The following is an 88873-nucleotide window of genomic DNA, read 5'->3' on the forward strand; positions in this document are numbered from 1 at the left end:
GGTACCGCCATTGAGGCGGAACTCATATTCACCGCTACCGCCGGTCGGGCTGGATACAGTGATCTTGCCATTGGCTGCATTGAAGCAGGTTACGTCATCACCAGCTGCAGATGCTGAGAGCACAGCAGGCTGATCGATGGTCACCGTGCCAGGCAGGGTGATGATACAAGCCGGGTTGTTTTTATCGCGGATATCGATGTTATAAGTATCCGGTGCCAGGTTGCTGAACACCAGGCCTTCCTGCCAGGTACCGCCGTTGATGCGGAATTCGAATTCTCCACTGCCGCCGGTCGGGCTGGATATAGTGATCTTACCGTTGGCTGCATTGTAGCAGGTTACGTCATCGCCAGCTGCAGCTGCGGACAGCACTGCAGGCTGATCGATGGTAACCGTACCAGGCAGTGTTACGATACAGGTCGGAACATTCTTATCGCGGATATCGATGGTATAGGTATCCGGAGCCAGGTTGCTGAACACCAGGCCTTCCTGCCAGGTACCGCCATTGATGCGGAATTCGTATTCGCCGCTGCCGCCCGCCGGGCTGGAAACAGTGATCGAACCATTGGCTGCATTGTAGCAGGTTACATCATCACCAGCTGCAGATGCAGAGAGCACGGCAGGCTGACCGATGGTTACCGTACCTGGCAATGTCACGATACATGCTGGGTTGTTCTTATCGCGTACGTCAATAGTGTAGGTGTTGGGAGCCAGGTTACTGAACACCAGGCCTTCCTGCCATGTACCGCCATTGATGCGGAACTCATATTCACCGCTACCACCGGCCGGGCTGGACACCGTGATCTTACCGTTGGCTGCGTTGAAGCAGGTAATGTTATCACCACTTGCTGCTGCGGTAAGGGCCACAGGCTCATGGACAGTATAAGTTGTTGAATTGGAGCAACCACCCAATGCAGTAACCTGGATGACATAATCACCAGCCTTCAGGTTGGAAAGGTTAGCAGTTCCGGGATTGGTAAATCCAGCCACAGCAGAAGACCAAACATAGGTGAAAGGTCCAACGCCGCCGGTTGTCACCAGGGTGAGAGAGCCATCATTGCCTCCGTTGCAGGTAACATCATTTACAGTGGTTGCACCGAATTGAGGCGCACTGCAATCACCAAACTGGAAGTCGCTCATGCTGGTCAACCCCAGTACCTGGGCACTCGAACCATTGCGAATGCCCATAGAAAGGTTTTGCCAGCTGCTGCCGGAGTACTTGCTGCCGTATACGAATGCGGGCGTTACACCGGCATCCACGTCACCCGGTACCCAGGTGAAGGTGGCATCAAAAGTAGTAAAACCGACGCCACCAGAGCTGTTGTCCAGCGTCCAGTAGCGGCTGACAGTTTTATTAGGATCAAATGTGGAAGTAGCGATCTGGGGATGATCACCACCGGTAGTATGAATGGTAAGTCCGCCTTGTGAAGTCACACTGGCGAAAGATACTGTAGCAGGCGTGTAGTTTGTTGCATCACCAACATCAAATGTCTTGCTCACGTTGCTTCCTGTATTGTAGATGCGGCGGAGGTTTCCGAATACATATTTGCCCGGACCGGCATTGGTCACGCTGGCGAGGCCGCCCAGAACCAATGAATTAGCACCGGTAGTGATCTTGCCGCTGGCAAAATTCAGGACACCGTTGATGGAGACATTGGTGCTGATCGTAGCGCCTGCAGCATTGGTCAGCGTCAGGTTGTTGAAAGCACCAGGAGCGAGAGATGGGATATCCTGCACTGAAGTGCCATTAAAATTGACTGTGTTGTTTGTAACAATATAGCTTCCACTGGTAAAGGTTGCCGGTGTAGTGAAAGTGCCGGCTATTCCGATCGTTCCTCCGTTGGCCAGGGTCACGCTATTGGTTGTACGCGCCCCGCTGATTCTTAGATTATTGTAGTTAAGCGCATTCACTGTTTGCGCACCTGTTGCGTTATAGTCAACAGTGAGGCCGGTCAAAGTTTTGGTGGTGATGGTGTATTGTGACAGGAAATCAGGTGTTGCAGCGGTGCGGGTTACCAGTACGGTACCAGCACCGGTAAGTGTTCCGGAACCGCCAACTGTGTTTGCCGCAGCAGGAACAAGGGCTACGCCGGCATTGACATTAAGTTGTCCGTTTGCCGTAATATTTGCAGCTGTTGTTTTATTGCCAGAACCACTGAGAATCAGGTTGAAATATGTTGTAGCAAAAATTTGCTGGTCACCGCTCCGATTATAGTTTACTGTTGCTGCGGAACCATTGGCGGTAAAGGTATTGGTGTTGACACCTGAAACAGTTACAGGAGTCGCGCCTCCCAGAAACAGGGTGCCATTCTGGGACCCGGTTGCCATAGTAAACAACGCTGTCGAATTACCGGATGAGGTGGCATTAAGCACCAGCGATCCACCAACGGTTATGGAGCCGGTACTGAAATTAAACGTACCATGGTTAATGGAGCCACCTCCACCACTGGTGTTCGCATTAACAGTCAGGTTGCCGGTAATGTTTATTGTTGCAACAGAAGATGTAAGCGTAGTAGTTCGCGTATTGTTTCCACTGGCAGCACCAGTCTGGCCAAGTGTTAATGCACCGGTATTGACAGTTCCCGCACCAGTCAGCACTGCCGTTACGCTCCGGGTTGTTCCCAGATCGCTCTGCACAGTAATTGAATTTGCTGTAAGCGTGACACCGTTGCTTACTGTAAGCGTGTTCGTATTGGTGCTTGCATTACTGAATGTGATAGCAGTTGCAGTTGTATTGATATCTGCGGATACACCGGTACCGGTATTGTTCAGTGTGATATTGTTAAATGTAGTTGGCTGGCTTCCACCAATAGATTGACTGCCTGTACCGGCAAACGTAATCGTATTGGTGCCTGGCGTGAATACACCGCCGTTGTTCACCCAGTTACCGGAAAGGCTGAAGGTTCCGGATGGTGCAGTAAGTGCACCACTACTCATTGTCAGGTTGGTTACGGTCAGGTTACCGGTATTGCCGGTAAATGTTCCGCCGGAGATGGTCAATCCACCATTAAAAGTCTGCGTATTTGAACCCGCAGCATAATTACCTCCGGAGACCGTAGCCAGGCCTGTAACCGTATGGGTACTGGTGTTGGCATTGAAAGTTCCTGCTGTGTTCTGGAATGTACCGGTGGTGGTCATATTTGCACTAAGCTGAACCGTACCGGCGCTATTATGCAAAACATTGGCAAAACTCTGGCTGGTACTGATGGTCTGGGTACCGGTTGAAATAAAGGTTACGGTGTTGCCGCCGGCAGTGAAGGTACCGTTAGTACGGCTCCAGTTGCCGTTCACGGTAAAGGTTCCGGAAGGGGCAATCAACGTACCGCCGGACTGCGTTACGTTACCCGCTGCAACTGTTCCGGTGCTTCCGGTAAAGGTGCCGCCGGCAACGGTCAGTCCGCCGGTGAAGGTTTGCGTTCCCGTACTGGCGAGATAGTTGCCACTGTTTACAGTAGTTACGCCAGTGACGGATACAGCCTGGGTATTGGCATCGAAATTACCGGTACCGTTGGTGAGGGTACCGTTCACGACCAATGCAGTGCCGGTAACCTGAAGCGTTCCGGCTGTATTATGAAGAATATTATTAAATGAGGCTCCGCCATTGTTGAGCGTTTGTGTGCCTGCAGCTGCATTAAAGGTTACAGTACCTCCCTGGGCGATGAATCCGCCACTGCCATTGTTGTTGACAAAATTGCCACCGATGGTGAGGCCATAGTTGTTGGAAGTCACATCCAGGTTGGCAGACGCATTGATAGTCAGCGTGCCGTTAACGGTAGTGATGGCCGTTAGAGACTTTGTACCGCTGTTGCTTACCGTAAGACCGCCGTAGCCATTGGTAAGTGCAGGTATATTTTGTGCACCGCTGCCATTGAAATCAACCGTACTTCCGGTTGATGTATAGGCACCGGAACCGGCAGTAAATATATTGCTTACGCCGATTGTACCGGTACCAGACAGGGTACGGGCACCATTTCCGCTGTTACTGAGATTAATATAATTAAATGGTGTAATAGTCTGTCCACTAGCTGAAACATAGTCAACAACTGAAGATGCTCCCAGGGATATGGATCCGTTGGGTATTGAGAATGCAGTGGCTGCTCCACCGTTGAATCCGTTCGTATTGGCAGTACTGAAAGTGCCGAGAATAGTGGCAAATCCCGAACCGCTGATCGTTCCATCGTCGCGGAGATTTGCGCCGGCATTTACTTTCAATTCCTGACCGCTGTTCAGGGCAAACGATGGCAAGGTCACTACACCGCCGATCGTTACTTTCTTGCCAACTACCAGTGTGCCTGACAGGGCAAAGGTATTACTGCCACCCAGGGCAATAATCTCAAGGTTGCCGCCAAGGCTCAGGTTATTGGTTGTTGTTACTGAACCTGCCAGTCCGGTTATCCTTACATCTCCGAATGTGCTGGCTGGCCAGGTGGGCATTGACGTAATTCCGGTAATTTCAAGCAAACCGGGCGTGACATCGTTTGGCGTCCAGAAAGCAGCCGGGATAGTTCCCCCGAGCTGGTTATGGCGATAGGTTGCCGCTGAAGACACGGTAAGATTAGATGTGCCGTCGGTAACAATTTCTCCGCGATTTTCGAATTCACCGAAGGATTCCACCTTCAATACACCACCATTCTCAATCTTCAGGTCTACACCAGTACCATTCACTACGGTGAGTGATCCGGACAATACATCCGGCACGTGGAGTATCGACCCGCTTCCCGTGATGGTTGTCTGGTCTATTTCGATATTGGCGAAGCCGTCTATCGTAACATCTGCTGAGAATCCTGCAGCATACAGCAATATTGATGAGCTTGTTGTTGCAGTGGGATAGGTAACCGCCGGAACCCAGTTGGTTCCATCATGGGACTGTTCCCAGATACCCGGATCTGTCCAGTTACCCGTTTGATTGGTCCGGAACTTGTCATTGACATCGCCGGCAAATCCGTTCACGGCAAAATTGTCACTAACCGGAGAAGTGTTATTGGCCAGACCGGTGGTGGTTGCCGTTAGTGTAACTGACAGCGACTGAGCGGAGAATGCGGGATGGAAGGTCGCCACACCCTGAACCGCTGAAACCACCTGGGGATTGATAAACGTTCCTCCGGTAGCATTCAGTGTGACCGAAGAGGTGAATTGCTTATCCAGGTTGTTGTAAATATCCACAGCAATCACTTCAACCGGTTGGGTCTCGCCAATCTCTACATCACTGAGCGTTTGGGATGCTGCAGAGAATTTAATTTCAGAAGCATAAACCTGGATGGTATTGTTGTTGGATGACAGTGAAGAACTGGTTGTAGCAAATGAAGGATTAAACAGCGATCCGGCAGCTGATGCCGTTGCATTGGCATTGCCGATGGCGAACTGGAATCTTTCACCGTCGTTGACGGTAGTTTTGAAAGTAATATAAAGATCCAGTGTTTTTGCTGCGCCGTCTGCCGCAACCGCATTGCTGATAGCGGTGAAGTCGATCTGTTGACCGGTCACTGTACCATCAGCAATTTTGGTGGAGCCATCAAATAAGGCTACATGTTCAATCGTGTTTGACCAGCTTGCTACAGTATTGTTCGCACCAGCCACAATCGTCAGGCTGGAAAGAATTGTAGAAAGGTTATCAGGATCATTGAGGCTGGCACCACCGTCGCGGATATCGAAGGACCAGACTTTAAAACCATCGCTGGCTTGTGTAATGGTGCCTAATTTTGTTTTATAATCGATATCGCCGGCTTCTCCACCCTGGGCAGCCAGGTCAGAACCGGAAGAGGCGATCACGTTGAATGCCGTGCTGGTTCCCGCGTTGGGGATCTCATCTTCACCAGGATTGTCTGTTGCTGTGATCGTTACACCTGTACCTAATTCAGTAAGTATTACATTATTCACTACCACAGAATTCAGGCCTGCCGGGATGGAACCAATAACGGTGCCACCCATCGAACCACCGCCTGTGTTCGAAAGTGTAAAGCTGGTAGTTTCGTTTACATTACTTAGTTCATTAAAGTTATTGTATGCAGTAACCGTAACACTAAAAGGTGCTCCGGAAGTTACAGTAGTGGGGTTGTTTACCGTGACTGTAAACTTGTTTGGCGCGGCAACAAAACCGTAATCCTTACCGATTGCGATGTACTGGCCCCCAGATGTTAGGTCAGCTGAGACAAGTGGATTAGTTGCGCTAAAAGTATAGGGAGCAACGTTGTTATAGGTCGCGTTCACCTTTATCCAGGTGGACCCGGTATACAAACCAATCAGGTCTGTTCCGGTACTAAAATTCGCAGATGTTTCCAGGTCGTTAAACTGAACCGGATCAACCACCAATTGGCTACCGCCGGGAGTGGCCTCAGTGATCCGCCAGATCCTGTTGACCGTCAGCGCCGAAGAGGCAGCATTGGGAACAGCTCCATCTTCAACGCGGATACCATAAGTATCGGAAGGAAGGGATGAGTTTTTGAACGTGATCGGGTTGTACGCACTGTTACCTACCGGGAAGGTCACGAATGAAGTTCCGACCGATCGCTTCAGCTGCCCGGTTCCATCCGTTACAATATATTGGCTGGCTCCGGCGCCGATTACTGCGCCTGAGAAACCCAGGCTCAGATCGGCATTGACCAGGTGAAGCTTGCTGGATAGCGAGAGACCGTTGCTGACCGTTGAACTGCCGGTCAGGGTAGCCCCTGCTGTGTTGGAAAGAATGATTGATTCATAGGTTCCCTGCGGAATCGTTTGTGAACCGCTGCCATAAAACTCAACTGCTCCAAGCCAGTTTTTACCGGATGGGAGAGGGGTGTTGCTGGTGTTTTGTGTTTTGATCGTTCCTGAATTACTGATAGCGGTCAGGCTGCCAGACAGAGCAAAAGTGCTCAGATCAAAAGTTGCTGTACTGCTGGACTGGGTTAACGTGCCATTTACGGTAAGGTCGCCACCTGCTGTGCTTGTACTGCCACTATGATCCAGACGGAGATTATTATAGGTTCCGGCTACAATAGTTTGTGTGCCACCGGGTGCTATATAGGAAACCGTTCCGCCCCAGGTTTTTCCAGCGGGAATTGGCAGGGAGGTAGTATTGGTGGTGGTGATTGTTCCGTTACTGGTAATTGAACTGAGTGTTCCGGTCAGCAGATTGTTACCCAGCACAAATGTGCCTCCAGCCGTGGTCGTCAATGCGCCGGCGACTGATATGTTTCCGTTTGCAGTGTTACTGCCACTGGTATTGAGCAGCTGGAGATTATTATAAGTAGTTGTACCACCCATAATTACCTGGCTGCCGCTAAGTGCGGAATAAATAAATGTTCCACCCCAGGTAATGCCTGCAGGCACAGGTGCAGTAGTGATAAAGCTGGTATTGAAAGTTCCGGTATTGGTTACCGAACCATTCAGCGTAAGTGCTCCTGAACCGGCAACAAATGTCCCGGCGTTGGATAGCCCATTACTAAGCGTTGTAGATGTTGTAGAACTATTCGTCCAGCTGGCTCCATTTAACAACGTGACAGCCCCTGTGAAAGTTTTGGTTCCGGTAGTTGACCCAAAGACGAGTGTTCCGCTTGTTCCGCCACCAATAGTTGTGGTACCGCCAACGGAAAAAGTAAATCCACCAATAGTCAGCGTTGTTCCATCACCAATTACCAGGTTCTGACCAACAGCAAGGTTAGCTGCCGTGGTAGCAGTGGCTGTTCCGCCCAGGGTGAGCGTTCCGGTGACACTGCTGATAGATGTCAGTGTTTTAATACCGCTTCCGGATAAGGTAAGGTTGCTATAGGCTCGCGGATTCACCGTTTGCGCAGTACCATTGTATTCCACTGTGCTACCTGCACCTAAAACAACTGAAGTATAGTTGGAAGGAAAGTTAGCTGCGCCTACTTTAAGTGTTCCTGAACCGCTGACAGTAAACGTACTGGTATTGTTACCGTTCACTGTATTTGAGGTCAGGTCAAGCGTTCCGTTTACAGTTACAGTAGCTAATGCGGCTGAACTTACATTCGCCGTTACAGTATGTGTTGCGGCAATGATTACTGTACTACCCGCTACCGGAACAGCATTTGCATCCCAAACAGTTGGGTCATTCCAGTTGCCCGTCTTTGTTGATGTATAGGGAGGTAATGTATAGGTCACAATTACCCGGCCATTACCGCCGTTTCCCCCACGTCTGGTTGCGTTATTGGAGCCATTACCGCGGCCACCACCGCCACCGCCGGCCAGGCCGGTTACATCCCCGCCGTTACCTGCTCCCTGCGTCAATCCATCGCCACCGGCTGCTCCTCCAACAGTACCTCCACCACCATTACCACCTGCGTCCTGGTTACCCGCAGAGCCATTTCCGTTGTTGCCTGCACCACCACCACCACCACCACTATAGGTGTTACTTGTGCTTCCCGCAATACCTGCACCACCATTAAAGGTTCCCGTAGCTGCAGCACCGGCACTACCAGCCTGAGCTGTATTGTTTGTATTCAATGCTCCGCCACCACCGCCACCACCATTTGCGGTAACTGGCGATGCTGATGCGAAAGTAGACGCTTCACCGGCGGGTCCATTGGCATTTAACACACCCTGGCCACCCCGTCCTACAGTTACAGTTATACTACTGCCAGGTGTCACCACCACAGACGTTGCCCTGAAATAGGCTCCACCACCACCACCACCGGCATATTTATTTTGATTGGCACTGGTGCCACCTCCGGCACCACCACCGCCCCATAACTCCACTTGAACAGAAGTAACACCTGCGGGTACCACAAATGTTTGCGCTGAACCAGTCCAGTTATAAGTTTGTGTCGTCACCTGGGCGAACGCTTCGGGTACGCATAGAGCTTGCAGCAGCAACAAGACAATTCCGACTGCTGACCACTTTTGTACAACTGTTTTCATGATGCTAGGTTTACCGGTGAGGGGATTCAGGGTATATGCAGAAACACCAAATGCCTTCCGGGGAAGGCCTTGTTTGGCAGAGAAATTTGCAAGGTTTTGTGTAGAAGTTTTCATAGGCGGGTTCGGTTGTGTTGAAATTGCAGGTATACTTCTTCGTCAGGCTCAGGCCTGGCCGTCCACCCCACACCAATTGGCATTTTAAACCAATCCGGCAGATAGGGCAGTTGCCACACCGAACGAAACAGAAATAATAATGGAGAATCGAAGCAGCTACCGGTTACCAGGAACCGAAAATATTGATCGTTACTGGCACTAAATTTGCAGCCTGATAACCAGGCGAAAATCAGCTTCACGACAACGGTTACGCTGTTCAGGGGCACAAGCAGCCATAACAATGGCGCTGAACCATCAGGTTTAGGAGGCACACCGGGTGCTTTCATAAGTGATCTGTTAAATTTTCTACGGGCAGATCTTATCGTAATTGCATAGGAGTACAGATATGCTGCTTCACAGCAACATGCAGGTTGATAACACCATGTGATATCGGATTTCCGGAATGTATTTTGATACCAGGCGGAAATAGCCCATCCGCCTGAATTTCAGGCCAGTGAATTAATCAGTAATAACTAAAAAAAGTAGATACAACAAGAAGGGTGGTCTTTCGAAAGAAGTGGCAAGTGTAAGCAGTGGATCAATGAGCAATATCTGATCCTGCAGACAAGATAGAAAGTGTTTTTTTCAAATGCAAGTAATCCTGATTAAAAAATTTTTTTGAATTTCAGGTTACTTGTTTACCCCGATGCCGTATTTCCTCATCCCTTATTTCCACCTTAATATATAGCTTCAAAATTGCTTCAAATTCAATTGCAAGCTTTGTGTCAGCAAGCAAGCAGGATATGAGCAGAAGCAGTATAGTACTCTTCCTGGCACTTTTTTCCCTTCCGGGAATGGCCCAGGAAAAACTCAGCATCAGGGATGCTGTTGACATGGCCCTCAGGAATTTTCCCGCCATCAAGGCCAAACAAGCCTATCTCCAGGCCTCGCAGGCGGGCATTCAAACCGCCAGAAAGGAAGCACTTCCCAATTTCGTGGTATCCCTACAGCAAGACTATGGCACCGTCAACGGTCAGAACGGACCGCTTTACGGATTGGGTGGGTACGGGGTGGCATCCAGCGGCCTGCCACTTCCGGAACAAAACTGGAATGCCGCATTCGGGGCATTATATCTCGCCAATGTCAACTGGGACGTGTTCACGTTTGGCAGGAATAAACAAAAGGTCAGGACGGCCGGAAGTATCGCCGAACGCGACCGGGCCGACTACAGCCAGGAAATCTTCCAGCACGAGATCAGGGTTGCCGGTGCCTACCTGAACCTGGTCGCCGCGCAACGCCTCCGGATATCCCAGGAACAAAACCTTAACCGTGCTGACACCTTCAGGAACGTGGTTATCCGTAAAGCGATCAACGGACTTGTTGCCGGCGTGGATTCTTCCCAGGCCAATGCGGAGTTCTCCAATGCCCGATCAGCCCTTATCCTCGCCCGCGACGCAGAACAGGAACGAGCCAACCAACTGGCCTTCCTGGTAGGCATTCAATCGCAGGATTTCATCCTGGATACCACCTTGTTTTCCAGCAAACCGGATGTAAACAGGCAACCTGCCGCGGCTACCGAACATCCGACCCTTCAATTTTATCAGACCCGCATCAACCAGAACGAGGAACAGACAAAGTTGGTTAATGCTGCAAAATTTCCCGCTATCTCCGTTTTCGGGATTTACCAGACACGCGGGTCAGGTTTTGACTTCGGTTATTCGGCGGACCAGAAAGCCTATACCCAGTCGTACCTGGACGGCGTTAAACCCACCAGAAGCAATTACCTGTTCGGTGTTGGCATGTTCTGGAATATTACCTCACTAACGAGAGTCAAACAACAGGTCAACAGTCAGCAATACATTTCTGCAGCTCTTCAACAGGAATACAATGTTGCTGCTTCTCAGCTTAATGCACAGCAAGCACTCGCAGCAAATAAGTTGAGTAATGCCCTGGCAAACTACCAGGAAGCACCCATCCAGGTAAAGGCAGCTGCTGATGCCTATCTCCAGAAAAGCGTCCTTTATCATAATGGCCTCGCTACTATCATTGATGTTACACAGGCCCTCTATACACTGAACCGTGCCGAGACCACCCGTGATGTCGCCACCAGTAATGTGTGGCAGGCCCTGTTGCTTAAAGCAGCAGCGACAGGCGACTTCAACCTTTTTCTGAATCAATTGCAATAACATGAAACTGATCAGGTTAGCCCTAAGGAAACCCATCTCTATATTGGTACTCGTAGCTGGACTGCTCTTCTTTGGAATCGGTGCGATCCGCGATATCAAAGTAGACATCCTGCCGAAAATGAACCTGCCGGTCATTTATATCGCGCATCCGTTTGGCGGCTATACGCCCAACCAGATGGAATCCTATTTCGGGAAACAATATGTGAACATCCTTTTGTTCGCAAATGGCATCAAAAGCATCGAAACCAAAAACACCCAGGGCCTGATGCTGATGAAACTAACCTACTATGAGGGGACCAATATGGCGCAGGCGGCTTCAGAGCTCAGTGCCCTGTCCAACCGCGCGCAGGCCATTTTTCCGCCGGGAACGCAACCACCCTTCATTATCCGGTTTGACGCATCGAGTCTGCCAGTAGGTCAATTGGTGTTAAGCAGCGCACAAAGAAGCAATAACGAATTACAGGACCTTGCGAATGTTTACGTACGGGCGTCATTTACTTCCATTCCCGGCCTGCTGGCACCTCCGCCTTTCGGTGGCAATATCCGCACGGTAGAGATCAATGTTGATCCGGAAGCGTTGCGGGCACACAACATCACTCCCGACCAGGTGGTGGAAGCCATCCGCATCAATAACCAGACAGCACCTTCAGGAAATATCAGGGTAGGAGATAAACAATACATTACGCCTACCAATAATACTATCAAACAAATTAAAGATTTCGAAAACATTCCACTCTTTAAAGGCGGGGTCAGCAATGTTTACCTCCGTGACATTGCAACCGTGAAGGATGGTGCTGATGTCACATCGGGTTATGCCCTGATCAACGGAAAACGGTCTGTTTATATCAGTATTGCCAAATCTGCTGACGCCTCTACCTGGGAGGTGGTGAACAATCTCAAAGCCAGCCTCCCAAGAATACAAAGCACCCTCCCTGAAGACGTAAAACTGTCCTACGAATTTGATCAGTCCGTTTATGTCATCAACGCCGTTAAAAGCCTGATCAGTGAAGGTGTGATCGGCGCACTGTTGACCGGCCTGATGGTATTGTTGTTCCTCGGCGACCGGCGGGCAGCCCTTATCGTTATCCTGACTATTCCGGTGTCGATCATATCGGGGGTGCTGTTCCTCAAGTTATTTGGACAAACCATCAACATCATGTCACTCAGTGGCCTGGCATTGGCCATCGGCATCCTCGTTGATGAAAGCACGGTTACCATTGAGAACATTCACCAGCACTTCGATATGGGAAAACCCAAAGCACTGGCCATATGGGATGCGTGTAAGGAGATCGCCCTGCCCAAACTGCTGATCCTCGTCTGTATCCTGGCGGTATTTGCCCCTGCTTTTACGATGTCAGGTATCCCGGGTGCATTGTTCCTGCCTTTGGCACTGGCCATCGGATGCTCTATGTTCATCTCCTTTCTGCTTAGCCAAACTTTTGTACCCATCATGGCGAACTGGATCATGAAACCGCATCCCCATGCGATGACTGCGCCGGAAGGGGAGGAGGATACTATGGCGCAGAAGCGGGTGCTGGTGGAAAGAGAAGATTTCAACAACAATGGAAAGGTTGGTCCTTTTGAAAAGTTCCGGAACCGGTTCATGCGTTTCATAGACCGCATGATGCCTGCCAGGCGATTCGTGGTTGTCGCATACCTGGTTGTTGCCTCCGCCGCAGCCGTTCTGTTACTGGATCACATTGGCAAAGATGTTCTGCCGAAAGTGAATTCCAGCCAGTTCCAGGTAAGGATGCGTGCGCCGCAGGGCACAAGGATTGAACGAACAGAAGAAAAAGCACTTTCTTTCCTGCATGAGCTGGAAAAGATGGTTGGCAAAGAGCATATCGCCATTTCATCGGTTTACGTAGGACAACATCCCTCACAGTTTTCCGTGAGCCCGATCTACCTGTTTATGGCCGGGCCACATGAGGCAGTTTTCCAGGTAAGCCTGAAAGACTACCATACAGACATGGATGAATTCAAGGATAAAATCAGGGAGAGGATGCACCAGGTGATTCCGGATGTCCGCCTCAGTTTTGAGCCCATTGAACTTACCGATAAAGTGCTGAGCCAGGGTTCACCAACACCGGTCGAGGTACGTATTTCCGGTAAAAACAAAATCCAGAATGAGGTCTATGCCAACAAGGTGATTGATCAGATGAAAAACATTTCCTACTTGCGCGATGTACAGTTATCGCAACCCACCAAATATCCTGCACTGAACATCAATATTGATCGTGTCAAAGCGGCGCAGCTGGGAGTGGATATGAATGAAATCTCCCGTTCCCTGATTGCAGCGACGTCTTCGTCAAGATATACTGAAAAAAATAACTGGCTGGATGAAAAGATCGGTTTGTCATACAGCGTTCAGGTACAGGTGCCGCTGAACGAAATGACTACTGAACAGGACATCCAGGAGATCCCCCTGCTCAGAAACAGCAATCGCCCTGTATTGGGGGATGTAGCTACGATTACCCGTGACACCACCTACGGCGAAAACGACAACCTTGGCGCTATGCCTTACGTAAGTGTAACTGCCAACCTGTATAAAACTGACCTGGGTACTGCGGCAAAAGATATTGACAAGATGATATCCGGACTTGGTGAACTTCCCCGGGGATTGTTCGTGGACCGGATCGGGTTAAGCACCGTCTTATCAGAAACACTCAGTAACCTGCAGGCGGGTCTTCTCGTCGCCATAGTGGTGATTTTCCTGCTGCTTGCTGCAAATTTCCAATCCTTCCGCGTTCCCATGATTATTCTCACTGCGATACCTGCTGTTGTACTCGGAGCATTATTATTGTTGTGGCTGACGGGATCAACCCTCAACCTGCAGTCTTATATGGGCATCATCATGTCGGTGGGTGTATCTATTGCCAATGCTGTACTGATGGTCACCAATGCCGAACAATTGCGCCTTCAAAATCATGATGCCCTGAAAAGCGCCAGGGAAGCAGCTGCTTTAAGAATTCGTCCCATCATCATGACCAGCCTTGCAATGGTTGCGGGGATGTTGCCCATGGCTATCGGCCACGGCGAAGGTGGTGACCAGGTGTCACCATTAGGACGCGCCGTGATCGGCGGACTGATCGCATCGACAGTTGCTGTTTTATGTATTCTTCCACTGGTATTCGCCTGGGTGCAGGGAAAAAACAGTACAGATTCTGTTTCACTGGACCCCGAAGACCCGCAGAGCAAATTTTATCAACCCAAACATTCTAGTCACCATGAAATATAATCCTATCAACCTCATAATTGCCGGAGGAATGCTGATCTTGATGAACAGTTCCTGTCAATCTTCAGCCAAACCGGCTGATCCTGCACTGGCTGGTAAAAAAGCTATGCCGGAAACTTTCGTACTGGAAAAAGGAGTGTTGTCAACTACCCTGCAACTTCCGGGGGAACTGCAGGCTTTTGAAAAAGTGGACCTGTATGCCAAAGTGAACAGCTTTGTGAAAAAAATCCTCGTGGATGTCGGTTCAGAAGTGAAACAGGGGCAACTGCTGGCCATTCTTGAAGCGCCGGAGATCAATGCACAATTAAACGGAGCCTCTTCCCGGCTCAAAGCCGCTGAAGCGGTCCATCTCAACAGCAAAGCCTACTACAACAGGCTGCTGGAAACCAGCAAAACACCAGGCACCATTTCTCCAACCGACCTGGACCTTGCGCTGGCCAGGGAACAAAGCGATGCTGCCAACCTCGCTGCTGCCCGGGCCGCCTATACAGAAGTCAACAATAACCGTGACTACCTGACGATCCGTGCTGCTTTTGACGGCGTGATATCAGCGAGAAATGTCAATACAGGCGCCTATGTTGGTCCGGCAGGCAAAGGGTCAGAGTTGCCGATGTTTACCCTGCAGCAACAGAAAAAACTGCGTTTGATCATTGCCGTTCCTGAAGCGTATTCCGGACTGGTCAACCAGCAGAACGCCCTGACTTTTACCGTTCGGTCTTTACCTGGACAAACCTTCGAAGGGAAATTGGTCCGTTTGGCCGGCGCCCTGGATGCCCGTTTGCGATCACAGCATGTTGAAATGGATGTGATCAACAATGACAAGAAACTGCTTCCCGGTATGGTGGCGGAAATTTCCTTACCGCTGCCGGCCAGTGACAGCAGTTTTGTTATTCCGGAAACTGCGCTGATCAACGGCGCCGAAGGCAATTATGTGATCCTTTCCCGGTCAGGAAAAGCAAAAAAAGCCGAAGTCAAGAAAGGCCGGAACAGCGGCGGAAAATGGGAAATCTATGGCCAATTGCAGGCAGGCGATACGCTCGTAACCTCTGCAAGTGAGGAATACCGTGAAGGTACTCCGCTGTTGCCCTTATGACTTTACTCGAATGCATTTTTAAAGGTGATCTCCTGTCCGGCGGTCATATTGAAGGAAATAATTCCTTTTTCCTCCTGCAGAATGCTGTCCCGGGAAATTCCCTGCTGGATGAATGTGCGGAAAGGCAGGCGAATCCTGACTTTTCCGGCTTTCTCCGCCTTGAGCACTACTTCTTGCGGAACACCATTTGTTTTGACCGCATCCACCAGGATAGCGCCCGTGGCTCTGAGCTGGTGAAAGGAGCAATCCGCCCACGTAGACGGCAATGCAGGGAAAATGTCAATGAATCCCTGCTCTGAGCGGATCAGGAGTTCATGAATGCCTTGTGCAAATGCAAAGTTTCCCTCAAGCGTAAAAGGCCGGTAAGTAAAATTGGAGTATTGCCCTTTCTTCTGATCACCATTCAGGTGAAAACTGTTGGATGAGCAAAAGTTCTCCGCAAAAATGTGCAGGTATCGCAAGGCGCTGTCGCCCATTCCGGCGCTGGCATATAGGGACGCCGCCCAGCTGAAAGAGTAGCCACACCAGGCCCGGGTTCCCAGTTTCTGCAAATTGGCAAATGAGTTTTGCATGATGACTTTATCATCTTGTTTGTCTTTTGACAAAAGCTGGAGCGGATAAATCGCCATCAGGTTGCTGTGATGCCGGTGAGATTCCTTTAGCGGATAACCAGGAGCAACCGTGAGTCCGCTCGGGTCGGTATCAAGCGGCATAAAACTTTCTCCCTTTTCAAGAAGCTGCCCGGCAGCTTTGCCGGTTGCTGCTGAGTCCAGTTCTGCGAACCTGCGGTAAAAGTTGTGGATCAGGGCCAGGTCGTAATTGGTTGTTCGCTGGAACCAGGCATCGATGCTGTTGTCATTGATTTCCGGCGATGCACTGAGGGGCAACTGGCGTTTCCCTTTGTCGTTGGTAATTGCAATTCCATTCAGAAACTGATCAATCTGGCGGAAATATGGCAGACAATTTTCCTTCAAAAACTTTTCGTCTCCTGTATAGGCATATTGCTGGTAGAAGTGCTGCGCCAGCCATGCGGAAACGGTCGGACTCATCGAATACTGGATCCAGCCACCCATTTCTTTTCCATTAAGCGTAGTTACTCCCGGCACATTCAGGCCTTTCGTACCGAAGTAGCGTTCTGTCCAGTTTTCGTTCACCTTCTTCACCTTAAGCAACCAGTTCGTGAAAGATGCGGTGAGGTCGGTATGATTGGATACATATCCCGGCCAGTAACTCAGCTGGGTATTCAGGTCATGGTGAAAATCGCCCTTCCAGGGTGGAAGATTGCCGTTGTCCGCTGTCCATACAGCCTGCAGGGAAATGGGAGGCGTGTTGGCCCTGGCCACTGAACCGAACTTGTACATTTCCAGGTAATACTGTCTGCTCAGGAGGGTGTCAGGGATCTGTACGGAAGACCTATTCCAATAGTCCTGCCACCAGGCAATATGCGAAGGCCAGAATGTTGGCTCTTTTGACCGGGTATCTAAGGCCGGAAGGGAGGCTTTTGCATCCACAGTGATTGTCCAGGCACCGATCATACCATCTTTACCCATGCGTTGCCATTGCACGAGTACTTCATAATAATGGCCCTTCCAGGTTGGTTGGTGGTACCTGATTTCGCCATTCTTTTTCTGAATTGCCCCTGCGGCATAACCCAGCTGCTCGAGGCCCTGTCCGTCGACAACCATATTGCCTCCTACGGGAATGTTTTTCTTGTTATATCCGGGAATAATCAGTTGCGGTGTAACCACAGTACCTGCCGGAAGTTTTTCGAATGCGAAATAGCCTGTCATGCGATCAGCATGTACATAGCTGAGGAAACGGGTACCATTGGGATAAGTTAATGTAGCAAGGGCGGTACTGATATCCAGTTCGGCGGTTGCCGTTTTACCGAGGAAGGAACAGTTAAACTCTAGTGCCGCGCCGGGTATTTTGGTGGGAGCGGGGGAATTGTCATAAGGCACATCACCTACTGACTGAACAGTGTCATAATCCTTTTTCTTCACCTGATCGATCACCCAGCTGAATTTCAGCTGATCGATCTTGGGCATAGGCCGTTCGTCCCAAAGATCAACGTGGTCAAGTGATAACCTGAGGTTATCACCTTTCTGCCAGACCAATGCACCCATCCAACCATTACCCAGGGGAAGGGCTTCGTCCCACCGTGCAGGGATATTGTCAAAAATCAGGTTGTGTGAAGGTTTCGGTTGGGCGTTTACGTGAGCAAATGCAAGAAGGGCAGCAATTGCGGTCACCAGGCATAGCAGCGTTTGTTTCATCATGCTAAAAATCAACATTTTCCGTGGAGGCATCCACTTGATATTTGTTCATTTCTGACTAATAATGAACAGGTTGCCATTGACCGGAATTCACTAATTTACCTATTCAAATAACAAATCGCCAATAATGACTGCAGAAGAACGGTTGTTGTCACTCGGGGTGGAACTTCCACCGGCGCCGATGCCCGTGGGCGTTTATAAACCATTGCTGATCGTCGGAAACCAGGTCTTTGTCTCGGGGCATGGTCCCGTCAGAACTGACAAAACCCTGATTACGGGAAGGGTAGGAGAGCAGCTTACCAAAGAGGAGGGCAAAATTGCAGCGCGACAGGTCGGACTCACTATATTGGCTACTTTGAGGACCCAGTTAGGCAGCCTGGACAGGGTTGGCCGGGTGATCAAGGTACTGGGCATGGTAGGGTGTACGCCTGATTTTGGCGAACATCCGTTTGTGATCAACGGGTGCAGTGAGTTATTTGCAGCCATTTGGGGAGAAGAAAGGGGGATCGGTGTCAGAAGCGCTGTTGGCATGGGTTCACTACCGGGGAATATTCCCGTTGAAATAGAAGCGCTGTTTGAATTGAATAGCTAATGAGCAACTTTGCATTTGACTGGTACATGCTGCAACAACCAGAACTTGTTGCAAGTCCGGCGTTGCTGGTTTCACCGGAAGTCGTGCGGGACAATATCCGGAAACTGATCGGGATGGCCGGAAGTGCAGAAAAACTTCGTCCGCATGTGAAGACCTGCAAGGCCGCGGAACCGATAAAACTGATGATTTCAGAGGGGATACGTCAATTCAAGTGTGCCACTATTGCTGAAGCCGAGCTGCTGGCAACTTGTGGCGCCAGCGATATCCTGCTGGCATACCCGCTGACGGGGCCGGCGATCAGCAGATTTTTACGCCTTCGTGATGAATTTCCGGAAAGTGATTTTTCCTGCCTGGTTGACAATAGTGCGGGTGCATTGTCTTTAAACGAAGCTGTCAGGACCGGAAATCCTGTTCCTGTATGGATAGACCTGAATGTGGGCATGAACCGGACCGGAATTCTGCCTTCTCATGCGCGCGCTTTATATGATGAAATAAATGCCATGCAGAGCCTTCAATTCAGGGGACTACACGCTTATGATGGTCATATCCACCAGGACTGGCTTGGCGAGCGGCAGGAAGCGCTGGCAACGGCTTTCGCGCCGGTCTGGGAATTACGCGCCACCCTTGAAATGCTGGAAGGTGCACCTGTTAAACTGGTTGCAGGCGGAACGCCATCTTTCCCGTATCACCTCCAGCACAATCACGTGGAATGCAGCCCCGGCACTTTTGTGTATTGGGACCGGGGTTATGAAGGTTTCCAGGAACAACCTTTCCAACAGGCCGCTGTTTTGCTTTGCCGCATAGTTTCACTTCCTGCTGAAAACAGGATCTGTGTTGATCTCGGCCACAAGGCAGTTGCCGCTGAAAATGAACTTAGCCGGCGGGTCACTTTTTTAAATGCCGCCGACCTCAGGCCGGTATCACAGAGTGAAGAGCACCTGGTGCTGGAAATCAATCCAGGCCATGGCTACCAGGTGGGTGATGTTTTGTATGGAGTTCCGTATCATATATGCCCTACTGTTGCTTTGCATGAATCGGCAGTCTGCGTTCATGAAGGCATTCCGGCAGGGGAGTGGCTGACGGTGGCCAGAAAACGAAAAATCAGTATCTGAAACAGATGTTTTTGATAGACGCTCATCTTGACCTGGCCATGAATGCGCTGGAGTGGAACCGGGATCTGAGGCTTCCCGTGAACAAGATCAATGAAAGAGAGGAGGGGTTAAGCGACAAACCGGATCGCGGGAAGGCGACCGTATCCCTTCCGGAGTTGAGAAAAGGAGGTGTGGCACTGGTGGTTGCTACCCAGATCGGCAGGTATGTGGCTCCCGGTAACCCGCTATCCGGCTGGCATTCGCCGGAACAGGCCTGGGCTCAGACACAGGGACAGCTCGCATGGTATAAAGCCATGGAAGCGGCCGGAGAAATGCGGATGATAACGGATTTGGTTACACTGGATGCACATTTACTGGAATGGACACAAACCACAGCAACGGAATCATTGCCGGTTGGATATATCCTTAGCCTGGAAGGTGCCGATTCTCTGATTGATGTCAGTTACCTGGAAAAAGCCTGGCAATATGGATTGCGGGCAGTAGGCCCGGCCCATTATGGGCCAGGCCGTTATGCACCGGGTACAGATGCCACCGGTCCGCTGGAAAAGGATGGCCCGGCATTGCTCAGGGAAATGGAACGCCTGAATATGATCCTTGACGCCACGCATCTCTGCGACGAAAGTTTTTGGGAAGCGTTGTCCATATTTCATGGAAGCATCTGGGCCAGCCACAACAATTGCCGTGCATTGGTAGATCATAACCGCCAATACAGCGACGAACAAATCAAAGCACTGATCGAAAAGAATGCGGTGATCGGAGGCGCACTCGATGCCTGGATGATGGTGCCAGGCTGGGAGCGTGGGAAATCTACGCCACAGGCGATGAACTGTAATATAGACAGCATGATCGACCACATCGTACACATTTGTTCCATTGCAGGGAACAGCTTGCATGTAGGGATCGGCTCTGATCTTGATGGTGCATTCGGCAGGGAGCAATGCCCTTATGACCTGGAAACAATAGCCGATCTGAATAAACTGGCCGGCCTGCTCAGCAAACGGAATTTCACTGAAACAGATATTGACAACATACTGAGGGGAAACTGGCTGCGCTTCCTGCGGGAGACCTGGGCTAGTCCTCAAACTTAAATGCCAACACATGCCAACCAGCTTCCACGACCGGCTGCGCCAACTCTCCTTACTGGCCATTATCCTGTTGCTTATCTTCCTGCTGTTTCATTCACTGAGCGTATTTCTTCCCGGAATACTGGGGGCTGTAACACTCTACATTCTCAGCAGGAAAAGATATTTCCATCTGATTATGATTGAAAAGTGGCGGAAGGGGTGGACTGCCGGATTATTTTTATTATTCTACCTGATCATCCTTGGTGTTCCCATTTATATCGTTATTGCGTTGCTTCAGCCGAAAGTTCATGAATTCCTGACTAACCCGCAACAGTATGTCGACATGTTCAAAAATGCCGTCGAAACAATAGAAAAACGGTACAATTATGATGTGATGGGCCCCAATACCCTCAATGCAATATTTGAAAAGATCTCCACGATTGTTCCCAGGCTGCTGAACAGCACCACCAATATCCTGTTCAATCTTGCGATCATGCTTTTTTTGCTTTATTACCTGTTGATCAACGGGCAGGAGATTGAAAAATACAGTCGTAAAATAACACCGCTGAAAGCCCGGAACATCGACTTGCTGGTTACAGAAACACAAAACAACATTAAAGCCAATGCAATCGGGATTCCCCTGATTTCCATCATCCAGGGCATGACTGCCATGCTGGGTTATTATATTTTTGGCGTGCCTGAATTTGCCATCTGGGGCGTACTTACCGGTCTGTTTGCTTTTTTCCCGATGGTAGGTACTATGATCATCTGGGTGCCGGTTGTAGTTTTCATGTATGCAAGCGGAGAAACCTGGCCGGCAACGGGGGTATTGCTATACAGCCTGCTCGTTACCGGAAATGTGGACACACTGGCCAGAATGACGCTGCTGAAAAGAATCGGCAATGTTCATCCTGTCGTGACCATTCTGGGTGTGATTTCCGGGTTGAGTCTGTTTGGCTTTATCGGGCTGATTTTCGGGCCGTTGCTGATTAACTACATCATTGTATTGTTTCAGATCTACTTAAATGAATTCGTGCCGGGATTTGAAGATGAAGACGTTACAGATAAAGTCAGCCATTGATACAACATACCCTGCCGTTAAGGCTTCGATTTTCGCTGTTCATCATATCGCTTTACTGTTAGCAAATATTCTCGAATTTTATCACGGTGAAACGCTGGTGGCTACATATTCTCTTTTGGGTGATCTACCTGATCCAGGATGCCTTATTGCAAATGATCTGGGTAGCTCCGTCCGTATCCCAATGGTCTGATAACAAGCAGTTTTGGGTAGCTTTTCTTACTGCAACGGTGGCACTGATTCCGAAGGCTGGCCTGGCCTATTTCATTATGTATCGTCTTCTGTCGCAGTTTGTCGCCGGACCTGCTGAGCGGCGCAGCGCACTGGTGTCGCTGGCAATTGCATCTGCGATTTCCGTCTTCATTTCGCGCACTATTTATGCCTATGTTACTTTGCCCGTATTTTATGAAGGGCTGATCAAAACATATCATCCCTATTCGTTGCTGGGAATACTAATTTCGGTAATGGATACCGGCTTTGTTGCCGGCACAGCCACGGCAATCAAATTGCTGGTTGGGCAACTCAGGAGCAAAGAGCGGGAAAAAGAACTGGTGCGCGATAAACTGGAGACAGAACTGAAATTCCTGCGGCAGCAGACAAGCCCGCATTTTCTGTTCAACACACTGAACAATATTTATGCACTTGCCAGAAAGAAATCAGACAATACCGCTGATGTGGTGCTACGGTTGTCATCGTTGCTACGATTTATGTTGTACGAGTCGCGCCAGCCGGTGATCCGGATTGCCGATGAGCTGAATATTCTGGATGGCTATATAGAATTGGAGCGGATCAGGTATAATCACCGTTTGTCCATTGCATTTAACCGGGAAATAGATGACCCCAATCAGAAATTAGCGCCGTTGATCCTGTTGCCATTTGTTGAAAATGCTTTTAAACATGGTATCAGCGAGAGCAGATTTGACTCCTTTATTCATATGAACCTGCAGTTGAAAGGGGAGAAGCTGGAGTTCAGAATTGAGAATTCAAAAGAAAATGGAGAAGCTGAGAAACTCCGTGAAAATATAGGATTAAGCAACGTAAGGCGGCAACTTGAGTTGCTGTACCCCGAACATGAGTTACGGGTAAATAATCATACAGACCGGTTCGAAATTCACCTGAGTGTAAACCTGAATAGCCATGCAAAAATTTAATTGCCTCATTGTAGAAGATGAGCCGTTGGCTGCAGAAGTGCTGCAGGACTACATCAGTCAGGTGCCCTTCCTGACATTAAAAGCTACCTGCACCGATGCGATCTATGCACTGGACATCCTGCAACAGCAAAAAATAGATTGCATATTCCTGGACATACACCTTCCGAAACTTAAAGGACTGGATTTTATCAAAACGCTGAAACATCCGCCCCATGTGATCATCACTACCGCTTACCAGGAATATGCGCTGGATGGCTACGAACTTGATGTCGTTGACTATCTCATGAAACCGATTTCATTCAGCCGTTTCCTCATGGCAGTGAACAAATTGCAACAAATCAATTCCGTAGCGGAGCGTCAGCATATCCTTTTTAATGTCAACAAAAAGAAAATTCGGGTATACCTGGATGAGATCCTGTACATTGAAAGTTTGAAAGAATATATCAAAGTCACTACAACTGACAAGGTAGTACACACGAAATTTCAGATTGGCCAGATTGAAGAAATGCTGACTATGAATAACTTCCTGCGCATCCACCGGTCCTTTCTTGTTGCCCGCAACCGTGTGGATGCATTCTCCGCGACAGAGGTGGAGATTGGAAGCTACGTTTTGCCGATCGGGCGATCCTATAAGGAAGCGGTGATGCACGCTTTGGAAGCGACCGGATGACCGGCCGGAAGACGATAAGTGCTATCAGTGGGTAGTTGGTTGCTATCAGGTTGCAGTACCGATATCAGCCGGAATCAATTAGTAAATTCAATTCCGGCATTTGCTCGCTGCCAGTTCTGAGCACCATGAAAAATAAAACAGGAAAAATCCTCAAGGCAGGAATAATAGTAGGTTGCCTCGACCTGGCAGCAGCTTTTGTGATGGCCTGGTTCAGAAGCGGGGCCAGTCCGCTGGCGGTGTTGCGCTATATCGCCGCGGGACTTTTAGGGCCGGCTGCATTTAAAGGGGGGGCTGGCACAGCTTTGCTCGGCCTGTTGATTCATTTTTGCATTGCGCTTGCATTTACCTGGATCTTTTTTCAATTGCTGAAATACCTGCGAAAATGGGTCCCTTCACCAATTTTGCTCGGAATCCTGTTTGGGGTATTGGTGTGGACAGTCATGAACCTGCTTGTATTACCGGTATCACAGCTGCCATCCCGTCCGTTCAGATGGAAAGGAGCGTTGGAAGGAATGGCGATCCTGATCCTGGCAATCGGAATACCGTTAAGTTTTCTCAGCAGGAAAAACTACAATACGGATTGATTACCTGATGCGGGTTTGGCTCAGAAACCTGCTGATCAGGAATACAGAGGCAAGGGTGAGACCGGCGATCAGCCCGATCCAGATGCCATAAGGTCCCCACCCAAAATGAATTCCCAACAGATAACCCACGGGCAGGCCAACAACCCAATAGGCGATACCAACCAGGATGGTAGGTAATTTTACGTCCTTAATTCCTCTCAGTAACCCTGCACCAATTGCCTGGGTGCTGTCTGATATCTGGAAAACTGCGGCACAAAGCAGCAGTCCTGCAGCAGTTTCTATCACTGCCTGATTATCGTTAAAGAGTGTAGGGAGGATGTTGCGGAACAGGGTAAATCCGATAGCGCATAGGATGCCGTATAAAAGAGCAGTGGCCAGCGTGCTTTTGCCGATGACGATGATTTTTTGTCGCTCATTGGCACCAAATGCATTACTCACACGAATGGAACCTGCCTGCGCGAGCCCCATGGAAACCATGAAAGTAAAAGAGGCGCAGCTGAGGGCGATCTGATGAGCGGCTTGTGGTACGGCGCCCAGGGTTCCGATGATAATGCCGGAAACAGCAAAAGCGCCCGCTTCCATACCAATCTGGAGACTGCTGGGAATGCCGATGTGGAGCAGTTCATAAATCGTTTTGGATTTGAATTTCCACTGCGTTTTACCTACAGCAATATATGGCCGGAACTGCCGGTTTCGGAAGATCACGATCCCCAGAATCAGGCAGATGATCGAACGGGTAATCAGCGTAGACCAACCTGCGCCGACCAATTCCAGTCGTGGAAAACCTGCGTTTCCAAAAATCAGCAGCCAGTTAAGAAACACATTGAGCGGCAGTGCCAATAACGACAGGGCCATGGCCATTTTGGTGAACTGGAGACCATCAGCGAATTGTTTCAGCGTCATAAACAACAGCATCGGAACTATGCTGATGGCCATCAGTTTCATAAATGGAATGGCCAACCGCACTACTTCAGGGTCCTGGCCAAGGCTTTCCAAAAACGGCGTGCCCCAAAGCAATAATCCCGCAATAACGAGTGCCGTAACGGCACATAAAATAAATCCGTTGAAAAAATAATGGGAAACAAGTTGGCGATCCCGCTTTCCATGAGCCAGTGACACCATCTGGGAGACGGAAATCGTCATTCCGATCCCAATCACAAATGGAATATTCATGGCATTGAGTACCAACGCCGAAGCAGCCAGTTGTTTATAGCTGATCGCACCTACCATTGCTGCGTCAATCAGGTGCAGCGCCATTTGAGCAATTTCTCCGATCACAATGGGAAATGCCAGGGCAAGGGTCCTTTTCGCTTCAGTTCTTAACATATCACATGATGAAGGCGCAAAGCTAGTATCTTTCATACCTTTGCTGCACATGAAATTCCAGCAATATCACATATCTGAGGATATTAAGGAAAGTCTCGATGAACTGGGCTTCCGTAAACCTACCGATATTCAGTACAAGGCGATTCCGTCGATCTTAAAGGGAGAGGACGTTCTTGCAATAGCCCAGACAGGTACCGGAAAAACAGCAGCTTTTGCCATTCCGATTCTGCATCATCTGCAGGCTAAACTGGAAAGATCGAGGGGTCAACATCGGTTACGCTGCCTGGTTATGGTGCCCACCAGGGAGCTGGCACTTCAGATCGCCGAAGTATTTATCCGTATTGGTCAGTTTACTGGTTTACGTGTATTAGGACTTCATGGCGGAGTTGACCAGGAGAGCCAGGTCCGCCAATTGGCAATGGGTGTAGATATTCTTGTTGCCACACCGGGGCGGATGTTTGATTTGTATGCCCAGGGAAAACTTCCTTTGGAAACAGTGGAGATCCTGGTGCTGGATGAAGCAGATCACATGCTAGACCTTGGATTCCTGACAGACATCAACGATGTTATCAGGAAGTTGCCTTCGCGGCGACAGACACTTTTCTTTTCTGCGACGATCACAGACAAGATCAAAGAGCTTTGCTATGGCATCTCCAATAAACCTGTCAGGATTCAGCTGTCACCCAAAGATCCGGTATCGAAGAACGTGGATCATATGGTTGCGCATGTTGGTATGGATGATAAACGCTTTTTCCTGGAACGGCTGCTACGTGAATTGCCTGATAAAAAAGTGCTCGTTTTTGTTCGGACAAAAGTGAGAGCTGAAAGAGTTCAGGCTGCTATGGCCAGGGTTGGCATCACGAGCCTCGTTATGCACAGCGGAAGAGAGCAGGATGACCGGCTCAAAGACCTGGAGGCATTCCGAACCGGAGCGTCGAGGCTCCTGATTGCAACAGACGTTAATGCGAGGGGTATCGATATACCTGATGTGGACTATGTGGTAAATTATGACCTGCCGGAACTGCCTGAAAATTATGTACACCGTGTAGGACGCACCGGCCGTGGCATGAAACGGGGGCAAGCTGTTGCGTTTTGCAGCCCCGAAGAAGAAAAATTGCTGGCTGCCATTCAGGCTTATACGGGAACCACAATCAGGGAAATGCAGATTGAAAAGGAAGACTACCGCCTGACGCTTGCCGGATCTGAAGACACGCCTAACGACAACTGGCGAAAACTCCTGGAAGATGATGAAAAGGAAAAGGTAGAAGTCAAGAAAAGGAAAAAGAAATAATCAGGAAGATATCTCCATAAACGCATTGCCGATCTGATCGATGATATCACCAGCAAGAACTGATTCCATTCCCCATTCTGACGCTGCAAAGTCACCTGCACGGCCATGCAACCAAACGCCAAGCAGTGCCGCTTTTTCAGGAGTGTATCCCCTGGCAATCAGGCCGGTTAACAGACCTGTGAGCACATCGCCGCTGCCGCCTTTGGCCATAGCAGCATTACCACTGGTATTAAAATAAGCTTTCCCGCCCGGCATGGCGATCAACGTATGGTGTCCTTTGAGGATAATTATCCATTGTTTGCTGATGGCCAATGCCCTCGCGCTATTCCAGCGTTCGCTTTCATTGATGGAAATACCCGCAAGCCGGTCAAATTCCTTTGGGTGCGGCGTGAGGATTGTAAATGGAGGAATCTTTTTTTGCCATTCTGTTTGTACTGCCAGCAAGTTAATGGCGTCGGCGTCCCAAACCATTGGCCTTTTCACTTCATTCAATATTTGCTCCAATAAGGTTGCTGCAGCAGCCGATTGTCCTAGTCCCGGGCCACACCCAATCGAGCGATAATAGTTGGCGTCGATATGCCCGGTAAGCAGCATCGCTTCAGGAAGGCCTGTTTGCAATATTGATCTTTCGGTTTCCGGAGATTGAAAAGTCAGAAGCCCGCAACCTGCGCGTAAACAGGCTTTGCCGGCGAGTAATGCAGCACCCATTTTTCCGACTGATCCGGCAATCAACAATGCATGTCCAAAATTACCTTTATGTGCAAAAGGAGATCTGGGTTCGATAATCCCGGAAGCCATTTCCTGATCCACGCCTTCGAAATCGGGGTCAGTTGATTTCAGGAAAGCCGACGACAAACCAATATCGAGCAAATGCACCAGGCCGGTATAAGCAGCATTTTCCGCGAAAAGCAGGGCGGGTTTATAGGACTGAAAGCTGAGGGTAACTTTTGCGCGAACGGATGGAAAGTATGGTTGGCCTTCGCTGTTAAAAGGACCTATCGAAAAATCTGCAGGCATACCGCTCGGCAAGTCAATACTGCAAACCGGGCATCCTGACCGGTTAATAAAATCGATCAGTATTTCAAGACGGCCGGTTGCTGGCCTGCTCGTACCAGTACCCAGAAGGGCATCGATTATCCAGGAATCCGGGAATATTTCTGGTAAATCACCACCTTCCTGCAAATACTGAATATCCACTTCACTTCCGTGCAGCCGTTGCAGGTTAGTCTGGAAATCGGCCGTACCCGGTTGTCCGAATTCCAGTATGAAAACCTGTACTTTTTTGTTTCTTTCTCCCAGCAGCCTGGCAATGGCAAGTCCATCACCGCCATTATTTCCTTTCCCGCAAAAGATGGTGAATTTTTCAGAGTACAGAAATTCATGATCCTCCAGCCAGGTTACGCACGCCCTGGCAGCATTTTCCATCAGGTCAATGGATGAGATGGGTAAATTGGAAATGGTGAAAGCATCCCAATCCCGCATTTGATGTGCCCTGAAGGCTGAGTTCATACGGGAAAGTACAAAAAAATGGAATCAACGTGGCCCGCCGGCAGCGATGTGGTCGTTGGTATCAGACTCAAATTCCTGGAAGCGGTTGTTGCTTTGACGGTAATCACCAAATAGGTCACAAAGCATTTTTGCCCGGTAAATCCCACGATTGTATTTATTACCAAGTAAGATAATCGTTGCCTTTTCTTCTATAAGACGGATAAATACAGTATTGTTCCCGTGCCACCAACCGTTGTGGTAGACAATCTTTTTTCCATTTTCGAGCTCATTGAGGCGCCATCCCAAACCGTAATTACGCTGACCGGCTTTCTCATAGCTATATCCGGTGAAGGCAGCCTGTAAAGTGGTGTCTCGCAACAGGCCGTTATATAAGGCCTGATCCCATTTCAACATATCATGAGTGGTGCTGTACACGTTTTTATCGCCATAAACGAGATCCATAAACTCCAGGCCATACCTACGGTTATTCCATTCGAAGGAAGGCAGACTCCTGGTTTCATCCTGCGGTTGGAAAATGTAGGTTTTTGTCATTTGCAGGGGTTGAAAAAACGTTTCCTGCATAAAATCGGGAAAGGATTTTCCGGAAACTTTCTCTACAATCAATGCCAGAAGTGCATAGTTGGTGTTGCAATACGCGAAACGTTTTCCTGTAGGAAACTGCAATGGCGGATGGATAGTATAAAGTGACGAAAGAACATCGAGGTTCGTAACCAGCTTTTTCTTGTCCCAATGATAAGCATCAAGGTAATTCGTATAGTTCGGAAGACCGCTTCTGTGGCTCAGAAGCATTTTTATTGTTGTGCCCGGATAGGGGAAGTTTTCAAAATAATGGGAAATGTCTTCATTAATATCCAGTTTTCCATTTTCCCATAGTTTTAAAACCGCAACTGCTGTAAAGGTTTTGGATACCGAGGCAAGGTGGAAGGCGTCATTTTCTGACAGCGGGTTGGCTCTTTGGGCAGGATCCCGGAAACCTTCATATCCCTCAGCGATAATAGCTCCATCCTTCGCGACGAGGTAACTGCCGTTGAACCCGGAGCGACCAAAATTCTTCTCAAAAAATGAATGGATAGCTGATTGATATTTTTCAGTTGTTGCCTTATCGGCGTAGTGGTATGCTGCGGGGATAACGCTTGAAGCAACGGCAACTGAGGACTGCCCGTCCTTCTTGTGGGCAGGATTTTGTCTGCAGCCCGTGATTACGGCCAGCAGTAGGAATGGGATTACTACAAAACTGTTTTTCAAAAGGCTCAATTTTGTCTTATAAGGATCTGGATTTCACAAATATAACGTATTCATAAGTCCAAATTGTATGCCGTAACCCTTTTTCGCACAAGTTTTTATGATGAAAATGGGAGATATTTGCAAATAGCAAGCAAACGAAACATGGAACCAACAACTAGCTATCCAAAAGAAAAGATCAACATTCTGCTACTGGAGAACATCAGCGAAAAAGCCGTTAAACATTTTCAGCAATTGGGTTACAGTTCTGTACGGAAGGTCGGCGGTGCTTTATCTGAGGAAGAATTAATCCGGGAGATAAAGGACGTTCACCTGTTAGGGATCCGTTCAAAGACCCAAATCACTGAAAAAGTGCTGGCTGCTGCGACCAAACTTCAGGCAATCGGCTGTTTTTGCATCGGTGTAAATCAGGTAGATCTGAAATCCGCTACCAAAGAAGGTGTGGCGGTATTCAACGCTCCGTATTCCAATACAAGGTCAGTAGCCGAACTGGTTATCGGCCTGTCCATCATGCTCATCCGGAGAATTCCGGATAAAAATAAAGCAGCGCATGACGGGATCTGGATGAAAGATGCAAAGGGCAGTTTCGAATTGCGGGGTAAGACACTGGGAATTATCGGCTATGGGAATATTGGTTCCCAGGTCAGTGTGCTCGCAGAAGCATTGGGTATGCGGGTACTTTTTTACGATACGTTGACCAAGCTGCCTTTAGGGAACGCCATGTCGGGAAAAAACCTGAAGGATGTACTTGGGCAGTCAGATATCGTAACGTTACATGTACCTGAAAATCAGGCTACAAAAAATCTGATCAACAAATCCAACCTCAAATATTTCAAGAAAGGTTCAATCCTGATTAATTATGCCAGAGGTGAGGTTGTAGACCTCGGTGACCTTCGGAAATTCCTGGAAGATGGACATTTATCCGGGGCAGCCATTGATGTTTTTCCCTGGGAACCGGAGAAAAACGGGGACAGGTTCGAAACGCCATTACAAAACCTTTCGAATGTTATTCTGACTCCCCATATTGGAGGATCTACCGAAGAAGCACAGCAGAATATCGGCGACGACGTAAGCGTAAAGTTGAGCCAATACCTCGAGGCAGGCAATAGTTTCGGATCCCATACCGTTCCGCCATTGAGCCTGCCGCCACAGGAAGGAGCGCACCGGATTCTGCATGTCCACAGGAATGTTCCCGGCGTTCTCAGTGCTATCAATACGGAACTCTCCAAACACAAAATAAACATCCTCGGGCAGTACCTTAAAACGAATGAGGAAATTGGTTACGTTGTACTTGACGTGGATAAAAAGCTATCCACCCAGGCGCAAAAACTTTTACGCGAAATCCCGGAAACTATTAAAGTCCGCCTGTTATACTGACCATAATACAGAAATTCAAAGGGAGCTTGCTGAAGGCTCCCTTTTTTATTGGGATTGGAAAGTGCCGATCATAGGACAGGAGTTTCAGACTTTTAGTGAAATAGTATTTAACATAACATAAATTATTCGTGGAAGTGGGTATAAAAAAAGCCGCATCGCTGCGGCTTTCAATTCTGTAAGTCTGTATTAGTGGACTTTATCCACGTTATTGAATTTCTCTTCGTAAACCTTCAGCTTGTCTTTGTTGCCTTTGTTGTCATAAATGGTAATCAACAGGTCATAAGCATCTTTCAGGTATCCTTTTTCCTCCATTTTCAGTTTTCCCTGGCTTCCGAGCAGTTGGTCAACTTTTTCAAAGTAAGGTACAGCTGCATCGAACTTGGTAGCAATCTGCGTCCGGTATTCTTCTTTTTTCTTCAGTTCTTCCGGAGTCAGTTTTTTGCCGCCAGCGGGTTTAATCAGCTTATTCTGATTGTTCAGGTCTACCCCCTGGTTATACTGGATCTGACCCAAAACCAGGTACGCAGCTGCATAATCAGGCTTTGCTTCAATCACTTTTTTAAGGTTTTCATCAGCCTTTGCAATGAGCTCAGCGGAATTGGCCGGACGGGCTGCGATATCAGCCTTATATCCTTCCTGGTACAATTCTACAGCATAATTATACCTGACTGAATAGTTGGTTGGATCTGAGGCAAGTACCGATTCGTACTTCTTGAACAGCTCAGGTTTATTGCCATTGTCACGGGCCATATCGAGTTCATAAGCTGCCCAGAATGTGTCTTTAGGATATACTTCTTTTCCAAGTGCCAGATACTTTTCTGCTGATGCAACATCTTTTTTCTGATTGTAGTAATGATCAACCAGCCATTTGTAGATTTCCACCATTCCTTCGCCACTTACCTTGGCATCAGCAAGTTTTCCATAAAAGAATGCAGCCTCATCCCGCTTATTTGATTTCTCAGCACTGATACCACTATATAGAATTACAGTCGTATCCAGGGCAACATTGCTCCATTTTTTGGAATACATGTATTCGCTGACAGCGAGGCAGTTTTTGAAATTGCCGAATGCAGGTTCAAAACGGCTTGCATTGTAATCATCAGCGCCTGCTTTAAAATATCCCTGGTAGACATCCATAATTGGCTTGTAATTATCTATCTGCAGGGATAACATTTTATCATCCAGGGTTACATATTGTTTCAACGCTTCAAAGGACGTCCATCTAGCATCAGGGGTTGAAGCCGCCAGACTGGCGTCCTGTGCAATTTCTCCGTAGATTTTTGCCTTTGTATACCATCCTTCAGCATTTTTGGCATTTTTCTCATTTGCCAGGAACTGATCAATCTGCGTTTTCGCTTCGGGCAGTTTTTTTGCCTTCAGATTATCTTTGATTTTGTCCAGGTTTTGTGCAGAAACGACCAGTATAGCTGAAGCAAGCAAGGATGTCAGTAAGAGCTTTTTCATCAGTCTTATGTTTATGTTTGAGGTTTGACGCAAAAAAAGGTTCAAAGTTTGATTCGACCGGCAAAATCAGATTTTATTATTCAATAGACTGCGGCTGCTCATCTGCACCCTCAGTGTTTCCACCTGTAGTGCCTTCCGTTGATTCCTCACCAGCCGCGCTGCCCTGCAATCCCTCTTCAATTTCCGGGCCTTCACCTGCCAGTTCTTCCTCAACCTCCCGGATTGTAGTCAGTGAAGCGATAGCATCCTTTTCCTGGAGATTGATCAGTTTAACACCCTGTGTAGCTCTTCCGGCTTCACGGATATCGCTGATAGCGGTTCGGATAGTAAGTCCGCTTTTGCAGGAAATCATCAGATCCTGTTTTTCAGTAACATCCAGAATGCCTACCAGCGGACCGGTCTTGTCGGTAATATTGATTGTCTTAACACCTTTGCCGCCCCGGTTGGTAACTCTGTATTCGTCGATTGGCGTACGTTTACCAAATCCTTTCTCACTGACAACCAATACTGTTTTATCGGCTTCGTCAGTCTTGACACATATCATGCCAATTACTTCGTCGCTGGTTTCATCTACTTCAATTGCAGTTACACCAATGGCGCCTCTGCCGGTTGGCCGGACTTTACCCTCAGGGAAGCGGATCGCACGACCGCTTTTAACTGCCATCATGATTTCACAATCACCGTCTGTAAGGCGGGCATCCAACAACTGATCACCTTCCACAATGGTAATCGCGTTTACACCGGTCTGTCTCGGTCGGCTGAAATCCGCCAGTTCTGTTTTCTTAATTATTCCCTGCTTCGTACAAAGTATAATATAGTGCTTTTCCACGAATTCCCTGTCCTCCAGTTTCGGAATGTCAATTACCGCGCGCACCTTGTCGTCAGATGGCAATTGCATCAGGTTCTGGATCGCACGTCCCTTACTGTTCTTTTCACCTTCCGGAATTTCATGCACTTTGAGCCAGTAACAACGCCCTTTTTCTGTAAAGAATAACAATGTATGGTGCGTTGAAGCGACGAAAATATGTTCAATAAAGTCCTCGTCGCGGGTCTTGCTGCCAATAGCTCCACGGCCACCGCGACGCTGCTGGCGGTATTCTGTTGCTGATGTCCGCTTGATATATCCCAGATGTGAAACAGTGATGACAACATCTTCTTCAGGAATGAAATCAAGAATATTCATTTCGTCAGCGAGATAGGTGATCTCAGACTTCCTCGGCGTTGCGAATTTCTCCTTAACCTCTGCAAGTTCCTTCTTGATCAGGTCATAGCGGAGTCCTTCGTTGGACAGCAATTCTTCCAGGTGTGCAATGAGCTTCATCAGATTATCGTACTCCTCCCTGATTTTATCCCGCTCCATGCCTGTCAGACGCTGCAACCTCAACTCGAGTATTGCTTTTGCCTGGATCTCATCAAGGCCCCATCCAGCATTAACCAGGTTATCCTTGGCAATTTCCGGAGTTGCAGAACTCCTGATCATTGCGATCACCTCATCAAGGTGGTCCAGTGCAATCAAATATCCTTTAAGCAAATGCGCACGTTTCTGCGCTTCCTTCAATTCAAATTTAGTCCGCCGAACTACCACCTCATGACGAAAATCTACAAACTCATAAATGAGTTCACGAAGATTAAGCGTCTTTGGCCGCCCCTTGACCAGCGCCACGTTGTTGATACCAAACGACGTCTGCAGTTCGGTAAACTTGTACAGCTGGTTCATGACGATATTGGCAACCGCGTCGCGTTTTAGATCAATTACGATCCTGGTGCCTTCCTTCTGGTTGGACTCGTTATTGACATGCGCAATTCCTTCAATGGTTTTAGCAATGACGAGTTGACCGATCTTGTCGCACAAGGTATCCCGGTTAACCTGGTACGGTACCTCTGTAATGATGATCTGCTCGCGGCCACTGGGTTTTGTGTCTATGTGCATTTTTCCGCGGAGTACTACCCGGCCATGCCCTGTAGCAAGTCCCTGTCTTACACCATCCATTCCGTAAATGATCCCTCCCGTCGGAAAATCAGGTGCCTTCACATACTTCATCAGCTCTTCCACCGTAATTTCCCGGTTGTCTATAAAGGCAATACATCCGTCTATGACTTCTCCCAGATTATGGGGGAGCATATTGGTCGCCATACCGACTGCAATTCCGGTAGATCCGTTTACCAGAAGTTGTGGAATACGGGTGGGAAGAACAGTAGGTTCTTCCAGGGAATCGTCGAAATTGAGTTGAAAGTCAACGGTATCCTTTTCGATATCCTCCAGCATCGCCTCTGCGAACTTCTGTAAACGCACTTCGGTATAACGCATGGCTGCCGGACCATCCCCATCCTGGCTGCCGAAGTTACCCTGACCATCTATCATGGTATGACGCATGCTCCAGTCCTGGGCCATCCTGACCATTGTGAAGTAAACCGAGGCATCTCCGTGGGGGTGATACTTACCTAGAACCTCACCAACCACCCTGGCAGATTTCTTATATGGCTTGCCAGAGGTAATCCCGAGGTCATTCATCGCATAAAGTACCCGGCGATGAACGGGCTTTAGTCCATCCCGGACGTCGGGTAAAGCACGACCTACTATTACCGACATGGAATAGTCGATATAGGCCGTCTTCATTTGTTCTTCAATATTGATGAGAATAGTCCTGTTGGAGTCGTTGGTTTCCAGTGGCGTCAGATTTTCTTCCATGCTTTATTTGTTAATCTTCCACGGTTTTCGGAAAGTGGGCAAATCTACCGTTTTTGGGCTTTAAAACCGCAAAAAAACGGTCAATTTTGGCCCAATTTTTCCACCCTATTCAGTTGATTTTTCGGTATTTTTAGTGCCCGGATATCCGGATGGCTTGCCGGATTGTTTCATTGCAAAACTGGACGGAAATGCAGCAGTATCGGTTACTCAGGAACAACAAGGAATCTGGCCCATTTTCCTGGCAGGATTTGGTTGATATACCCCTCAGGGCGTATGACCTTGTATGGGTGGAAGGAAAGAGTATTTCCTGGAAATACCCCAGTGAGTTGGATGAACTCAGGCCTTTTGCGCCACCCGCTCCGGACGATCTATATGTTCAGTTCCATACTCCATCGCAAACTCCGGGCTCGAACGTCAGCACCACTACGCAATCCGGGGAGAAAAAGCTACATAAAAAATATGTGTCCGTAATATTACCCGCCGGCCGCCTTGAACGACCCGCAATCAATGAAGAGATTCCTCCCGTCAACCAGCTCCTGGTAGAAAATACAATCGCATATACGCCAACGTATACACCCCGGCAATATCATCGGTATTACATAGCCGGAGCATTACTGATCCTGCTTGCAGGCGGAATCTATTTTGGTACCCGGGGAAGGGAAAAAAACAATCTTCCTGTTATAGCATCTGAAGCCAGCACGGCAAGCACGGCACTTACATCATTATCTGTCCCGGTGTCCGGAAACACTGTAAATACGGTATCCGGAAATACCGGAGTCACCAGCAGTACGCTTCGTCCTATACATGCCAGCCCGCTGGAGTTTGCCGCCCTTAAACGACACCTGGATGTGCTGAGCAGCAAGTACTCAGTTGGTGTTTTCGGGGGAATATCCAATCTTGAAATAACGGTGATGAATACCGGAAAATCCGCATTCCGGAATATAGTGGTGGCAGTTGACTACCTGAAAAAGGATAAGACAATTTACCATACCGAAAAATTAACTATCTCCTATCTGGCTGCTGGAAGTACCAGAAAAATTAACCCTCCCCCTTCGGCCGGTGGTATTGCGTTTCAAACAAGAATTGTTGAAATTGATGGCCTTACATCAAGGTAATTTTTCCACCATGAACAGATTTGGCATGGTGATTGGGTTGATTTTTGCATATGTCCGTACCCGTTAGCAAAAACTAATGGGGGAATTTTTTATGACGAAATCAGCATGGGTACTATTGGGTACTGTTACCGCCGTATTTTTCCTGGAAGCATCCAAGAAAAGGGCGGTTTGTACTATTCAGGGGGAGATTCACCCTGTAAAAGCTTTAAGGAAAGTATGGCTTATCCAGAACGGTGATACTGTGCCGGCGAACAATCTGGGCAGCCGTTTCAAAATCGCAGTAAAGCCTGGTGAATACAGCGTATGGATCGATGCCATCGCACCCTACCAGGATCACCTGGTGGAGGGAATCCGGCTTCTGGATGAACAAACTGATGATCTGGGCGGGATTGAATTAATCCAAAATTGATCAACCGGCAACGTCCAGCTCCTTTTCAGCAATAACCACATAATCCATATCACGGAAAATGAGGCGGTACTTGCCAGGTAACAGGTAGAGCCAGTAATAACCGTCTTCGTCAGTTACATATGTCTGATCGGCAGGAATAAGGATAGGAAGCGGTTTTTGTATTGTCTCATTGTTATAATAGGCCTGTACGAGAAATAGTGTTTTTTCAGTCGGCCGGACAGAAACACTTTTCCTTTTTCCATTGAGATCAAGCCAGGATGGTCTCCGGTGAGACCAGACCGTCGGCGGCAGGATTACCTGCAGATCATACTGATCGTTTTCCAATAAACTATAAGGAGCTTTATCCCTGAAAGCTATCGAAGGCTGTGAAATGGAATTCTTTTTTGACCAGACTGTGAAGAAATAACGGCCATACTCAAAAGCACTTCCTTCACAAACTTCTGTCAGGTCAATGGTTAACGGATCAATTCCACTGAAGCGTTTGAAAAATACTGCCATCGGCGTATAGCTGTTGCCAATCTTCTTTTCACTGATGTGACCACCTCCTGCAATAAGTATGCATTTTGCAGCGCTGTCATGTTTGTATAAATTAGCCAGTGTCGCCGCTTGCATGGCATCCCGCCCCGAACCATCCTGACGTTCAGAAAGACTATCTTCATAGGCGACTATCCTGAAGCCTAACTGTAGTGCTTTACGCATTATTTCTCCTGCAACCGGTTCAGCCGCAAAATATCCATTGAACATGTCCACCGAAGTAACATTTCTGTTCTTCCTGCTGTTCAACCATTCTAAAGCGAGATAGCGAAAGCCCTGATTATAGAGATCATCCAGAAGCGAATAAATGAAAGCGCGTTGCTGTGAATATGCCGGCGAAGCATTCAGCATTACCATGCGTTCATGCTTTGTTCTTTCGGTAATTACATCTTTTGCTGAATGAAGGGTTACAGCTTTCAATGTATCCACAAACCGATCTACCTCTTTATAGGCAGGAACGGGTAAAGAATCATAATAATCAGAAGCCAGCTGAATTGCTGTTTTATGATCGCCGGCTAAACAGAATTCATTTGCGGGAACCTGATAATTGACCAGGGCATTCTTTTTTCCAGGCTGAAAGTTTAATACATTACGGTAGACGGGCCCCAGGTAGTTTAATCCCCTCATATCATACAAGGGAGTTTTGCCGGCTGCGGAATCTTTCCATCCTTTTTGTAACAGATACGATTTTAATCCTGACAGCGGACCTGACCATTGTGCACTAAGTGACAAGGTGCAACAGGTCAACAGAATGGAGACGTAAAATTTCATGTTGCAAATTGAGCAGAAAGCCGGATATGATCCTGTTAGAAAAAGTCTAAAATAAGTCTGCCAGAAGCAACTCCTTAAGCTTCGCAACACCTTCCGTAGCCGGGGCTTCAATTGACCTGACGCCCGGCCGGCTGATCAATGGCAGTTTCCGGTCTACCACATAAACAGTTACATCCGGCTGTACATAGTCCACAAGCCCCGCTGCCGGGTAAACCACCAGCGAAGTTCCCACCACTACAAAAATATCCGCAGCCCTGACGATTTCAGCTGCTTCAATAATCAGCGGCACCGGTTCTTCAAACCAAACAATATCCGGACGCCATACACCACCATCTGGCGCAAGGTCGCCGGGTAACATGTCACCGGTGATACGGTCTTTTAACCAGCCATCCCGATCGCTTTTCCTGCCAAAAATTTCACCATGCAGGTGCAGAACGCTGGAAGAACCGCCACGTTCATGCAAATCATCGATATTCTGGGTAATGATCTGCACCTCAAAGAACTCTTCCAGTGCAGCAAGACCAATATGCGCCGCATTCGGCGATGCACCCAGCACGTTCCGACGTCTTTCATTATAAAAAGAAAGTACCAGTTCAGGATTCTTTCCCCAGGCCCGCGGCGTTGCTACATCTTCTATTGCATATCCTTCCCACAACCCGTCGCTATCCCGGAAAGTCTTCAGACCACTTTCGGCGCTGATTCCTGCACCAGTCAAAACAACCAGTCTTTTTTTCATTCCTCCCATGATCAGCTTTTTTCTCCTGCCAGGGAAAGCACCTTCTTCCATTCACTTTCTGTAACAGGTTGCACACTAAGTCTGCCCAATCGCACCAATGCCATTTCGGCTAATGATTTCTCCCCTTTTATTGTAGCCAGTGAAACCGGCTGTTTTAATTTCCTCACAGGTTTAAGGTCAACCACCACCCACGCTTCTTCGGTCGTTGTCGGATCCTGGTAAAACTCTTTAGCAACTTCTGCTATGCCTACGATTTCAGTCCCTTCATTGCTGTGATAATACAACACCTGATCGCCTTTTTTCATGCTTTTGAGGTTGTTCCTCGCTGCATAATTCCTTACTCCCTCCCACATTGTTTTCTTGTCTTTTACCAACTGATCCCAACTATAAACACCTGGTTCTGATTTAACCAACCAATAAGCCATACACGAAATTTAATACTGTAAATTAACCAACTGCCGGGAATCCGGACACCGTTATTTGACCCGATAACAGAATTATCATGTTCTTTACCAGCCACTTGCCAGCACGTCTGCAAGATGCATGGTTTTCAGGGGGACACCCTTCTGACGGATATATCCTTCCAGGTGCATCAGGCAGGAAAGATCGGTAGAAACAATTACTTCGGCCCCTGTTTGTAAAGCATGCTGAACTTTCTGATCAGCCATCGCGATCGAGATGGCTTCATATTTAATGGCAAAGGTGCCGCCAAAGCCACAACAGGTTTCCACATCGGCCATTTCGATCAGTTCCAGACCGCGCACCTGTTCCAGTAATTTCCTTGGTTCCGATTTGATCCTGCACTCACGCAACGCAGCGCAGGAGTCGTGATAGGTTGCTTTAACAGGAAGGCTGGCTCCGGTATCTGTCACCTTCAATACATTTACCAGGAATTCCGAGAATTCATAGCTCCGCGACCTGAGATCCTTTACATCATTATGCAATGAAGAATTGTCGAATATTTTTGGATAGTAGTTCCTTACAAAACCAATACAGGAAGCACTGGGAGCAACAACGAGATTGTCTGAGCCCCTGTTCTCCTTCACAAACTTTTCGCACACAGCTTTGCTTTCATCCCAAAACCCGGCATTGAAAGCAGGCTGACCACAACAGGTTTGCTCCGGATCATAGTCCACCGAACAACCAAACTTTTCCAGGACGCGCACCATATTCATCGCTGTTTTGGGAAACAGCTGATCAACAAAACAAGGTATAAAAAGCTGGACTTGCATTATCGTTTGAGTTGCTGCTGCAGGGAGATCATTTTAATCGCGGTGATGGCTGCCTCCTCCCCTTTATGCCCATGTATACCGCCTATCCGTTCGTGCGCCTGCTGTTCAGTATTCACTGTCAGTATGCCGAATATGACCGGCACAGGCATCTGAATATTCAATTGGGTAATGCCGTAAGTTACCGATTGGCAGACATAGTCGAAATGCGGTGTATCTCCTTTGATAACACAACCGAGAGCTATGTAGGCCAACGGCCGGATGTCCCTGTATTTTCTGGATTCCCAGCAGTTTTTTATTCCGAAAGGAATTTCGACGGCTCCGGGCACCACCAGTGTCTCTATATTGCTGATGCCCTGTGCCTCAAATACCCTTCGGCACCCAGCCTCCAATTCATCCACAATTGCAGCATTCCACTCCGTTTTCACAATAACAACACAGGCATCCGGTGGAAGGATGCCTGTTGCTAAATGTTGTAATTGCGTGTTACCCTGACTGGCCATTTGTTACAACAGTTCAATTATTTCACCTCTCCCAAACGAGCGAGATATTTATCAACTTCAAATCCCCTTTCACTACGCGGAAACTTGTCTTTGATGAGTTTGTAAGCATCAATGGCTTCTTTCTTTTTGCCAAGGCTCTCATAGAGATAACCCGCGCGGAAATAGTATTCCGGAGAATTGAATTCATCCTTGTCAAACAGGTTTCCGGCTTCGAGGTAAAGCTTTGCAGCCTCTTCTTTTTTACCCTGTTCTGCCAATGCATCTGCCAAAAGGCTTTTTGCACGGGCATTGATCTGGGTTGCATCTGTTTTAAACTCTTTCAGGTGCTTTTCCGCATTTTTGAAATCACCCAGTTTCAGGTAGCATGAACCGGCATAAAACCGGGCCAGGTTAGCTGCTGGTGTGCCGCTGTATTTGTCAATGATCTTGATGAAGCCGGGATTCAATGCGTCACCGTTCAATGCCAGCTGCAAAGAATCCATCCGAAAATAATTCTCTGCACGGAACAGGGCCTCATTTGATTTCTGCGTCTTTGGTCCTGAGATAAAATATTTATAACCTGCAATACCACCAGCGATAAGAAGTACCGCCACCAGGCCGAAAACAATATTTTTACTGTTTTGTTGCCAGAAGCCGGTGACCTTTTCTACCACTTCGTTGTCGTTGCTTTCTACGGGAATGTTCTTGGTTTCAGACATGATCGTTAAATAGGGATTTTATTAGTCTACGATGAAGGGATACTGCTCATCAACATATATATCCTTCAATACTTCGTCGTCACTGGGCCATGGGCTCTCTTCTGCAAATTTCACAGATTCATCTACCTCAGCTTCTACACGCTTGTCAATTGCCTGGATTTCCTCGGCAGTGGCAAACTTATTGTCAATAAGGGTCTTTCTCACCATTTCAATGGGATCACGGCCCTTATATTCTTCAACTTCTTCTTTTGTACGGTATTTCTGGGGATCAGATATGGAGTGCCCCTTGTAACGATAAGTTTTTATTTCGATCAGGGTCGGACCATCGCCCTCCCTGGCACGTTTTACTGCTCTCGCGATACTCTCGTGAACAGCTTCCGGACTCATGCCATCGATAGAATCGGCAGGCATTTCATATGCGTCTGCAAGTTTATAGATATCATGCACGTTGGAAGTCCGCTCCACAGAAGTACCCATTGCATAATTGTTGTTCTCACAAATGAAAATAACCGGCAACTTCCACAACATGGCAAGGTTGAAGGTCTCGTGCAACATGCCCTGACGGGCTGCACCGTCACCAAAAAACGTAAGGCAGACAGCATCAGTTCCCCGATATTTCTCCGCGAAGGCAATCCCCGCTCCCGTTCCGATCTGTGCACCTACAATTCCGTGACCACCGAAAAACCTCTCCTTTTTTCCAAAAAAGTGCATACTGCCACCTTTTCCCTTAGCACAGCCCGTTGCTTTGCCATACAATTCTGCCATACACGACTTGGCACTGATACCCTTTGCGAGGGCCAGACCGTGATCACGATAAGCCGTAATAAATGCATCTTCGGGTTTGGTAGCAGTCATACATCCGGCGGCAATCGCTTCCTGCCCAACATAGGCATGGAAAAAGCCCCGGATCTTACCTTCCATTTTATATTTCTCTTCAGCCTTCAGCTCGAACTGGCGAATCAGCTGCATCAGCTCGTACCAGTACAGATAGGTCTCTTTTGAAAATTTTATTGCCACTGGATTAGTTTTGAGACGGGCAAAGATAAGGGAAAAGGGGAAACAATTATATTGCAGACGCTTTGTTATCCATCCAATCTATATCGGTTTTCCAGTATAAGAACTACGGGAACCAATCCTGGGATTTTAAGGAGAAAATTGTAGGAATTTCAGGCCGGAACGGTATCGGAAAAACCAACCTGCTTGATGCTGTTTACTATTGCTGTTTCACGAAAAGCTATTTTGCCAAGTCTGATACCCAACTGGTCACCCACGGCGCTCAGGGCCTCCGGGTAGCAGCCGAATTCCTCCGGAACGGCAGTCCATATTCCGTTACGGCCATAATCAGGGAAAACGGCAAAAAGGAATTCCGGGTGAATGACACCCTTTGCGAGAAAATGGCAGACCATATCGGCCAGCTTCCCGCTGTTATGGTAGCCCCCGATGACGTACAGATCATTACCGATGGCAGCGAAGAACGCCGGAGGTTCATGGACAGCCTCTTTTCCCAGTTCGACCACCACTACCTGCTGCAACTCATGGCTTACAACCGGCTGTTGCTGCAGCGAAACGGCCTGTTGCGCCAGCTCAGTGAAAATGGCAGAAAAGGATTGGACCTGCTGGACGTCATCGACGCACAGCTGCTAGCACCTGCACAATATGTTCATAATCAACGTAAAACATACCTGGCGCAGCTTATCGAAATTATAAAAAAACAATACGCAGGAATTGCAGGGGAAGACTATTTTCCCGATCTCAGTTACGAGAGCCCGCTTCTTGAAGACAGCCTCGCAAAATGGCTGGAAAAAAACCGTGATAAAGACATTTTTGCACAACGGACGACTACCGGGCTGCACCGGGACGATCTGGCCATTAAGCTTGACGACAAACTGTTTCGTCTGACAGCATCCCAGGGCCAAAGAAAAAGCCTGCTCTTCGCTTTAAAACTGGCCGCCTTTGAAATGCTAAAAAACTTTAAGGGATTTGCTCCCCTCCTGCTCTTGGACGATGTTTTTGAAAAACTGGATGAAACCCGCATGCAAAACCTGCTCACGGAAGTTTGTGTACGAAATGACGGACAGGTGTTCCTAACGGATACCCACCCGGAGAGAATAAAAAAAAGCCTGGAAAGGCTTCATTCTGGATTCCAGCTACTGGAATTAGGGAAGGGTTAAAACGGGTACGGCTAACTTGTGTGTGTATACGCGGGTTACCGGAGTGACTTTCAAAAGGGTACGGATCTTTTCGGTAAACATTAGGATCTTAGGATGGATATAAAAACGGGACCTTAACCGCAATAAAGACTTGCAATGTTACGATTTGGTTGCAACAACAACTTGTGAAAAGGCCCGCTACCGCTATATTCCAGCCTTTCAGGGCATCAAGCTTTCTAAATCGGTTATATTTGCACGATGGGAGAATATTCACTAGCCGAAGCAATTCAGCAATTCCTCAGGAAGAGCCGTTTGAAATCGCCGGTGCAGGCATTACAGATAACGGATGTGTGGGAACAGCTCATGGGTAAAACGATTGCCAAGTATACGGACAGCATTAAAATATATGGTGATAAATTATATATCACAACCGCAGTTGCTCCCCTTAAACAGGAACTTTTGTTCCAGAAAGACCAGATACTCCAACGCGTAAACGAAGCGCTCGGCGAAAAGACCATCCGTGAAGTAATCATTACCTGATCTCCCGCATCCGCGGATCCACCCATCGGTACAACACGTCAGCCAGAAAATTCACCAAAACAAAAAAACAGGCGGATACCAGAACGGCTCCCATCACCACCGGAAAATCCAGCTGGGCCAAAGCATCAACAGTTAGCTTACCCAACCCCTTCCAGCCGAAAATGTATTCTACAAAAAAAGCTCCGGCAAGTAATTCGGCAAACCACCCTGTAATTGCTGTAATCACCGGATTCAGCGCATTCCGGAGCGCATGTTTCCAGATCACTTTCCATCGTGGCAGTCCCTTGGCTACAGCAGTGCGTACATAATCCTGCTGCAGGGTGTCCAGCAGCGACGCACGGGTCAGCTGGGCAATGATCGCCAGCGGACGTATACCCAGTGTAATCGCAGGTAACCAGAGGTTACCCAAGCTCAGAAATGGTTTGCCGGTGGTGGAATCCAGATCGAACCAGCTACCAGTCATATATAGTCCGGTGATGTCATGCAGGAGGAATCCGAATAAATAAGCAATAGCAATTGCCATAAAAAACGATGGAGCAGAAATACCCAAAATGCTGGCAAATATCGTGGTCCCGTCCACCCAGGTATCCTTATAAACAGCTGACAATACCCCGGCAGCAATTCCCATTATCGTGGCAAATATTATTGCAGCGCTCGCCAGCAGCAGGGTGCCTGGCAATGCGCCCGCAATCATCTCCCCTACTTCTCTTCTTGTTTGGTAGGATCGCCGCAGATATGGTCTTTTGAATCCGAATTTCCAGTCCCCATTTCCAAAAAATATTCCCTTTAATTGTTTGTCGCGGATGGTATTCCCATGGTGTACACATATGGGGGAGATATCATTCACATAATACAGGAACTGTTTCCAGCGGGGTTGATCCAACCCCAGGTCCTTGCGGATATTCTCCCGCGTTTTCTGATCCGCCCGTTGCCCCATCACCAGGCGAGCAGGATCTCCAAAGCCCTGAAACAGCAGGAATACCAGCACGACCACCCCGAGCAGGACGAACATCGAATAGGTAAACCTCCGGAAGAACATACTTTAAGATTAAAGCGATTAGCGCAGTTTATCTTTCAAAGCCCACTTATCCAGGATAACCCCCTGGTTTATCTTGTAAAGTGTCAGATTGTTCCGGGCCGCCGTTTTCACGGCCACCACATCGCACCGGAGCACCGGAACACCATTCAATTTTTCACCCAGCTGCTCTTCAACACTGCCGGCAACCGGACTAACAATATACATGGGCCTGAACTGGCTGAGTGCCCGGGTAACAGCATCCACATCATTTTTTTCGAGTTCCTTAATGAACAACCAGTATGCTTCACCAGGCTGTGACAACAACTCTCTGGTCGTATCAGTGCCGGTAGCAGAAAGTAATACAAAGTCCTTGATGGCTGGCTCTGCATTGCCTTTTCTGATCAGCTTGTCATACCTTCTGATAAAAGTGTACTGCTCATCTGAAAAATCTTCGGGAAATTTATCTGCCGTGAACTCCACCTCCTTACCTGCTTTCTGATAAACAAAACTGATTACTGAACTATCAGGAATTGAACCGGCGGGAATCCGCATCTGGTCCTGGATACGCTTACCCTCCTTGTAGGGAAGGCAATCAACCAGCGGAAGATGATACAGTACATGCCCCTGTAACGCAAAGCTGAAAACCGTAGTGACCGAAAGCAGTATTAACGATGCCCTGGTACTGAAACCTGGTTGAATCCTGTTTCTGTTCAGGAACAGGAATAGTATCAAAGCCAGCAAAAACAGGTCTTTCATGAACGACTGGTCAGCTGTAAGCGGGATACAATCACCGAAACAGCCACAGGTTTTAATCTTGCCGCTGAAAAGTGCATATCCCGTCAGGAATGTAAAAAACAGGATAAGGCCAAGCAAGAGCCAACTGAACAAACGCATCTGCCAGCCGAGTATGACCGCTACTCCGGCAATGATTTCAAAAGCGATCATCAGTATACTCAGTGCCAGTGTATACTGTTCCAAACCGGTCCAGTGCCATACTTCAAAAAATTCCTGCATCTTATAACTCAACCCAAGCGGGTCATTCGCTTTGATCAGGCCACTGAAGATGAACAACAGTCCGACTATATACCGGCAGATGATTAATAATGTTTTCATGATTTGTGTTTGCCTTCCCCGATCATAATAAGGGCAAAGGCTGCATAATTAAAAATGTCAAGATAATTGGCGTCAATCCCCTCACTCACCAGCGTTAACCCGTCATTTGCCAGGATCTGCCTGATCCGGAGCAGTTTGGCCAGGATCAAATCAGTATAACTTTCCTGGCTCATTTCCCTCCAGGCTTCGCCATAGTCATGATTCTTCCTGGCAAACAGGTCCGCAGCCTTTTTTACCTGCTCATCATAAAGCGTTTCAACCCTTTCAAAATCCAGGTCATTGCTGTTTTCAGACGGGATTGAAAGCTGTATCAGTCCAATAACGGCATAATTGAGGATACCGGTGAATTCACCGTCAATACTGTCATTGATAAGCTGACGGCCGGCCTCCTGTATCGTTCGTATCCGTTTTGCTTTGATAAATATCTGGTCGACAACTGAAATTGGCCGGTAAACCCGCCATGAGCTTCCATAGTCGCGTGTCTTCTGCAGAAAAAGATTTCTGCACTGGGATACTACACTGGTGTATTGGTCTTGGGTGCTTTTCATGTAGATGCTGAAAAATGATCATCTTTAACGCCAAAAATAAGGATTCGTTGTTATGTACACTTTGAATTGCAGGGGCAGGTTACTGAACCTCTCCAAACCGGTGATCATGGGAATTTTGAACCTCACGCCAGATTCTTTTTTTAGTGGCAGCCGGGTTGCAGATGAAAAACAACTCATATCCCGCGCTGCTGAGATGATCAGTGAAGGCGCAGAAATACTCGATATCGGTGGTCAGAGTACAAGGCCCGGAAGTGAATTCCTGAGTGCCGCAGAAGAATGGGAAAGACTTGCACCGGTACTTGAAAAAATTTGCACTGCCTTTCCTGAAACAATCATTTCCATAGACACTTTTCATCATGAAGTTGCAATGCGGGCGGTTTCGGCCGGTGCTGGAATGGTTAATGATATCAGCGGGGGACAGCTGGATCCGGCAATGCTTGTCACGGTCGGAGCACTCAACGTGCCTTATGTATGTATGCACAGCAGGGGTACTCCTCAAACCATGACAGGATTGACCAGCTACAATGACCTCGTACCCGACGTAACCGATTATTTTATTGAACGCATTGCAGCCTGCCGCGCAGCAGGAATTAAAGACATCATTCTTGATCCGGGCTTTGGATTTGCGAAAACAACGAAACAGAATTTCGATCTGCTTCGCCAGATGGATTCTTTTCAGATACTGGGCTTTCCCCTGCTACTGGGGATCTCGCGGAAAGGAATGATCTGGAAAACACTGAATTCTTCTCCGGATCAGGCTTTGAATGGTACAACCGTATTAAACACTATCGGGTTATGCAAAGGAGCCAGCCTGTTGCGTGTACACGATGTTGCCCCGGCCCGGGAAGCCATACAATTATGGGAAACCCTGAATGGTAACGCATACTGAAAAAAGAACCGGCAGCCTGTTGGCTGCCGGTGTCTGGTTATTTATGTGCAGGTTGCGAAGCTGCAGGTGGAATAAGCGGATTCTGTTTGGGTGCAGGTGCACTGTCTGAAATGTTTACCATTTCCACATCAAACATCAAAGCTTCGTTCTGGGAACCACCAGGACCGGGTCGCATGCCATAAGCAAGAAAACCTGGAATATAGAGTGTTCCTTTCCCTCCCTTTGCAAATTTTGTCAGGCCTTCGTCCCAACCCGGGATAACAGCGTGCTGACCAAGCGGGAAAGAAATGGGATCCTTTCCGGCTTCCATAGTTGATTCAAACTCCTTTCCTGTAGTGAGCAGTTTACCCCTGTATTTCACGGAAACAAATTTTCCGGAATCAGCCGTTGCCCCTGTGCCGGGTTCAGTTACTACCACATAGGTACCTTTACCGATCTTTTCTGCCTTGATGCTGTTTTTCTGAAGATATGCTTCCACCACTGCGAGATCGCGGGCTTCCTGACCTTTCATTTCCTCAGCCTGGTTTGCTTTCACTGCATCTTCATTTTCGAGCACATCCACCACTTTCAGGTAGAGTTTCATCTTGTCACCCTTTTTCATGAAGGGAGGCAGCATGGGGTTTCTTTTCAGGATGGTATCAACTTCCTGTACCACGATCACACTGTCACCTTTATGGAGCAGTTCAAATACTTCAGCCGGACTGTAAACCGGTCCGATGCTGTCGGCTTTAACATATGCCGGCATACCGCCGATGGATGTCTGAAGCGTGGAGTCATTAATTTTCTGTGTGTAGGACACTTTCAGAAACTGACCTCTTTTTACCTGAGGCCCGTCACCTTTTTTTACAATTTTGTAAGCAAGACCGCTTTTAGTTTTGTTGTAATCACCGCTGTTGCCGCAAGCAGCCAGTAAGCCAGCAGCCGCAATTACCAATAGAGACGTTTTTGTCATTTTATACTAGTTGAAATTCTGAGGCATGTTCCTTTAATACCTTTTTGAAGGTTTTGACGGTGTCATCCAGTGAGGCACTGCTACGACCGCCGGCAGCATTAAAATGGCCACCACCTTCAAAAAAGCGACGGGCAAAGGTATTGACATCCACCATTCCCTTACTCCGGAAGCTCCATTTTCTTTCCTCATCCCGGTCAATAACAATGGCAGCCATCTTAATCCCTTGAATACTAAGGGGATAGTTCACCAGACCTTCGGTATCGCCAGTCTTGATATCATATCTCAAAAGATCTGCTTTTGTTACGAAGATCAAAGCTGAATTGTATTCATAAAAAACCTCCAGCCGGTTCAGCAGTACATGGCCGATAAACCTTAACCGGTTTTCCAGGAAGTTATCGTAAATATTCTCATGTACCTGCGTATGGTGCAATCCGGCTGCTTTCAGGTGGGCAGCCATTTTATGCACATCTGCATTGGCAGCCGGGAACCGGAATGAACCGGTATCCCCGATCAGGCCGGCGTACAGGCACTGGGCGATAGAGGCATCGATCCACTCGTCTTTACCGGCAGCAATAATGAAATCGTAAACCATTTCACAGGTGCTGCTTTTTGCCGTATCACTGATCCCATAGTCAAAACTTTCGGTCGCTGGTTGCTGGTGGTGATCGATAAGTACTTTGGTTCCGGTCGCTTTGTCAACCACAGGCGCCAGGTGTTTGGCACGAATAAGCGTATTGAAATCGAGACAGAAAATCCATTCCGCATCACGGATGATCGCCTCTGATTTTTCCCTGGTGATCTCATAATTCAACACTTTCTCTGCACCAGGCATCCAGTCAAGGAATGCCGCCCAGTTCGTGGGAGAGATAACGGTAACCTGGTGGCCCCAACGAACCAGCAGGTGATATAACGCCAGACTCGACCCCATCGCATCAGGATCAGGCTTCTGGTGTGTCGTGATCACGATGCGCGCAGGCTGGTTCAGCTGCTGAAATATAAGATGGATTGGTTGCATAAAGCGGGCAAATGTAAGGAAAATTGGCTACCTTTGCGGCCCAAATAGCCAAAGATATGAGCAACAGAACATTTACGATGATCAAGCCCGACGCGATGAAAAACGGCCATGCAGGCGCTATCCTGGATCGCTTCATCAAGGAAGGTTTTCGTGTAGTGGCCCTCAAGCAGACGAAGCTGAGTGAAGAAAAAGCGGGTGAATTTTATGCTATCCACCGGGAACGTCCCTTTTATGGTGAACTGGTTTCCTTTATGAGCAGTGGTGTTATCGTCGCAGCAATCCTTGAAAAAGCGAATGCCGTAGCTGATTTCCGCACCCTGATCGGCGCTACTGACCCCGCAAAGGCAGCAGAAGGAACAATCCGTAAGCAATTTGCAAATTCAGTTGGAGAAAATGCTGTACACGGCAGCGATAGTGACGAGAATGCAGCTATCGAAGGTGCATTCTTCTTTAGCGGACTGGAACAATACTAATATCTTTCCATTTTATCAGAGCAGTGGGTAGGTTCAAACCTGCCCACTAATTTTTTGCCTGAAGACCATGCTGAATCCGATGCGTCATGGGGCGCAAGGTATAACCGGCTTTCTGCAACAACCGGAGTACTCCCCTGTCACCTGGCAAATGTGCAGCGCCGACGGCAAATAAGGTGGTACCCTTCTCCATAGCTTTTTTCATCTGGGGAATCCATTTGGCATTTCTGCCATAAAGAAACAGGTCGAGATAAGAGGACACCCCGCCATCATCTTCAGTTGTCAGTCGGTCAATTGCCGAAAGATCCTGCGAACGGTATACCGATAGCATTTTTGCCGTACTGCTGTCTTCCCTTCCGGCACTGTCAATAGTTTTCAGCAACTCCTTTGCCTGGTCCGCATAGGGAATACTGTCAAACACACTTGCCTGAAAAGCGACTGTTTCCAGCCCGAGCACTTCTTTCTGTGCCTTTTTAACGGCCTGCAGCATCACCTCCTCCATCCCATTCCTCGCTGCACAAGGCATTTTCGATTCGCTGAGCATGGACGCAATAAAATAAGGTTTGAACCGCTCCATCATACTCAGCGGCAGCAACGAATTATTCTCCGCGAAATACTTCTGTACCCGCTTATACTCCTCGGGTGTCAGCAGGTCACTTAGTTTCTTGTTATCCTTCATCCGGATGTACTTGAAAACGCCCATCATTTCCGCCGCATTATCCATATCTATTTCGAAAAAAACCGTGCCGGATTGATCTATGCAATATTGAAGGCTATCGCTTAAGACGGCATCTTCTGCACAAAGCAGATGCATGGTGCCAAACACATAAGACGGTGTTTTCAGCCCGTTACCGGAGATCTCCCAGAGAAGTGTATTGGCCAATGGTCGCTGGGCGCCCGCCGAAATCCAGCTGGTCACCATCGCTAGCAGAAGTACGAGAATACGCATGTTAGTCAATTTTTGCAACCGCCTCCACTCCATAAAGCTGTTCCCGGAATGCCAGAGAGGGAGAAGGCAGAAACGAACCCAGACCTAATTTATCCCATTTTTGATCTACCGAAGTTATAGTCGCTTCATCAGCAACAATAATATTTGGCCAGTCCCGCTGGAAATTGTCCCATTGCTTTGTTTTGGTACTTCCGTCAAGACCCAGACAATGAAACAACTTTCCGCCGCTGGTTGTTGAGGTCGCAGTGTACAAAATCTGGTCCCTCTTGGGATCCAGGTTATTGCAGAATCGCCACAAAGCCACCGGAAGATTCACTGGATCAACGGTATGCTCCACATACAATACCATCTTGACTCCTTCCATTTCCGGGATCGTACTGCACAGATCGTGATGCAATTGCTTAATCTGGTTGTTTCCCGATTTGGCTACAGCGATAATGATGCAGGGAAGCTGGTATTGCTGAATGAGATTCAGATTCACGGCATGGATCGCCGGAAATGTGTTGAAATCTTCTATCTTCAGCATCCTGGCCTTATCCAGATCTGTTTGCAGATTCCGATCATCACGCTCTTCCTCAAATTTCCTGGTACCGTCTATGCACATTTTGCCTCCGAATCCCAGCTTGCTGCAGCTATGATCAAGCACATCCATAGGGCCGGATCCGAAAAAAACATCTGTCGCCACATCAAGGTTACTGAACACATATTGAGCGAGTCTGGTATAATCCTGGATTACAGTTCCTTCATCAGCCAGTACAAGAATCTTGTTGAACATCATCTGTCCGGCACCCCATAAAGCATTCATTACCTTTTGGCCCTGGCCGGCATACTCTTTCTGAATACGCGCAATCACCAGGTTGTGAAACACTCCCTCGACGGGCATATCCATATCCGTAATCTCAGGAACCATTGTCATTTTGATCGGTGCCAGGAATATTCGCTCAGTTGCCTTTCCCAACCAGGCATCTTCCTGTGGGGGAATACCCACGATGGTAGCGGGATAAACTGGCTTTTTCCGATGCGTGACAGCAGTTATATGAAAACGTGGATACCAGTCCGGTAATGAATAATAGCCGGTATGATCGCCGAATGGACCCTCCCAGATCAGTTCTTCAGCAGGATCAACATAACCTTCGATCACAAAATCTGCATCTGCCGGTACTTCAATTTCCGGCTGGGTGATGCATTTTACCAGTTCCACTTTCTTTTTACGAAGAAAACCAGCCAGCATGTATTCGTCAACATTTTCAGGGAGTGGTGCTGTCGCAGCATAGGCATATACAGGATCTCCACCCAGCGCAACCGCAACCGGCATACGCTTGCCTGCCTTTTTATACGCTTCAAAATGACGCGCACTGACCTTGTGCTTATGCCAGTGCATAGCGGTTAGTTGCGGCCCGAAAACCTGCATCCGGTACATCCCTACATTCCTGATATGACTGTTGGGATCCTTGGTATGAATGACAGGCAGCGTAATAAATGGGCCACCATCTTTAGGCCAGCAGGTGATCACCGGCAACTTCGTGATATCGGGATTCAAATCAATGATTTCCTGGCACTCCCCTTTCCCGCTTTTCACCTTGGGCATCCAACTGGCGAACTGCCCGAGTTTGGGTAACATGCCCAGTTTGTCCAGCAGGTTTTCCTTTGGCCTGGTAAGTAATTTGAATAAAGACTCTATTTCTTTGGTAACATCATCCAGGTGCTGCACTCCCAGTGCCATACACATCCTTCTTTCACTTCCATAGGCATTCATCAATACCGGGTATGCATAACCGGTGTTTTCGAACAATAGTGCCTTTCCCCCGTTTCCTGATTTGCTGATCCGATCGGTAATTTCCGCGATTTCAAGATGGGGATCAACATAGCTGGTGATCCTGACCAGTTCCCCGGCTTTTTCCAGTGCGTCGATAAATTCCTGTTGATTTTTGTATGCCATACTGATATGTTCTGCGATACAAATGTAACGCAGAACAACCTCAATAGACGTCTTTCGGACAGTCTAACTGTCTGCTGCTTTTCTTTCCGGAGCCGCTTTTTTCAAAAACACCACCAAGCTGGTAAATAAGCGTAATGCCCTGGAAATAATACCAGTCTTTCGCATCGGGCCTCCCTCTTACAGTTCCTGCAACGGGGTAATTAGGATTTCCATCCTTCAGTTCACCACCACGGTAAGCAAGCTCAACAGCTTTTGCACCTTTCGCGGCAAGTAACTGATCGTGATCTACATACCGGTCACTCAGGTCGTCAAGGTAATCGGTCGTGGTGGCGCGAATACCCACCTCATAGCCCAACGAAAGCAGGCTGGTGACTTTGATTTTGATACCGGCCCCGAATGGAAAAGATAACTGTACCCGGCTGTAGGTTTTGCCTTCAGTAGTAAGCGGCTGCAGGTAATGCCGCTGACCGGAGGTATCATTGGTATAGGGATCAAAACCGAAAGCGCCGACCCCGGCAAATATATACGGCGTGAATTTTTTGGTATCCAGGTCAAGAAAGCGGTATTCTGCCAAAAGGGTTCCTTCGAGAAGCTGACTGGAGAAATTCAGGTTACGGGCAATGAGCTGTGAATCCTTTGCCACTTTATCATCCCCGCTGATTCTGGCATAATAAAGTCCCCCGCGCACTGAAAATTTACTGGAAAAATCATATTGCAGGCCCAATCCGAATGCACCATGAGACTGGTTGGTCGTGAACCGCTTTTCCTGCATATCGCCCTGGTAATTGGAAACCCCGCCAAAAGCGGTTATATGCCACTGTTGTGCGAGCAACGGAAGCGGTAAGGCGGTCAGCAAAAAGAACACAATTCTTTTCATATGCGGTATTATGGTGCGTAACCTGCAAGAGTTGAGCCAGAATTCAACGATAAGAACCCCTTCCAAACCGGTCTTTTCACTTCCCTTAAAGTAGTTCTTTCTTTTCTACATTATTCTTAAACGTATCCCAATATTTTAAGCATGCTTTGGGCAGTTTGCTCTTTTGCGTAAACCCAGTCCACCAGTTTTCCATTTTTGTCGTGACCAACTATGATGTGTTTCGGTGACGGGATCAGGCAATGTTTAATTCCACCATACCCGCTGATCTGGTCCTGGTAAGCCCCGGTGTGAAAAAATCCGAGGTAAAGCGGTTCGGTGCCACCATTAAGTTTGGGAAGGAAAACTTCGTTGATATGCTCTTCAGAGTCGTAATAATCGTGACTGTCGCAGGTAATTCCCCCCAGAACCACCCGCTGGTATTCTGCATCCCACTTATTGATCGGTAACAACAGGAAGCGTTCCCCGATACCCCAGGTATCCGGCAGCGTTGTAATGAACGAAGAGTCGATCATGTACCAGATCTCCCTTTCATTTTGTGTTTTCTGGGAAACAACAGAATAGATATGTGCCATGCTTTCACCCACCGTATACGAGCCAAATTCTGTGTAGATATTGGGCATGGGTACCTTGGCCTTCTTGCATGCACTCTTGATGTTGCCCACGATCTCGTTGATCATGAACTGGTAGTCATACTCAAAACCAAGACTGTGTTTGATGGGGAATCCACCACCAATATTAATGGAATCCAGCTCGGGACAAATCTTCTTCAACTGGCAGTAAAGGTTGATCACCTTGTTCAGCTCTGACCAGTAATAAATATCATCCTTGATGCCTTTATTCAGAAAGATATGGAGCATCTTCAGCTGGAACTTGTTCTCATACCCTTCGATCTGATCAACATAGAATTCCAGGATATCCTTTGCGCGGATACCAAGGCGTGAGGTATAAAACGGGAAAGAAGGCTCTTCTTCAGCAGCTACCCGGATACCCAGTTTGAAAGGTGCCCGTACAGATTTCCGGTAGTCTTCGAGCTCGCTGATGTTATCAAGCACGGGAATGACATTCTTAAACCCGCTGTTGATCAGCCCGGCGATCCGTTTGGTATAAGCTTTTTGCTTAAAGCCATTGCAGATAATAAAGGTTTCTTTATTGATCTTTTTTTTCGCGTAGAGCTTTTTAATGATCTCAATATCGTAGGCGTAGGAAGTCTCCAGGTGGATATTGTGCTTTAACGCCTCTTCTACCACAAATGAAAAGTGTGAACTTTTCGTGCAGTAACAATAATAATACTGGCCCTCGTACTTATGTTTCTTAAAGGCATTTGCAAACATCTGCTTTGCCTTATTGATTTGCATCCCGATCTTGGGAAGGTAGGTAAGCTTCATCGGCGTACCGTACTTATCGATCAGGTCTTTCAGATTGAGGCCATTGAACTGGAGGTAATCGTTCTTCACCTCGAAACCTTCCTGCGGAAAATTGAAGGTTTGATCTACCAGGTCGAAGTAGCTATTGTTCATCTAGTTATGCACGTGGTTGGTTGAGTGATCGTTGCTTTTAACCTACAAACCTATAAAAAAACCAGAATTATGGACCAAAAAAAACCGGCTCTTTCGGAGCCGGTTTCCAGGTTATGTTTTCCTTACTTTACTGAAGCGATCAACGCTTTGAAAGATTCAGGGTTATTCATGGCCAGATCTGCCAGAACTTTACGATCGAGGGTGATTCCTTTTTCATTCAACTTGTGGATGAAAACAGAATAAGTCAGCCCTTCTTCGCGAACGGCAGCATTGATACGGGCGATCCAAAGTGCGCGGTACTCACGCTTCTTCAGTTTACGGCCTACATAGCTGTAGGTCATACCCTTTTCAACAATATTCTTGGCTACTGTATAAACGTTTTTACGCTTGCCATAGTAACCTTTGGCTTGTTTCAGAATTCTTTTACGACGAGCCCGGGAGGCTACTGCATTTACTGAACGTGGCATATGCTAATAAGTTTAAAGTTGTGATTGAATTGGTTTATCCCCTCAGGCCCAGCAGGCGTTGAACGAATTCCATATTGGGTTTTGCAACAACTCCGTCATTCCGCATACCACGCTTGCGCTTGGTTGATTTCTTGGTGAGGATGTGACGCTTAAAAGCTTTCTGGTGGGTGATTTTACCAGTACCGGTCACCTTGAAGCGCTTCTTCGCGCTTGAATTAGTTTTTACCTTTGGCATTGTTATAACTATAACAGTTACGCCCTGCCGGCGCTCCGAACAGACGGAGACTTATGGAGCCATGTGGGCAAATGGAGCGCAAAAGTAGGTCATTTACCTGAAATGACAAAAGGAATCACCTTTTTATGGCCACCGCTTTTCAGGTTAAGATAATAGACACCCGCCGGTAATCTCCGGGCATCTGCTGAAAGGTCGACTTCAAAGCTAACTGTCTGAGGGTCAATATTTTTAGACCAGAGTACCCGCCCTTCAGAACCATACAGAACCAATTGTACCGGCTGACCTTCACTGTTTTGAAGCAACAGTTTCAGATTACCACCGGAATAGGGATTGGGATACAAAATTGCTTTTACCGCTCCTTCAAAACTGATCGTCCGGACTACTGAATACCGTACGCTGCCATCTTTCATCACCAGCCTGAGACGGTAATGGTACCCGGCCGGTGGCTTGACCTGCTGATCGCGGTAAGAATAGGAATTACTGCCATCCGCACCCGCCACCGTACCGATCGTTTCGAATACAGGGGCCGTTCCGTTATCCCGGTTGCCACGCTGAACCTCGTACCGCAACACCTCACCGGCCACAGTCGTGGTCCAGTACAAAACGACCGCTTCGGGCGACTCCTGTTTTTCAGCCCGGAAATCCAGTCCCGATCCCGCATTATTCCAGCCGATCACGAATTCGCCATACGCTGCTGCAGGCACCTCTGCATAATAACCGCTATCATAGGGTACCAGGTCAAAATCACCCGGCGACCAGACAGTTGTATATCCTTCGAGGTTGTTGATATCTGAACCGTCTACACTAAATGACGGTCCTGCATACCGGAAAACAGAAAGTTCATAAGGTGTAACCGGTCCATGACAGGTGTCGCAGGTTACCGATGCTTTCCAGCTTTCCCATGCAGCATGGGTGAAATAAAGCCGTACCATCGGCGAGCCGCCTGCCGATGAAACCTGGTCAAGCACCCAGATTTTGGGGAGTACAGCATACCCACTGTACCAGGATCCACCCGTCGGTACCAGCTGCTGAGCTATGGCGGGCGTTCCGCCATCAGCATTTGACGCCAGCCAGATCTGCCCGTTCCGTACAAACGAATTCCAGGAATCGTCTCGCATAACCGTTGCCGTGTTGATGGCGGGGCTTCCACTGTAAATGGGATATTTCCTGTCGTAAATATGGATGTCATCGATCATCATGCCTCCGGGAGCCCGGGGCATTTCAGCGGAAAGCGGATTTCTTCCCAACGTGACTAACCGAAACCGCAACAGCCCCGCCTGTTTCGGCAACGGCGCTGAAACGACTGACCAATAAGGCATCCCGCAATCTGTCCATGCACCTTTACGCGTAGAATCGTACCAATGCGTTGTGCCGGCCACTGCATCAAAACGGCGCCAGGTCCTGCCGCTGTCCGCTGAAACCTGGAGGAACACGGAATCCTTCCCATCGCACAGTTGCCGGTTCACACTCATCGACAAATAAGGCTCACGAAGAGCGGACAGGTCAAATGCAGGACTCACCAGTGCGCCAGCCGGAACGACATAAAATATACCCCCTTCCTGGTTAAGGTGTCGCAATGTCCAGAACCTATGTCCGTTTGCCGGCACATAACCACCAGGCAGCACTGTATCTCCGGTATTCAATGTATAGATGTAGGAAGACGACCAGTTGGCAGCGCCGGATTCAAACCCTTCCCGGTAAGGAAACTGCCGCATAGCCCGTGCATAGTCCACATATACCGCTGCGGAATCATCAGCATGGTAAAGATCCTGCGGATGATTCACCCATGCCGTTACCCAAACGTCTGCCTCAGGCCATTGCTGAACTGGTACCTTAAAGGAAACAGCTACTGAGTCAAATGCAGGAATTGAATCCAATAACTGGGTGAGTCCCGGGACGCCGGGAATTGAAATGCCGGTTGTAATCTGGCGTGCAGTTTGTCCATTCCCGTTATGAACCATTGCTGTCACCATCAGGCTGTCGCCATCCGTTATCACCGATTGAACGGTAGCAGCATGATTTATGGAAACATCCGCCGCCACATGGTAGAGGGCGAAACTGTCGATGGCCGCCAGTTGTCGGTTATAACCGGATTCGGTGTAAACCAGTGAAACCTGAAAACTGGAACTGAACTGTTGTTTTCCGGAAATAAGCAGACTGCTCAGGTTGATATTGTCGGTATCATACCGGTCCCTTGCTGTATCGTAAAGGTTCACTTTTAACCAGCGTGACGTGTCTGACCCTCTGAAAAAGCACTCCAGAGATTGTTTTCCCAGTTCGGGCAAACCCAGGCTTGCTTTTATGTTGTCACCAGTGGAGTAGGCAGAGAGATTAAAAGTTCCCGTTAGCTGGAAAGACTGACCATCTATATTGCTGTATGCTTTCAGGCCCTTTTGGTCCACATTCGCCGGCTTCAGGAAAAGCGATGGCGAAGTGGTTGTAAAATCCCAGTTTGCAGCCCCGCCAATGCCCATATAACCCGGACGCCCATACGTCGTATCCAGTAAGTCCGGGAATCCGGTTGCATAAGGAAGCGCCAATGGCGGATTGGCAAGATAACGCCAGGTAGTATCTCGATTGTCATTGTCCGGCGCCGGATCTCCCTTTCCCCTGATTTTTACGGATACGGGTATCTGATCACCCGGCACGCCAGTGATACTGTCCTTTAGATCCAGACTGACAATTCGCCCCGCAGCAATTGCCCTTTTATAACCGGTTGTATGTAAAAAGACACCGCGCAGGTAAAAATCGATATATAAACTATCGTTAAACGCGACAGAACCACGGTTCTCAACCTGAACACTCACAGGCTGTTTTCCCGATTTTACTGCAGAAGTCCCTTCCCGGATGGTGACCGGACTGGCGATCCGAACCACCGCCAGATCACGGTCAGCGCCGGTGGGCGGACAGGTAGTAGCGGCCGGCCGAATGAACTTTCCCACAGACCTCTCCCCTTCATGGCCGTTCAAAACGGGAGCCAGACTTATCCACGCGCTGACTTTTGCCGGCTGATCATAAAAAATGTGGGAGGTCCCGGTAAATATGCCGACCTCAGCATAGTGGCCATCATCATACCGGAGTAGCATAACCGAATCGATCCCGGCTGGCTTTTCCCAGTTGACCTCCACCGTCGACAAACAGGGAGACTGGAGTGTAAATGCTACTTCCGGCAGGATGACAAATGGTTCAGAGATCTTCTCGCTTCCCGATCCGGATCGCAGCCGGATCCTGGCTTCGGTTGAAGTGACGGCAGGAATTTCAATTGCCTGCCAGCCGGATCCTGACTGGCCTGCCGGTAGGTCCGCCCAGGTTACTCCATTGTCAGTACTGATCGAAATAGTATAGGTGTCAGCTGGCTGACCCGGATCTGCCCATAAGATACGATGGATGCTGCCCGGCTTCCAGGCTTCCCCACCGGATGGCTGGATCAGCTGAAGGCCCTTTTGCTGCCGGTACCAGGTGAGCCGGAACGCCTGCGGACCAAAAGGCACAGCAAATCCTTTTAAGCGAATACGGTAGTTTCCTGCAGGCGCCAGCCCGCTAACCACCTGCTCAATATTATTGATATGATCCACACCTTCGGTCGCCGGTAAAAGAACACCTGCTGCCGACGTATCCAGCACCTGGGGATAATGAATTGAACCATCAGGATATTCTACGCTGATATCCAAATCATTAACAAGATTTTTCAGTGTATAAAAAGAAGAAGGATGGTCTGCCCAGTATAGCATGATCCTAAGATCTGGCACCTCCTCTTCCAGCCGCAGATCAAATACCTTTTCTTCATCCTGTCCAATTGTGCCAGACTGGTACCAGCCATTATCCAACACTGCCATCGCCTGCCTGAGATTCATCCACCCGAAACCAAATTCGAAATCAATACCCTTTCTTCCGAGGTCGGTTGCGGTGTTACAGATCACCGCCTTCATCAGGTCCCCCGGCGGGTTTTGTCCGCCTTTCAATTGCCGGTAACGCTGATACATCAACGCAAGCCCACCCGTTACTTCCGGGGCGGACATGCTTGTACCGGAAAAAGGACCATAATCGTTTCCCGGGTAAGTAGACAATATTCCTTCCCCCATTGCAGCAATTTCAGGCTTCAGCCGACCATCCAGAACCGGTCCTTTGGAAAACCAGTTTACTCCCTGGCCCATTTTATTGGTACCAGAGACAGTGAGTACATTTTTAGCGGCCTGAAATGAATTATCAATTGTTTTATAACCGGTAGGAAACAGGCCACAGGTAAGGGTCCCGCTGTTCCCCGCAGCAAAAACATGCATCAGTTCGGGGTAGTCCAGCAACTGCTGGTCTACCTGGGCACAGAACCCCGTGTATTGTCCGGAATACGGCAAACAGGCGCTGCCTCCGCCATAAGAATTATTGGTAAGCACTAACCCCGCATCCCGTACAAGATTGGGGGCCTTGTAAATGATGTTGTTGTAATTGTCCACCAGCAATGTGCCCTCCGGTGCAAATCCTTTCATTGCCGGATTCTTGATTCCCGCACCGATCAGGGAGCCGGCGACATGGGTAGCATGCTGGGCGCCATTATACAACTGGCTCTCCTCATTATACCGGTTGTCGATGTGATATACTTTACCGTTGTCACCCATTCCGATGACCACCCCCTTACCGTCAAGCTTCGGATCAACCCCATTCCCCTTCTGAACAAGATCGGCCTGAAGCTGCTCCGTGGCATCCTTGTTCAAAACCGCCATTTCCGGCGCAGGCAACAGGTATAACAGCTCGGGGCGCTTTACATATCGGGGAAGAGCATCAGGCTTTATCGCTAGTTCTACCACCCTTGCCGACAGGCGTTTTCCGCCTGCCATTTCGAGGCTATCAGCACTGGCGACAGTTGCCATCAGCAACTGGTATCTGCCCGTGCCAAAATCCCTGTCGGCTGCAGGTGACCGCTTGTAACTGCTGTCCAATGCAATGATGCCCGAAACGCCTAACTGGCGGAGCGCCTGCGCATTCCAGTTTCCCCTGACGGTCGCCAGGAAAGTATTATCAGGAATATATTCGAGTAGTGTTATCCCACTGGCAGCAATACGCGCTTTCGCACCTTCATTGGGAATTCTGTCAAATTGAAGGAAGTAGAGGTTTTCCAGGTTTCCACCCCTGCGCACCGCTACGGAAGATCTGAAACGAATGTCCTGCAATCTCGCAGGGAAAGCGGGTATTCCGGCTTTAAAGCGGATGGGTTTCGGACCATTGTGCTGACCCCGTAATGGCGCTGCTGCAAAAAAAAGCAGGAACACCAACAGCGGCCTGCACCAGGCAGGGATTCTGGTCATACAATGTTTCTACCGAAAAGATAAATAAAAAACCCGCGATTAAGCGGGTTTCAGATTTATTCAGCGTTTTCTTTCTTCTTCTTCTGGCTTTTCGGCGCCCAGATCGCAAGCATTCTCTTGCCTTCCATTTTCGGCATGCCTTCCAGTACCCCGAAATCAGACAGGCGTTCGGCAAACTTCAGCAACAGGAGCTCTCCCCTGTCTTTAAACTGAATCGCCCGGCCCCGGAACTGAACATAAGCTTTTACCTTATTCCCTTCCTTCAGAAACTCTTCGGCATGTTTTGCCTTGAAGTTGAAATCATGGTCATCCGTGTTCGGCGTGAAGCGAATTTCCTTTACCTCGGACTGCTTCGCCTTAGCCTTCATCTCCTTTTCCTTCTTCTTCTTCTCGTATAGAAATTTGTTATAATCGATAATCCGGCAAACCGGCGGATCTGCATTTGGTGAGATCTCAACCAGGTCTAGCCCCTGTTCCTGCGCCATTCGCTGCGCATCCTGAATCGAATAAACACCCACAGTTACATTATCCCCTACCAGCCTGACTTGCGGCACGCGGATCATTTGATTGGTGCGGTGTTCCTGTTGCTGTTCTTTTCTGAACCTAGGATTAAAGCCTCCCCTTTGAGGCCTGGGTGGAAATGCCATTTATAAATTTTAATTAATAAATACAGCCCCGAAAATAATAGTTTTTTTAATCTTCGTTGCTCCGATTTGTAATCTCCCGTGAAATAACGGTCAGGAAATCTTCAACCAGTACTACGCCGGAATCGCCCTTCCCCTGGCGGCGGACTGCTACTTTCCCCTCATTCATTTCTTTTTCGCCGATCACCAGCATATAGGGAATCCGCTGAAGTTCTGTTTCCCGGATTTTCTTCCCGATCTTCTCATTCCTGTCGTCAATAGATGCCCTTACACCGGCTGCTTTCAGCTTTCCCAGTACGACTTTAGCGTAATCCATGAACTTGTCGGAAATCGGCAGGACCTTAACCTGGGCCGGCGACAACCATACCGGAAGCTTCCCGGCATAATGTTCCAGCAGAAATCCGATGAAGCGCTCATGTGTTCCCAGCGGCGCCCGGTGAATGATCAGCGGCACATCTGTCTCATTTTCAGCAGTTGTATACTCCAGCTTAAAGCTCCGTCCCTGTGAAAAATCCACCTGGTTTGTTGCCAGGGTAAATTCGCGGCCGATTACGCTGAAGATCTGCACATCGATCTTCGGCCCATAAAACGCCGCTTCATCCTGCACTTCCACAAACGGAATATTGGAATCGATCAATACCTGCCTTACCATCTCCTCGGTCTCTTTCCAAAGCTCCGGATGATTTACATATTTGATGCCCAGCTTCTCCGGGGAATGCAGACTCAGACGCATTACATATTTGTCTATCCCGAAGATCTTGAAATACTTCAGGTACATGTCATTTACTGCCCGGAACTCCGATTCAAACTGACTTTTGGTACAATAGATATGCGCATCGTTCATATGCAGGCAGCGTACACGCATCAGTCCGAACAACTCGCCACTCTGCTCATACCGGTACACAGTACCGTATTCAGCCAGGCGGTAAGGAAGATCCCGGTAACTCTTGGGTTCCGCTGCATAAATTTTATGGTGATGCGGACAGTTCATTGACTTGAGATAGTATTTCTCCCCGTCGAGTTCCATGGGAGGATACATACTATCTGCATAGTAAGGCAGGTGACCGCTGGTGAGGTACATGTTCTCCTTGGCGATATGCGGTGTTACCACACGATGATAACCGGCATCTCCTTCTGTTTCCTTAGCGAGCTTTTCCAGTTCCTCAATAATGATGGTTCCATTGGGCATCCACATGATCAGCCCCTGTCCCACATCATCATCCATCGTATAAATGCCAAGCTCCTTGCCGAGTTTCCGGTGATCCCTTTTTTTAGCTTCTTCCAGCAGGGTCAGGTATTCATCCAGTTCTTTCTGAGAGGGAAAACTGATGCCATATACCCGGGTCAGCTGCTTGTTCTTTTCGTCACCTTTCCAGTAGGCACCGGCAATATTGGTCAGTTTAACCGCCTTGATCAGCCCTGTGCTGGGGATATGTGGTCCACGGCAGAGGTCAGTGAAATTCCCCTGGGAATACAGGGTGATATTGCCGTCCTCCAGATTTTGGAGGAGGTCCAGCTTATACTCGTCCCCCTTTTCCGTGAAATAAGCAACGGCATCCGCTTTTGAAATGGCTTTGCGGACGTAGGGATTGTTCTTTTTGGCAAGTGCTGCCATGTCTGTTTCCAGCGCACGGAGATCTTCTTCCGTAATGGACCTGCCACCGAGGTCGATGTCGTAATAAAATCCGCCGTTGTCAATCGGAGGACCTACCCAGAACTTTACACCGGGAAACCGGGCTTCGATAGCCTCAGCCATCAGGTGCGCCGTCGAATGCCAGAAGGTAGACTTGCCGTCCTTGTCATCCCATGCCAGGAATTTGATCGCCGAATCCTCATAGATCGGACGGTTCAGATCCCACACCTGTCCATTCACAGAAGCAGCAAGGATTCTGCGGGCAAGGCCTTCACTGATTGAACGCGCAATATCCATCGAGGAGGTACCGGGATCGTACTCCCGCACTGCGCCATCCGGAAAACTAACTTTGATCATCTTGAACTTTGAGGGAGGCAAAATTAACGGAATCTTGCCAGATTAACTGGTTGAACGGTATGAAATTGCGATTCCTTTTTAGTTAACTTGATGTAATATCTTGCAAACATGAAGACGGTTTTGCTCCTGTTCGGACTATTCCTGGGATTCCTGGCAAATGCCCAGGACCTCACGGGCGTCTGGCGTGGACAATTCCGTTCCAACGACCGGATGATGCAGCTCATGAATGTGGATAACCGGTACAAATTCGAGGTACAGATCGATCAGCGCGGGAAATCCTTCAATGGTGTCACGTATTCCTATAAAACCACAGAATTCTATGGGAAAGCCAATGCCAGGGGGACTATCCATACCGGAACCCAGAAAGTGATCCTGGAAGAACTGAAGATCGTGGAAGTCCGGATGGCAAAAGGCAATGATGCCTGCATCATGACCTGTTTCCTGCAATACAGCAAAAACGAAGAGGAAGAATTTCTCGAAGGATATTATGTGAGCATGAATACCCGCGATTCAACGGACTGCGGGCGGGGCACCGTGTTTCTTCGCAAGGTGCCGGAGTCGGATTTCTATAAGGAACCGTTCCTGGTGAATCGGGAAAAGGGAAAAGAGAAACCCAGGTCATCCGGCAATGACACATCCAAAAAAGCGCCATCTGCCAAAGCTGATTCTGCTGTAACCGTCAAGGCTAAAAGTTCTCCCAAAAAGGCTCCGCCTTCTTCCTCCGGCAAGCCAGTTGCCAAAGCAGCGCCGAAAAAGCCGGTTACCAAACCGCCGCCACCTGATCGCCAGGGCCGTCCGATCGAAGCAAAGCCGGTACCGGAAGCAGACTCAGAAAAAACAGCGGCCAAAAAAACGCCGCCTCCACCGGTGATTGTACCGCCGGTTTTAAAGAACCGGGAAAACGAGGTGATCAAAACCTTCAATGTCACCACGAGAAATATTACAGTTAACCTTTATGACAACGGCACGATCGACAATGATACCGTTTCGGTCTACTTAAACAAAAGGCTGATCGTCTCCAAAAAGATGCTTTCCCTGTCTCCCATTGTCATTAACATTGAACTTGACGACGACAACAACTACCAGGAACTCGTCATGGTGGCAGAAAACCTGGGAGATATTCCCCCGAACACTTCCCTGATGGTGGTGAAGGCAGGAAACCAGCAATTTGAAGCCAGGATCACTTCAACGGAGCAGAAGAATGCCGTGGTGATATTCAAATACGAGAAATCCCAGTAGTAATTCACGATCAGGGTTAACCGCTCAACATATTTTCGCTGCAGGATCGGCCCTATACCTTAATTTGATGCTGTAATCACTTCCTGACCGCTTAATTTACTGCATGAGGATTTTTCTTATTGCCCTTCTGACATTTTTCGCCGGCACCGCCGTCAGCCAGAACCTGACCGGAATCTGGCGTGGCACTTTGACGCAAAATGCCGGGGGCTGTTTTCCGGAATACCACCTGGAAATTCAGTTGACTGTTTCCGGAAATACACTGCAGGGCAACTCCTACGACTATTTTGACACGAACCGTTTCGTGAAGCATAAATTCGCCGGCAGGTATAATACACAGACCCACCGGATGGTCCTAATTGAAAGTGAACTGCAGGAATTCCATATTCCCGGCGATTGCGTTCCCTGCACCAAAACCTATGACCTTACCTGGCAACAATCCGGGCAGCAGGAAAGCCTCACTGGTGAATGGAAAGGGATCAAAACCGATAGCCGCGATGCCTGCCCGCCAGGTAAAATCACACTCTACCGGGTGAGCACAACCGATTTTCCGGTTGACGTCGAACAACCGGCAGCGCTGGCCAGCCTTCAACCCTCCCTGAAGCTGCAGAAACGGGAAAACCAGCTTTTCGGTACAATCGACCTGGAAACACCCAGTGTAAAGATTGACTTGTATGACAATGCTGAGATAGACAACGATACGGTAACGGTATTCCTCAATAACAAACTTCTCCTATACCGCCAGCGCCTCACCGACAAGCCCCTGACACTTACCCTGAATGCTTTTCCGGATACCGACTATGAACTCGTGATGTATGCTGACAACCTCGGCAGTATCCCGCCGAATACAGCACTCATGGTAGTAACAGCCGGAAAACAAAAACAGGAAGTACGCCTGTCGGCTTCCGACCAGAAAAATGCTGCGGTCCGGTTCCGGGTAAAGAAAAAATAGTCACAGCTGCCTCACCATTTGAAATTCCAGGTAACACTGGGTATGATAGGGAATAGACTCACCTGCCTTGCTTCCACTTTTAAGGTGCCATCCAGCGCACTGCCGGTCTGATCATAGTATATGAAATAAGGATTCAGCCTGCTGTAAACATTATAAATACTGAACACCCAGCTGGATTTCAACCGCTTGGGGCGTTTGGGCACCGGTGTATAGGTCGCAGCAATGTCAAGGCGGTTGTAGGAAGGCATCCGGTATGCATTGATGCGGCTGTATTCTTGGGTAAGCACACCACCCACAAAATAAAATCGCTCCGGCATGCTGGTAGCCTGCCCGGTACCGTAGACAAACACCCCTGACAATTTCCACTTTGACGTAAGTTCATAGGTTGCCACAACACTCAGGTCGTGTCTCCGGTCATATCGGGCCACATACTTTACACCACTGTTCAGGTCCGGGAACTTCCTCCACGTCCAGCTCAGGGTATACCCGAACCAGCCTGTCAGCCGCCCGGTATTCTTCCTGACAAAAAATTCTGCACCGTAACTCCAGCCCTTTCCAAATACAAATTCTTCTTCCGGATCCTTCAGCGAAGGCGTGTAGCCTTCCTTGTATTCGATCTGGTTCTCCATCTGCTTATAGTACAATTCAACAGAGGTTTCATACTGATTCTCCCGGAAGTTGCGGAAATAACCGGCAGCATATTGCCAGCTCAATTGAGGCTGCACGCGCAACGTACTCGGCACCCACAGGTCGGTGGGTAAGGTAGAACCTGCATTGCTCACCAGGTGGATATACTGGTAATTCCTGGTAATGCTTGCCTTGACGGAGGAGGCATCATTTATAGCATACCGCATGGTCAGCCGCGGTTCGAATCCGCCGTAACTTTTCACCTTCTTCCCTGAGCCGTATACGGTGCTATCCTCCTTATTGCCATTGGCGTCACGGGTATAGTCGGTGTATGGGCCATTCTGAATAAACCGGCTGTAGCGGATGCCGGCATTTACCTGAAACTTTTCAGAGATCTCCCAGTCATCCTGAATATAGGCAGCAACTTCATTGGCATATTTCTTCTCTGCATTGTTGGGCGTGAACTCCGTGCTGTCGCTCCGGCCCGACACCAGGTTAGGTTTGAAAACATGATTGGTGAACGAGAAACCGCCTTTCATTTTATGTTGCGGTACGGGATAATAATCAAGGTCGAACTTTGCCGTCAGATCCCTGATGCCCGAGCTGACGCCAAAAACAAGATTGTTCTGTTCGGCATTAAAAGCAAAATTGTAGTTATTGAAGACAAGTGTCGTGTTGGAAAACAATTTCCGGTGGAACACATGGTTCCAGCGCAGCGTCGCGGTTGCATTGCCCCAGGGGATATTCGCCCTGAATGATCTTTCGTTATTCCGGAAATCAAAAACATCACGACCGAAATATCCACTCAGGAAGAGCCGGTCCCGGTCCGAAAACTTATAATTGACCTTGGTATTCAGGTCGTAGAAATAATAACCGGATCCGTGAAAGGAACTCGTTTTGGGAACAAATGGTTTGACCAGCACATCTATATAAGTGCGTCGGGCAGAAACGATAAAGGATGCCTTGTCTTTTTTGATCGGACCCTGCAGCGAAAGCCTCGAAGCGATCAATCCGATCCCGCCCTCCGCTTCGAATTTATTCATATTGCCATCCTTCATGGCTACATCGAGCACAGAGGACAACCTCCCGCCATATTGCGCCGGCATGCCACCCTTGATCAGGCTGACATTTTTGATCGCATCGGAATTGAACACTGAAAAAAAACCGAAAAGGTGGCCTGAATTGTACACTACCGCATCATCCAGCATCACCAGGTTCTGATCCGGTCCGCCACCCCGAACATAAAATCCGGCATTGCCTTCTCCGGCATTCCTTACCCCGGGCAACAATTGCAATGTCTTGAGGATATCCACCTCTCCCAGCAATACCGGAATGGATTTCACCTGGCTCATGCTGAGGTCCACCTTGCCCATCTGGGCATTCCGCACATTCCCATCCTTCCTTTTGGCATATACCACAACCTCCTCATTGGTAGTCATTCTTGGAGCAAGAACAACATTGCGGTCCATATCACGATCGAGTGTAACCGAAAAATGCCGGGATTGATACCCTGCGTAGCTGACCGTGATCTCATATTCCCCCCGTGAAAGTGTTATGGAATAAAAACCATATCCGTTGGAGTTCACCCCCCTGCCCTTTCCGTTAACCGATAAACTGGCGCCGATGAGATTTTCTCCCGATAATGAATCCTTAACATAGCCGCTGAGCGTAAACCGCCCCTGGGAATAGGCCCCGATGGCCGGCAGGAACAAGAAGAGGAACAAGGCTGTGATCCATTTCAACATCTTTACGAAAATACTAACTTTGCGTCCCATGTTAGTAGGATTACAAGACGTTACTTTTGAATTTGGTGCCCGTGTTATCGTGAGCGGCGCCACCTGGCATATACAGCCCAATGAGCGTATCGGACTGATCGGTTTTAACGGAACGGGGAAATCCACCCTGCTGAAATTGCTGGTGGGCGAATATTCCCCATCTGAAGGAACACTGGAAAAAAGCCGGGGAACCACGATCGGTTACCTGCACCAGGACCTTCTCAGCTTTGACACGAACCAATCCATCCTGGAAGTTGCCCTGACAGCATTTGAACGGGTGCAACAGCTGGAAAAGGAGATCGAAGCCCTCGGAAAGGAACTGGAACGCACCGGCGACGAAAAGACCCTCCACGACTACAGCGACAAACTGCATGAGCTCGAAACACTCGGTGGTTATGATATCCACCATCGGACTGAAGAAGTTTTGCAGGGCCTTGGATTTGCCCCGGCAGACCTGGGCCGGCCTTACAGGGAGTTCAGCGGTGGATGGCGGATGCGGGTGCTCCTGGCCAAAATGATTCTCCAGCAACCCGACCTGCTCCTCCTTGACGAACCGACCAACCACCTGGATCTGCCTTCCATCGAATGGCTGGAAAAATACCTGCTGCATTATAAAGGCTCAGTGGTTATTGTCAGTCATGATAAATTCTTCCTGAACCGCATGGTTACCAAGATCGTTGAAGTCTACCAGCGGCAACTTCATTTCTATACCGGCAATTACGAATACTACGAAACTGAAAAGGCCATGCGCGTAGAACTGCAGCAGCGGGCCTACGAGAACCAGCAGGAATATATCCGGCAGCAGGAAAGATTCATCGAACGGTTCCGTGCCAAAGCTACCAAGGCTGCCGCTGCACAAAGTGCCATGAAACGGCTCGATAAAATTGACCGGATTGAAGAAACGGAAATTGAAAGACCCAATATCCGCATCAACTTCCGGATCGATAAAACGCCCGGCAAGATCCTTGTTGAATTAAAAGATGTCAGCAAACGCTATGGCAGTAACGTGATCGTTTCACACACCAGCGCCGAAATCGAACGCGGCGACAAAATCGCACTCATAGGTGCCAACGGTAAAGGTAAATCCACCCTGCTGCGCATCATTGCCGGCGTTGAGTCTTTCGATGGTGACAGAAAATGGGGGCATAATGTAGAAGAAAGTTTTTACGCCCAGCACCAGCTCGAATCACTCGATCTCAACAATACCCTGCTCGATGAGATGAAAACCTGCGGCAGCCAGAAAACTGAACAGGAACTGCGCACCCTCCTGGGTTGTTTCCTTTTCAGCGGAGACGATACGGATAAAAAGATCAAAGTACTGAGTGGTGGTGAGAAAGCCCGTGTAGCGCTGGCCAAAACGATCGTCAGCAAGGCGAATTTCCTGATGCTCGACGAACCGACCAACCACCTTGACATGCATAGTGTGGAATTACTGGTGGATGCACTCAACAAATATGAAGGCAGCCTCATCATGGTCAGCCACGACCGTTACTTTATCTCCAAAGCAGCCAATAAAATCTGGGAAATCGTTGATCACGAAATAAAGGAATTCAAAGGCACCTATGCAGAATGGATCGAATGGAAAGAACGCATGGCGAAACAGGCTTCCAAAAGTACTGCTGACAAAAACCCGGCACCGCCGCCCGCACCGGTAGCCAATAATGCCCCGGTAAAACCTGCCCCTACCCAACCAGTTCCTTCCAAACCTGCGCCATCCCGCGATCTCAGGAAAGAACTGCAGCAATTGCAAAGGCAATTCAGCCAGTTGGAGGAAAAACTCAACAAGGCCAAAGAAAAAAAATCACAACTGGAAGCTGCTCTCGCTGATCCGGCGACCTATTCCGATAAACAAAAATTTACAGAAGCTGAGACCGCCTATAAAAAACAGGCCGACCTGGTCGACACCATGAACAGCGAATACGAAACGGTTTTTGAAAAGATCATGGCAATCGAGGGAGAAATGAACTAATTTCAGGGGCTTATGAAGTTTGCATTCGGAAAGTGTCTGTTATATGTTCTTGTGCTGATGACCTTCGCCGGATCCCTGTCCGCGCAGCAATCCTCTCAACGACCCAAAATCGGTTTAACACTCAGTGGCGGTGGCGCCAAGGGACTTGCCCATATCGGCATTCTTAAAGCGATTGATTCTGCCGGACTGCAGGTAGATTATGTAACAGGCACCTCCATGGGAGCCATTGTAGGCAGCCTTTATGCTGTTGGCTATAGTGGTGACAGCATCCTGCAGATTGCCAGGAAACTCGACTGGAACGTTCTGCTCAGCAACAAATCTTCCCTCAACGCTTTCATCATGGAGGAGAAGAACGAGTATGGCCGCTATGCACTGGAACTCCCGATGGAAAAAGGTCGTTTCAGAATACCCAGTGGTATGCTCGAAGCGGAAGAACTCTGGCTGAAATTTAATGAACTGTATAGCCCGGTTTACGGGGTGCGCGACTTCTCACAGTTACAACGGCCATTTAAATGTATCGCAACCGACCTCGCTACGGGAGAAGCAGTGGTGATGGACAAAGGTGATCTGATCACCGCCGTTCGCTCCAGTATGGCCATCCCATCAGTATTTACAGCGGTGAATGTCGACAACCGCAGGCTCGTTGACGGCGGACTCATCCGCAACTTCCCGGTGAGTGATGTCCGAAACATGGGCGCCGAAATTGCCATCGGCAGCAATGTGAGCAGTGGCCTGCTCGCTGCAGAGAAACTGACTTCTCCGATCCAGATCTTAATGCAGATTGCCTTCTACAAAGAAGCCGGGTTAAGCCGCGATGAAGTTGCACTCTGTGATTACTACATCAACCACCCGCTGGAAAAATATACTTCCGCCAGTTTCGGCAGCAGTGACTCCATCATACAGATCGGCCTTGAAATGGGGCGGCAATATTACCCTGTCTTCAAACGCCTGGCAGATTCACTGAACGCCATTTATGGCCCCCCGAAACAAATCACATTCCCGGAAGTACCTGAAAAAATCACCATCCGGAAAATCCTGACAGATAGCCTCCGGTATATCAGCCAGCCTTTCCTCCGGAGGATGATGGGCCTTAAGGAAGGTAGTGCCTATACGCCCAAGCAAATGGAAAATGCACTGCGCCAGGTTTACGGCACCCGGTATTTCAGCCGGCTGTATTATCAGCTTGAACCGGTTTCCCCGGGTGTTGCCGATATGCGTCTCATTGCTGAAGAATATCCGCCGGTCACCGCCAAACTGGCCATCAATTACAATACCCTCAGCAATATTATGCTGATCGCCAACCTCAGCATCCGCGACCTGCTGGGTAAACCTTCCATTACTTCCTTTACGGTCGGCCTGTCAGAAAACCCCAGGCTCCGGCTCGAACACACCCGGATTTTCGGTACCAAAAAAATGCCCATGGCATGGGTATCCGAACTCTACCTTGAGCGGCAGGAGTTTTCCCAGTACAATAATTACAAACCCCTCGGACAATACCGTGAAGTCAGCACCTTTGCAGATACCCGGTTACAACTCGCCTACCGCCGCCGCCAATCCTATGCCTGGGGCGTACACTGGGAAAAGGTCGACCTGAAACCGCTGAGCGAAACCATCCTCGACATCGACGGCAAGAATTCCTATTTCCAGAGTTACCTGCGTTACGAATACAATTCCCATGACCGGCTGTTCCTGCCGAAACGGGGAACCTATGCCTTGCTGGAGCCCAGCCTGATCATATCCCAGTCGAAAAACGTGATACTTAAATCCAACGGTACACCTATCGTTGACCTTGATTCCTTTGGTATCAACTACGGAACGTTTTTGAGACTGCGTTTCCAGGTGCAGAAAGTTGTACCCGTCAACCGCCGCAACTACCTCACCATGCAGGCAGAATCTGATATCAACTTTAATACGAACCAGTTCCTGTTTCACGATTTTGTGATCGGTGGCATGTTGCCGATCATGCGGAACCAGGTAAGTTTTGTGGGATTACCAGACGCCAGTGTAAGGGCAAACAGCCTGGTCAAGGGCGCAATAAACTGGCGGTACCAGTTCACCGGAAGTGTTTATGCTGCAGCCACAGTCAACCTGATGTACCATAGCTTCCTGAAAGAACCCTGGGATGAATATCCCAAACAATTTCTAAGCGGGTATGGTCTGACTTTGGGAATCGACTCCCCGATCGGCCCGCTGGACTTCACCTTCATGTACAGTGACCAGGGGAGAATCCTGAAGAACTATGTAAACTTTGGCTTCCGCTTCTCAAGGGGAGTTTTCTAACGTCCCTTAACATCATTGCGTGCTTTGATGAAATCGCTTACAAGATAGCTGATCAGCTTCCCGGTGCTGTTGGATTTGCTGCCATCACTCAGCTGGGTTGCCCCTTCACAGATATGCAGGTATGCCGGTTGCGTATACACGCCGGCGAGGCTGATATACTGGCGGGCCTGCAAGGCTGTAATTCCTGCCGGGGTAACAGCACTGCTCAATGCATGTTCTATCACATCCAGATCAAGTTCCACTCCACAGTAATTGTCTTCGGTAAAACCGGTAGCATGTGTTACTGCCTGGCGGAAATTCCTTTTCTCATGAAGGAAAATATCTTCATAGGTGATCATGTCGAGGAAGGGATTGTTGACAAAATCCAGCCACACATTCTGTTGGAGATAGTTCTCCTGTACGCCGATCACACAGTATTTCTGCAGGTAACCATCTTCTTCCGCATACCGGAACCCGTTTCCGCTGTGACGGCCTTCCGCAGGCCTGAAATCAGTATGCGCATCCAGGTTGATGGTATTGATCTGCGCCAGCGGCAACCTTCCTGTTTTATGCAGTCCCTTCGCAGCGCCCTTGATCAGGGGATAGGCATTATTATGGCCACCACCAATCACGATAGGGATCTTGCCCGCCGCAAGGATCTGTTTCGTCAGGGTTTCCACTTCCTCATCGATCTGGTGCACCGCATGACGATACGCCTCCACTTTTTCCTCCTCTCCCTTCGCATGGTTTTCGATCAGGTATTGCAGGTCACCAAAATCGAAATGCCCCAGTAACAACATTTCTTCCCCGGTGCAGAAGTCATTGCTTTGCATATTGAGAAAAGCCGTGAGAAAGGGCAACCAGGCAGAATCTGCACCACCGCGGCCATAATTGGCCTTCACACCGATATCTTCCGGAATTCCAAACACTACATACTCTACCGGCGCCTGGTGAAGGTTTTCTTCGAACTGGTCGGTACTGGTCAACACCCTGATGCGCTCACCGATTTTGGTTTCAAAACGACGCAATCTGGTCAGGTACAATACGTCCTGCTTGTTGTAAAATTTGAAGTGAGGGATTTGCACGGGGATGGTTTATTCCCTGAATATACCAATTAAACAAATTCACCGGCGACCATTACTTTTTCAATATGGTTGCTCCCGAAAGCATAAGGCAGGTAGGCAAGGGACGGTACCGGCCGGGTCATGATGATGCTGGCGATTTTTCCCGGCTTTATACTGCCGTGATCTGAAGCCAGTTCCATCGCAGCGGCACCATTCAGCGTAGCCGCATTGATCGCTTCTTCCGGCAACATTTTCATTTGAATACAGGCCATGGCCACCACCAGGTTCATGTTGGAACTGGGGCTCGATCCGGGGTTAAAATCTGAAGCCAGTGCAATGGCGGCACCCGCATCGATCAACTGGCGGGCCGGTTGAAAGGGCATTCGCAGAAAGAAGGCAGCCGAAGGCAGCAGGGTGCCGATCGTGCCGGCATTTACCAGAGACTGAATAGCAGCTTCATCCATCGATTCAAGATGGTCAACCGACACGGCGCCAAGTGCCACACCCAGCTCAACAGCGCCCATGTGACTCAGCTGGTTGGCATGGATCTTGGGTTTAAGTCCATTCGCCATTCCCGCCCGGCACACCCGTTCCGTTTCTTCAAGGGAAAAAAATCCTGCTTCACAGAAAACATCAATGTATTCCGCGAGATGATCCGTCGCAATGACCGGCAACATCTCTTCTTCTATCATCCTGAGATAACCTTCATGATCCTGTTTGAAGGCAGCCGGATATGCATGCGCGCCCAGGAATGTGGCTTTAATGGTCAGTCGGCTCTTTTCCCGCAGCCTCCGGATTACCCGGAGCATCTTCAGTTCGCCTTCTACCGTCAACCCATAGCCGCTTTTGATTTCGATTGCAGCAGTTCCGCTTTTTGCCGCTTCCTGCAGGCGGATCCAGGCAAGCCGGAACAACTCGTCCTCGCTCATCGCATTGAGTTTTGCCGCAGAGTTCAGGATTCCCCCGCCTTTCGCCGCAATTTCCGCATAGGTAAGTCCCTTCAGCTTGTCGATAAATTCATGCTCCCTGCTTTCTGCAAATACCAGGTGCGTGTGGCTATCACACCACGCAGGAATAACCAGCCGGCCGGTAGCATCCACCACATCCTTTTCCGGGATGCCCGCCGGTGCCGTATCCATCGGTCCGAATCCGGCTATGACCTTATCCTCCACCAGCAGCCAGGCGTTTTCTATTACTGTCATTTTCGCCAGGTCCGACCCACGCAGCGGCTGATCGCCAATGCCCCGGTCAATACCTGCAAGTATCCTGATATTGCGGAAAAGCGTCGTCATGTTCAATTTGCATTATAATTCCTGCCACACCTCACGGGCAAAATTCTCCAGCGACGGATCGCGGGCACCCATCAGCAACAATACACAGTTTTCAGTCAGATGCGGACGTATTGCAGTGATCAGCTGATTCCTGTCTTCCACAAAAAAGGCCGATCTGCCTTTTGCTGCGATATCGTCGATGAGGTCCTTTGCAGAAATATCCTTAGTAGCCGTTCCACCGGCATAAAAAATCTCGCTCATCCATATTTCATCACCCGGCCGCAGCACCCTGGAGATCTCTTCCACAAAATCGTTCCGCAGGAAACGGGTCGGACCATAACCGTGAGGCTGAAACCAGGCGATCAGTTTCGGGGCAATTGGCTGACACGCTTCTATGCTGGCGGCACATTTCGCCGGGTTATGCGCATAGTCATCAATCAGCCAGCAGCCGTCTTTCTGTCCCCACACCTGGTGCCGGCGATAGATCCCTTCATAATGTTCCAGTGATTCGGCACTCACGGTGAGGTCAACACCAGCCAGTGCAGCCACGGTAGCTGCAGCCAGGGCATTTTCCATATTGTGCCTGCCCACAAGCTTCATGGTGAAGGGTGTATGATTGATCGTAAAGCTGATCTGTAGTCCTTCCTGGTGGAAATCACGGGCGATAAATCCCGCTGCGCAATCCGCATGATGACAGAAATCATGATCCACATCCTGTGACAATTTTGCTGCCAGCGGATGCGAACGATTCACCACAAAACGGTTGCTGTTGTTTTTGAAGGTGGTAAAGATGTCCATCAGCTGATCGATCTCCTTATGGTCTTTGTCGACATTCAGCAACAACCCGATCTCCGGCTCGTACTGCACAATAGAACCATCACTTTCATCGGCTTCAATCACCAGCCACTCGCCCTCCCCCACTTTCGCATTTCCTATCTTACCCTCGCGGATAATACTCACCAGTCCCGCACCACCGATAATGCTGGGCGATAAGCCCGCATGCTGCATGATATCAAATAACATGGCGCTGGTGGTACTCTTTCCCGAAGTGCCGCCAACTGCGATAGTCTTTTTGCTGCGGGCAATCAGTGCGAGCAATTCACTGCGCCTGATGATCGGAATATTGAGCTGGCGCGCCTTGATTACTTCCACTACCGTTTCTTCAACAGCCGCCGACACTACCACCAGGTCAGTCTGATCGTCAATACCCGAGCCATCCTGTTCATAACAGGGTATTCCCTCTGCCTCCAGCCTGGTCCGGCTTTCATTATAGGTTCCCGGTGTAAAATAACGATCGCTTCCCCGCACGGATTTCCCGATGCCCTGCAGGTATTGTGCGATCGCACTCATGCCTGATCCGGCAATGCCGATAAAAAACGGCCGTTCAAAATCGTTGATGCTGTTGATGCTGTTGCTCATTCACGCAAGATAGTTATTTTGACCGCAGCCTATCGTTGATGTCCAACCGATGTTGACGGGCCTGATCTCTGGCAATATCATAACCGGCATCCGCATGACGGATCACCCCCATGCCCGGGTCATTGCGCAACACCCGGCTCAGCCGCGCTGCAGCTTCCGGCGTGCCATCTGCTACGATCACCATACCGGCATGAATGCTGTATCCCATTCCGACACCACCACCGTGATGCAGGCTGACCCAGGAGGCACCGCCGGCAGTATTCACCAGCGCATTCAGCAAAGGCCAGTCGGCCACTGCATCACTGCCATCCAGCATCGCTTCCGTTTCGCGGTTGGGGCTGGCCACGGAACCTGTATCAAGATGATCACGACCGATAACGATCGGCGCTTTCACCCTTCCGGTGCGTACCAGCTCATTGAATGCCTGTCCGGCTTTTTCCCTTTCACCCTGGCCCAGCCAGCAGATCCTTGCCGGCAGCCCCTGGAAGGCGATGCGTTCTTTCGCCAGGCGCAGCCAGCGTTGAAGGCTCCTGTTCTCCGGGAACAGTGCCCCGATCACTTCATCCGTCACCGCAATATCTGCAGGATCACCACTGAGCGCAGCCCAGCGGAACGGACCTTTTCCTTCACAAAACAATGGCCGTATATAGGCCGGAACAAATCCCGGAAAATCAAAAGCGTTGGTGAGGCCGGCTTCCTGCGCACGGGCGCGGATGTTGTTGCCATAATCAAAGGTGATCGCGCCCATCTGCTGAAGCTTTAGCAAAAGCTCCACATGCAGCCGCATGCCGGCATAACTCTGCCGGAGGTATTCCTCCGGATTTTTTTCGCGAAGCACGTTCGCTTGCTGCACCGTAAGGGTATTGGGAATATAACCGATAAGGGGATCGTGTGCCGAAGTCTGATCAGTCAGCGTATCCGGTACTACTTTCCTGTCGATCAGTTTTTGCAACAAGTCCACTGCATTACACAACACACCGATGCTCAATGCCTGCCCTGCAGCTTTCGCTTCAAGGGCAAGGTCGATCGCCGCATCAATATCCGTGAGTTTTTTATCCAGGTACCTGGTTTCAATCCGTTTGTCGATCCGCCATTCTTCCACTTCTGCAATCAGTGCAACACCTTCATTCATAGTGATGGCCAGCGGCTGGGCGCCGCCCATACCACCGAGCCCGGCGGTTACATTCAGCGTACCCTTCAGTGTTCCCCTGAAGTCTTTGTCTGCAGCAGCTGCATAAGTTTCGTAAGTGCCCTGCACGATGCCCTGTGAACCGATATAGATCCACGATCCTGCAGTCATCTGGCCGTACATCATCAGGCCTTTCTTTTCCAGTTCCTCAAAATGCTCCCAGGTTGCCCAGCGGGGTACCAGCTGGGAATTGGAGATCAATACCCGCGGTGCATCGGGATGCGTACGCAGGATGCCTACCGGTTTACCACTCTGGATCAGCAGGCTCTCATCATCTTCCAGGTCTTTCAGTGCCTTGATGATGAGGTCAAGCGCTTCAAAATTGCGTGCAGCTTTTCCACGGCCACCATACACGATAAGGTCGTCGGGGCGTTCTGCCACTTCAGGATCCAGATTGTTCAGCAGCATGCGCAGCGCAGCTTCCTGTATCCATCCTTTACACTGCAATTGGTTGCCCGTTGGCGTTTTATACCTGGTGGGATCGTAAGGCATATCGATATATTAAGTAAGAGAAAATGTGTCAAAATTTTGATTCAGCCGGATACCGTTGGAAGCAGCAAAGCTGTCCACCGCACCTACGAAACTGAAGTCGCGGATCATGTCGGTAATGATGTTGATGTCGCGGGCGAAGATCCGGTCTTCATTGGCAAAACCGACCTGTTCGCGCACATGGTGGTGTGCTGCCTCCAGTACCTGGCTGCTCCGCAACGGCCGCCTGAATTCAATGGCCTGGCAAGCGCTCATCAGTTCGATGGCCAGGATATGCTCAAGATTGGTGATCACCTGGTTGAGTTTGCGGCCACTGATGCTGCCCATGCTTACATGATCTTCCTGTCCAAGAGAGGTGGGAATACTGTCAGCACTTGCGGGGAAGCAGAGCGTCTTATTCTCTGTAACCAGCGCGGCCGTGGTGTATTGGGGGATCATGAAACCGCTGTTGAGTCCGACATTGTTCATCAGCAAAATGGGAAGCCCCCATTTGCCTTCCAGCAGCAAATAACAGCGCCGGTCTGAGATGTTGCCGATTTCGGCGGCTGCCACACAGTTGTAATCAAGGGGAAGCGCCAGGGGTTGTCCGTGGAAATTGCCACCACTGATCGTGTCATCTGCTGTAAAGACGATGGGGTTATCTGTAACAGCGTTCAATTCAGTTTCTGTGAGTTCCTTAAGATGAAGCCAGGCATTCCGTGACGCGCCATGCACCTGCGGCATGCAACGCAGGGAATAGGGATCCTGCACCCTGCCGCAATCAATATGGCTTTGCATGATCGCTGAATTATCGAGAATATTCCGCAGTCTTTGGGCAACCAGCAGGTTGCCGTCGAATGGCCGGAGCTGGTGCAGTCGTTCATCAAATGGCGCCTTGGTTCCCGTCAGCGCTTCCAGGCTCATGGCGCCGATAATATCTGCTGCTTCCAGGCAATTGTGAAGGCGCTGTACGGCCTTCACTGCATGGGCGAGAATAAACTGGGTACCATTGATCAGCGCCAGGCCTTCCTTCGGCCCGAGGGTAACGGGTGCCAATCCTTCTGCCTGTAAAACATCTGCTGCAGGCCGCCGGATGCCCTTATAAAAAACCTCCCCCAGCCCGATCAACGGAAGGCAGAGGTGTGATAATGGGGCGAGATCACCGCTGGCGCCTACTGATCCTTTTTCCGGTACAACCGGGATAATGTTCTGGTCAATATGCCAGCAAAGTCTTTCCAGGGTGGTCAACTGAACACCGGAAAATCCCTTGGCCAGTGCGTGGACTTTTGTGATGAGCATGATCGTGGCGATTTCTGCGCTCACCGGTTCACCTACCCCCACACTGTGACTTTGCAGGATCTTATATTGAAGGGTGCGGGTATCAGATTCTGAAATGGACGTGTTTGCGAGGATACCAAAGCCGGTATTGATGCCATAGACCGTTCGTCCCTGCGAAACAATGTCTTTCACCGCCTGTTCGCTCCTGCGGATGCGTTCCAGGGAAATCTCACTGAAGCCTGCCTTCAGCGTTCCACTGGCAATTGCCAGTACTTTGCTGACGGTCAGGATATCGGTACCATAATCGAAAAATGCGTTCATGGAAGATGTTTTTCAATGCGTTGGAAAATAGATTCTCGTGCGAGGCCGGCTTCCGTTTCCTGGATGGCGGCCATCAGGAGGCGGCTATTGGGCGATTCCTCCAGCAGTTCGTTCATGGCGGCTTTTACGGCCGTCCAGATGGGTTTGATCTGCACCAGCAACCGCTGGCCCTTTGCGGTCAGTGCTACCCGCTTTTTGCGGGCATCCGCTTTATCTGGAACTGAACGCAGCAGGCCTTTCTCATGGAGTTTGGCCACCAGCTGGCTGGCGGCGGAATGGGAGGTTTCCAGGGCTCCGGCGATGTCGGTAATGGACAGCGACTCGGTTTCCGACAACATGTAAAAAATGGGGAACCAGGCAGCGTCAAACGCAATGCCGTGGTGCTTATAGACATTGTTGATGTCACCCAGGAAGGATTCACTCAGTCTCCGGAGGCGGCTGCCGAAAACCAGCACGCCGGTTTGTTGGTAAAATGCCATTGTATAAGTGCTTATACAAATTTAGCGGCCTTTTCCCGGAATGGCCAAAAAAAATCTGGTGCTTTCCATTATCTTTGCGCCCCGAGGTCCGGTAGCTCAGCGAATAGAGCAACTGCCTTCTAAGCAGTAGGTCATTGGTTTGAATCCAATCCGGATCACTTTTATTATCAATGGTTTAGCATTTATTTGCTAAACCATTATTTTTTCCAGGCACTGTCATAAAGATAACGTCGAAACTTAACCGCCAACCCGGCTTGCACAAATAGAACAAGGTACGCTGTGGGCGTACCTTGTATGCTGCAAGTGAATGCCCAACGATCAGGAAGTTTCACCTATCCAAAACTCGAACCAATCGTTTTGAATCTCGTTGTACGAAAACCCTTCCGGAATATCAAGCGTTAGATTAAACGTTTCGTCGTCAACATACCAGGCTCCAATAGTCCTAAAGTTCTTGTTACTGCTATTCACAAGGAAGGCCGGGTTTACCGGATGTTTCCCCCTGCCATAGAATGCCGAATAGGGAATCGTAAATTCTGTTTTGCGCTCACCCGGAGGCCAGGGTGCTGCAATTTCGTGAAATTGAACTCTGAAAATTTCGATACTGTTACTCATTGACTTTCTGTTTTGTACAATTATATAAATTCAGAAAGTAATTTGAAACCGTAGAAATACGGAAGATCCCTAAGGAGAATTATCCTGTTTCCATTTATCCGCTTTAGGATTAAATGCTTTTCTGATTGCCAGGAGTTCAGGAAGTACCGTATCACCCTTAATGAAGTTCACACCGAAGAACCTTTCGTCAATTACACAGAGACCTTTCCGATAGCATTCAATGGCTGTAGATAAAAAGGTGTCCAATGAATCATATACTGGCTTGATAACATACCCGTCATGGGATCCATAGGAATGCAAAAATATCATCCCAAATTCCGGGGAACCTTTATCACATTCGATTAAATACATTTCGCCTCCACCACTCTCGAATATCAGAAACTTTGAGCCTTCCCAATACTCATCAGCATTTGCACCTTGATTATACCTTTCGACAGCATTAGAAAACGGAAAAAATCCAATGCCCGGGAAAATCCATGCCTGACCCAAATAATACTCAGCGGGTAAATGAACACCATTATGCCATTCATAAAGCGAAAACACTTCTTCCGGCAATTCAACATTGGTACTGATCGCCATATCCCTGATTTCTGTTGTAGTCAGGGAAGGCCCCAGGTACTCAAGCAATGGGGCTTTAAGTTTAGAGAGCCGGAGCTTTAGTTCATCTAGTTTTCTTAGAATCAGGTTTTCCATTTTCAGAAGACGGTTTTCCTTAATAAATCCAATACAATTACAAACCTTAATCCAATTTTTACCCAGGTAATCGATTTTGTTCCCAAAGTGCCAAAATATGTTCCGGAGTTTGGTGAAATATGTTCCGAAACACTCGTTTACCTCGATTCATTCGGAATTGATTCGGAATTGAACCACAGATCGTTCTCTACATGCCTTCCGGCGCGGAACCGGCGCAGAACAGGAACAGTAGTGGATTCCGCTTACCATCGATTTCAGACCAGGTAAGACCAAACTCCGGATCAGCTTTACCGTGTGTCCCGGTATGCCTGCCAAAACTCTACACTTACCCGGAACCACGCGTTTATTTTTCTAAATCCCAGTCTGGTGGCTCATTTCACTCAGTTTTACAAATTCCCGGGTTTCTCCAACTGACATCCTTCTCTCCTGTCCCGCTATTCGCGTAATAATTGGAATCAGGCGAATTCATTGTTGTAACCAGTTGAAAATCAATTAGCTTATAGCCATCCTACAGCCATCCAATAGCCGTCCCTTAGCAAAGGGGTGGTTTTGCTATAAGAGCGCTGTAGGATTGCTGTAAGTCGGCTATTAGATTGCACTGCGCCCACCTACGCTGAAGCTTCGGTGGGCGAAGCCCGCCAATTTGACCGGGTAGCCCGCACTGGCCTGGTTCTTGAAGCGTTTTCCACAGGTCCAATTGCCTGAAAAAACCAACGCCCCGCAAGGGAAAAATCTAATAGCGTAGAAACGGAACGTGATGAAAACCATTTTTGCTTTCGCCCTCCTGTTGTTCGTACTCCCCGGTTTTGCGCAGACAAAAACGCCGGAGCGTGATCGTAGCCTGAAATTGTTCACCCTGAATTTTCACGGCAAAAAACCTCCTGTTGCCACAACAGCCCCCGACACGATCGCCGCCATGATTACCGTCACCCACAAAATCCGCTATAACAAAACAGTGAAATTCCCGGGCTATATCACCAGGAATGGCAAACGCCGAATCATTTACGACGAATGCTGGAACCGGATGCCCGATACCTGGGCACTCCAGGAATGGCAGGTATTGGAACGCCCGGTTGGTGCCATACAGGACAATCCTTAACCCCCATGCAGCAGAGATGCTGCCACCCCGCTCCATTAGGTACGCCAACGCCTCATCCCATGCGCGAACCTTCCCTGCTTAAACATTTCCGGGACATACTCATCCTGCCATTTACCATGACAGTGATCCTGCCCCTGCTCATTCATGATCCGGACAAAACCATTTTTCCAGCCAGCCCGCTTTTCCTGGTAACCGGAGTCATTGTCGCCATAGCCGGGCTCATCCTGTTCAGCTGCACGGTCTACCTGTTCCGGATCAAAGGAAAAGGAACCCTCGCCCCCTGGACGCCCACCCAGCGACTGGTAATCTCAGGCCCGTACCGGTATTGCCGCAATCCCATGATTTCCGGCGTTTTTTTTATCCTTGCCGGCGAAACACTGTTTTTCAATTCGCTGAATATCCTCATTGAAGCCATCCTCTTCCTGGTCGTTAATACCCTCTATTTCAAATGGAAAGAAGAACCCGACCTCTTTAAGCGATTCGGGGAGGACTACCGGAAATACAAGACAGCCGTACCCCGGTGGATCCCCCGGATGCGTCCCTACCGCGATTCCTGACATATGGCATATTTCTTGTGCATTTTTCATAGACGGTTTCAAGTCTTTACGATGAAAAAGCTTTATCTTTTGCTTGCCCTCATCGTGCTTTGCTCCGGCGCCGTTGCGCAAACGGCAACCGAACTGATCGGCCGGTGGAAACTGATCAGCTGGAAAAACCCTGAAGGCCAACCTATGGATATCAAAGCCACACTGGGAACAGATAAAGTGTATCAGATCTTCCGGGATGGATTTCAATTTGAAGGAGTCGTGGGAGATAAATCAGAAAAAGGCACCTGGGCATTATCTGCCGATAATAAAAAACTAACCGTAACCACCACCAGCAGCAGCACCGAATTCAATGTTGATGGATTCGACCGGATCAAAAGAACCATTTCCTGCAGGCTGGGCACCCTGGAATACACCCGGGAGGAATAACGGTAAATTCATAGCGGGCAAGCGTTATACAACCAAGACCCCTGTACGCAGGGGTCTTTACTTTTCCCCCTACAGGCAATTATTACCCGAAGGCATAACCGAATTTGATAAATCAACGCCCGATCCGTAATTTTCAATTACAGGCCCTCTTAGCAAGCAGCGTATCTCCCCTGAAAACGACAGTCTTTCTTTACCTAAAGCATCATCATGAAACGTCTACTTGCGGCCGTCGCGTTCCTGTGGTCATCCATCTCCGGATTTTCACAATCCACCATTCTCATCAACAACGTGCAGGTATTCAATGGCAAAGACGAGAAGTTATTTCTCGGTAACGTCCTCATCAAAGGCGATTCCATCGTATCCATTACCGACAAACCAGTGCCCGTTGACAAAAGCGGCAGAACGACAATCATCGACGGAAAAGGCAAATACCTGATACCGGGTCTAATCGATGCGCACTGGCATGCTACCATGGCTGCCATTCCCATGTTAACCCTTTTGACTGCCGACATCGGCTATATCAACCTGGTCGCCGGCGAAGAAGCCAAAAAAACATTGTTGCGTGGCTTCACCACTATCCGTGACCTGGCGGGACCAAGCTTCGGGCTGAAACGGGCTATTGACGAGGGACTGATACAGGGCCCACGCATCTATCCGAGCGGTGCCATGATTTCACAGTCCGGCGGCCACGGTGATTTCCGGTTCCCCTATGAAGTGCCGGCTCCGGATAATGCACCGCTCAGCCACGGCGAAGTCATGGGTGGTGGTGTGATTGCCGATGATCCGGCCTCCGTTCGCAAACGCGCCCGCGAACAACTCATGCTGGGTGCCACACAACTCAAACTAGCAGCCGGTGGCGGCGTTTCGTCTGCCTATGATCCGATTGACGTAACGCAGTATACCGTGGAAGAATTCCATGCTGCAGTGGAAGCCGCCGAAAACTGGGGCACCTATGTTACCGTACATGCCTATACACCGCGCGCCATCCAGATGGCGATAAAGGGCGGTGTGAAATGTATCGACCACGGACAAATGATGGATGAGGAAACAGCGAAGCTCATTGCCGACAAAGGTGTCTGGCTTTGCCTGCAGGCTTTCCTGGACAATGAGTATTCCAATGAAAAGACAAGTCCCGCCATGAGGACGAAACAGCTGACGATGTACCAGGGTACAGACAATGCCTACCGGCTAGCCAAAAAATACAAGATCAAACTGGCATGGGGAACCGATATCCTGTTTAACCCGGCAGCGCCAAAAAACCAGGGTGCTATACTCACTACGTTGACCCAATGGTTTACACCTTATGAAATTTTGAAGATGGCCACTTCCACCAACGGGGAACTCATGGCATTGTGCGGGCCACGCAATCCATATCCCCGCAAGCTCGGGGTTTTACAACCCGGAGCTTACGCAGATATGATACTGGTTGAAGGCAATCCCCTGCAGGATATCAAATTGGTGGCTGATCCCGAAAAAAACTTTTCGGTGATCATCAAGAATGGCGTGATCGTGAAAAACAGCCTTCAACCCTGAGTATATTAACCGCCGAATAATCCTTTCAGGGAATCCAGCAAGCCACCACCACCCGGCTGTGCATTGCCAGCCGATGTACCACCGCCGGCAAAAGCTGCTTTCAAATCGTTGAGATCAACATCACCATCACCATCACGGTCCAGACCGCCGCCTGCACTGAATTTGTTGAACATGCCCTGCACATCCATCCCCGCGGTATTGCCCCCGCTAAGCTGGTTAAAAATTCCCTGCAGACTGAATCCATTGTCTGCAGGATTGTTGGTTCGCGATACCAGGCTGCCCAGCACCGCCGGTAACAGCGAACTGACAATTCCACCAGCCTGCTGACTATTCAATCCCAGTTTGCCCGTTAACGTCTCCAGGAGATTGCCTGACATCTGCTGCACTGCCGGGCTACCCGAAGAAGCTTGTGACGGATTACTGAACAGGCTCATCACATCCTTTACATTTCCCTGCGACAGCATTCCCTGCAAACTACTGATGATCGATGATCCCGTTGCCGCCATCACCGCTTCATTCTTTTCATTGGGAATATCGGGATTGTCGATCACCGATTGCGTAGCCTGCTCTTTAATGAGACTCATCAAATTTTCTAACATGATTATTGGTATTGGTGTGAAAATTTTATCGTTTGAAAACATACGCGGAGGCGACACGGTCATTCCATCCGAAAGGACTCAGGTCTTCAACCCGCCCCGTAAATGTCCGGCTATTGCCCCGCAGGTCGGGCTGATCATAAACAGTAATTGCGTAGCCCGGCAATACATAAATTGAACTTGCTGCCCGTTCGAAATTTGCGCCAACATAAGACACTGTTCCCATTCCGATGTTGACGAATGGTCCCCTGCCGAATTTATCGGCATACATGGTAACGATATAATTGGCGCCACCGCTGCCGGGATTAGCCTGAAAGAAGACACGTACCGAACTGGCGCGGTACCGCCATTCCGGGTCGAGACAAAATTCTGCACGGGTAAATGTTTTTGATGCCCCGGAAAAGCGATCGCCGTCAAAGATCTGCATCGCCATACCGAATGGGATTTCCAGCGAAGCCAGCGAATTGTTGCGGATGCCCAGTTGCGCTGTCGTATAATTTCCTGCTGCCAGGTAACTGATCTGACCACGGTAACCACATTCTTCCGCCAGGATCACATACGGACCTCCGCTACCCGGCCCGCCGGAACCACCCGCCGGTCCCCCGCCCGGCTTCCCGCCTGGCTTCCCGGATCCGCCAACACCTGTTTCACCGCTACCGGCACCACCACCGTCCGGACCGCCCGAATCATTTCCGGTTATTGAAAAACTATGGATGCGATTATCCCACCTCGCCACGGCGAGATCAGCATAACTTTTTGTGAACGTCGCCTGCTGCCCGCTGCGGTCTTTTACGGTCACCACCCGTCCCGGCGGAATATAAATTGCCGACACCCGCAGGTAAAGACTGCCCAGTGTACCGCTGTTCTGGTTTCCGGGATCAAATGCGCGGGATTCCCCCTGGTAATCCGCCTGCTCGTACAGGATCACCCGGTTGCCCGTGGGCGGCAGCGATCCATTTCCATCTCCCGCCTTGCGCTGCACCACCAGTTTCACAATCCGGTTATCCCATCCCGAAACACCAAGGTCAGGAATATTGTAGGCAATACTGATCGATTTCCCCTTTTCATCATAGGCAATTACCTGCTTGTCGGAAGGCACCCTGATCGACGACGCGTCGCGGTTTAACTGGCCCAATTGTGCGCCGCTGTACGTACCCGGCATAAAAGTGCGGGACGCGCCCCGATAACTGGAACCGCTGTACAGGATCACCGTGGAGCCCTGCGTACCACCCTGCTCGCTTCGGTTATAGCTGAACGTGAAAAGGAAAATGACCAGAAATGATATTCCCGCTGAAACGGTTGTAAGGCGCATGAACGGTGTTTTGAATGTTTGGGGAATGCCACCGGCCTTAACAAGATCAAATTAAGGAATAGTTTGGTCGCTGCCAAAAACGGCTATTTTTGAGAAAACTTACTACATGGATGTTGCCATCGAGCCGGGATGGAAAGCGGAACTGAAGGAGGAATTCAACAAACCTTATTTTCAACAACTGGCCACGCACCTGAAAATGGAAAAGATGGCCGGCAAGACCATCTACCCGCCGGGTTCACAAATATTTAATGCTTTCAGCCAGACGCCCTTCCCTGACGTGAAGGTGGTGATACTCGGGCAGGACCCCTACCACAACCCCGGACAGGCACATGGATTATCTTTTTCAGTACCGGACGGTGTTCCGCCACCACCTTCTCTTGTCAACATCTTCAAAGAAGTCGGATCAGATATCGGCCTGGTCATGCCACGCCGCGGTAACCTTACGGCCTGGGCACAACGCGGTGTACTCCTCCTGAACGCAGCACTTACCGTTCGCGCCAATGAACCTGCCAGCCATTCCAAAATCGGGTGGATGGATTTTACAGATGCCGTCATCCGGCATATCAGCGATCATCGCCAAAATGTGGTCTTCCTGTTATGGGGACGATTCGCGCAGGACAAACAGGGACTGATCGACGAAACAAGGCACATGGTCCTGAAAGCCGCACACCCATCGCCATTAAGTGCCTACAACGGCTTTTTCGGTTGCCGGCACTTCTCCCGCACCAATGAATACCTGGTTAAAAATGGTATTGACCCGATTGATTGGTCATTGTAAATTATTTTCGTTCCCGAAGACTATTTTCGCCACATGAAGTTGATCAAAGACGTATTTGCAAGGATCTGGGCATTATGGACACTGGTCATCTTTCTGATCACCATGATCATATTTATTATCCCGATCCTGCTTTTCTGCCTCACCGTTCCCGATCCCCTTGCAACGAACCGATTCATCGCCATCGCACGCACCTGGATGGGCATCTTTCTCCCACTGATCGGTTGCCCGCTGCGCATCAACGGCCGCAATAACTTTCAACAGGGTCAGCAATATGTCGTCATCTGCAACCACAATGCCCTCATGGATGTTCCCGTTTCCTATCCCTCCATACCCGGGGGCAACAAAACCATCGCCAAGGCTGAAATGGCGAAGATCCCCGTCTTCGGTATCATCTATAAACTGGGCAGTGTTCTGGTGGACCGCAAAAACGAGCAAAGCCGGAAGGAAAGCTTTCAGAAAATGAAAAAGGTGCTGAACTCCGGACTGCATATGTGCATTTATCCCGAAGGCACCCGCAACAAAACCAATGAACCCCTTAAGGGGTTTCACGATGGCGCGTTCAAATTATCAATCGATACCGGCAAGGCGATCATTCCCGGCGTCATCTTCAATACACGGATCGTAAATCCTGCCAACAAGTTTTTTTACCTGATGCCGCACCGCCTGCGCATCGACTTTCTCGCCCCCATCGCCCCGCTTCCCGGCGATACCGTCGAAAGCCTCAAGACCCGCTGCTGGCAAACCATGGAAGCCGCGATCCGCCGCGGCTAGTGTTTCACGCTTTGTTTTCTTCCAGGTGTTAAGCGTTTGTTTCAAGCAAATTGTTGTGGTCGCTGCGCTCCTTTTTGTTTCACGCAAAGCACGCGAAGGTGCAAAGACGCAAAGGAGGACAGTTTGTGTATGACAGTCTTTTTGAGTTCAGGTGTTTGCGAAATCTTGTGGACAGGTGTTAGTAGTTGGGGATAAAGGTGGTCTGGGGGGTGTTTAACCCATTATGCGTTTTGAGGCAGGTAATGTGAAGAGCGAAGCAGAATTTGCGTTAAAAATATGCGGGAATATTCGGAAAACAGCCTTGCGGCCATTGTGGTTAATGCGAGTGTGGAACTTCACCGGAAGCTTGGACCAGGCATGTTTGAAAGCGTTTATGAAACACTTTTAGCGTATAAGCTGCACAAATTGGGAATCCAGGTAGAACGTCAGAAATCAATACCGCTATACTATGAAGGGGTTGTTATGGAAACTGCCTTTCGTGCCGACCTGGTACTTGAAGACAAACTGATCGTTGAAGTAAAGTCCGTAGCAGTATTGGAAGATATTCACTACAAGCAAATCATTTCCTATCTAAAAATCGCAGATTGTAAACTGGGCTTGTTAATCAATTTCAATGTACCGCTCATTAAAAATGGCATACACCGGATCGTCAACAATCTTTGACAAGAAGTATCCATATATTCTTCTTTGCGCCTTTGCACCTTC

General features: G+C 49.0%; 68 protein-coding genes and 1 tRNA gene. 30 read left to right on the forward strand and 39 right to left on the reverse strand.

Features of this window, described 5'->3' with window-relative positions:
- Positions 1–8853, reverse strand: an 8853-nt coding sequence (locus tag FPE01S_RS23760; protein WP_157474154.1) for a glycine-rich domain-containing protein, incomplete at its 3' end; no start/stop codon positions are given.
- Positions 8854–8963: 110 nt separating this feature from the next.
- Complete coding sequence (locus FPE01S_RS23765; RefSeq protein WP_046371636.1) at positions 8964–9293, reverse strand: hypothetical protein; 330 nt, start codon at positions 9291–9293, stop codon at positions 8964–8966.
- A gap of 456 nt (positions 9294–9749) precedes the next feature.
- On the opposite strand from FPE01S_RS23765, the gene FPE01S_RS23770 reads away from it, so the two are divergent.
- The 3 genes from FPE01S_RS23770 to FPE01S_RS23780 are packed head-to-tail and all read left to right on the forward strand — an operon-like array spanning position 9750 to position 15460.
- Positions 9750–11132 (forward strand): TolC family protein, encoded by a 1383-nt coding sequence (locus FPE01S_RS23770; protein ID WP_046371693.1) that lies wholly within the window; start codon positions 9750–9752, stop codon positions 11130–11132.
- A 1-nt stretch (position 11133) separates the two neighbouring features.
- The gene (locus tag FPE01S_RS23775; RefSeq protein WP_046371637.1) at positions 11134–14370 is read left to right on the forward strand and encodes an efflux RND transporter permease subunit; all 3237 of its coding nucleotides are present in this window, start codon (positions 11134–11136) and stop codon (positions 14368–14370) included.
- Positions 14360–15460: an efflux RND transporter periplasmic adaptor subunit gene (locus FPE01S_RS23780; protein ID WP_046371638.1), complete on the forward strand. Its 1101-nt coding sequence runs from the start codon at positions 14360–14362 to the stop codon at positions 15458–15460. Before FPE01S_RS23775 ends, FPE01S_RS23780 begins: the two co-directional genes overlap by 11 nt.
- Positions 15461–15462: 2 nt before the next feature.
- Here FPE01S_RS23780 and FPE01S_RS23785 read toward each other — a convergent pair whose 3' ends face one another.
- Positions 15463–17739: a glycosyl hydrolase family 95 catalytic domain-containing protein gene (locus FPE01S_RS23785; protein ID WP_052956145.1), complete on the reverse strand. Its 2277-nt coding sequence runs from the start codon at positions 17737–17739 to the stop codon at positions 15463–15465.
- Between the two features lie 124 nt (positions 17740–17863).
- Here FPE01S_RS23785 and FPE01S_RS23790 point away from each other — a divergent pair, with 124 nt between their 5' ends.
- From FPE01S_RS23790 to FPE01S_RS23820, 7 genes are all read left to right on the forward strand, one after another.
- Positions 17864–18328, forward strand: a complete 465-nt coding sequence (locus FPE01S_RS23790) for a RidA family protein (RefSeq protein ID WP_046371639.1) — start codon at positions 17864–17866, stop codon at positions 18326–18328.
- Positions 18328–19440, forward strand: a complete 1113-nt coding sequence (locus tag FPE01S_RS23795; RefSeq protein ID WP_046371640.1) for a D-TA family PLP-dependent enzyme — start codon at positions 18328–18330, stop codon at positions 19438–19440. The genes FPE01S_RS23790 and FPE01S_RS23795 overlap by 1 nt, the downstream gene beginning before the upstream one ends.
- Positions 19441–19445: 5 nt before the next feature.
- On the forward strand, positions 19446–20528 hold the full coding sequence (locus FPE01S_RS23800) for a dipeptidase (RefSeq protein WP_046371641.1): 1083 nt from the start codon (positions 19446–19448) through the stop codon (positions 20526–20528).
- A 10-nt stretch (positions 20529–20538) separates the two neighbouring features.
- Positions 20539–21585: an AI-2E family transporter gene (locus FPE01S_RS23805; RefSeq protein WP_046371642.1), complete on the forward strand. Its 1047-nt coding sequence runs from the start codon at positions 20539–20541 to the stop codon at positions 21583–21585.
- Between the two features lie 86 nt (positions 21586–21671).
- Positions 21672–22733, forward strand: coding sequence for a sensor histidine kinase (locus tag FPE01S_RS25275; RefSeq protein WP_052956146.1), 1062 nt, complete (start codon positions 21672–21674; stop codon positions 22731–22733).
- Positions 22720–23403 (forward strand): LytR/AlgR family response regulator transcription factor, encoded by a 684-nt coding sequence (locus FPE01S_RS23815; RefSeq protein WP_046371643.1) that lies wholly within the window; start codon positions 22720–22722, stop codon positions 23401–23403. The genes FPE01S_RS25275 and FPE01S_RS23815 overlap by 14 nt, the downstream gene beginning before the upstream one ends.
- Before the next feature lie 125 nt (positions 23404–23528).
- Positions 23529–23987, forward strand: a complete 459-nt coding sequence (locus FPE01S_RS23820) for a hypothetical protein (protein WP_046371644.1) — start codon at positions 23529–23531, stop codon at positions 23985–23987.
- Here the strand turns inward: FPE01S_RS23820 and FPE01S_RS23825 are convergent, their stop codons facing one another.
- The gene (locus FPE01S_RS23825; protein WP_046371696.1) at positions 23988–25313 is read right to left on the reverse strand and encodes an MATE family efflux transporter; all 1326 of its coding nucleotides are present in this window, start codon (positions 25311–25313) and stop codon (positions 23988–23990) included. It lies immediately after the preceding gene.
- Positions 25314–25362: 49 nt separating this feature from the next.
- Between FPE01S_RS23825 and FPE01S_RS23830 the strand changes: the two genes are divergently transcribed.
- A complete protein-coding gene (locus FPE01S_RS23830; RefSeq protein WP_046371645.1) occupies positions 25363–26604 on the forward strand; it encodes a DEAD/DEAH box helicase in 1242 nt (413 codons plus the stop codon).
- Here FPE01S_RS23830 and FPE01S_RS23835 read toward each other — a convergent pair whose 3' ends face one another.
- Entirely contained in the window at positions 26605–28113 is a 1509-nt protein-coding gene (locus tag FPE01S_RS23835) for a bifunctional ADP-dependent NAD(P)H-hydrate dehydratase/NAD(P)H-hydrate epimerase (protein ID WP_046371646.1), read from the reverse strand. It abuts the gene before it with no gap.
- Positions 28114–28137: 24 nt separating this feature from the next.
- Entirely contained in the window at positions 28138–29358 is a 1221-nt protein-coding gene (locus FPE01S_RS23840; protein ID WP_046371697.1) for a serine hydrolase domain-containing protein, read from the reverse strand.
- A 141-nt stretch (positions 29359–29499) separates the two neighbouring features.
- On the opposite strand from FPE01S_RS23840, the gene serA reads away from it, so the two are divergent.
- A complete protein-coding gene (serA, locus tag FPE01S_RS23845) occupies positions 29500–30732 on the forward strand; it encodes a phosphoglycerate dehydrogenase (protein ID WP_046371647.1) in 1233 nt (410 codons plus the stop codon).
- Between the two features lie 186 nt (positions 30733–30918).
- On the opposite strand, the gene FPE01S_RS23850 is transcribed toward serA, so the two are convergent.
- Positions 30919–32196 carry a hypothetical protein gene (locus tag FPE01S_RS23850; protein ID WP_046371648.1) on the reverse strand — a complete coding sequence of 426 codons (1278 nt, stop codon included), beginning with the start codon at positions 32194–32196 and terminating at the stop codon, positions 30919–30921.
- 76 nt (positions 32197–32272) lie between these two features.
- Positions 32273–34885 (reverse strand): DNA gyrase subunit A, encoded by a 2613-nt coding sequence (gene gyrA / locus FPE01S_RS23855; protein ID WP_046371649.1) that lies wholly within the window; start codon positions 34883–34885, stop codon positions 32273–32275.
- A gap of 188 nt (positions 34886–35073) precedes the next feature.
- On the opposite strand from gyrA, the gene FPE01S_RS23860 reads away from it, so the two are divergent.
- Together FPE01S_RS23860 and FPE01S_RS23865 are read left to right on the forward strand one after the other, a co-directional pair.
- Positions 35074–36000 (forward strand): hypothetical protein, encoded by a 927-nt coding sequence (locus tag FPE01S_RS23860; RefSeq protein WP_157474156.1) that lies wholly within the window; start codon positions 35074–35076, stop codon positions 35998–36000.
- 91 nt (positions 36001–36091) lie between these two features.
- Positions 36092–36409, forward strand: coding sequence for a hypothetical protein (locus FPE01S_RS23865; protein WP_157474157.1), 318 nt, complete (start codon positions 36092–36094; stop codon positions 36407–36409).
- Here FPE01S_RS23865 and FPE01S_RS23870 read toward each other — a convergent pair whose 3' ends face one another.
- The 7 genes from FPE01S_RS23870 to pdhA form a co-directional block, all read right to left on the reverse strand.
- Positions 36410–37714 carry a peptidase associated/transthyretin-like domain-containing protein gene (locus FPE01S_RS23870; RefSeq protein ID WP_046371652.1) on the reverse strand — a complete coding sequence of 435 codons (1305 nt, stop codon included), beginning with the start codon at positions 37712–37714 and terminating at the stop codon, positions 36410–36412.
- A gap of 46 nt (positions 37715–37760) precedes the next feature.
- The gene (locus FPE01S_RS23875) at positions 37761–38459 is read right to left on the reverse strand and encodes an SIR2 family NAD-dependent protein deacylase (RefSeq protein ID WP_245624059.1); all 699 of its coding nucleotides are present in this window, start codon (positions 38457–38459) and stop codon (positions 37761–37763) included.
- A gap of 2 nt (positions 38460–38461) precedes the next feature.
- Positions 38462–38875, reverse strand: coding sequence for an EVE domain-containing protein (locus FPE01S_RS23880; protein WP_046371653.1), 414 nt, complete (start codon positions 38873–38875; stop codon positions 38462–38464).
- Between the two features lie 84 nt (positions 38876–38959).
- The gene (locus FPE01S_RS23885; protein ID WP_046371654.1) at positions 38960–39682 is read right to left on the reverse strand and encodes a (Fe-S)-binding protein; all 723 of its coding nucleotides are present in this window, start codon (positions 39680–39682) and stop codon (positions 38960–38962) included.
- Positions 39682–40182 carry a 6,7-dimethyl-8-ribityllumazine synthase gene (ribH, locus tag FPE01S_RS23890; RefSeq protein WP_046371655.1) on the reverse strand — a complete coding sequence of 167 codons (501 nt, stop codon included), beginning with the start codon at positions 40180–40182 and terminating at the stop codon, positions 39682–39684. The genes FPE01S_RS23885 and ribH overlap by 1 nt, the downstream gene beginning before the upstream one ends.
- A 17-nt stretch (positions 40183–40199) precedes the next feature.
- Positions 40200–40880, reverse strand: a complete 681-nt coding sequence (locus tag FPE01S_RS23895; RefSeq protein ID WP_052956148.1) for a YfgM family protein — start codon at positions 40878–40880, stop codon at positions 40200–40202.
- A gap of 21 nt (positions 40881–40901) precedes the next feature.
- On the reverse strand, positions 40902–41897 hold the full coding sequence (gene pdhA / locus FPE01S_RS23900) for a pyruvate dehydrogenase (acetyl-transferring) E1 component subunit alpha (RefSeq protein WP_046371656.1): 996 nt from the start codon (positions 41895–41897) through the stop codon (positions 40902–40904).
- 62 nt (positions 41898–41959) lie between these two features.
- On the opposite strand from pdhA, the gene recF reads away from it, so the two are divergent.
- Both recF and FPE01S_RS23910 read left to right on the forward strand, forming a co-directional pair.
- Positions 41960–43051 carry a DNA replication/repair protein RecF gene (gene recF / locus FPE01S_RS23905; RefSeq protein ID WP_046371657.1) on the forward strand — a complete coding sequence of 364 codons (1092 nt, stop codon included), beginning with the start codon at positions 41960–41962 and terminating at the stop codon, positions 43049–43051.
- A gap of 237 nt (positions 43052–43288) precedes the next feature.
- Positions 43289–43570 carry a DciA family protein gene (locus FPE01S_RS23910; RefSeq protein ID WP_046371658.1) on the forward strand — a complete coding sequence of 94 codons (282 nt, stop codon included), beginning with the start codon at positions 43289–43291 and terminating at the stop codon, positions 43568–43570.
- Here FPE01S_RS23910 and FPE01S_RS23915 read toward each other — a convergent pair.
- The 3 genes from FPE01S_RS23915 to FPE01S_RS23925 are packed head-to-tail and all read right to left on the reverse strand — an operon-like array spanning position 43563 to position 46249.
- Entirely contained in the window at positions 43563–44609 is a 1047-nt protein-coding gene (locus FPE01S_RS23915) for an ABC transporter permease (RefSeq protein WP_046371659.1), read from the reverse strand. The two genes, FPE01S_RS23910 and FPE01S_RS23915, sit on opposite strands and share 8 nt — an antisense overlap.
- A gap of 18 nt (positions 44610–44627) precedes the next feature.
- Positions 44628–45701 (reverse strand): BT_3928 family protein, encoded by a 1074-nt coding sequence (locus tag FPE01S_RS23920; RefSeq protein ID WP_046371660.1) that lies wholly within the window; start codon positions 45699–45701, stop codon positions 44628–44630.
- A complete protein-coding gene (locus tag FPE01S_RS23925) occupies positions 45698–46249 on the reverse strand; it encodes a DUF1599 domain-containing protein (RefSeq protein ID WP_046371661.1) in 552 nt (183 codons plus the stop codon). The genes FPE01S_RS23920 and FPE01S_RS23925 overlap by 4 nt, the downstream gene beginning before the upstream one ends.
- 106 nt (positions 46250–46355) lie before the next feature.
- Here FPE01S_RS23925 and folP point away from each other — a divergent pair, with 106 nt between their 5' ends.
- Positions 46356–47138, forward strand: coding sequence for a dihydropteroate synthase (folP, locus tag FPE01S_RS23930; protein ID WP_245624061.1), 783 nt, complete (start codon positions 46356–46358; stop codon positions 47136–47138).
- A 37-nt stretch (positions 47139–47175) separates the two neighbouring features.
- Here the strand turns inward: folP and FPE01S_RS25280 are convergent, their stop codons facing one another.
- Positions 47176–48090: an FKBP-type peptidyl-prolyl cis-trans isomerase gene (locus FPE01S_RS25280; RefSeq protein WP_052956149.1), complete on the reverse strand. Its 915-nt coding sequence runs from the start codon at positions 48088–48090 to the stop codon at positions 47176–47178.
- Position 48091: 1 nt separating this feature from the next.
- Entirely contained in the window at positions 48092–49105 is a 1014-nt protein-coding gene (locus FPE01S_RS23940) for a DHH family phosphoesterase (protein WP_046371663.1), read from the reverse strand.
- 56 nt (positions 49106–49161) lie between these two features.
- Here FPE01S_RS23940 and FPE01S_RS23945 point away from each other — a divergent pair, with 56 nt between their 5' ends.
- Positions 49162–49578 carry a nucleoside-diphosphate kinase gene (locus FPE01S_RS23945; RefSeq protein WP_046371664.1) on the forward strand — a complete coding sequence of 139 codons (417 nt, stop codon included), beginning with the start codon at positions 49162–49164 and terminating at the stop codon, positions 49576–49578.
- 46 nt (positions 49579–49624) lie between these two features.
- On the opposite strand, the gene FPE01S_RS23950 is transcribed toward FPE01S_RS23945, so the two are convergent.
- The 9 genes from FPE01S_RS23950 to thrS all read right to left on the reverse strand — a co-directional run bounded on the left by FPE01S_RS23950 (position 49625) and on the right by thrS (position 63493).
- Entirely contained in the window at positions 49625–50524 is a 900-nt protein-coding gene (locus FPE01S_RS23950; RefSeq protein ID WP_169749219.1) for a TraB/GumN family protein, read from the reverse strand.
- Position 50525: 1 nt separating this feature from the next.
- Positions 50526–52463, reverse strand: coding sequence for a menaquinone biosynthesis decarboxylase (locus FPE01S_RS23955; RefSeq protein WP_046371666.1), 1938 nt, complete (start codon positions 52461–52463; stop codon positions 50526–50528).
- A 40-nt stretch (positions 52464–52503) separates the two neighbouring features.
- A complete protein-coding gene (gene porG, locus FPE01S_RS25285; protein WP_157474158.1) occupies positions 52504–53340 on the reverse strand; it encodes a type IX secretion system protein PorG in 837 nt (278 codons plus the stop codon).
- Positions 53341–53456: 116 nt separating this feature from the next.
- The gene (locus tag FPE01S_RS23965; protein ID WP_046371667.1) at positions 53457–54857 is read right to left on the reverse strand and encodes a type III PLP-dependent enzyme domain-containing protein; all 1401 of its coding nucleotides are present in this window, start codon (positions 54855–54857) and stop codon (positions 53457–53459) included.
- A 122-nt stretch (positions 54858–54979) separates the two neighbouring features.
- A complete protein-coding gene (gene rplT, locus FPE01S_RS23970; RefSeq protein WP_046371668.1) occupies positions 54980–55324 on the reverse strand; it encodes a 50S ribosomal protein L20 in 345 nt (114 codons plus the stop codon).
- A gap of 34 nt (positions 55325–55358) precedes the next feature.
- Positions 55359–55559 (reverse strand): 50S ribosomal protein L35, encoded by a 201-nt coding sequence (gene rpmI, locus FPE01S_RS23975; RefSeq protein WP_046371669.1) that lies wholly within the window; start codon positions 55557–55559, stop codon positions 55359–55361.
- Positions 55560–55648: 89 nt separating this feature from the next.
- Positions 55649–60859 (reverse strand): S8 family serine peptidase, encoded by a 5211-nt coding sequence (locus FPE01S_RS23980; protein ID WP_046371670.1) that lies wholly within the window; start codon positions 60857–60859, stop codon positions 55649–55651.
- A 56-nt stretch (positions 60860–60915) separates the two neighbouring features.
- Positions 60916–61506, reverse strand: coding sequence for a translation initiation factor IF-3 (gene infC, locus FPE01S_RS23985; RefSeq protein WP_046371671.1), 591 nt, complete (start codon positions 61504–61506; stop codon positions 60916–60918).
- 46 nt (positions 61507–61552) lie between these two features.
- On the reverse strand, positions 61553–63493 hold the full coding sequence (gene thrS, locus FPE01S_RS23990) for a threonine--tRNA ligase (RefSeq protein WP_046371672.1): 1941 nt from the start codon (positions 63491–63493) through the stop codon (positions 61553–61555).
- Between the two features lie 108 nt (positions 63494–63601).
- Between thrS and FPE01S_RS23995 the strand changes: the two genes are divergently transcribed.
- Together FPE01S_RS23995 and FPE01S_RS24000 are read left to right on the forward strand one after the other, a co-directional pair.
- Positions 63602–64732 (forward strand): hypothetical protein, encoded by a 1131-nt coding sequence (locus FPE01S_RS23995; protein WP_046371673.1) that lies wholly within the window; start codon positions 63602–63604, stop codon positions 64730–64732.
- 103 nt (positions 64733–64835) lie between these two features.
- A complete protein-coding gene (locus FPE01S_RS24000; RefSeq protein ID WP_046371674.1) occupies positions 64836–65681 on the forward strand; it encodes a hypothetical protein in 846 nt (281 codons plus the stop codon).
- Between the two features lie 11 nt (positions 65682–65692).
- On the opposite strand, the gene FPE01S_RS24005 is transcribed toward FPE01S_RS24000, so the two are convergent.
- On the reverse strand, positions 65693–68083 hold the full coding sequence (locus FPE01S_RS24005; protein WP_245624062.1) for a TonB-dependent receptor: 2391 nt from the start codon (positions 68081–68083) through the stop codon (positions 65693–65695).
- Here FPE01S_RS24005 and FPE01S_RS24010 point away from each other — a divergent pair.
- Together FPE01S_RS24010 and FPE01S_RS24015 are read left to right on the forward strand one after the other, a co-directional pair.
- Complete coding sequence (locus FPE01S_RS24010; protein WP_046371676.1) at positions 68082–70052, forward strand: ABC-F family ATP-binding cassette domain-containing protein; 1971 nt, start codon at positions 68082–68084, stop codon at positions 70050–70052. The genes FPE01S_RS24005 and FPE01S_RS24010 overlap by 2 nt on opposite strands.
- Before the next feature lie 12 nt (positions 70053–70064).
- Complete coding sequence (locus FPE01S_RS24015) at positions 70065–72332, forward strand: patatin-like phospholipase family protein (protein WP_046371677.1); 2268 nt, start codon at positions 70065–70067, stop codon at positions 72330–72332.
- Here FPE01S_RS24015 and FPE01S_RS24020 read toward each other — a convergent pair.
- The 6 genes from FPE01S_RS24020 to FPE01S_RS24045 are packed head-to-tail and all read right to left on the reverse strand — an operon-like array spanning position 72329 to position 79800.
- Complete coding sequence (locus tag FPE01S_RS24020; RefSeq protein ID WP_245624063.1) at positions 72329–73396, reverse strand: formimidoylglutamase; 1068 nt, start codon at positions 73394–73396, stop codon at positions 72329–72331. The genes FPE01S_RS24015 and FPE01S_RS24020 overlap by 4 nt on opposite strands.
- Positions 73397–73425: 29 nt before the next feature.
- Positions 73426–74667, reverse strand: a complete 1242-nt coding sequence (hutI, locus tag FPE01S_RS24025) for an imidazolonepropionase (protein WP_046371678.1) — start codon at positions 74665–74667, stop codon at positions 73426–73428.
- Positions 74668–74679: 12 nt separating this feature from the next.
- A complete protein-coding gene (locus tag FPE01S_RS24030; protein WP_046371679.1) occupies positions 74680–76065 on the reverse strand; it encodes a UDP-N-acetylmuramate--L-alanine ligase in 1386 nt (461 codons plus the stop codon).
- Between the two features lie 13 nt (positions 76066–76078).
- Positions 76079–77746, reverse strand: a complete 1668-nt coding sequence (hutU, locus tag FPE01S_RS24035) for a urocanate hydratase (RefSeq protein WP_046371680.1) — start codon at positions 77744–77746, stop codon at positions 76079–76081.
- A 9-nt stretch (positions 77747–77755) separates the two neighbouring features.
- A complete protein-coding gene (gene hutH, locus FPE01S_RS24040) occupies positions 77756–79321 on the reverse strand; it encodes a histidine ammonia-lyase (protein WP_046371681.1) in 1566 nt (521 codons plus the stop codon).
- A complete protein-coding gene (locus FPE01S_RS24045) occupies positions 79318–79800 on the reverse strand; it encodes a MarR family winged helix-turn-helix transcriptional regulator (protein WP_046371682.1) in 483 nt (160 codons plus the stop codon). The genes hutH and FPE01S_RS24045 overlap by 4 nt, the downstream gene beginning before the upstream one ends.
- 85 nt (positions 79801–79885) lie before the next feature.
- Here FPE01S_RS24045 and FPE01S_RS24050 point away from each other — a divergent pair.
- A tRNA-Arg gene (locus FPE01S_RS24050) sits at positions 79886–79958 on the forward strand.
- 523 nt (positions 79959–80481) lie between these two features.
- On the opposite strand, the gene FPE01S_RS24060 is transcribed toward FPE01S_RS24050, so the two are convergent.
- Positions 80482–81105, reverse strand: coding sequence for an SMI1/KNR4 family protein (locus FPE01S_RS24060; RefSeq protein WP_046371684.1), 624 nt, complete (start codon positions 81103–81105; stop codon positions 80482–80484).
- Between the two features lie 757 nt (positions 81106–81862).
- On the opposite strand from FPE01S_RS24060, the gene FPE01S_RS24065 reads away from it, so the two are divergent.
- From FPE01S_RS24065 to FPE01S_RS24080, 4 genes are all read left to right on the forward strand, one after another.
- Positions 81863–82204, forward strand: a complete 342-nt coding sequence (locus tag FPE01S_RS24065) for a hypothetical protein (RefSeq protein WP_046371685.1) — start codon at positions 81863–81865, stop codon at positions 82202–82204.
- 5 nt (positions 82205–82209) lie between these two features.
- Positions 82210–82761, forward strand: coding sequence for a methyltransferase family protein (locus FPE01S_RS24070; protein WP_245624064.1), 552 nt, complete (start codon positions 82210–82212; stop codon positions 82759–82761).
- Positions 82762–82812: 51 nt separating this feature from the next.
- The gene (locus FPE01S_RS24075) at positions 82813–83178 is read left to right on the forward strand and encodes a hypothetical protein (protein ID WP_046371687.1); all 366 of its coding nucleotides are present in this window, start codon (positions 82813–82815) and stop codon (positions 83176–83178) included.
- A gap of 207 nt (positions 83179–83385) precedes the next feature.
- Complete coding sequence (locus tag FPE01S_RS24080; RefSeq protein ID WP_046371688.1) at positions 83386–84711, forward strand: metal-dependent hydrolase family protein; 1326 nt, start codon at positions 83386–83388, stop codon at positions 84709–84711.
- Between the two features lie 5 nt (positions 84712–84716).
- Here the strand turns inward: FPE01S_RS24080 and FPE01S_RS24085 are convergent, their stop codons facing one another.
- Together FPE01S_RS24085 and FPE01S_RS25290 are read right to left on the reverse strand one after the other, a co-directional pair.
- A complete protein-coding gene (locus tag FPE01S_RS24085) occupies positions 84717–85310 on the reverse strand; it encodes a DUF937 domain-containing protein (protein WP_046371689.1) in 594 nt (197 codons plus the stop codon).
- Between the two features lie 25 nt (positions 85311–85335).
- Positions 85336–86619, reverse strand: coding sequence for a beta/gamma crystallin family protein (locus FPE01S_RS25290; protein WP_052956151.1), 1284 nt, complete (start codon positions 86617–86619; stop codon positions 85336–85338).
- Between the two features lie 106 nt (positions 86620–86725).
- Between FPE01S_RS25290 and ung the strand changes: the two genes are divergently transcribed.
- The 3 genes from ung (at position 86726) to FPE01S_RS24105 (ending at position 88831) form a co-directional block, all read left to right on the forward strand.
- The gene (gene ung / locus FPE01S_RS24095; protein WP_046371690.1) at positions 86726–87397 is read left to right on the forward strand and encodes a uracil-DNA glycosylase; all 672 of its coding nucleotides are present in this window, start codon (positions 86726–86728) and stop codon (positions 87395–87397) included.
- Positions 87398–87430: 33 nt separating this feature from the next.
- Positions 87431–88168, forward strand: coding sequence for a lysophospholipid acyltransferase family protein (locus FPE01S_RS24100; protein ID WP_046371691.1), 738 nt, complete (start codon positions 87431–87433; stop codon positions 88166–88168).
- Between the two features lie 276 nt (positions 88169–88444).
- Positions 88445–88831, forward strand: coding sequence for a GxxExxY protein (locus tag FPE01S_RS24105; RefSeq protein ID WP_046371692.1), 387 nt, complete (start codon positions 88445–88447; stop codon positions 88829–88831).
- Positions 88832–88873: the final 42 nt, after the last annotated feature.

The sequence above is a fragment of the Flavihumibacter petaseus NBRC 106054 genome (assembly GCF_000974785.1).
Lineage (GTDB): Bacteria > Bacteroidota > Bacteroidia > Chitinophagales > Chitinophagaceae > Flavihumibacter > Flavihumibacter petaseus.

Coding starts and splice junctions, on each gene's coding strand:
- FPE01S_RS23765 (WP_046371636.1), bottom strand. CDS start 9,293: ATGAAAGCACCCGGTGTGCCTCCTAAACCTGATGGTTCAGCGCCATTG.
- FPE01S_RS23780 (WP_046371638.1), top strand. CDS start 14,360: ATGAAATATAATCCTATCAACCTCATAATTGCCGGAGGAATGCTGATC.
- thrS (WP_046371672.1), bottom strand. CDS start 63,493: ATGATCAAAGTTAGTTTTCCGGATGGCGCAGTGCGGGAGTACGATCCC.
- FPE01S_RS23895 (WP_052956148.1), bottom strand. CDS start 40,880: ATGTCTGAAACCAAGAACATTCCCGTAGAAAGCAACGACAACGAAGTG.
- serA (WP_046371647.1), top strand. CDS start 29,500: ATGGAACCAACAACTAGCTATCCAAAAGAAAAGATCAACATTCTGCTA.
- FPE01S_RS23800 (WP_046371641.1), top strand. CDS start 19,446: ATGTTTTTGATAGACGCTCATCTTGACCTGGCCATGAATGCGCTGGAG.
- FPE01S_RS24005 (WP_245624062.1), bottom strand. CDS start 68,083: ATGGGACGCAAAGTTAGTATTTTCGTAAAGATGTTGAAATGGATCACA.
- FPE01S_RS23880 (WP_046371653.1), bottom strand. CDS start 38,875: ATGGCTTATTGGTTGGTTAAATCAGAACCAGGTGTTTATAGTTGGGAT.
- infC (WP_046371671.1), bottom strand. CDS start 61,506: ATGGCATTTCCACCCAGGCCTCAAAGGGGAGGCTTTAATCCTAGGTTC.
- FPE01S_RS23820 (WP_046371644.1), top strand. CDS start 23,529: ATGAAAAATAAAACAGGAAAAATCCTCAAGGCAGGAATAATAGTAGGT.
- hutI (WP_046371678.1), bottom strand. CDS start 74,667: ATGACGACGCTTTTCCGCAATATCAGGATACTTGCAGGTATTGACCGG.
- FPE01S_RS23980 (WP_046371670.1), bottom strand. CDS start 60,859: ATGACCAGAATCCCTGCCTGGTGCAGGCCGCTGTTGGTGTTCCTGCTT.
- FPE01S_RS24015 (WP_046371677.1), top strand. CDS start 70,065: ATGAAGTTTGCATTCGGAAAGTGTCTGTTATATGTTCTTGTGCTGATG.
- FPE01S_RS24045 (WP_046371682.1), bottom strand. CDS start 79,800: ATGGCATTTTACCAACAAACCGGCGTGCTGGTTTTCGGCAGCCGCCTC.
- FPE01S_RS23965 (WP_046371667.1), bottom strand. CDS start 54,857: ATGAACAATAGCTACTTCGACCTGGTAGATCAAACCTTCAATTTTCCG.
- FPE01S_RS23805 (WP_046371642.1), top strand. CDS start 20,539: ATGCCAACCAGCTTCCACGACCGGCTGCGCCAACTCTCCTTACTGGCC.
- rpmI (WP_046371669.1), bottom strand. CDS start 55,559: ATGCCAAAGGTAAAAACTAATTCAAGCGCGAAGAAGCGCTTCAAGGTG.
- FPE01S_RS23815 (WP_046371643.1), top strand. CDS start 22,720: ATGCAAAAATTTAATTGCCTCATTGTAGAAGATGAGCCGTTGGCTGCA.
- FPE01S_RS23865 (WP_157474157.1), top strand. CDS start 36,092: ATGACGAAATCAGCATGGGTACTATTGGGTACTGTTACCGCCGTATTT.
- folP (WP_245624061.1), top strand. CDS start 46,356: ATGGGAATTTTGAACCTCACGCCAGATTCTTTTTTTAGTGGCAGCCGG.
- FPE01S_RS24105 (WP_046371692.1), top strand. CDS start 88,445: ATGCGGGAATATTCGGAAAACAGCCTTGCGGCCATTGTGGTTAATGCG.
- hutU (WP_046371680.1), bottom strand. CDS start 77,746: ATGCCTTACGATCCCACCAGGTATAAAACGCCAACGGGCAACCAATTG.
- FPE01S_RS23885 (WP_046371654.1), bottom strand. CDS start 39,682: ATGCAAGTCCAGCTTTTTATACCTTGTTTTGTTGATCAGCTGTTTCCC.
- FPE01S_RS23790 (WP_046371639.1), top strand. CDS start 17,864: ATGACTGCAGAAGAACGGTTGTTGTCACTCGGGGTGGAACTTCCACCG.
- FPE01S_RS24060 (WP_046371684.1), bottom strand. CDS start 81,105: ATGGAAAACCTGATTCTAAGAAAACTAGATGAACTAAAGCTCCGGCTC.
- FPE01S_RS24075 (WP_046371687.1), top strand. CDS start 82,813: ATGAAAAAGCTTTATCTTTTGCTTGCCCTCATCGTGCTTTGCTCCGGC.
- FPE01S_RS23915 (WP_046371659.1), bottom strand. CDS start 44,609: ATGTTCTTCCGGAGGTTTACCTATTCGATGTTCGTCCTGCTCGGGGTG.
- porG (WP_157474158.1), bottom strand. CDS start 53,340: ATGAAAAGAATTGTGTTCTTTTTGCTGACCGCCTTACCGCTTCCGTTG.
- FPE01S_RS23870 (WP_046371652.1), bottom strand. CDS start 37,714: ATGAAATTTTACGTCTCCATTCTGTTGACCTGTTGCACCTTGTCACTT.
- FPE01S_RS23830 (WP_046371645.1), top strand. CDS start 25,363: ATGAAATTCCAGCAATATCACATATCTGAGGATATTAAGGAAAGTCTC.
- FPE01S_RS23775 (WP_046371637.1), top strand. CDS start 11,134: ATGAAACTGATCAGGTTAGCCCTAAGGAAACCCATCTCTATATTGGTA.
- ribH (WP_046371655.1), bottom strand. CDS start 40,182: ATGGCCAGTCAGGGTAACACGCAATTACAACATTTAGCAACAGGCATC.
- FPE01S_RS23955 (WP_046371666.1), bottom strand. CDS start 52,463: ATGGCATACAAAAATCAACAGGAATTTATCGACGCACTGGAAAAAGCC.
- ung (WP_046371690.1), top strand. CDS start 86,726: ATGGATGTTGCCATCGAGCCGGGATGGAAAGCGGAACTGAAGGAGGAA.
- FPE01S_RS23825 (WP_046371696.1), bottom strand. CDS start 25,313: ATGTTAAGAACTGAAGCGAAAAGGACCCTTGCCCTGGCATTTCCCATT.
- FPE01S_RS23795 (WP_046371640.1), top strand. CDS start 18,328: ATGAGCAACTTTGCATTTGACTGGTACATGCTGCAACAACCAGAACTT.
- FPE01S_RS23770 (WP_046371693.1), top strand. CDS start 9,750: ATGAGCAGAAGCAGTATAGTACTCTTCCTGGCACTTTTTTCCCTTCCG.
- FPE01S_RS23940 (WP_046371663.1), bottom strand. CDS start 49,105: ATGCAACCAATCCATCTTATATTTCAGCAGCTGAACCAGCCTGCGCGC.
- FPE01S_RS24065 (WP_046371685.1), top strand. CDS start 81,863: ATGAAAACCATTTTTGCTTTCGCCCTCCTGTTGTTCGTACTCCCCGGT.
- FPE01S_RS23920 (WP_046371660.1), bottom strand. CDS start 45,701: ATGAAAACATTATTAATCATCTGCCGGTATATAGTCGGACTGTTGTTC.
- FPE01S_RS24085 (WP_046371689.1), bottom strand. CDS start 85,310: ATGTTAGAAAATTTGATGAGTCTCATTAAAGAGCAGGCTACGCAATCG.
- FPE01S_RS24030 (WP_046371679.1), bottom strand. CDS start 76,065: ATGAGCAACAGCATCAACAGCATCAACGATTTTGAACGGCCGTTTTTT.
- hutH (WP_046371681.1), bottom strand. CDS start 79,321: ATGAACGCATTTTTCGATTATGGTACCGATATCCTGACCGTCAGCAAA.
- FPE01S_RS23835 (WP_046371646.1), bottom strand. CDS start 28,113: ATGAACTCAGCCTTCAGGGCACATCAAATGCGGGATTGGGATGCTTTC.
- FPE01S_RS23785 (WP_052956145.1), bottom strand. CDS start 17,739: ATGATGAAACAAACGCTGCTATGCCTGGTGACCGCAATTGCTGCCCTT.
- FPE01S_RS24010 (WP_046371676.1), top strand. CDS start 68,082: ATGTTAGTAGGATTACAAGACGTTACTTTTGAATTTGGTGCCCGTGTT.
- FPE01S_RS23995 (WP_046371673.1), top strand. CDS start 63,602: ATGAAGACGGTTTTGCTCCTGTTCGGACTATTCCTGGGATTCCTGGCA.
- rplT (WP_046371668.1), bottom strand. CDS start 55,324: ATGCCACGTTCAGTAAATGCAGTAGCCTCCCGGGCTCGTCGTAAAAGA.
- FPE01S_RS24070 (WP_245624064.1), top strand. CDS start 82,210: ATGCAGCAGAGATGCTGCCACCCCGCTCCATTAGGTACGCCAACGCCT.
- FPE01S_RS23910 (WP_046371658.1), top strand. CDS start 43,289: ATGGGAGAATATTCACTAGCCGAAGCAATTCAGCAATTCCTCAGGAAG.
- FPE01S_RS25280 (WP_052956149.1), bottom strand. CDS start 48,090: ATGACAAAAACGTCTCTATTGGTAATTGCGGCTGCTGGCTTACTGGCT.
- FPE01S_RS23945 (WP_046371664.1), top strand. CDS start 49,162: ATGAGCAACAGAACATTTACGATGATCAAGCCCGACGCGATGAAAAAC.
- gyrA (WP_046371649.1), bottom strand. CDS start 34,885: ATGGAAGAAAATCTGACGCCACTGGAAACCAACGACTCCAACAGGACT.
- FPE01S_RS24100 (WP_046371691.1), top strand. CDS start 87,431: ATGAAGTTGATCAAAGACGTATTTGCAAGGATCTGGGCATTATGGACA.
- FPE01S_RS23850 (WP_046371648.1), bottom strand. CDS start 32,196: ATGAAAAAGCTCTTACTGACATCCTTGCTTGCTTCAGCTATACTGGTC.
- FPE01S_RS24080 (WP_046371688.1), top strand. CDS start 83,386: ATGAAACGTCTACTTGCGGCCGTCGCGTTCCTGTGGTCATCCATCTCC.
- FPE01S_RS24000 (WP_046371674.1), top strand. CDS start 64,836: ATGAGGATTTTTCTTATTGCCCTTCTGACATTTTTCGCCGGCACCGCC.
- FPE01S_RS23860 (WP_157474156.1), top strand. CDS start 35,074: ATGCAGCAGTATCGGTTACTCAGGAACAACAAGGAATCTGGCCCATTT.
- FPE01S_RS23875 (WP_245624059.1), bottom strand. CDS start 38,459: ATGGGAGGAATGAAAAAAAGACTGGTTGTTTTGACTGGTGCAGGAATC.
- FPE01S_RS25290 (WP_052956151.1), bottom strand. CDS start 86,619: ATGCGCCTTACAACCGTTTCAGCGGGAATATCATTTCTGGTCATTTTC.
- FPE01S_RS23950 (WP_169749219.1), bottom strand. CDS start 50,524: ATGCGTATTCTCGTACTTCTGCTAGCGATGGTGACCAGCTGGATTTCG.
- FPE01S_RS23925 (WP_046371661.1), bottom strand. CDS start 46,249: ATGAAAAGCACCCAAGACCAATACACCAGTGTAGTATCCCAGTGCAGA.